Origin of the sequence: Alteromonas nitratireducens (genome assembly GCF_040812025.1) — a bacterium.
Lineage (GTDB): Bacteria > Pseudomonadota > Gammaproteobacteria > Enterobacterales > Alteromonadaceae > Alteromonas > Alteromonas nitratireducens.
The window spans coordinates 115344-216299 of the sequence record NZ_JBFNPK010000003.1; the positions used below are offsets into that span (position 1 = coordinate 115344).

At 53.7% G+C, this 100956-nt stretch carries 103 protein-coding genes, 4 tRNA genes and 1 pseudogene (1 of these 108 cut by a window edge); 57 read left to right on the plus strand and 51 right to left on the minus strand.

Annotated features, from left to right (window positions below):
- On the plus strand, positions 1-137 hold the 3' portion of the coding sequence (locus AB1N33_RS04425; protein ID WP_411270333.1) for a DUF4382 domain-containing protein. Its footprint begins 832 nt before the window's first position; only the last 137 of its 969 coding nucleotides appear in the window; the start codon falls outside the window, past its left edge; it ends in the stop codon at positions 135-137.
- A gap of 85 nt (positions 138-222) precedes the next feature.
- Here the strand turns inward: AB1N33_RS04425 and AB1N33_RS04430 are convergent, their stop codons facing one another.
- Positions 223-1113 (minus strand): hypothetical protein, encoded by an 891-nt coding sequence (locus AB1N33_RS04430; protein ID WP_411270334.1) that lies wholly within the window; start codon positions 1111-1113, stop codon positions 223-225.
- Between the two features lie 223 nt (positions 1114-1336).
- Here AB1N33_RS04430 and yghU point away from each other — a divergent pair, with 223 nt between their 5' ends.
- Complete coding sequence (gene yghU / locus AB1N33_RS04435; protein ID WP_411270335.1) at positions 1337-2206, plus strand: glutathione-dependent disulfide-bond oxidoreductase; 870 nt, start codon at positions 1337-1339, stop codon at positions 2204-2206.
- A gap of 3 nt (positions 2207-2209) precedes the next feature.
- Here the strand turns inward: yghU and AB1N33_RS04440 are convergent, their stop codons facing one another.
- The gene (locus AB1N33_RS04440) at positions 2210-3064 is read right to left on the minus strand and encodes an alpha/beta hydrolase family protein (RefSeq protein ID WP_411270336.1); all 855 of its coding nucleotides are present in this window, start codon (positions 3062-3064) and stop codon (positions 2210-2212) included.
- A gap of 148 nt (positions 3065-3212) precedes the next feature.
- On the opposite strand from AB1N33_RS04440, the gene AB1N33_RS04445 reads away from it, so the two are divergent.
- The 5 genes from AB1N33_RS04445 (at position 3213) to AB1N33_RS04465 (ending at position 8689) form a co-directional block, all read left to right on the plus strand.
- Positions 3213-4097, plus strand: coding sequence for an alpha/beta fold hydrolase (locus AB1N33_RS04445; RefSeq protein WP_411270337.1), 885 nt, complete (start codon positions 3213-3215; stop codon positions 4095-4097).
- Positions 4098-4144: 47 nt separating this feature from the next.
- On the plus strand, positions 4145-5926 hold the full coding sequence (locus tag AB1N33_RS04450) for a response regulator (protein WP_411270338.1): 1782 nt from the start codon (positions 4145-4147) through the stop codon (positions 5924-5926).
- Positions 5927-5975: 49 nt separating this feature from the next.
- Positions 5976-7460 carry a flavin-containing monooxygenase gene (locus tag AB1N33_RS04455; RefSeq protein WP_411270339.1) on the plus strand — a complete coding sequence of 495 codons (1485 nt, stop codon included), beginning with the start codon at positions 5976-5978 and terminating at the stop codon, positions 7458-7460.
- A gap of 20 nt (positions 7461-7480) precedes the next feature.
- On the plus strand, positions 7481-8347 hold the full coding sequence (locus tag AB1N33_RS04460; RefSeq protein ID WP_411270340.1) for an alpha/beta fold hydrolase: 867 nt from the start codon (positions 7481-7483) through the stop codon (positions 8345-8347).
- Between the two features lie 63 nt (positions 8348-8410).
- Positions 8411-8689 carry a hypothetical protein gene (locus AB1N33_RS04465; RefSeq protein ID WP_411270341.1) on the plus strand — a complete coding sequence of 93 codons (279 nt, stop codon included), beginning with the start codon at positions 8411-8413 and terminating at the stop codon, positions 8687-8689.
- A gap of 17 nt (positions 8690-8706) precedes the next feature.
- Here AB1N33_RS04465 and argA read toward each other — a convergent pair whose 3' ends face one another.
- The 7 genes from argA to AB1N33_RS04500 form a co-directional block, all read right to left on the minus strand.
- On the minus strand, positions 8707-10017 hold the full coding sequence (gene argA, locus AB1N33_RS04470; protein WP_411270342.1) for an amino-acid N-acetyltransferase: 1311 nt from the start codon (positions 10015-10017) through the stop codon (positions 8707-8709).
- Between the two features lie 6 nt (positions 10018-10023).
- Positions 10024-11406, minus strand: a complete 1383-nt coding sequence (gene argH, locus AB1N33_RS04475; protein WP_411270343.1) for an argininosuccinate lyase — start codon at positions 11404-11406, stop codon at positions 10024-10026.
- Positions 11407-11417: 11 nt separating this feature from the next.
- Positions 11418-12620: an argininosuccinate synthase gene (locus AB1N33_RS04480; RefSeq protein ID WP_411270344.1), complete on the minus strand. Its 1203-nt coding sequence runs from the start codon at positions 12618-12620 to the stop codon at positions 11418-11420.
- A 12-nt stretch (positions 12621-12632) separates the two neighbouring features.
- The gene (locus AB1N33_RS04485; RefSeq protein WP_411270345.1) at positions 12633-13547 is read right to left on the minus strand and encodes an ornithine carbamoyltransferase; all 915 of its coding nucleotides are present in this window, start codon (positions 13545-13547) and stop codon (positions 12633-12635) included.
- Positions 13544-14335, minus strand: coding sequence for an acetylglutamate kinase (gene argB, locus AB1N33_RS04490; protein ID WP_411270346.1), 792 nt, complete (start codon positions 14333-14335; stop codon positions 13544-13546). The genes AB1N33_RS04485 and argB overlap by 4 nt, the downstream gene beginning before the upstream one ends.
- Entirely contained in the window at positions 14332-15345 is a 1014-nt protein-coding gene (gene argC, locus AB1N33_RS04495) for an N-acetyl-gamma-glutamyl-phosphate reductase (RefSeq protein ID WP_411270347.1), read from the minus strand. The genes argB and argC overlap by 4 nt, the downstream gene beginning before the upstream one ends.
- An 80-nt stretch (positions 15346-15425) precedes the next feature.
- The gene (locus AB1N33_RS04500) at positions 15426-15572 is read right to left on the minus strand and encodes a hypothetical protein (protein ID WP_411270348.1); all 147 of its coding nucleotides are present in this window, start codon (positions 15570-15572) and stop codon (positions 15426-15428) included.
- Between the two features lie 237 nt (positions 15573-15809).
- Between AB1N33_RS04500 and AB1N33_RS04505 the strand changes: the two genes are divergently transcribed.
- The gene (locus tag AB1N33_RS04505; RefSeq protein ID WP_411270349.1) at positions 15810-16226 is read left to right on the plus strand and encodes a methylglyoxal synthase; all 417 of its coding nucleotides are present in this window, start codon (positions 15810-15812) and stop codon (positions 16224-16226) included.
- Positions 16227-16256: 30 nt separating this feature from the next.
- Here AB1N33_RS04505 and AB1N33_RS04510 read toward each other — a convergent pair whose 3' ends face one another.
- Positions 16257-17012, minus strand: a complete 756-nt coding sequence (locus tag AB1N33_RS04510) for a Spy/CpxP family protein refolding chaperone (protein WP_411270350.1) — start codon at positions 17010-17012, stop codon at positions 16257-16259.
- A 180-nt stretch (positions 17013-17192) separates the two neighbouring features.
- On the opposite strand from AB1N33_RS04510, the gene AB1N33_RS04515 reads away from it, so the two are divergent.
- Genes AB1N33_RS04515 through trmL form a run of 4 tightly spaced genes read left to right on the plus strand, consistent with a single transcriptional unit; the run spans position 17193 to position 20795 of the window.
- Complete coding sequence (locus tag AB1N33_RS04515) at positions 17193-17933, plus strand: response regulator (RefSeq protein WP_411270351.1); 741 nt, start codon at positions 17193-17195, stop codon at positions 17931-17933.
- Positions 17930-19333 carry an ATP-binding protein gene (locus AB1N33_RS04520; RefSeq protein ID WP_411270352.1) on the plus strand — a complete coding sequence of 468 codons (1404 nt, stop codon included), beginning with the start codon at positions 17930-17932 and terminating at the stop codon, positions 19331-19333. Before AB1N33_RS04515 ends, AB1N33_RS04520 begins: the two co-directional genes overlap by 4 nt.
- Positions 19299-20273 carry an alpha/beta fold hydrolase gene (locus AB1N33_RS04525; protein WP_411270353.1) on the plus strand — a complete coding sequence of 325 codons (975 nt, stop codon included), beginning with the start codon at positions 19299-19301 and terminating at the stop codon, positions 20271-20273. Before AB1N33_RS04520 ends, AB1N33_RS04525 begins: the two co-directional genes overlap by 35 nt.
- Before the next feature lie 57 nt (positions 20274-20330).
- Positions 20331-20795, plus strand: coding sequence for a tRNA (uridine(34)/cytosine(34)/5-carboxymethylaminomethyluridine(34)-2'-O)-methyltransferase TrmL (gene trmL / locus AB1N33_RS04530; RefSeq protein ID WP_411270354.1), 465 nt, complete (start codon positions 20331-20333; stop codon positions 20793-20795).
- Between the two features lie 34 nt (positions 20796-20829).
- Here the strand turns inward: trmL and gpsA are convergent, their stop codons facing one another.
- The 4 genes from gpsA to AB1N33_RS04550 are packed head-to-tail and all read right to left on the minus strand — an operon-like array spanning position 20830 to position 23095.
- Positions 20830-21843: an NAD(P)H-dependent glycerol-3-phosphate dehydrogenase gene (gene gpsA, locus AB1N33_RS04535; RefSeq protein WP_411270355.1), complete on the minus strand. Its 1014-nt coding sequence runs from the start codon at positions 21841-21843 to the stop codon at positions 20830-20832.
- Positions 21844-21848: 5 nt separating this feature from the next.
- A complete protein-coding gene (gene secB / locus AB1N33_RS04540) occupies positions 21849-22355 on the minus strand; it encodes a protein-export chaperone SecB (protein WP_411270356.1) in 507 nt (168 codons plus the stop codon).
- Between the two features lie 44 nt (positions 22356-22399).
- Entirely contained in the window at positions 22400-22642 is a 243-nt protein-coding gene (grxC, locus tag AB1N33_RS04545) for a glutaredoxin 3 (RefSeq protein ID WP_411270435.1), read from the minus strand.
- Between the two features lie 27 nt (positions 22643-22669).
- Positions 22670-23095 carry a rhodanese-like domain-containing protein gene (locus AB1N33_RS04550; protein WP_411270357.1) on the minus strand — a complete coding sequence of 142 codons (426 nt, stop codon included), beginning with the start codon at positions 23093-23095 and terminating at the stop codon, positions 22670-22672.
- Positions 23096-23210: 115 nt separating this feature from the next.
- Here AB1N33_RS04550 and AB1N33_RS04555 point away from each other — a divergent pair, with 115 nt between their 5' ends.
- Both AB1N33_RS04555 and AB1N33_RS04560 read left to right on the plus strand, forming a co-directional pair.
- Complete coding sequence (locus AB1N33_RS04555) at positions 23211-23618, plus strand: DUF4870 family protein (protein WP_411270358.1); 408 nt, start codon at positions 23211-23213, stop codon at positions 23616-23618.
- Positions 23619-23691: 73 nt separating this feature from the next.
- Positions 23692-24756, plus strand: coding sequence for a murein hydrolase activator EnvC family protein (locus tag AB1N33_RS04560; protein WP_411270436.1), 1065 nt, complete (start codon positions 23692-23694; stop codon positions 24754-24756).
- 199 nt (positions 24757-24955) lie between these two features.
- On the opposite strand, the gene AB1N33_RS04565 is transcribed toward AB1N33_RS04560, so the two are convergent.
- Together AB1N33_RS04565 and AB1N33_RS04570 are read right to left on the minus strand one after the other, a co-directional pair.
- Positions 24956-25324, minus strand: a complete 369-nt coding sequence (locus AB1N33_RS04565) for a VOC family protein (protein ID WP_411270359.1) — start codon at positions 25322-25324, stop codon at positions 24956-24958.
- 43 nt (positions 25325-25367) lie between these two features.
- Positions 25368-26357 (minus strand): threonine/serine dehydratase, encoded by a 990-nt coding sequence (locus tag AB1N33_RS04570; protein ID WP_411270360.1) that lies wholly within the window; start codon positions 26355-26357, stop codon positions 25368-25370.
- 236 nt (positions 26358-26593) lie between these two features.
- Here AB1N33_RS04570 and AB1N33_RS04575 point away from each other — a divergent pair, with 236 nt between their 5' ends.
- Both AB1N33_RS04575 and AB1N33_RS04580 read left to right on the plus strand, forming a co-directional pair.
- Complete coding sequence (locus AB1N33_RS04575) at positions 26594-27430, plus strand: divergent polysaccharide deacetylase family protein (RefSeq protein ID WP_411270361.1); 837 nt, start codon at positions 26594-26596, stop codon at positions 27428-27430.
- An 85-nt stretch (positions 27431-27515) separates the two neighbouring features.
- Positions 27516-27941: a MerC domain-containing protein gene (locus AB1N33_RS04580; protein WP_411270362.1), complete on the plus strand. Its 426-nt coding sequence runs from the start codon at positions 27516-27518 to the stop codon at positions 27939-27941.
- A gap of 15 nt (positions 27942-27956) precedes the next feature.
- On the opposite strand, the gene AB1N33_RS04585 is transcribed toward AB1N33_RS04580, so the two are convergent.
- Genes AB1N33_RS04585 through asd form a run of 3 tightly spaced genes read right to left on the minus strand, consistent with a single transcriptional unit; the run spans position 27957 to position 30429 of the window.
- Positions 27957-28679, minus strand: coding sequence for a glycerophosphodiester phosphodiesterase (locus AB1N33_RS04585; protein WP_411270363.1), 723 nt, complete (start codon positions 28677-28679; stop codon positions 27957-27959).
- Positions 28680-28684: 5 nt separating this feature from the next.
- A complete protein-coding gene (locus tag AB1N33_RS04590; protein ID WP_411270364.1) occupies positions 28685-29554 on the minus strand; it encodes a DMT family transporter in 870 nt (289 codons plus the stop codon).
- Positions 29554-30429 (minus strand): archaetidylserine decarboxylase, encoded by an 876-nt coding sequence (gene asd / locus AB1N33_RS04595; RefSeq protein WP_411270365.1) that lies wholly within the window; start codon positions 30427-30429, stop codon positions 29554-29556. Before asd ends, AB1N33_RS04590 begins: the two co-directional genes overlap by 1 nt.
- A 147-nt stretch (positions 30430-30576) precedes the next feature.
- On the opposite strand from asd, the gene AB1N33_RS04600 reads away from it, so the two are divergent.
- The gene (locus AB1N33_RS04600; protein ID WP_411270366.1) at positions 30577-31131 is read left to right on the plus strand and encodes a hypothetical protein; all 555 of its coding nucleotides are present in this window, start codon (positions 30577-30579) and stop codon (positions 31129-31131) included.
- Positions 31132-31140: 9 nt separating this feature from the next.
- Here the strand turns inward: AB1N33_RS04600 and rsgA are convergent, their stop codons facing one another.
- Positions 31141-32175 (minus strand): small ribosomal subunit biogenesis GTPase RsgA, encoded by a 1035-nt coding sequence (gene rsgA, locus AB1N33_RS04605; protein WP_411270367.1) that lies wholly within the window; start codon positions 32173-32175, stop codon positions 31141-31143.
- A gap of 86 nt (positions 32176-32261) precedes the next feature.
- Between rsgA and orn the strand changes: the two genes are divergently transcribed.
- The 10 genes from orn to ilvN all read left to right on the plus strand — a co-directional run bounded on the left by orn (position 32262) and on the right by ilvN (position 42244).
- Entirely contained in the window at positions 32262-32807 is a 546-nt protein-coding gene (orn, locus tag AB1N33_RS04610; protein WP_411270368.1) for an oligoribonuclease, read from the plus strand.
- A 216-nt stretch (positions 32808-33023) separates the two neighbouring features.
- Positions 33024-33099 (plus strand) — tRNA-Gly (locus AB1N33_RS04615).
- 31 nt (positions 33100-33130) lie between these two features.
- Positions 33131-33206 (plus strand) — tRNA-Gly (locus tag AB1N33_RS04620).
- 180 nt (positions 33207-33386) lie between these two features.
- Positions 33387-33505 (plus strand) — tRNA-OTHER (locus AB1N33_RS04625).
- A gap of 383 nt (positions 33506-33888) precedes the next feature.
- Positions 33889-36360, plus strand: a complete 2472-nt coding sequence (locus tag AB1N33_RS04630) for a TonB-dependent receptor (protein ID WP_411270369.1) — start codon at positions 33889-33891, stop codon at positions 36358-36360.
- 65 nt (positions 36361-36425) lie between these two features.
- Positions 36426-37988, plus strand: coding sequence for a tetratricopeptide repeat-containing sulfotransferase family protein (locus AB1N33_RS04635; RefSeq protein WP_411270370.1), 1563 nt, complete (start codon positions 36426-36428; stop codon positions 37986-37988).
- Between the two features lie 67 nt (positions 37989-38055).
- Positions 38056-38550 (plus strand): DUF4442 domain-containing protein, encoded by a 495-nt coding sequence (locus AB1N33_RS04640; protein WP_411270371.1) that lies wholly within the window; start codon positions 38056-38058, stop codon positions 38548-38550.
- A gap of 94 nt (positions 38551-38644) precedes the next feature.
- Entirely contained in the window at positions 38645-39730 is a 1086-nt protein-coding gene (locus AB1N33_RS04645) for a hypothetical protein (RefSeq protein WP_411270372.1), read from the plus strand.
- Between the two features lie 298 nt (positions 39731-40028).
- Positions 40029-41747, plus strand: coding sequence for an acetolactate synthase 3 large subunit (locus AB1N33_RS04650; protein ID WP_411270373.1), 1719 nt, complete (start codon positions 40029-40031; stop codon positions 41745-41747).
- A complete protein-coding gene (ilvN, locus tag AB1N33_RS04655) occupies positions 41747-42244 on the plus strand; it encodes an acetolactate synthase small subunit (protein ID WP_411270374.1) in 498 nt (165 codons plus the stop codon). The genes AB1N33_RS04650 and ilvN overlap by 1 nt, the downstream gene beginning before the upstream one ends.
- 388 nt (positions 42245-42632) lie before the next feature.
- Here ilvN and AB1N33_RS04660 read toward each other — a convergent pair whose 3' ends face one another.
- Positions 42633-43607: a hypothetical protein gene (locus AB1N33_RS04660; protein ID WP_411270375.1), complete on the minus strand. Its 975-nt coding sequence runs from the start codon at positions 43605-43607 to the stop codon at positions 42633-42635.
- Positions 43608-43788: 181 nt separating this feature from the next.
- Here AB1N33_RS04660 and tatA point away from each other — a divergent pair, with 181 nt between their 5' ends.
- Genes tatA through hemB form a run of 7 tightly spaced genes read left to right on the plus strand, consistent with a single transcriptional unit; the run spans position 43789 to position 49347 of the window.
- Positions 43789-44019 carry a Sec-independent protein translocase subunit TatA gene (gene tatA / locus AB1N33_RS04665; protein WP_411270376.1) on the plus strand — a complete coding sequence of 77 codons (231 nt, stop codon included), beginning with the start codon at positions 43789-43791 and terminating at the stop codon, positions 44017-44019.
- On the plus strand, positions 44019-44318 hold the full coding sequence (gene tatB, locus AB1N33_RS04670; protein WP_411270377.1) for a Sec-independent protein translocase protein TatB: 300 nt from the start codon (positions 44019-44021) through the stop codon (positions 44316-44318). The genes tatA and tatB overlap by 1 nt, the downstream gene beginning before the upstream one ends.
- On the plus strand, positions 44318-45079 hold the full coding sequence (tatC, locus tag AB1N33_RS04675) for a twin-arginine translocase subunit TatC (RefSeq protein ID WP_411270378.1): 762 nt from the start codon (positions 44318-44320) through the stop codon (positions 45077-45079). The genes tatB and tatC overlap by 1 nt, the downstream gene beginning before the upstream one ends.
- A 35-nt stretch (positions 45080-45114) precedes the next feature.
- Positions 45115-45660 (plus strand): hypothetical protein, encoded by a 546-nt coding sequence (locus tag AB1N33_RS04680; protein WP_411270379.1) that lies wholly within the window; start codon positions 45115-45117, stop codon positions 45658-45660.
- Positions 45661-46443 carry a TatD family hydrolase gene (locus tag AB1N33_RS04685; protein ID WP_411270380.1) on the plus strand — a complete coding sequence of 261 codons (783 nt, stop codon included), beginning with the start codon at positions 45661-45663 and terminating at the stop codon, positions 46441-46443.
- Between the two features lie 3 nt (positions 46444-46446).
- Positions 46447-48342, plus strand: a complete 1896-nt coding sequence (locus AB1N33_RS04690; RefSeq protein ID WP_411270381.1) for a sensor domain-containing diguanylate cyclase — start codon at positions 46447-46449, stop codon at positions 48340-48342.
- A 6-nt stretch (positions 48343-48348) separates the two neighbouring features.
- Positions 48349-49347 carry a porphobilinogen synthase gene (gene hemB / locus AB1N33_RS04695; protein ID WP_411270382.1) on the plus strand — a complete coding sequence of 333 codons (999 nt, stop codon included), beginning with the start codon at positions 48349-48351 and terminating at the stop codon, positions 49345-49347.
- A 44-nt stretch (positions 49348-49391) separates the two neighbouring features.
- On the opposite strand, the gene AB1N33_RS04700 is transcribed toward hemB, so the two are convergent.
- From AB1N33_RS04700 to rhlB, 3 genes are all read right to left on the minus strand, one after another.
- Entirely contained in the window at positions 49392-50294 is a 903-nt protein-coding gene (locus AB1N33_RS04700; protein ID WP_411270383.1) for a catalase family peroxidase, read from the minus strand.
- A gap of 174 nt (positions 50295-50468) precedes the next feature.
- Positions 50469-51983, minus strand: a complete 1515-nt coding sequence (locus AB1N33_RS04705; RefSeq protein WP_411270384.1) for a Ppx/GppA phosphatase family protein — start codon at positions 51981-51983, stop codon at positions 50469-50471.
- An 8-nt stretch (positions 51984-51991) separates the two neighbouring features.
- Positions 51992-53266, minus strand: a complete 1275-nt coding sequence (rhlB, locus tag AB1N33_RS04710) for an ATP-dependent RNA helicase RhlB (RefSeq protein ID WP_411270385.1) — start codon at positions 53264-53266, stop codon at positions 51992-51994.
- A 101-nt stretch (positions 53267-53367) separates the two neighbouring features.
- Between rhlB and trxA (AB1N33_RS04715) the strand changes: the two genes are divergently transcribed.
- The 4 genes from trxA (AB1N33_RS04715) (at position 53368) to AB1N33_RS04730 (ending at position 59543) form a co-directional block, all read left to right on the plus strand.
- Positions 53368-53694, plus strand: coding sequence for a thioredoxin TrxA (gene trxA / locus AB1N33_RS04715; RefSeq protein ID WP_411270386.1), 327 nt, complete (start codon positions 53368-53370; stop codon positions 53692-53694).
- A gap of 253 nt (positions 53695-53947) precedes the next feature.
- Positions 53948-55213, plus strand: a complete 1266-nt coding sequence (rho, locus tag AB1N33_RS04720; protein ID WP_411270387.1) for a transcription termination factor Rho — start codon at positions 53948-53950, stop codon at positions 55211-55213.
- 208 nt (positions 55214-55421) lie between these two features.
- Positions 55422-56717: an amidohydrolase gene (locus tag AB1N33_RS04725; RefSeq protein ID WP_411270388.1), complete on the plus strand. Its 1296-nt coding sequence runs from the start codon at positions 55422-55424 to the stop codon at positions 56715-56717.
- 27 nt (positions 56718-56744) lie between these two features.
- On the plus strand, positions 56745-59543 hold the full coding sequence (locus AB1N33_RS04730) for an ATP-binding protein (protein ID WP_411270389.1): 2799 nt from the start codon (positions 56745-56747) through the stop codon (positions 59541-59543).
- Here AB1N33_RS04730 and nhaA read toward each other — a convergent pair.
- Positions 59529-60770, minus strand: a complete 1242-nt coding sequence (gene nhaA / locus AB1N33_RS04735; protein WP_411270390.1) for a Na+/H+ antiporter NhaA — start codon at positions 60768-60770, stop codon at positions 59529-59531. The two genes, AB1N33_RS04730 and nhaA, sit on opposite strands and share 15 nt — an antisense overlap.
- Before the next feature lie 277 nt (positions 60771-61047).
- On the opposite strand from nhaA, the gene purE reads away from it, so the two are divergent.
- The 6 genes from purE to AB1N33_RS04765 all read left to right on the plus strand — a co-directional run bounded on the left by purE (position 61048) and on the right by AB1N33_RS04765 (position 65114).
- Entirely contained in the window at positions 61048-61539 is a 492-nt protein-coding gene (purE, locus tag AB1N33_RS04740) for a 5-(carboxyamino)imidazole ribonucleotide mutase (protein ID WP_411270391.1), read from the plus strand.
- Complete coding sequence (locus AB1N33_RS04745) at positions 61536-62675, plus strand: 5-(carboxyamino)imidazole ribonucleotide synthase (RefSeq protein WP_411270392.1); 1140 nt, start codon at positions 61536-61538, stop codon at positions 62673-62675. Before purE ends, AB1N33_RS04745 begins: the two co-directional genes overlap by 4 nt.
- A 69-nt stretch (positions 62676-62744) precedes the next feature.
- A tRNA-Thr gene (locus AB1N33_RS04750) sits at positions 62745-62820 on the plus strand.
- Between the two features lie 71 nt (positions 62821-62891).
- Positions 62892-63428 (plus strand): copper chaperone PCu(A)C, encoded by a 537-nt coding sequence (locus tag AB1N33_RS04755; RefSeq protein WP_411270393.1) that lies wholly within the window; start codon positions 62892-62894, stop codon positions 63426-63428.
- Between the two features lie 108 nt (positions 63429-63536).
- Positions 63537-64010 (plus strand): Dps family protein, encoded by a 474-nt coding sequence (locus tag AB1N33_RS04760; RefSeq protein WP_411270394.1) that lies wholly within the window; start codon positions 63537-63539, stop codon positions 64008-64010.
- A gap of 12 nt (positions 64011-64022) precedes the next feature.
- A complete protein-coding gene (locus tag AB1N33_RS04765) occupies positions 64023-65114 on the plus strand; it encodes a PQQ-dependent sugar dehydrogenase (RefSeq protein WP_411270395.1) in 1092 nt (363 codons plus the stop codon).
- A gap of 61 nt (positions 65115-65175) precedes the next feature.
- Here the strand turns inward: AB1N33_RS04765 and AB1N33_RS04770 are convergent, their stop codons facing one another.
- Together AB1N33_RS04770 and AB1N33_RS04775 are read right to left on the minus strand one after the other, a co-directional pair.
- Entirely contained in the window at positions 65176-67242 is a 2067-nt protein-coding gene (locus AB1N33_RS04770; protein ID WP_411270396.1) for a S9 family peptidase, read from the minus strand.
- Positions 67243-67322: 80 nt separating this feature from the next.
- On the minus strand, positions 67323-67667 hold the full coding sequence (locus tag AB1N33_RS04775) for an Mpo1-like protein (protein WP_411270397.1): 345 nt from the start codon (positions 67665-67667) through the stop codon (positions 67323-67325).
- Between the two features lie 156 nt (positions 67668-67823).
- Here AB1N33_RS04775 and trxA (AB1N33_RS04780) point away from each other — a divergent pair, with 156 nt between their 5' ends.
- Positions 67824-68705: a thioredoxin gene (gene trxA / locus AB1N33_RS04780; RefSeq protein ID WP_411270398.1), complete on the plus strand. Its 882-nt coding sequence runs from the start codon at positions 67824-67826 to the stop codon at positions 68703-68705.
- Between the two features lie 49 nt (positions 68706-68754).
- Here the strand turns inward: trxA (AB1N33_RS04780) and AB1N33_RS04785 are convergent, their stop codons facing one another.
- Positions 68755-69189: a hypothetical protein gene (locus tag AB1N33_RS04785; protein WP_411270399.1), complete on the minus strand. Its 435-nt coding sequence runs from the start codon at positions 69187-69189 to the stop codon at positions 68755-68757.
- Between the two features lie 246 nt (positions 69190-69435).
- On the opposite strand from AB1N33_RS04785, the gene AB1N33_RS04790 reads away from it, so the two are divergent.
- From AB1N33_RS04790 to AB1N33_RS04815, 6 genes are all read left to right on the plus strand, one after another.
- Complete coding sequence (locus AB1N33_RS04790; RefSeq protein WP_411270400.1) at positions 69436-70602, plus strand: aminotransferase class V-fold PLP-dependent enzyme; 1167 nt, start codon at positions 69436-69438, stop codon at positions 70600-70602.
- Positions 70603-70604: 2 nt separating this feature from the next.
- Complete coding sequence (locus AB1N33_RS04795; RefSeq protein ID WP_411270437.1) at positions 70605-70793, plus strand: DUF2065 domain-containing protein; 189 nt, start codon at positions 70605-70607, stop codon at positions 70791-70793.
- Positions 70794-70909: 116 nt separating this feature from the next.
- Positions 70910-72208: an adenylosuccinate synthase gene (locus AB1N33_RS04800; RefSeq protein ID WP_411270401.1), complete on the plus strand. Its 1299-nt coding sequence runs from the start codon at positions 70910-70912 to the stop codon at positions 72206-72208.
- Positions 72209-72400: 192 nt separating this feature from the next.
- A complete protein-coding gene (locus tag AB1N33_RS04805) occupies positions 72401-73795 on the plus strand; it encodes an aldehyde dehydrogenase family protein (RefSeq protein WP_411270438.1) in 1395 nt (464 codons plus the stop codon).
- Positions 73796-73813: 18 nt separating this feature from the next.
- Positions 73814-74230, plus strand: a complete 417-nt coding sequence (locus AB1N33_RS04810) for a VOC family protein (RefSeq protein ID WP_411270402.1) — start codon at positions 73814-73816, stop codon at positions 74228-74230.
- 61 nt (positions 74231-74291) lie between these two features.
- Positions 74292-75854, plus strand: a complete 1563-nt coding sequence (locus AB1N33_RS04815) for a hypothetical protein (RefSeq protein WP_411270403.1) — start codon at positions 74292-74294, stop codon at positions 75852-75854.
- Positions 75855-75948: 94 nt separating this feature from the next.
- On the opposite strand, the gene ggt is transcribed toward AB1N33_RS04815, so the two are convergent.
- Together ggt and AB1N33_RS04825 are read right to left on the minus strand one after the other, a co-directional pair.
- Positions 75949-77622: a gamma-glutamyltransferase gene (gene ggt / locus AB1N33_RS04820; RefSeq protein ID WP_411270404.1), complete on the minus strand. Its 1674-nt coding sequence runs from the start codon at positions 77620-77622 to the stop codon at positions 75949-75951.
- 4 nt (positions 77623-77626) lie between these two features.
- Positions 77627-79000 carry a Na+/H+ antiporter NhaC family protein gene (locus tag AB1N33_RS04825; protein ID WP_411270405.1) on the minus strand — a complete coding sequence of 458 codons (1374 nt, stop codon included), beginning with the start codon at positions 78998-79000 and terminating at the stop codon, positions 77627-77629.
- Between the two features lie 173 nt (positions 79001-79173).
- Here AB1N33_RS04825 and AB1N33_RS04830 point away from each other — a divergent pair, with 173 nt between their 5' ends.
- Positions 79174-81036, plus strand: coding sequence for a glycoside hydrolase family 3 N-terminal domain-containing protein (locus AB1N33_RS04830; RefSeq protein WP_411270406.1), 1863 nt, complete (start codon positions 79174-79176; stop codon positions 81034-81036).
- Here the strand turns inward: AB1N33_RS04830 and AB1N33_RS04835 are convergent.
- Genes AB1N33_RS04835 through murQ form a run of 3 tightly spaced genes read right to left on the minus strand, consistent with a single transcriptional unit; the run spans position 81025 to position 85893 of the window.
- Entirely contained in the window at positions 81025-83817 is a 2793-nt protein-coding gene (locus tag AB1N33_RS04835) for an FAD-binding and (Fe-S)-binding domain-containing protein (RefSeq protein WP_411270407.1), read from the minus strand. The genes AB1N33_RS04830 and AB1N33_RS04835 overlap by 12 nt on opposite strands.
- Complete coding sequence (locus tag AB1N33_RS04840; RefSeq protein WP_411270408.1) at positions 83807-84970, minus strand: exo-beta-N-acetylmuramidase NamZ family protein; 1164 nt, start codon at positions 84968-84970, stop codon at positions 83807-83809. The genes AB1N33_RS04835 and AB1N33_RS04840 overlap by 11 nt, the downstream gene beginning before the upstream one ends.
- The gene (gene murQ / locus AB1N33_RS04845; RefSeq protein ID WP_411270409.1) at positions 84970-85893 is read right to left on the minus strand and encodes an N-acetylmuramic acid 6-phosphate etherase; all 924 of its coding nucleotides are present in this window, start codon (positions 85891-85893) and stop codon (positions 84970-84972) included. The genes AB1N33_RS04840 and murQ overlap by 1 nt, the downstream gene beginning before the upstream one ends.
- A 145-nt stretch (positions 85894-86038) precedes the next feature.
- Between murQ and alr the strand changes: the two genes are divergently transcribed.
- Both alr and AB1N33_RS04855 read left to right on the plus strand, forming a co-directional pair.
- The gene (alr, locus tag AB1N33_RS04850; RefSeq protein ID WP_411270410.1) at positions 86039-87112 is read left to right on the plus strand and encodes an alanine racemase; all 1074 of its coding nucleotides are present in this window, start codon (positions 86039-86041) and stop codon (positions 87110-87112) included.
- Positions 87113-87330: 218 nt separating this feature from the next.
- Positions 87331-88083 carry a ZIP family metal transporter gene (locus tag AB1N33_RS04855; protein ID WP_411270411.1) on the plus strand — a complete coding sequence of 251 codons (753 nt, stop codon included), beginning with the start codon at positions 87331-87333 and terminating at the stop codon, positions 88081-88083.
- Positions 88084-88133: 50 nt separating this feature from the next.
- Here AB1N33_RS04855 and AB1N33_RS04860 read toward each other — a convergent pair whose 3' ends face one another.
- The gene (locus AB1N33_RS04860; protein ID WP_411270412.1) at positions 88134-88787 is read right to left on the minus strand and encodes a YitT family protein; all 654 of its coding nucleotides are present in this window, start codon (positions 88785-88787) and stop codon (positions 88134-88136) included.
- A 186-nt stretch (positions 88788-88973) separates the two neighbouring features.
- Positions 88974-89282 carry a hypothetical protein gene (locus tag AB1N33_RS04865; RefSeq protein ID WP_411270413.1) on the minus strand — a complete coding sequence of 103 codons (309 nt, stop codon included), beginning with the start codon at positions 89280-89282 and terminating at the stop codon, positions 88974-88976.
- A 171-nt stretch (positions 89283-89453) separates the two neighbouring features.
- Between AB1N33_RS04865 and AB1N33_RS04870 the strand changes: the two genes are divergently transcribed.
- Positions 89454-90623, plus strand: a complete 1170-nt coding sequence (locus AB1N33_RS04870; RefSeq protein WP_411270414.1) for a saccharopine dehydrogenase family protein — start codon at positions 89454-89456, stop codon at positions 90621-90623.
- 42 nt (positions 90624-90665) lie between these two features.
- Here AB1N33_RS04870 and AB1N33_RS04875 read toward each other — a convergent pair whose 3' ends face one another.
- From AB1N33_RS04875 to AB1N33_RS04920, 10 genes are all read right to left on the minus strand, one after another.
- Complete coding sequence (locus AB1N33_RS04875; RefSeq protein WP_411270415.1) at positions 90666-91067, minus strand: DUF4019 domain-containing protein; 402 nt, start codon at positions 91065-91067, stop codon at positions 90666-90668.
- Positions 91068-91155: 88 nt separating this feature from the next.
- Positions 91156-91302: a hypothetical protein gene (locus AB1N33_RS04880; RefSeq protein WP_411270416.1), complete on the minus strand. Its 147-nt coding sequence runs from the start codon at positions 91300-91302 to the stop codon at positions 91156-91158.
- A complete protein-coding gene (locus AB1N33_RS04885) occupies positions 91299-91685 on the minus strand; it encodes a SpoIIAA family protein (RefSeq protein WP_411270417.1) in 387 nt (128 codons plus the stop codon). Before AB1N33_RS04885 ends, AB1N33_RS04880 begins: the two co-directional genes overlap by 4 nt.
- Before the next feature lie 96 nt (positions 91686-91781).
- Positions 91782-92237, minus strand: coding sequence for a YaiI/YqxD family protein (locus tag AB1N33_RS04890; RefSeq protein ID WP_411270418.1), 456 nt, complete (start codon positions 92235-92237; stop codon positions 91782-91784).
- Between the two features lie 61 nt (positions 92238-92298).
- Positions 92299-92826: a protein tyrosine phosphatase family protein gene (locus tag AB1N33_RS04895; protein ID WP_411270419.1), complete on the minus strand. Its 528-nt coding sequence runs from the start codon at positions 92824-92826 to the stop codon at positions 92299-92301.
- Between the two features lie 54 nt (positions 92827-92880).
- A complete protein-coding gene (locus AB1N33_RS04900) occupies positions 92881-93666 on the minus strand; it encodes a PhzF family phenazine biosynthesis protein (protein WP_411270420.1) in 786 nt (261 codons plus the stop codon).
- A 3-nt stretch (positions 93667-93669) separates the two neighbouring features.
- Positions 93670-93864 (minus strand): DUF3185 family protein, encoded by a 195-nt coding sequence (locus AB1N33_RS04905; RefSeq protein WP_411270421.1) that lies wholly within the window; start codon positions 93862-93864, stop codon positions 93670-93672.
- Positions 93865-93997: 133 nt separating this feature from the next.
- Positions 93998-95311 carry a serine hydrolase domain-containing protein gene (locus AB1N33_RS04910; protein WP_411270422.1) on the minus strand — a complete coding sequence of 438 codons (1314 nt, stop codon included), beginning with the start codon at positions 95309-95311 and terminating at the stop codon, positions 93998-94000.
- Positions 95312-95373: 62 nt separating this feature from the next.
- Complete coding sequence (locus AB1N33_RS04915; protein WP_411270423.1) at positions 95374-95988, minus strand: DUF1294 domain-containing protein; 615 nt, start codon at positions 95986-95988, stop codon at positions 95374-95376.
- Positions 95989-96054: 66 nt separating this feature from the next.
- Positions 96055-96375: a phosphatidylserine decarboxylase gene (locus AB1N33_RS04920; protein ID WP_411270424.1), complete on the minus strand. Its 321-nt coding sequence runs from the start codon at positions 96373-96375 to the stop codon at positions 96055-96057.
- Between the two features lie 155 nt (positions 96376-96530).
- Here AB1N33_RS04920 and AB1N33_RS04925 point away from each other — a divergent pair, with 155 nt between their 5' ends.
- Positions 96531-96773 (plus strand): type II toxin-antitoxin system ParD family antitoxin, encoded by a 243-nt coding sequence (locus tag AB1N33_RS04925; protein WP_411270425.1) that lies wholly within the window; start codon positions 96531-96533, stop codon positions 96771-96773.
- Positions 96770-97071 (plus strand): annotated as a pseudogene (locus AB1N33_RS04930) (type II toxin-antitoxin system RelE/ParE family toxin). The gene AB1N33_RS04925 and the pseudogene AB1N33_RS04930 overlap by 4 nt, the downstream one beginning before the upstream one ends.
- A 104-nt stretch (positions 97072-97175) precedes the next feature.
- Here AB1N33_RS04930 and AB1N33_RS04935 read toward each other — a convergent pair.
- The 6 genes from AB1N33_RS04935 to AB1N33_RS04960 all read right to left on the minus strand — a co-directional run bounded on the left by AB1N33_RS04935 (position 97176) and on the right by AB1N33_RS04960 (position 100763).
- Entirely contained in the window at positions 97176-97676 is a 501-nt protein-coding gene (locus AB1N33_RS04935; RefSeq protein ID WP_411270426.1) for a hypothetical protein, read from the minus strand.
- Positions 97677-97715: 39 nt separating this feature from the next.
- Positions 97716-98000, minus strand: a complete 285-nt coding sequence (locus tag AB1N33_RS04940; RefSeq protein WP_411270427.1) for a hypothetical protein — start codon at positions 97998-98000, stop codon at positions 97716-97718.
- Positions 98001-98119: 119 nt separating this feature from the next.
- Positions 98120-99136, minus strand: a complete 1017-nt coding sequence (locus AB1N33_RS04945) for a PhzF family phenazine biosynthesis protein (protein WP_411270428.1) — start codon at positions 99134-99136, stop codon at positions 98120-98122.
- The gene (locus tag AB1N33_RS04950; RefSeq protein WP_411270429.1) at positions 99114-99308 is read right to left on the minus strand and encodes a tautomerase family protein; all 195 of its coding nucleotides are present in this window, start codon (positions 99306-99308) and stop codon (positions 99114-99116) included. The genes AB1N33_RS04945 and AB1N33_RS04950 overlap by 23 nt, the downstream gene beginning before the upstream one ends.
- A gap of 109 nt (positions 99309-99417) precedes the next feature.
- On the minus strand, positions 99418-100119 hold the full coding sequence (locus AB1N33_RS04955; protein WP_411270430.1) for a S1 family peptidase: 702 nt from the start codon (positions 100117-100119) through the stop codon (positions 99418-99420).
- A 140-nt stretch (positions 100120-100259) separates the two neighbouring features.
- The gene (locus AB1N33_RS04960) at positions 100260-100763 is read right to left on the minus strand and encodes a hypothetical protein (protein WP_411270431.1); all 504 of its coding nucleotides are present in this window, start codon (positions 100761-100763) and stop codon (positions 100260-100262) included.
- Positions 100764-100956 lie beyond the last annotated feature (193 nt).

Here is a 100956-nt window from a genome sequence, read left to right on the forward strand (position 1 = left end):
ATACGCTCAGCTTTTCCTGTACAGCGTTGTTTGACGAGCCGGAAACAGACGAAGGCGAAGAAGACGGCTTTGTTTTGCAAACCATTGATATCGTTACTGTGACAGCCGGTGACACCACGACAGTCGCTATCGACTGACACACGCTGAACACAGGGGCCGTAGCCCGGGCTGCTGTGGTTCACATCATCAGGTTAAGTTTGCGGGCCAGGGACGGTCCGCCTTTTACCGTATTTTCTGCTCTTTCTGCTGCCCCAAATCTGTCCCATATACGGTGTTATAATAGCGGGTAATATCCTGGTGCAGCGTGCTGTCAAACCAGTGCAGGTGGGGTTGCAGGTAGGCTGTGGTTTTTGAAAGTGCAGCAATGCGTGCGGAAATGCGCTGAATCGCCCGTTGTCCCTCGGCAGAGCGAGAACACAGTACATAGCCTGTCACATAGTCCGGCGTTTCTTTCACGCTCAGTGACAAAAACGGCGAGCTCATGCCCTGTTTTTCCAGATAGTGACTAACTACAACAGGATATTCCACGGTGGCATCTACGCGACCATTTACCATCATTGAGACGACGCCGCTTCCCATGTCTGCACTGCTGCGTCGCCATATTCGGTCCTGCCACTCAGAACGGCTAAACAGCGTATCCAGTTCACTGCCGTACGACCGACCCTTAACCAGCGCAATATTGAGCGTGGTGAAACGTGACATGATGTCGTGCAACGACGGCGCAGACTGATCCGCCAGAAAGCGTCTGACGTCATCAGACTGAGCCTGGCTCAGATACAGGCGCAGGCCGGGCACGACCACCTGGGGGAGGTCACTGGCAAGACTGAATGCCTGACGGGCGGGGCTGTATATCTTATCACTGACGCACACATTGGGAGATGTCTTCAGTTGCAGCATCGCGCGCTGTGCATTGGTTTTTTGGATCTCAAAGTGAATGTCGTCGATGCCACTGATAATCAGATCTCTCAGCGCTTCGTCCAGGGTGATGGCTTTATCCGCTTCCGGGTTACCCTCAGACAGCCAGATCATCGTGGACGCATCTGTCTGTGCAGCGGCCAGCGTAACGTGGATGAAAAGAAACAGGAAACTGAATGGGCGAAACAACGAAAACATGACGTACCGGCCTGGGATTAAGGGACTGGGCTGCTTGCATCCCGGCACCAGCCTTTCGGGATAAGTTCGTCGCGCATTATACCTGCCAGCGACCGAGGCAGGCGATCTCCGTTGGTCATGAGATAGACAAAATGTGTATAAGAAAACGTACAGCGACATATTGTGATCCCGTCATTGCGACCAACTTATAACAGTAGACAGTCACACAATGACAGGAGCTTAAATGCAGAATAATACATCCTATACCCCGCCTGAGATCTGGACATGGGAGCAGGAGGACGGCAGTAAATGGTCCAGCACCAACCGACCGACGGCGGGAGCACGCCATGACCAGTCGCTTCCGGTTGGCAAACATGTCCTGCAGTTATATTCCCTGGCTACGCCTAATGGGCAGAAAGTCACCATCATGCTCGAAGAATTGCTGGCAATGGGCATTGACGAGGCCGACTATGATGCCTGGCAGATTAATATTGGCGATGGTGATCAGTTCTCCAGCGGGTTTGTCGCGGTGAATCCCAATTCGAAGATTCCTGCCATGGTGGATAACAGTGTTTCGCCGCCGGTACGGCTGTTTGAGTCCGGCGCTATCCTCCAGTATCTGGCCGAAAAACACCAGGTACTTATTCCTGAACAACCGGATGCGCGCGCACAGTGCCGGAACTGGTTGTTCTGGCAGGTTGGCTCGGCGCCTTATCTGGGCGGCGGATTTGGTCACTTTTACAGTTATGCGCCCAATCCGATGGAATACCCGATCAACCGCTTTGCGATGGAAACCAAGCGTCAGCTGGACGTGCTGGACCAGCATCTGGCAAACCACACCTATATGGCGGGCGACGACTATTCTATTGCGGATATTGCGATTTGGCCCTGGTACGGCAATCTGGTGCTGGGTAATCTGTATGATGCCGCCGAGTTTCTGCAGGTCAGGGAATATCAGCACGTTCTGCGCTGGGCCGAACTGATTGCACAGCGCCCCGCAGTGAAGCGCGGGCGGATTGTAAACCGCACCTGGGGTGACGACGGTCAGCTTGAAAACCGTCACAGTGCGGCAGATATCGACAATGCGCTGGCGGCAGCAGGTCAGTCGTGCTGATTATCACGCGTGGCGCAGCAGAAAGTCACCGACCAGCGGCCATAATGCCTGTGCCCGGCGTGAGAAAAAGCCCATATGACCGATGCTGCGCTGTCCATGCTCAGCAGGCTCAATGGTGACAATGTCGGCTGGCAGGCGATCAAACACGCTGAGCATGTCGTGCACGTTTTTCAGGTTCGCAATATCGTCATCGTTTGCCAAAAGCCAGCGTGAGGGCATACTGAGTGTGTCGTAATGGTGCTTGGTTATCTCGCGGCCAAAGGCGGTTTTGACATAACCCTGCCCGTTACACCATTGTTGCCACTGCCGCGCAACCTGTCGGGGCAGTGGCTCTCCCATGCCAACCCAGTGTGACTGGGTATAGCCAAACACCAGATTTGACAGAGGGATAAACAGGTTCATAAAAAAGTGGGCTTTTATCTGATAGCCGGGACGCATATTTCGCAGCTGACCAGACGAGCTACCCACGTTACACATGGCCGTCAGTGCATGAGCGTTTTCCATCAGACCAACCAGCTGGCCGCCAGCGCTGTGGCCAACCAGAAAGTGGGGAAGACCGGGAAAACGTGCGTTTAACGTGTCCAGCACTGCAGTCATATCATGACGTCCCCAGTGAATGAGACTGGCATCGCACGCTGCCAGAGAGCCTTGCAGTGACTCGCCAATACCCCGGTTATCATACGTCAGCACAGCAAAGCCCCGCCCGCAAAGATAGCGGGCAAAGTGACTGTAAAACTGTCGTTTAATGCCCGTGGCCGGACCGATCATGACCGTCCCTTGCACCTCGTGGGGCTGATACAGTGTGCCCGCGAGCAGCGTGCCGTCTGCACAGGTTATCGGGATATGTTGTTCGTTCATCAGGTGTCCACCCTATCTGGTCAAACCAGTAGAAACGAAATTACTGTCAACTGCAAGTTCTGATGGTCGTTGACTGACGATGGCGTGGACATGATGCCGGGACTGCTCTACTTTACTAAGTTACTGGAAAAACAGAAACGGGATACCGATGGAAGCATTTTGTGGTCAGTTAACAACACCTCGCGGGCGCTTTTTTATTCGTGATAGTGGCGGTGAGGGCATACCGGTTTTGCTGATTCATGGCTGGCCACAAAGCAGCATGTGCTGGGAAGAGACACTCGCACATCTGCCCGCAACGTGGCGCTATATCCGGCCTGATACCCGCGGGATGGGGGACAGTGAGCGGACCTTTGATGTAGCGGATTATGCCAAGACTGAACTGGCTAACGACATGCTCGCGATTATCGATACCCTGGGGATCGACCGTTTTATTGTAGTGGGGCATGACTGGGGCGGGATTATTGCGCAGGAAGTTGCGCTGGCAAGTCCGGAACGTGTGATCGGGCTGGCGCTGCTCAACATCTCGTTGATCAACAATCCGGTCGGTCAGGCAAAGGCACGGGAAGCCCTCACGCAACGGGGAGGAATACGGTTCCTGTGGTATCAGTTTTTTCAGCAGCAGCCGGAACTGGCTGAGGCAATGATACCCGGTAATGAGCGGGTCTGGCTGTCGCACTTTTTGCAGCTCGCGAAGGGACGAACGCTGCCATCCGCCATGTTCGACGAGTACGTGAGGACGTTTTCCATACCCGGCACTGCAACAACCTCGGCCAACTATTACCGGGCGATGCAATTCGACATGCCGAGATGGGCCATGCTGGATACACCCTATGCTATGCCGGGTCTGTTGATTTACGGAGAGAAGGACGTGGTCATCATTCCCGAGTATTTCGACGACATTGAAAGTAGTTTCCCGCGAGGCGTTGAACAGGTGCGATTGTCGGCCGGGCATTTTGTGCAGGATGAGCTGCCGGCGGATGTGGCGTCAGCACTGCTGACATTTTTTGTCTCACTGACCGACGCCATTTCCTGAAGTGGTATACACTGTCAGGAAGTCTCCAGAACCGGTTTTTGACGAACATGGCCCGTATGACAGTGCGGTTTCGCTATATCACGGCGCTGGTGATTATTGCTGGCGTGGTGACCGCATCAACACTGCTGATGCTGTTTATGCTCAGTCACCAGCAGGAAGATGCGGTCGTGATCAACCGGGCAGGTCAGCAGCGTATGTTGTCGCAGCGTATTTCGCTGAACATCACCCGGCTGTCGTTGTGTGGCGAGGCGCAACAGACGCACCGGCAGACATTGTCTGACGCTATCCGCACGTTTGCCGATAATCACCGCTATCTGATGGCATTGTCATCGGTGCCTGAGCACATTCGCACGTACTATCATGCTGAACCTGGCCTGGACGCGCTGTCTGAAGATTACATCCGACAGGCTGAGACGGTACTTAACCAGAGTGGTTGTCCGGCTATTCCCACGGCGTTTACTGCTAAGCCTACAGCAACCCTGCTTCACCTGTTGGATGGTGCTGTCACCCTGTTCGAGCAGGACGCGCAGGCGCGTCTGCGTGTGGTGAGTCAGGTTGTCACGCTGTTGTGGGTGGTTACGCTGATCATGCTGGTGGCTGAAGGTGTTGTGATTTTCTGGCCGATGGAGCGTCGCATCAAACGCACTATCAACGCACTTAATCGCTCAAACCGGGCCGCACGGGAAGCTGAGAAAAAGGCTAACCTGGCGAACCAGGCAAAATCAGAATTCCTGGCCAACATGAGCCACGAGTTACGCACGCCAATGAACGGACTGTTCGGCATGATTGAGCTGGCGCAGGATAAACCCGAACAGGCACCGGAATACCTCAGAAAAGCCAAAACGGCCGGACGTCAGTTGCTGGTGCTGATTAACGATATTCTCGATCTGGCAAAAATTGAGGCCGGAAAACTGCAACTGCGCCAGGCACCTATCCGTCTTGAACATTTGCTTGAGGATACATCCGGGCTGTATCAGGAATTGTGTCATCGTAAAGGCCTGACATTCAGGCTCGAAAAAAACACGGCGTTGCCGCCATGGGTAGAAGGGGATGAAACCCGGATTGCACAGGTACTACACAACCTGCTTGGCAATGCAGTGAAATTTACCCATCAGGGAGAGGTCACCCTGTCTGTGGCGATGACGGTCAAAGACAAACAGCACTGGCTGGAATTTTGTGTCAGCGACACAGGCATTGGTATTCCTCACGATAAACAGGCCGCCATTTTTGAAAAGTTCTCTCAGGCTGACGCCAGTACCGGCCGTTTGTACGGTGGCTCCGGACTGGGCCTGACCATTTCCGGTTATCTTGCCTCGCGCATGCATGGCTCGCTGACCGTATCATCAGAGCCGGGCAAGGGCAGTGAGTTTGTTTTTTCGCTGCCGGCCAGGGTCGTGCCTGACAGTGAACTGGACGAGACGCAGGCCAGCCAGCCTAAGCCTGCCCTGTCGGGCGGGCAGAGCGCACATGTACTGGTAGTCGAGGACAATGCACTGAACGCCGAGATTATCCGGCATATGCTGGAGTCGGAAGGCTGTCAGGTTTCCCTGGCTGAAAACGGTCAGCAGGCACTCGACTTCTTTGCCGATGGTGACGCAGATCTCGTACTGATGGATGTGCAGATGCCGGTTATGGATGGCATTACCGCCACCCGGACACTGCGGCAGACCTACGGGCTCAGCGTGCCTGTTATTGCGGTCACGGCCAATGCCTTTAAGGAAGACGAAGCTAACTGTCGGGCAGCCGGGATGAACGATTTTCTGGCAAAACCAGTGGTACGTCAGGAACTTAAAGCGCTGCTCAGGCGATACCTGTCACTTGCGTCCTGACTACCGGAGGTGGTAGTTTTCTGACTGGTCAGTATCAGGATTGCGTGGCATGTCTGACAGCAAAGCGACGGACACGATTAAAAAACACGAGGTAGTCATTGTTGGCACGGGCTTTGGAGGTCTGTGCGCCGCCATTGAACTTATGAAGCGCGGCATTGAGGATATTGTGCTGCTGGAGCGTCGTGATTTTATGGGCGGGACCTGGATGCAGAACCGCTATCCCGGTGCGGCAGTCGATGTGCAATCGCCGCTCTATTCTCTGAGTTTTGAGCCGTACGACTGGACGCAAATGTTCGCAGAGCGGGACGAGCTTGAAGCCTATACTACCCACGTTATTGACAAGTACCGGCTAAGGGAAAAAACATGGCTCAACAGCCCGGTGACGGCAATGCAGTGGGATGGGGTTCCGCAACGCTGGCTGATCGAGGTGAACGGGCAGCCTGCGCTGTCGGCGCAATTTGTGATTAATGCCAGCGGTCCGCTGAGTACCCCTGTTATCCCTGAGTTTCCCGGTCAGTCGCGTTTTCGCGGTGATGCGTTTCATACCAACCAGTGGAATAACAGGGTGGATTACCGTAATAAACGGGTTGCCATCATTGGTAGCGGCGCCAGTGCCGCGCAGGTGATCCCGGCTATTGCGCCGGGGGTAAAGCACCTGACAGTATTTCAGCGAACCCCGCACTGGGTGCTGCCCAGACCGGACTACCGGTTTTCATCCTGGCAACGCAGGCTACTGCGCAACCCCCTGATCGCACGGTTGTTGCGATGGGGAATTTACTGGGCGCTGGAAGCACGGGTTATCGGGTTTAAATATTCTCCCCGCCTGCTTGACTGGCTGGCCGGCAGGCCAGCACGCCGTTTTATTGCCAGTTCGTTTGACGATGAAGACATGCAGCGCAAAGTGACCCCTGATTTTACGATTGGTTGTAAGCGGGTCATTTTGTCAAACACCCTGTACCCGGCCCTGAAGCGCGAGAACGTGACACTGATGGACAGAACCCATGGGATTGCCTCGATTGATGAAACCGGGATCAACACGACTGATGGTCAGCATATTGATGCGGACATTCTGGTTTATGCCACCGGCTTTGATGCAACGGACGGCCTGATTTCTTATCCGGTAACCGGGGAGCAGGGGCAAACACTGGCATCGCGCTGGGAAGATTATCCACGTGCTTATCTCGGGACGACCATTCCTGATTTTCCCAATTTTTTCGTGGTAACGGGACCGAATACCGGGATCGGCCATACCTCCGCCATCTTTGTCATCGAATCGCAGATGCGCTATATCCGGCGCTGTATCGAAGAAACCCGGCAACGCGGTAAGCAGGCCATTTCGGTAACTGCGGAAGCTGAAACGGCTTACACCACCAAAGTCCATCGTGAAATGGAAAAGACGGTATGGCACAACGGCGGCTGTCATAGCTGGTATCAAAGCAAAAGTGGCAAGGTGATTGCGATGTTTCCCGGCTTCAGTTTTTCATTCAGGCGCCTGGCATCGCGGTTTCGGCCACAAGACCATCGATTTAGTTAACTCATAAGGAGACCATGATAATGCTGGGACAATGGCTGTATCGCGCGGTAACGGCACTGGAAGCAAGGTGGTACGGCTTTCGGCATCAGCATCAGTGTGTCGGTGACACGCAACTGCACTGGTACGACTCAGCGCCGGATGACGCTGACAAGCCGGTTCTTTTGCTGCTTCATGGCTTCAGTGCAGACAAAACCCTGTGGCTGCGCTTTGCGCGTCATTTTACTCAGCATTACCGGGTGCTCATTCCTGATCTGCCCGGACACGGAGAAAGCAGCTACCTCCCGCGTGCCGGTTATGCACTGGATGATTATATTCGTATTCTGCTGCACTGGCTCGATAGTCTGGGAGTGTCACGCATGGTGATTGCCGGCAACAGCATGGGCGGACAAATTGCTGCGCAACTCGCTGCCAGTCATACGGCGCGGGTTGAACAGGTGATTTTATTTGATCCGTCCGGCTTATACGGACTAACGCCGTCGGAACATGATCAGCATTTAGCGCGCGGTGAGAATGTGTTTCTGATGACCAGCCGTGAAGACTTTCGGCGTTTTTATCCGATGACCATGGCGCGCCCGCCAGTGATGCCAGGCATAGTGCTGTCGGCACTGGCAGACGACTATTGTCGCCGGCGAAAGCAACTGGCCCATCTGTTTGACGATTTTATTGCTTCACCCGCTCCGGATGCCCGGTTTGCCTCGTCCGGCGTGCCGGTTCTGATCATCTGGGGCAAACAGGATCGTCTTACGCATGTAAGTGCCGCCAGTGCATGGCAGGTGCTCAGACCGGACCTTAAACTGATTGTCTGGGATGATCTCGGGCATATGCCAATGCTGGAAGCGCCACGTCGTAGCGCACATGCCGTGTCCGCCTTCCTGTCTGACTGTTGAAAAAATGATCTGAATCCTTACATTCTGCGTAAGGCAGACATCAACAGCAGAAAAGGTTGCAGTATGACATTCACTGACAGCAAGCCGACGCAAAAACTTCTGCTTAACGGACGAGCACTGATGACCTCAGAGGATGGTCTGGAAGAGGTGTTTAACAAACTACGTGGGGATACCTTCGCGGGGAACGGTTTTCTTTATGAAACCTACCTCATCATGATGGCACAGGCACTTCGGGTAAACGGGTGGGATGGTGAACTTACCTTTGTTGACCAGGACGGACGTCGCCATCATCACTTATTCAACTGGTCAGATACGGCGCCGGCACAACAGGCCGTTGGCTAAGCGCCGCCCCCGGGTGTTTACACGTTGAGGGTGAACACCTTCGAGTTCCGCTGGTAATTGTACAGTTCTTTCTTTATCGCCGGTAACACACTGATGTCTGCCGGCTCAAAACCGTGTTCCAGAAACCAGTGCGCAGTAACGGTAGTGAGCACAAAGATGCTGGATATGCCGGCGTCTTTGGCGCGTTCTCTTACCGCATCCAAAATTCGCTCACCGCGATTTTTCCCGCGGTAGTCCTGATGCGTTGCTACGCAGGCAAGTTCCGCACAATCATCATCCGGGTAAAGGTATAGTGCCGCGCAGGCGATAATCATGCCGTCACGCACAATCACGATAAACTGCGAAATTTCATTTTCCAGACGTTCACGAGAACGTTTAACCAGCACGCCGCGCTCTTCCAGCGGCTTGATTAGATTGAGGATCCCGCCCACATCTTCAATGGTGGCCCCCCGTAACTGTTCATAATGGTGCTCCATGACCAGCGAACCGGTACCGTCGCGGGTAAACAGCTCCTGCAGTAATGCGCCGTCCTTTTCATAACTGATACAGTGCGCGCGCGGAACGCCTGCCGATACGCTGGTCGTCAGCGCCGCCAGCACCGTGGGTTCGGTGGTAATGTCCCCCTGTGCTATCAGCTGCTCAAGCTGAGGACGCTCGATAGTGCGAAGCAGTTTACCGTCGCGATTGAAAATGCCGTCGTAGTTGGAGAACACGATCAGCTTGTCGGCTTTCAGGGCAATGGCTGCCTGCGTCGCGACATCTTCGTGTGAGAGGTTAAATACCTCTCCCGTAGTCGAATAGCCCATCGGGGACAACAGCACAATCGACCCGTCATTTAAGTGATCATTGATGCCGGTAGTATCCACCCTGCGCACTACCCCGGTATTCTCGAAGTCAATGCCGTTTCTTACTCCCAGCGGCATGGCCACCACCAGATTGCCCGAGCACACGCGTATCTGCGAACCGTGCATAGGCGAGTTCGGCAGGCCCATGGTCAGCAGCGCTTCCATTTGGGAACGCAGCGATCCCGCGGCATCTTTTACGCACTCCAGCGTTTGTTTGTCGGTGATCCTGACGCCCGACTCGAAACGCGGCGTTAATCCCCTGAGTGCAACACGCTGGTCTATTTGCGGCCGTGCGCCATGAACCACCACCACCCGCACGCCAAGACTGTTGAGCAGGGCAATGTCGTGAATAATGTTGGGAAAGTTGGGGTGTTCGATGGCCTCGCCGCCAAACATCAGCACAAAGGTCTTACCCTGATGTGCATTGATGTAAGGCAGTGAGCTGCGAAACAGTTTTATCCCGTCCTGATGGGCCAGCACCATGCGTTATTATCCTAACTTATCGAGCATTTCAAACTCGCGATACAGCGCCTGTGTTACGGTTTCGGTGCTGGTGCCGCCAAGCACGTTGCGTTTGTTGATACCGTATTCCAGTTGCAGTACCTCGTACACATCCTCATCAATGTCACTGCAGACACCCTGAAGTGCCTCAAGCGGCAAGTCTTCAATGGCGCAGCCTTTTTCCAGAGCCAGCAACACCGCTTTACCTGCAATGTCATGGCCGGTACGAAACGGAATACCTTTTCCTACCAGGTAATCGGCAAGTTCCGTGGCATTAGCGAAGCCCTGACTGGCGGCTTCACGACAGCGGGCTTCGTTCAGCGACAGCGAGTCGAGTACTTCAACGGCAATGCTCAGGCAAATGTGCCACTGGTTTACCGCATCAATCGCGCCTTCTTTGTCTTCCTGCATGTCTTTGTTGTACGCCAGCGGCAGTCCTTTCATAGTGACCAGCAGTGCCTGCAGCGATCCGAACACGCGCCCGCATTTGCCGCGCATCAGTTCCAGGGCATCCGGATTTTTCTTTTGTGGCATCAGCGACGAGCCGGAAGTGACATCATCGCCGAGTTGTAAAAAGCCAGCCTCGCCACTGTTATAAAAAATCAGGTCCTCGGCCAGACGGGACATATGCATCATGCTGGTGCTGGCAGTAAACAGCAGCTCCAGCACAAAATCACGATCCGACACGGCGTCCAGACTGTTCAGGCAGGGGCCGTCGAACCCGAGATCGGCGGCAATAGCATGGCGGTCAACCGGATAGGTGGTGCCTGCCAGTGCGCCGCACCCCAGCGGACACTGGTTAAGACGCGTTGTCATGTCGTCAAGCCGCGAAAGATCGCGTTTAAACATCTCCACATACGCCAGGCACCAGTGCGCGAACAACACCGGCTGCGCGCGCTGCAAGTGGGTATAGCCGGGGATAATCGCCTGCTGGTGGCGGGTAGCGACATTCAGCAGGGCACGGACCAGAGCAATCAGGTCGGCCCGTAAGGAAGCCGTATGCTCTCTGACCCAAAGCCGGAAATCGGTCGCAACCTGATCGTTCCGACTGCGGCCGGTATGCAGTTTACGCCCGATATCGCCCAGCTCGTCGATCAGTGCGGCTTCGACAAAACTGTGAATGTCTTCCTCGCTGCTCGCAGCAAAGTCGAGCTCGCCATTCAATGCCTTCTCGCGCAGTGCGCTGAGCGCCTGTTCAAGCTGTTGCTGCTCGTTATCACTCAGCACGCCGGCGTTTTTCAGTGCCCGGGACCAGGCAATGGAGCCGGTCAGATCCTGAACGGCCATGACCTGGTCAAACGGCAATGAATCGTTGACCTGCTTAAACATACTGCTGGCTTTGCCGGCGAACCGGCCTCCCCACAATGCCATGCTGCTCTCCCTTACTGCTTTTTCAGTGCTTCAATCCGGCTCGACAGACTGAACAGTCTGATAAAGCCTTCCGCATGCTTCTGGTCGTAGACATCGTCGGCACCGAAGGTGGCAAAGTCCTCGGAATACAGGCTGTTCGGCGAGCGACGCTGGGTGACGGTAGCCTGCCCTTTGTAGAGCTTAACGACGATGTCGCCGGTAACTTTTTTCGCAAACGACGCCGCGCCGGCGAGTAACGCGTGACTGAGATCAGTAAACCAGCGGCCGTCATACATCACATGAGAAAACTCCAGACCAATCTGCTCGCGGTATTTCAGTGCGGCTTTGTCCAGCACCATGGTTTCCAGCGCTTTGTAGGCTTTCAGCAGTACTGTGCCTCCCGGCGTTTCATAGCAGCCGCGCGACTTCATGCCAACCAGACGGTTTTCAACAATATCAATACGGCCAACACCATGCGCCGCAGCCAGAGTGTTGAGTCTGACCAGCGCCTGATACGGTGACAACGCTTCGTCGTTAACATGTGTAAGCTTACCCTCGTTGAAAGTCAGCATTACCCGCTCTGGCGTATCCGGTGCGTCTTCCGGGTCGACGGTTAATGTCCATACCTGTTTGGATGGTTCACACCATGGATCCTCCAGTTCGCCGCCTTCGTGCGAAATGTGCCACGCATTGGCATCGCGACTGTAGATTTTGGTGGCGGAGGCGGTGGTCGGGATATTCCGTTTGGCCAGGTAATCAAGCAGATCTTCGCGCGAGACCATGTCCCATTCACGCCATGGCGCGATGACTTTCAAATCTGGCGCCAGCGCTGCAAAGGTACTCTCAAAGCGTACCTGATCGTTGCCTTTGCCGGTGCAGCCATGGCTCAGGGCATCTGCTCCGACTTTACGGGCGATCTCGACCTGGGCTTTGGCAATCACCGGACGGGCCATCGAGGTACCAAGCAGATACTCGCCTTCATAGACGGCACCTGTGGTAATCGTTGGATAGATGTAGTCTTTTACGAATTCTTCTTTTAAGTCAACGATATGGCATTCACTGGCACCGGAAGCAATGGCCTTTTCATGCAAGCCGGTGAGTTCCTCATCACCCTGGCCTACGTCGGCGGCAAATGCGACAACCTCACAGCCATAGTTTTCTTTTAACCATGGGATGATGGCGGAGGTATCCAGTCCACCAGAGTAAGCCAGTACAATTTTCTTCACATTTTGCATTTTATGTCGTCCTTAAACGGCACTAAGTAGTTGAGTTAAAATGGCATTCTGACCGTGCATACGGTTCTCCGCCTGCTGCATAAGCAGTGAGGTGTCACCGTCTATCAGCGAGCTGGTGATTTCCAGATCGCGATGTGCAGGCTGGCAGTGCATGACATACGCAGCCCCGGTTTCTTTCATCAGCGTATCATTAAGCTGATAGGGCATGAATGTATCCTTGATGGCTGACAGCGGCGTTTCATCGCCCATCGACAGCCAGGTATCGGTATACAGCACGTCTGCACCGCGTGCCGCCGCGAGGTCGTTGCTGACAGTCACCGTTGCGCCGGTGTGCTGACCAATGGCGGTCGCTTTGCTGACAATCTCCGCGTCAGGTTCATGACCGGGCGGCGTAACCACCACCTGATGACAGCCAAGCAGCGCGCCGACCAGTAACAGAGAATGCGTCACATTATTGCCATCACCAATATAGGCCATGGTCAGGCCTTCTGTCCTGCCGAACCGCTCAAACAGGGTTAAATAATCTGCCAGTCCCTGACACGGATGATACCGGTCGCACAGCGCGTTGATCACAGGCACGCGTGCGGCAGCAGCAAACTGCTCAAGGGTATGATGTGAAAACACCCGCGCGACAATCGCATCGGCCCAGCATGCCAGGTTAGCGGCCATATCAACGGCATCTTCACGCCCGGCGAGCTTGCCGGCCTGACTGTCCAGGTACACCATATGGCCGCCCAGCCGGTTAATCCCAATATCGAAACTCACCCGGGTACGCAGCGAGGGCTTTTCAAATAAGGCCACCACGGACTTGCCTGCCAGTACCTGGCTGTAACTGTGTGGTGAGTTTTTAATTTCCACGGCCAGTGACAGTAACTGATGCATGGCATCGGGTGTCCAGTTGGCAAACGTCAGCAAATCCTGTTTCATTGTACATCTCCTGTTGGGGCGTCAGACGGCAACAAACGGGTACCGGTCTGGTGGGCAAGGATCGCGCTGACCGGCGCATCCCAGCTTGCAATAATAACGGCGCGACCGAGCGCATTGGCTGCGTCAAGCGCCGCATCGGTTTTCACTTTCATGCCGTCGGTAACCACACCGCTGTCAGAGAGCGCATTAAGTTCGCTGGCAGTGAGTACAGGCAATAACTGCCGGTTGCCGTCGAGCACGCCGTCGACGTTGGAAAGCAGCAGTAATTCAGCGCGCAGCAGTTTGGCAATGACCGTGGCAGCCTGATCTGCATTTATATTCAGCAGCCTGCCGTGCTGGTCGCAGCCGATAGAACTGATCACAGGCACAAAATGACCGGCCAGCAACGTCGTTAGCAGGGCAGGATCGGCAGGTGTGACGCTGCCTACCGCGCCGTATTTCTTATCCAGCGGTGTACATGTGACCATGTTGCCATCGGCCAGTGAAAGGCCTACCGGCGCCAGGCCACATGCTGCAGCAACTGCGCATAATGTGGTATTCGAGTGCCCTGCCAGGGCACCACAAATAAACGGCATGTCCTCATCGGGCGTGACCCGCAAACCATCAATTTTACGGGTAGGCAGCGACAGCTTTTCCATCCAGTGTTCTACCACCGGGCCGCCACCATGCACTAAAACAACCGTCCGCTGTGCACTGACTGCATGAATGCTGTCGAACAACCGGGTCATGGCGTCGTGACGTTCTAGCAGTGCGCCACCCACTTTGATGACAACCGGGTTTGCTGTCATGGCAGTAGTCCTGTGGCAACAGGCCACTGACAAACCAGGTTGGCGCACTGGATAGCCTGGGATGCTGCACCTTTCATCAGGTTGTCGATAGCACAGGTGATCACGGCATAGCCGCTGTTTTCGTCGACCACGTAGTGCACGTCTGCGAAGGGAGTATTCACCACATCGTCAATCTTAGGTTGTGAGCCACGCAAACGAACCAGCGGCGTCTCTTCGTAAGCACGCTGATAGGCATCGTGGATGTCACTGGCGGTGACGCCCGGGCGTATTTTCACCGTGATGGTGGCCAGGATACCGCGCTTAAAATTCCCCAGATGGGGGGTAAAAATAACCGGGACACCGAGATAGGCGCTGATTTCAGGCGTATGCCGATGGCCGAGCACACCATAGGCGTTGAGGCTGACTTCGCAAAAGCTGGTGGTCAGACTCGCCTTACGACCGGCGCCGGTGACGCCGGACACAGCATTGATTACCGGATACAGTGAAGGATCGATAAGTGCGTGGTGGATAAGCGGCTTCAATGCGGTCAGGCTGGCTGTCGGGTAGCAGCCGGGAACAGCAATCAGTTTAGCCGCTGCAATCGACTCTGCGTACCATTCTGCCAGGCCATACACGGCGTCATCCAGCAATCCCGGGTGGGCATGGCTGAAACCATAAAAGTGACTGAACAGCGCTTTGTCTTTAATACGAAATGCGCCGGACAAATCGAGGACCGTTGCGTTTGCGCTTCGCAGCACGGGCATCCAGTCATGACTGGCCTCGTGAGGGGTTGCCAGAAAGATCAGGCCGTCGCGACTGGCAAGCATGGCGAGCAGCTCGTCGTCGATGGGCGTCAGGGTGTGATTGAGATGCGCAAGATCACCATGCAATTCACCAATCGGCTTACCCGCGTCAGCACTGTTTGCCGACACGCAGGTATGCGTGAGTGTCAGGTGTGGGTGACGTTCAACAAGTTTTACTAACTGTGCGCCGGTATAGCCACTGGCGCCTAAAATGGCAACGTGAGTCATAAATTAAGCATGCGTTAAATCGAGAAAAAATCCACTTTTTACCTTTGTAACGGACTGACAAGTCAGCCGTGCTTACCGCGTTACAAAGGTAAAAAGTGTGCTACACGGTAAGCACGAACGTGCAACAGACATCGTCGCGCGTCCCGCCAGGCGTAGCCAGCCAGGGGAGAGGGAGCATTCTGTTTGTCATCAACCTGGGTGGTCGCACCCATGCTGTTACCTGTCATTGTGTATTCCTGTAAACCCTGTTCATCACGTTGTCAGCATCACACAACGGAATGAAGCATTTGTGACAATGCCAGAGTCTACTCAATTGGAATAAATATGCAATAAAAATGTATAAATATTTTATATTATTGTTTTGGTTATGCCAGTTCATCTTATTAAATTTCATAAGACTATGCCGTTGACCCCAGCATCGTTTGGGTTGAATATTTATATGTTTATAACGGTAAGGAACTGCGATGAGCGAATTTACAGTAGCGTTGGTCGCCCATGACCACAAAAAAGCGGAATTGCTGGACTGGGTGAAAAAACATATGGCGGTGATGCAGCAGTGCCGTCTGGTTGCAACCGGCACAACGGGTGGCATGATTCAGGAAAAGACCGGACTGACCGTTCAGCGGCTTAAAAGTGGTCCGCTTGGTGGTGACCAGCAAATTGGCGCGTTGATCGCCGAAGGAACGCTGGATGCGCTGTTCTTCTTCTGGGATCCGCTCAATCCGGCCCCGCATGATCCCGACGTAAAAGCATTGCTGCGTCTTTGTTCGGTATGGAATATCCCGGTTGCCTGTACCAGTGCGACCGCTGACCTGATGGTTACGTCACCACAGTTTTTGTCTGAGGCACATCGTCCCCCTCGTCCGGATTACGGAAAATAACAGGCCGGGTAATCATACCCGGCCATCCATTTATCCATGGCGGCGTGCTGATGCGTGCTCTCGCCGCCGTTCCAGCATGTCGCTCAGCGTCTGCTTCTGGGCGTCATCCAGTACGGCAAAGACCTGCTGCATTGTCAGCGCGCCCGCAATGGCATTATCAAGCAGACCGGCGCGGTAGGGCTCAAGCGCGGCCTGCCACGCAGATTCAGAGAAACGATCGCTGAACACTATCCCCTGCTGTGCAGAGCGAATGCTGCGCATGAGCTGGTGCTGCGCCGTGAACAGACTCTCTGCATCCTCAAGCAGCGGTGACACGGTTTCGCGCTGTTCCGGAGTCAGGTCCAGTTTATTCAGGAGCCTGTGCATGCGTGCTTGGGGTGGCAGACGTTCAGGTTGGTGTTGATTGAGTTTACTGATGAGCGTCGCCTGCTGTTCGCTATCAAGCAGGGCATACAATGCATGGTGCAGTTCAGCCCGTGCCAGCGCATGTTGCAGGCGCGCGTCGACCTGCTCAGTCACCGTGCTGCGTAGTGTCTTCTCGTCCTGTTCTGCCAGTGCAAAAAGTCGCGCAGCGTTTCCCCGTGGCGGCTGGTCGGTGCGATCTGCCCGCCACGCCTTCATGAGTGACTTTACCTCAGCGCGTTGCTGATCTGTCAGCGACAGCGACTGCATTGTTTTTATGATACCGCCGGCCGGGCGGGGGCTTTCATTGCCAGGATGGGCGATGGCACTGCCGGCGGTAAGAACCGAAGCGAGCACCAGTGTGCGGATAAGATGTGATGTCATAACGCGTCTCCTCGTTTTATCGACACTGACAGCCTAGCGTGCACAATGCAAAGCAGCGTCAGCAAAGTGTAAAGCTTGTGTAAAGACAGCGACATCCTGTGCCAGCCTGACGCGGAACTTAGTATGCTTAATAGTGTCGATGAGAAACAACGATAGCCAGTGGCCAGAACCGGAAAAACCATGACACTACACCATGCTCCCCAGACAAGCCTGTCGGATACCAGCCGGCCGTCCTTACAGTCCCTGCTGATCATTGATGACGATACTGAGCTGACCGCATTGCTGTCTGATTATCTCACCGAGGCGGGTTACCGGGTTGCAGTAGAGCACGATGGCCAGGCTGGCCTGGCAGAGGCTACCTGTGGCAGCAGCTACGACCTGATCCTGCTGGATGTCATGATGCCAAAAATGGACGGCTTTGACGTGCTGAAACGGCTGCGAACAACCCATACGACGCCGGTGCTCATGCTGACCGCACGTGGCGACGACTATGATCGTATTCTGGGACTGGAACTGGGGGCCGATGACTACCTGCCAAAGCCGTTTAATCACCGTGAACTGGTGGCACGAATTCGCGCTTTCTTCCGGCGCCAGGACATCGCGTTGTCGTCGGCGGGCGAGCAGCAGCTGAGCCTGGGCGGTGTCACGCTGTGTCACGCCAGTCAGTCGGTAGCAATTGATGGTGCGCCGCTGCAGTTAACCGGTACCGAGTTTGCCATCTTGCATCTGCTGATGCTGCATGCCGGTCAGCGGGTAACGAAACAAACCATCAGTGAAAAGGCCCTGGGGAAGCGCCTGATGGCGTATGACCGCAGTATCGATATGCATGTCAGCAACCTGCGCAAAAAAATGGCCGAACACTCGACGCCTGAACGAATCAAAACAATTCGCGGTGCCGGTTATTTGTTTGTTCAGCCATGAACGGTTTACTGAGGCAGCTTAATCCGACCCGCAGGCTGGTTGGCCGGGTTTTCCTGTGGTTCTGGCTGACCTGTCTGATCACCGCTGTCATTGCAGTGGTCAGCGCACGCTGGTTATCGGAGGAACTCAGCGTCGCCGCCGCCGCGCCAGAAGACATTACCTCGCTCAACCAGGTGGCAGCCATACTTGAGGGAAAGCGGGCGGCATACCGGCCACTTGACGCGATACTGACCCGGGTATCCCGTACCGTACGCGGCAATGTGGTTGCGCTCGATACACAAAGCGGTGACATTGTCCGTGGTATGGGGCCACCGCTGCGCCCTGATGATATCCGCGACCTTAAGCAGGCGGCCAGTCAGCGCTCACCTATCGCGCTTCGTCGCGGCATCGTGCGCATTACCGGGCCGGTCAGGGCTGACTATGACGGACGCGAACAGGCGCTGTTTCTGATGAGACTGGACGAACGCCCGCCGCACCGTCCCACCCTGTTTGTCATGATTGCGCTGGCCGTGGTGATTAGTGCAGCCCTGTCTTACTGGTTTGCCCGTTCTTTGGTACGCCCGCTGCTGACGATTCAGCATGCCACCGGCGAGCTTGCGCGGGGTAACTGGCAGTCGCGGGTAGGCAATGCGACAAAGCGAAAGGACGAAGTGGGTCAGCTGGCCCGTGACTTTAATGCCATGGCCGCTCAGCTCGAGTCAATGTGGCAGGCGCAACAGCGCCTGCTGGCAGACATATCTCACGAACTGCGATCGCCGCTAGCCCGACTGCAAATGGGGCTTGGCATCGCGCATCAGAAGAAAGTGGATCCTCAACTGCTTGAGCGGATCGAACGTGAGGCAGACAGGATGGAGAGTCTGATTGCCCAGTTGCTGACATTAAGCCGTACCGAAGCCGGCGCACTTCGTCGTCAGACCGTCGGCTTGTCAGCGTTGTGTGAAGACTGGCTGCAGGATGCGCAGTTTGAGGCAAAGGGACAGGATAAAGCGCTGACCATGGCTCCTATTCCTGAGCGTGCTGTGCGTGTTGACCCGGAGCTGTGTGTACGGGCACTGGAAAATGTGGTGCGTAATGCCATTCACTACGCCACGCAGCATGTCCATGTGCATGTAGCGGTGTGCGACAGATACTGGGAAATGCAGGTCTGTGATGACGGACCGGGGCTGACCCGGGAGGAATGCGGGAAGATTTTTGCACCGTTTTACCGCACATCTGACGCTCGTGAGCGGGAATCAGGCGGTGTCGGGCTGGGCTTGTCCATTGCAAAGGCCGCCATCGAAATGCATCATGGCAGTATTCATGCTGAACCTTTAGGTGAAGGGGGGCTAAAGGTCACCATGCGATTCCCCCTCGATGATACTGACGATGAACTGGACGCTGACAACGGAACGCCAACTTAACGAACATTTCACCACTACCCTCAATGACTTCTGGGAAAACCAGGTCGAGCAGGGCACCTTCATGGGCAAGGACAATATCACAGTGCATTACGCGTGGTGTATTCCTGCACAGGCCAGGCACACGGTTGTTATCAGCTCGGGTCGTATCGAGTCGTTGCTGAAGTACAAAGAGCTGATTTATGACCTGTATCAGAATGGCTTTGCGGTGTTCATTCCGGATCATCGTGGTCAGGGATTGTCAGGCCGCATGACACAGGACAGACAGCACGGTTACGTAGACTCCTTTGATGACTATGTTGACGACCTGCTGGCGTTTTGTCGCGACATCGTACTTCCGCGACAGGTCGGCAAGCGTTATCTGCTGTGTCACTCCATGGGCGGAGCCATCGGCGCACTGACGCTGATACGGGAGCCGGATTTCTTTGATAAGGCGGTACTCGCCTCACCGATGTTTGGTGTCAGGCCGGCCTTACCTGTCTGGTTGTCAGACTTGCTGATTGGTGTTGGTTTGCGCTGGAATCGCCTGCGTAAGCGGCAAAGTGGGTATTTCTTCGGGCAGACACCGTACGTTGCGTTTCCGTATTCGCTTAATAAACTCACTCACAGCAAAATACGTTATGCCCTGTTTCGTCAGCTGTATGATGACCATCCGCAAATCCAGCTGGGTGGCGTCACCAGCGAGTGGCTGGATGCGGCGCAGCAGGCAATGGATGCTATCGAGCGCCACGCGCGCACTATCACCACGCCGTTACTGGTATTCAGTGCCGATGGCGATACCATTATTGATAACCGTCGTCAGCGCCGGGTGGTGACAACCATTCCGGATGTGACTTTAAAAATTATCCCGCACGCGCATCATGAGCTGTTTAACGAAAGTGATGAGTACCGCAATCCGGTGCTGTCGGATATTTTCGACTTTTTTCACGCCGACAGTGCTTGAGGGCGCTGTTACGGTAAATTATGCTTAGCGCCCCTTTTTCATCTGTGGTGACCCGTCATGTTAGACATTGTGCTGTATCAGCCTGAGATCCCACCCAACACGGGCAATATCATTCGTTTATGTGCCAATAGTGGCTTTGCGCTGCATCTGATAGAACCGCTGGGTTTCGCGTGGGATGACAAGCGGATCCGCCGGGCCGGCCTGGACTATCATGAGTTTGCCGACGTCAGACGTCATGCGTCACTGGACGCTTATCTGGCGGCCTGTCAGCCGGGCAGAGTATTTGCCTGTACCACCAAAGGCAAAGCATTCCACAGTGACGTGCAGTATCAACGCGGGGATGCGCTGTTATTTGGCCCTGAAACCAAAGGCCTGCCGAACGAGATCATTGAGTCACTGCCTGCCCAGCAGCGAGTGCGCATTCCGATGCGGCCGGACAGCCGGAGCATGAACCTGTCAAATGCAGTATCGGTGTTTGTGTATGAAAGCTGGCGTCAGCTGGGATTTGAAGGGGCAAGATAACGAAGCTGACGCGTTGATAACGTCAGCATCGTGATTACGCAGTTTCGCTTTTCAGATCTCTGCCAAGTAGTGCGAGTGCTGCATCCTTTGGCGCTTTGCCATGGTACAGCACATCATAGATCTGCTCGCAGATAGGCATTTCCACACCCAGCCGCTGCGACAAAATATGCACTTCCTCGGTATTGCGGTAGCCTTCTACAACCTGACCAATTTCTGTCATTGCGTCGTCTACCGATTTGCCCTGGCCCAGTGCCAGACCGAAACGCCGGTTACGTGACTGATTGTCGGTACAGGTCAGCACCAGATCGCCGAGCCCTGCCATACCCATAAAGGTTTCAGGCTGAGCACCGAGCTTCACACCGAGTCGGGTTAATTCAGCCAGACCGCGGGTGATAAGCGCCGTACGGGCGTTAGCACCGAATCCCAGTCCGTCAGCCAGACCGGCGCCAATGGCGATGACATTTTTGACCGCACCGCCAAGCTGCACGCCGGTGAAATCAGGGTTTTTATACACCCGGAAAGAACGTGCACAATGCAGTTTCGCGGCAAACTCATCGCTCAGTGCCTCGTCGGTAGACGACAGCGAAATAGCGGTGGGTAAGCCCTGCACCATTTCTTTGGCGAACGTGGGGCCGGACAGTACAGCGAGAGGGTATTTATCGCCCAGCACATCCAGCGCAACATCACGCAGCAGCCGTCCGGTACCCGGCTCGAGTCCCTTGGTGGCCCAGATGATTCTGTGTGAATCGTCCAGCAGCGGCTTCAGGGCTTCAAGCATGGCCTTAAACGCGTGGCTGGGTACCACAACGAGAATGTCCCGGCTGGCTGCAACCGCAGCTGCCAGGTCGGGCTCTACGCTCAGTTGTTCAGGAAACGGTGCGCCAGGCAGATAACGTTCGTTCTCACGCTTGTCGGCAAGGCTTTGCATGTGCGCCGCATCGCGACCCCATATGCGGGTTGGTACGCCATTGCGGGCCAGACAAAACGCCAGGGCAGTGCCATACGACCCTGCCCCTAATACCGAGACAGCCTGTGTATCGGGCTTCACGTTAATCAGGCGTCCAGCTGTTGTGGTTGCTCACCATCCTGAGCCTGCTGAGCACGGCGTTGCAGGTAGGCTGCAAAGATGGCATCGAAGTTAACCGGCGCCAGGTTCAGTGCCGGGAAAGTACCACGGTTGACCAGGTTCGAGATGGTTTCGCGGGCATACGGGAACAGTACATTCGGGCAGAATGCGCCCAGCGTATGAGCTTTGTTTGGCTCTGGCATATCACCGATAGCAAAGATGCCGGCCTGCTCAACTTCACACAGAAACGCGGTCTCTTCGCCCATCGTCGCGGTGACTGTGACAGACAGCACAACTTCGTACAGCCCTTCGTCAATTTTGCTGGTTTTGGTGTCCAGATCCAGCTTCACTTCCGGCTTCCATTCTTTCATGAAAATAGCCGGTGAATTTGGCGATTCAAATGAAATGTCTTTGGTGTAAATACGCTGAATGTTCAGTTGAGGACCCTGACCCTGTGCCGCGTCAGCGTTGGTGTTTTGATTTTGTTCAGACATGATAAATCCTAATCTTCGTTATAATTATTTAGCGCTGCCTGCCGTTAGCCGGCCAGCAGGGCATCGAGCTTTTGCTGTCGCTCCAGTGCCATAAGGTCATCGCAACCGCCAATATGCTGGTTGTTGATGAAAATTTGTGGCACCGTCCATCCGCCATTTGCGCGCTCAATCATTTCATCGCGCAGGGCTTGCTCACGATCAATGGCGTACTCTTTAAACTCTACGCCTTTTTCGGTCAGCAGCGCTTTCGCTCGAATACAGAACGGGCAATACGCTTTGGTATACATTTCTACCTGAGTCGTCACAGCAAATTCCTATTTTGAAACCGGTAAGCCGGCACCTTGCCAGGCGTTCATGCCGCCTTTCAGTACTCTGACATCGGCAAAGCCAGCTTTTGACAATGACGCAGCAGTACCACGTGCAGAGTTACCCATCGCACACACTACGATAATGGGTTTGTCTTTCTGGTTTTCAAGCTTGGCGAAGTTGCCTTCACGGAGCTCCTCCGGTTTAAGCTGTCGTGCGCCCAGAATATGACCGGCACGAAACTCTTTTACCTGGCGTGTATCCAGCACCACCGCGTCCTGCTTGTTCATCAGCAACGTGGCTTCATGGGTACCGACTTCTTTCACCGGCGATGTCAGGCCACTGATGTAGCTGTATACCAGCATGACCACCAGGGCTACCCAGATACCTGCCAGTAGCATGTTATTGCTGGCGAACTCGATGAGTTGCTCCATTACTTCTACCCTTCGACAAATTGACCGTAAAAAAGAGTGCAAAGTATACGGAAAATTGGCGCAGAAACCAGCCTGCAACATTAACTGTGGCTAACCGGTTGTTGGGATTGGGAAATTGAACTGGGCATTGCGGATTGGCTCGGATAAACTGAAGGGAATTTCAGCAACATCGGGACGTCAGGACATGGCATTGCCACTCGGGCAGCAGGACATGGATGCAAAGCAGCACGCACTGATTGCATACATACTGATGATATTGGGACTGTTTACCGGACTGCTTTGGTTCGCAGGCGGCATATGGGCAATCATCAAGCAGTCTGACGCGGCGCACACACGCTTTGCTGACCACTACGAAAATCTGGTGAAAACCTTTGTCATTGGCTTTGTGCTGTCGGTTGTCGGCGGCATTCTGACCATCGTCCTGGTAGGCTGGCTGATCCTGGCAGGGGTGTTCATCTGGAGTGCCTTTAAACTGGTGAAAGGCATGGTCAGGCTCAGTGCTGATCAGGCTTACCGGCAATGAGGGAAGCGGGCTGATGCGGTACTGGCTGGTTTCAGGCGTTATTGCGTTTTTGCTGGTTATCACACCGGCAGGCATGGCGCAGGAAGAACAGGAACAGCTTGAAGCACTGCAGGCAGAGCTGAAGGCCCGACAGCAGGCGCTGGCGGACAATCAGGCCAGTGCCGAAGAACTCGCACAGGTGCTGAAAGCGTCAGAGCTGGAAATTGGACGGGTAGCCAGTGCCTTGTCACAAACCCGTGATGCCTTGCAGCAGAATCAGCGCGAGCAGGCGCGCCTTAAGGCTGAACAGCGCGCACTGCGCGAGTCCATTATTCAGCAGCAGTCGCTGCTGGCAAGTCAGTTGCGCAGTGCGTTTATGGCCGGGCACTACGACTACGCCAAAATGCTTTTTTATCAGGAAGATGCCCGCAAGTTCGAGCGCGTTCTGACCTACTACCAGTACCTTTCCAAAGCCCGTCAGGAGGCCATTGGTGTATTTCGTGATGATGTCGCGAAACTCGAGCAGGTTAACCTTCAGCTTGATGAGAAGGCCAGTGAACTCACTGCACTGCTAAAACAGCAGGAAAATCAGCGCGCTAATTTGGAAGCAAGGCAGCAGGACCGTCAGCTCACCCTGGTAAAGCTGAATAAACAGATCGCCTCAGAAAGCGCCCGTATTGCACAACTTCAGGCCGATGAACGCGCGTTGGTTCAGGCCATTGAGGAAGCGCAGCGACGCTCTCGCAGCGAAAATATCACGCTGTCAGGATTAAGCGGTGTGAAAGGGAAGTTGTCAGTGCCGGCTGACGGCAGAGTCCGGCAGTTATTCGGTACCCGCCGTCAGGGACAGATTCGCTGGAAAGGCATCATCATTGAAACCAATGAAGGTAACGCGGTGAAAGCCGTGTCAGACGGACGTGTACTGTATGCCGACTGGCTACGCGGCTTTGGCCTGGTGACCATCCTTGATCACGGTGATGGTTACATGAGTGTTTACGGCCATAATCAGGCGCTGCTCAAGCAGGCCGGTGAGAATGTTGCGGTTGGTGACACCATTGCACTGGTCGGGCAGAGTGGTGGTCAGAGTTACCCGAATCTGTATTTTGAAATTCGCCACAAAGGCAAGGCACTGAATCCCAGCAAATGGCTGGCGTTGTAACTTAGTTCAGTACCCCGGTCATCATCAGTGCGTTGTAGCACCATACGCAGGTCATCACGGTGGCAAAGATACCCGCTACGGCTTTCTCATTCTGACGCTGGTTTTCCATTTTTTGCTCCATAGTGTTGCTGCCTTAACCTCGGTATCGGCAGCAACACAGGAAGCTTTAAAAACGGACCGTGATCCGGTTAGTCCAGGTTTACATGTGGCAAAAACAGACTTTGTTACCGTCCGGGTCGCGAATGTAGGCACCGTAAAAGACATTGGGGATACGCTCGCCAGGCTCACCGTCGCAGGTGGCACCCAGTGACAACGCTTTTTTATACAGTGCATCCACGTTCTCTTTCGACCCAGCGGCAATCGATACCATGTTGCCATTGCCACAGTCAGCGGCTTCCTTGTTGTACGGGACGCAGACCGCAATCATGGGCTCTTTGGGTGAACGACCAAAAAACACGATGCGATCCATGTTAATCAGGCGCTTTGCTCCCAGCTCGCCAAGCAATGACTCATAAAACGCCGTGGCTTTGGCTAAATCGGATGTTCCGAGGGTAACGTAGCTGATCATGGTTTTTCCTCTTTGGTGATAAAGTAAACGCAGCGTACTCTGATCAGGCAGAACAAATCACGCTTTTTAGTTTTTCAAACGCAATATTTCTGCCACACAGAATGATTGCCACTTTCTTTCCGGTAAGCGCCGGACTGTAGCGCTGGGCGGCTGCGATGGCCACAGCCGCAGCGCCTTCTACGATCGTTGTGTCAAACGCGACCATATCACGCAGCGCGGTTGCGATGTCGTCTTCACTGACCAGGACTTTGTCGTCAATGACCTGCTGACAAACGTCAAAAGTAATGGCTCCGTCATCAACGCCGCCGGCGGTGCCGTCGGACAGGGTGTCTGATTCAGGCACGTCGATGATCTTTCCTGCTTCCAGGCAGGCCGCCATGGCAGGGGCATTTTCGGGCCAGCAACCAATGATCCGGGTGGTCGGGCTGTGGGCTTTTAGCCAGGCACCGACGCCGCCAATCAGCCCGCCGCCACCAACCGAGATAAACACCGCATCAAGGTCAGGTAACTGCTGCAGCAGTTCTTTACCAATCGTGCCCTGGCCGGCCATCACCAGGGGATCATTATAGGGTGAGATATAGGTCATGCCATGGTCCTGAGCATAACGTGCGGCCGCCTGCTCGGCCACCAGGCAGTCACCGTCGGCATGGGTCACGCTGGCGCCAAACCCCTGGATTTTTTTCACCTTCAGTTCAGATGCGTCTTTTGGAACAAACACCCTGAGTGATACTCCGGCCTGCTGGCTGGCTTTCGCACAGGCCATACCGTGATTACCCGAACTGGCAGTGATCACACCCCGCTGCTTTTCTTCGTCTGTCAGCGCGAGAATACGCGACAGCGCGCCGCGGTATTTAAATGAGCCGGTGTGTTGTAACTGTTCGTGTTTTAAAAACACCTGCATCCCCGTTTGTTCAGACAATCGGGGGTGATAATCCAGCGGGGTTGCTACGGGGGGAGTCGGGCTTTGCTGCATGCGTTGCCAGGTCTGATTAATGTCATCAACAACAGGCATGATGCGGGCGTTTTCAGTCATAGTAGGTTCCGGTAATGCGTGATAACGTGAATCATAGACAGTGACGGCAGCCGTTCCAACGTTTGTCGCCCTGAACAACAGGTATGCTATCGCATAATTGGGTTGCTGCTAATGCTTTTAACCAGAACCAAGCCAAGGTATGCTAGAGAAGCTGCACATATCTCTGTTACCGCTCAGGCTTATCTGCAGCTTCTCTAGCACCTGACTACAAAAACAATACACAAGTAGCGTCCTGGATGGCAGAAGAACAACAACAAAAAGGGAACTCCGCTGACTGGCTGCACGTGATCATGCTGCTGCTTCTTGTTGTTTTCGCCGCGCCATTACACGCCGCCGACCTTATTCGTTCTGTCCATCGTGCCGATATCATCATCATTCTCGACGATCTTGGAAACCGTCAGACCGATTTTAATGCGCTGGGACTACCCTCCGAGGTGGTATTTTCGATTTTACCTGACACCCCCCTGGCTACCACGCTCTCACACAGGGCAAGCAAACAGGGACGCGACGTTATGCTTCATCTGCCAATGGAAGCTGTTGCGAATAATCAGTTGCTGGGGCCGCGTGCTATCCGGGCGGATATGTACCCGTCTCACATCAGCCAAACGCTGGATGCTGCGCTCGCCAGTGTGCCCACTGCCATGGGTATCAACAATCATATGGGCAGCCTGGTAACCCGTGACCGCACAATACTGCAGCCTCTGATGCAGGCGGTGCGGCAGCGCGATCTGTTTTTCGTCGACAGCCGGACCATCGCAGGCTCACTGGCGCAGCAGGTAGCGGTGGAGAATGGTGTGCCGAGTGCGCACCGGCATGTTTTTCTTGATCACGAACAAACGTTGTCGTTCATGAATGCCCAGTTCGCCAGGCTGATTGATATTGCACGACGCCGCGGTGTGGCCATTGGTATTGCCCATCCGCATGACAGCACGCTGGCTTTCCTGGCACGCCACCTGCCACAGCTGGACGCTTATGGCGTGCAGCTGATGTCTATGAGCGAGTACTTTGAAGCGCGATATGAGCATCGCGCACCAGCCCGAAACACCTCACGGCAGATCGCCGCACCACATTAAATTTATCAACTCCGATAACACAGCCGTTTATTTTCTTGTAGTGGTTGTTATAATATAACATCAATTTTTCAGGTAAGTGGCAGTCATGACTCCGGTAGAAAACCCGACAATTCTGGACAAAATAGGCATCTGGGTGTCAAGCCTGTGTGCGCTGCATTGTCTGGCGTTGCCGATGGCCATTCCGCTGCTGCCGCTGATTGGGTCTACCTTTTTTGCGCAAACCTGGTTTGAACGCACTATCCTGAGCATCTCTTTGCTGATTGGTGCGGTAGCGTTGCTGTCAGGAGCGCTGCGCTATCACGGGCGCTATTACCCGTTATTGCTGCTCTTTTCAGGAGGAGCAATTTACTGGTTTAAAGATATCTTCGGTGAGCAGTACGAGCCATTCACCATTGCCGTCGGGGCCATGTTGATTGTGGCTGGACACTGGGTGAATATGCGCTTGTGCCGGCGTTGTGTCTGCTGCCGTAATACGATCTTCGCTTCCCACATGAGTACGCAGGCAAAGTAACCTGCAGCAGGCTGGTCAGGGGTGATAGACGCTGGTCAGTGATTCATCGTTATGCAGCACCTGGCGTGCGAAGCCGGGCACATTGGTGAAAATGCCATCTACCCCCCATTGCTCCAGTTCCAGCATATCCTGTCGTCCGTCAACGGTATAAACGTAAACGTTCAGACCCGCGCGCTGTGCGTCTTTCACGTAATCCGGTGTAACGATGTCGAGCGCGATATGCAGCGTCTCTGCGTTCAGGTCGAGTGCCTCACGAATACTGTAGTCGGTATAGCTGGCGGTCAGTGCGCCAATCCTGAGGTAAGGTCGCGCCTGTTTAATGCTGCGCAGCCAGTGATGGTTAAACGAAGAAATCAACAGACGGTCTGCACTGATGCGGCTGTCGACAATCGCGTTGTCGAGCTGACCAAGCCACTGCTCAACGTTCTGAAGGTGCTTTATTTCAATATTACACCAGGTGCCCGGCGGGGCGCAGGCCAGCGTTTCGTGCAACAGCGGAATGGTTTGCCCCTGACCGGCATCAAGGTGGCGCAGGGTGCTTAACGCCGTGTCGGCAAGCCGGCCGCTGCCGTTTGTTGTGCGATGCAGATAACGGTCATGAAACACCAGTATTTCGCCTTCATGCTGGTGGGTGTCAAATTCAATCGCGTCTGCGCCCTGATGAAAGGCTTCGTGAAACGCAGAAAGCGTGTTTTCGGGATAATCCCGACAGGCTCCCCGGTGCGCAATAATTTGCATGGCCGCTACTCTTTCCTGTGAAGCTTATGCGCATTCAGCGTCTCATAAACCGACGCCGATGTAATCAGTATTCCCCCCAGCAGCGTTTTCCATCCCGGGGACTCTCCGAGTAACAGTATAGCCAGAATTACACCGTAAAACGGTTGCATACAGGCGATAAGCGAAAAGGTTTTTGCGCGCAGGTAGCGCAGGCTGGCCGCAATCATGGCGTGCGGCAGGGCGGTGAATATTGTCCCCAGCAGCACCAGCAGTCCCCAGGTGGACGCCGACGCACCGGCGACATCGTCTGACATGAAAGGGAGCACACAGAGACTGACTATCAGCGTCTGCCATGCCATTGCTTTGGCACCGCTGTAATGCGAAAAATGTTTGCGATGGAGCAGGTTTCTGAGCGAGTAGAGGATTGCCGACAGTACCCCCACCATCACGCCCAGGGTAATGTCATTGTCCAGTGATACCTCCGGCACCATCAGGGCAATGCCGGTGACCACAACAATGGCGGAAAAAAGGTCCTGCCAGACCAGCGAAATGCGCTCAAAAAAGGGCTCTAACAACACGGTGATTACCGGAAAGGTAAACATTGCAATCATGCCTACGGAGACGCTGGAGAGCTGCATGGCAGCAAAGTAGGTTATCCAGTGAACCGCCATCAGCAGCCCCAGACCAATTGCAATGGAATAGTCGCGACGTCGTGACAGGCGAAGGGTCTCGCCACTCAGTCTCAAAAAGAGAAAAAGCGCGAGACTGGCCAGAATGGAACGAAACAGCGTGATATCGGTTGCGCCAAGCGGTACTAACTGTGAAAACAGGCCCGTACCGCCAAGCAGAATTACCGTAAAGTGAAGTGAGATCAGGCTGCGTTTGACAGGATCCATTAAGCAGCCGGATCAGCCTGATGCTTTACTGCCATCGCGTCACCCAGTCGGGTTGTTTTACCCGGCGCCATGTCTTCAAACTGGATGGCATCATTCTCGAAACAGACCACAATGGTCGAGCCAAGTTTAAAGCGGCCCATTTCCTCACCTTTGCCCAGCTTGATGCTGCCTTCACTGTCTTTTTCATACTGCCAGTGCTGCACATTTTTACCGGTAGGCGGGGTTACCGTGCCGGCCCAGACTGTCTCGATGCTGGCAACAATGGTTGCACCAACAAGCACCATGGCCATCTTGCCGACAGGCGTATCAAACAACGCAACCACACGTTCGTTGCGGGCAAACAGGTCCGGAACGTTGGCCGCGGTCAGTGGATTAACCGAAAACAGTTCGCCGGGAACATACAGCATATCGGTCAGTGTTCCCTCGATGGGCATATGGATACGATGATAATCACGCGGCGCCAGATAAACGGTCGCAAATTTCCCGTTTTTAAACGGGGCCGCTACCTCGGGCTTGCCGCCAAGCAGCGAGGTCAGACTGAAGTGGTGACCTTTCGCCTGGAAAATACTGTCATGGTTAATGTCGCCAAACTGGCTGACTGTGCCATCTACAGCATGGATAAGCACATCTTTACCGTCGTCAATGTGGCGCACGTCAGGCTTAAGGGGACGGGTAAAAAATGCATTAAAGCTACGGTAGTGCTCAGGCTGCGGATACAGCGCTTCGTCCATGTTTACGTTGTACTGTTTAATGAATACTTTAATAAACCAGGTTGTCAGGCTGCCCATTTCGGCCTCAGCCAGTTTTCCCACCAGTCTGGAAAGCAGGTGTTTGGGCGTTATGTATTGCAGGTTTACTTTTAACCAGTCCAGCACGTCAGGTCTCCAATCAAGATAATGAGCGGATTGTAACGCATCTGATGCCGTCGTTTACAATTTATCTGCTTATGGCTTATATCATTTCAACTTTTTCAGATGTCGGCGCGACTATAAGGAAGACTGACGTTTGAAAAGGAACGATGCATGAAACAGAAAATGGTAATGGGATTGGCTGCGATCGCCGTCGCTGCGGTACTGAATATTGCGGCTGCAAAAACGCAAGATAACGGGGACTATATGATCCACGCCTATAAGCACTGCCAGCCAGTGGCGTCGGTGGCGATGAATCACGATCTGATCCTGGCGTATCAGGATTTGTCCGAGGCGGGCGAGTCTATGGCCGAACTGGAAGTGCCGATTGACGGTATTCAGGCAGAGCTGGCGCGCTATTCTGAGGATATCGAGCGCATCACCCGTGAGGCGGTAATCGAGCAGGGCGATCGGGTCATCATCAACAACGCACTATTGGAAGAACAGCAGCACCTTGCGCAAAAAATTGAGGCGCTGGTGGCACAGCATGAAAGTGACTTTGCTGCGCTTGAGGAGCAGGGTGAGCGCATCAGCGACATTGCCCGTGAATTTGAACAGGGCGTGGATGCCCTGCTTGACGGCGTCGATTATGACAACATCCGGATTCAGACGCCTGAGCACACGTCAGGCTGGCACTGTGACATTGCCGATGCTCAGGCAAGCGGGTAGCGCGCTGGGTTAAAATGGCTGGCTCCGGCTGGGACGCTGTTCTTCCATCGTAGCCAGAATTTTATGGTAGCTTTCAAACCGGCCACGGTTGATTTTGCCGTTATCAACAGCTTCGCGCAGCAGGCAGCCTGGATCATCAAGGTGTTTGCAGTCACGAAATTTACAGCCGCCCAGATAATCCCGAAATTCAATAAACCCCCAGGTAATCCGCTCTGGCGGCAAATGCCAGAGCGCAAACTCGCGTACTCCGGGTGAGTCAATCAGGTCACCGCCGCGGGGTAAATGCAATAACTTGGCCGCGGTGGTGGTGTGCTGGCCGAGCCCCGAATTATCTGAGATTTCACCTACTTCCTCGTCGGCGTCTGGCAGCACCCGATTCACCAGACTGGACTTTCCAACCCCCGACTGGCCGACAAAAATACTGGTGTGATGGTTCAGATAGGCATCCAGTTCTGCGATACCCTCACCGGTTTTACAACTGGTAAGCAGTACCTGATAGCCCAGTTTCTCATAGACAGAGAGCGCGTCGGAGACGGTCTGGCGTTCCGCGTCATCAAGCATTTCAACTTTGTTAAGCACAATCAGCGGTGCAATCCCAATATCCTCACAGGCAACCAGATAGCGGTCGATAATATTGAGTGACAGCGCCGGTTTCACAGAACTGACCACGACAATCTGATCGATATTGGCGGCTATTGGTTTTACACCATCATAGAAATCAGGCCGGGTGAGAACAGTATCGCGATCTTTGACCAGCTCAATCACGCCACTCACGCCACTTTCCGCGCTTTCTCCAGGACTGAACAGCACATTATCACCGCATACCACAGACTCGATAGTACGACGGATATGACAGCGAAATACCTGATGGTTTGCATCTTCCACATCGGCATGTTTGCCAAACCGTCCGACAACCCGACCGGGCTCCAGAGACGATAAATCTACGTTTTGCTGTGTGTCTGCCTGTTTACGTGCCAGCCGTTTACTCCGGTTGGCGGCGACCTGACGTTTTTGTCGTTGTGTCAGCTTGGGTTTTTTTGCCACGCTTTCTCGCTTGTTTCACGTATACTAACGCAATGATACCGTGACATCGCCGCTACTGCTACGGCGCAATCAAATAAGGAGACCGAATGTCAAAGCATGATCAGAACCTGGTGTGGATTGATATGGAGATGACCGGGCTGGATCCCGAAACCTGTGTGGTCATGGAAATTGCCACCATTGTGACTGATCCGCAGCTGAACGTGCTGGCGGAAGGTCCGGTCATTGCTATTCACCAGCCCGACAGTGTGCTGGACAATATGGATGAGTGGTGTACCCGTGTTCATGGTGAAAGCGGACTGACGCAACGTTGCCGCGAAAGCACGGTGGACGAGGCGGAAGCGGCACGCCAGACTATCGCCTTTCTCAGTAAGTATGTGGATGCCGGCAAATCGCCGCTGTGTGGCAACACGATCGGCCAGGACCGGCGTTTTATGGTTAAATATATGCCAGAGCTGGAGGCGTATTTTCATTATCGCAGTATCGATGTCAGCACGATTAAAGAGCTGGCCCGACGCTGGAAACCTGAGGTGCTTGACGGCTTTACCAAGAAGGGTGTTCACCTGGCGCTGGACGATATCAGAGAATCGATTGAAGAACTCAGATACTATCGCGAGAAAGTGTTTACTATTTAAGCGCACAATACGCCGTGCGCAAAAAAATCTGCAATTAACGGTTGCGTAGCGGCGTTTTTTTTGTAAAATGCGCACCACTTCAAACGAAGTGTCTTTTTTTGGTACGCGGGAATAGCTCAGCTGGTAGAGCACAACCTCGTCGAGAAACGATTGCCATTCTTGGCAAGGTTGACGACAGGAAAATCAACCAGCGATGTTTTCGCTCAAAAACAGAGTGCGGGAATAGCTCAGCTGGTAGAGCACAACCTTGCCAAGGTTGGGGTCGCGAGTTCGAATCTCGTTTCCCGCTCCAAATCTTCTTAATGCCGTTACGGCAGTCCTGTGCGGGAATAGCTCAGCTGGTAGAGCACAACCTTGCCAAGGTTGGGGTCGCGAGTTCGAATCTCGTTTCCCGCTCCAAATTTTCTCAATATCGTTACAACAGTCCTGTGCGGAACAGCTCAGCTGGTAGTGCACAACCTCGTCGAGAAACGATTGCCAAGGTTGGGGTCGCGACCGGATGCCGGCCACTGTTTCTCAGCGAGTTACCAGTCTCGTTTCCCGCTCCAAATTTTCTTAATGCCGTTACGGCAGTCCTGTGCGGGAATAGCTCAGCTGGTAGTGCACAACCTCGTCGAGAAACGATTGCCAAGGTTGGGGTCGCGACCGGATGCCGGCCACTGTTTCTCAGCGAGTTACCAATCTCGTTTCCCGCTCCAAATTTTTTTATTACTAAGTCCTAATCCGCGTTTGCGGGTCATGCATTCTGCATCTGCGTGCTGTGCACTGTTTTCAGGCAAAATCTGCTGGTTTTCACCTGCCTGTCCTGTTTTCTCTACCGTTTAGCACTGCTTTGGTGCAACTGATCGCGAAAATGCACAGGGTTTACCCAGTCATACGCTACCTTTACCAGTGGTTGATTTTTGTGCTCATACCCCTGGGTATAGGCTGTCTTGCTGCATCATATTTCAACACAAATGCATAAATATGCGTAAATGTTGTGTTGTGCAGGCCTGAACAGGTAGAGTGCGCGGCCAAAACGGCACAAAACGTGCTCATCTCATTTACACCAATAACTTGCTGTACCAGGAGTGCATTAAGAATGACTGCAAGAACGCGCAATGCTTTTGGCTATTCACTGGTCGCCTGTGCGGTAGCAAGCGCCATGACCGGCGCTTCAGCTTTTGCACAGGAGACCGCTGTTAAAGAGCGGGAAGTAGAAAAAATTGAGGTTACTGCAACCCGTCGTACCGGCTCGTTGCAGGAAGTGCCTATCAACATTTCTGCCATTACCTCAGAAACACTGACGCAACAGAATATTGAAGATCTTGATGCTATGGCACGCTGGGTGCCGGGCCTGACTGTCACTGATCAGGGTGGACGTAGTAACTCACCGGTCATTGTTCGAGGTCTGAATACAAATTCATCCGGGCCTGGCTCAAATGGTGGCACGGTTGCCACCTACGTGGGTGATATCCCGCTGTTTCTGAATATGCGACTGGTTGACGTTGACCGTGTTGAGGTTCTGATTGGGCCGCAGGGTACGCTGTATGGCGCCGGCACGCTCGGTGGTGCGATTCGTTATATTCCGAAGGCGGTTGATTTGGACTTCACAACCGGCTCGATCACCGGTGATGTGTTTACGCTGCAGGAGAGCGACAGTCTCGGTGGCGAAGGCGGCTTTGTGTTCAATACGCCGCTGATTGAGGGTGAGCTGGGTATTCGCGCGTCACTGAATTACTTCAAAAACCCCGGGTTTATTGATTACAACTATGTTGTCCGCGAGCCGGGTGTGTCATTGCCAGACCCGGACTGGAGTGATGCCGATGCGGTATCACAGAATCTGCGTCGCGTGAAAGATGCCAACGGGGAAGATACGCTGACTGGCCGTGTTGCCGTGCGCTGGACGCCGACCGACACACTCGACGGTACGCTGACCTACTTCTTCCAGAATCAGGACGTAGAAGGGCGGTCGATTACGCAGCACAATGCACTGGCGGCGGACAATCCACTTAACGACATTATCGGCCCTTATGAGTCGGCATACCGCTACGAGGAGCCGCGTGATAAAGAGGACTCGCTACTGAGTCTTGAGATTTCGGCCGATCTGGGGTTTGCGGAACTGGTGTCTGCCACCGGTTACTCCAAATTTGATGCTGTCGGTCAGCGTGACCAGACCGATCTGCTTATCCGCCTCGACTACAGCTATGAAGAATTCCCGGCTTTCTCTGCTTACACGGAAGAACTGGACGAGCAGAAAACCCTGACCCAGGAACTGCGTCTGGTATCACAGACGGATGGTCCGCTGTCGTGGATAATTGGCGGCTATTACTACAACACAGAGTACGAGGGCAGCAGTAAAGAATTCACGCCGAATTTCGATAAATATGCCATCGATGTCTGGGGTGTCGGCGGTAATTACCGTCCGGATTCACTCGAATATTATTCGGTTACCGATCAGGAGATCACCGAGAAAGCGTTGTTTGGTGAACTGACCTATGCGATTTCGGAAGACTGGGATGTAACGGTAGGTATCCGCTCCTACCAGTATGACGTGAATACACGTTCGGCTGTTGACCTGCCACTGTTTTACACCGTATTTGACGGACGTGCGCCGGATTCCATCGTACTGGACTACGGTGAGGAAAGTGCCGACGACAGCGGTAATCTGTTTAAATTCAACACCAGCTACCGCTTCAGTGATGATGCTATGGCCTATGTCACCATCAGCGAAGGCTTCCGGATTGGTGGGGCTAACGGCGTGGCGGCCTGTCCGTCAAATATTGACGAGATCACCAACCAGATCGTCTGTGCCCTGCCGCGTGAGCAGGTATACCGTGCGGATACCACAACCAACTATGAGGTTGGTCTGAAAACCAGTTATTTCAGAAACAAACTGCAGCTGAACGCGGCAGCGTTTATGGTCGACTGGAATGATCCGCAGGTCGGCGGTGCGACCATTAATGGCCAGCAGCCGATTACGGTTAATGCCGAAGGCGCACAATCCCAGGGGCTTGAGCTGTCTGTACGCGGTGTCATTACCGATAATTTGAAAATGTATGCTACCTATGCGTACACCAAAGCTGAACTGACGGCAGATGCGCCGTATCTGTTCGGGGTATTTGATGACGCCGGTACGCCACTGCAGGATTTTTATGATGGTAAGGACGGCGACCGTCTGCCGGGCGCGCCTGAACAGCAGTTCTCTTTCGGCGTAACCTATACGCAGGAAGTGCTGGACGGCAAGCTGCTGGATATCAACTACGGGATCACGGCACAAAGTGACGTGTATTCGACCGTGGGCCTGAGACAAAACGGTGAAGCCATTCCCGGCTTTGCAATCAGTAACCTCAATGCCCGCCTGTCAGACGACATGTGGTCTGTTACGCTGTATATCGACAACCTGTTCGACAAGTATGCGTACACTTCGGTACGTCGCGATCAGGGCGATATCGGCCTGGCTGCCTTCCCGGAAATGAATCCGAACGGTACGGAAATTCTGCGGAACTATGGCCATTACCTGCTGATGCCACGTGTGGTAGGCTTACGGTTCGATTATAAGTTTGAACTGTAACTCTGATGCGGTGGCCGGGCGCAATGCCCGGCCACGGTGTCTGGTAAGGGTACTACCATCACGCTATGACAACCCGAGCGCATTATCTGACGCTGGCCGGCCAGGCAATAAATCAGCGCCAGTTTCGTGAAGCCCACCAAGCCTGTGTCACGGCGATTAAAACGTTTGGCGACGATCCCCACGCGTACTTCCTGCTGGGCATTATTCATATAGAACTTGGTCAGATTAATAAGGCCATTCGTTTGCTTGAGACCTCATTATCGCTGGAAGCCCGGACACTGACTTATGTGTATCTGGCGAAATGCCATGCGTTAAAAGGGGATATGACGCGGGCGCAGCACGCTGCACAACACGCCCCGCCTGACCAGATTGAGCGTGCGCTCGAACTCGATACGCTGGGCGTCGCGTTAAGCCGGGTAGGTGATCATCAGCGCGCGCTGGATTATTTCACGCGCGCCCTGGCACTGTGTGATGATAACCCCGCGTTTTATTACAATTTTGGCGTGTCCTGCAAATTTGCCGGTGACTTTGCACGCGCAAACAACGCATTTGAACAGGCGCTGACACTCAAACCGGATTATTATCAGGCGCATTTCGCGCTGGCAGATCTGGGAACTCGCCCGGCGACACAGGCCTGGCTTGATGATCTGAAAACACTGCAAAGCACGCTGGCTGCGAATCAGGATGCGGTACTGCACCTCGGTCACGCACGGGCAAAGCTGTATGAATCGCTGGGTGACTATGACAGCGCATTTGCTGCGCTGGCAGAGGCAAAAGAACCCAAGCAGGCGGTTTGCCGTCAGGCCTGGACACAGTTTTCCGCTATTTTCGACTATCTGGATGATCGTGCAGCAACCGTCTCTGAGATTGACGCCGCGGCGGGCAGCGCCTCGCAGCGGCCGGTGTTCGTGCTGGGTATGCCGCGGTCGGGAACGACGCTGGTCGAGCGCATTATCAGTCACCATAGCGAGGTGGCGTCAGGTGGTGAATTGCAGGACTTTGGCGTGACGGTAAAGCAGCTTTCTCATACCCCCTCGCCGCAGGTACTGGACCTGGCGACACTAATGGCAGCACAGACAGTCGATCCGGCCGACATTGGCGCGACCTACCTCGAAAGAACCGATTACCTGTGTGAGGGCAAATCCCGGCTGGTTGATAAGTTACCGTTTAACTTTTTCTACACAGAACTGATACTGCGCGCGTTTCCTGACGCCCGAATCGTGTGTCTTATCCGCGAACCGATGGATACCTGTATCGGCAATTACCGCCAGCTTTTTTCTATTCACAGCCCGTATTACGCGTATGCCTACGATCTGATGACAACGGGCAGGCTGTATCAGCGCTTCCTTACGCTGATGCAAAGCTGGGCCGCGCGTTTCCCTGAGCAAATCCGGCTACAGTCTTATGAAGCCCTGGTAACCTCGCCCGAGTCAGAAGTCCGCGATCTGCTGGCATTCTGTAATCTGCCATGGGAGCCGCAGTGTCTGCATGTGGATAAAAACGCTGCACCGGTCTCAACCGCCAGTAAAGTGCAGGTGCGCGAACCTATCAACGCGCGTTCACTGGGCCGCTGGAAGCGCTATGAGGCGCACCTTGGTGAGTTAAAAACACTGTTTGGCAAGGACTGAATATTTGCTTGCATCAGGGCGTGGGTCGGTCTAGGCTAACTGGTCAAACCAGATTGTGGAGTAAGACATGGCTGCGACCAATCCGCTTCGGCAATTTGCCGAAAAAGCAAACCGCTACCCTGAATGGCTGAGCAGGCGTTTGCTGACCTGGGCGTTTCGTTCCAAAGTGAAACTGGCGAATACTGTCAGCGTGGATATTCTGAAGACCGATTTTTCCAGCGTGACCTTCAGACAGAAAAATTACAAAAAAGTACAGAATCACATTGGCAGTGTGCATGCCGCCGGCATGGCATTGCTGGCAGAATCGGCCACTGGTTTCATTGTCGGTGTTAATCTGCCGGGCGATAAGCTGCCACTGATTAAAAACATGAACCTGAGTTACGTAAAGCGAGCGCAAGGAGACATGCTGGCGGTGGCCGAACTGACCGATGAGCAGATTGCGATGATGCAGCGCGAAGACAAAGGCGAAGTGACGGTAAAAGTGACAGTTACTGATGCGCAGGGTATTGAGCCAGTCTTGTGCGAAATGATTTGGGCGTGGGTGCCGAAACAGCGTAAATAAGCCGTTCGCAGGCAGTCTGGCTGCCTGCTTTACTTCCCTGCATAAGCGTGTGAGACTGAAAAGAAAACACAGACTCACAGCCATGGACAACAACGTGTCTGAGAAGGCGCCCTTGCCTTCACACCCTGAACCTTCCCGCGGTGCCATCGAGACACTGAAAGCGTATTTTCAGAATTTCAGACAGCGCAAGAAACCCGCCAAACCCAAACGTACCTGGCGGGAACGCTTTGCTCAGCTGACGTTTTCTCAGTGGACCTACTTTGCCGCATTTATCCTGCTGCTGTTCAATAATGAGCAGGGCGACTGGGAAAGCTCCGGCATTGTCTGGGTCGGACTGATTGCCGGTATTGGTCTGAGCCGGGAAATCTGGCATCTGTTTCACCGTATGTGGCACACCATGCTGGGAAAAGGGGTGTTTCTGGTGCTGTATGCAGCAACCGCCAACTTTGCGCTGGCAATGGCGGCGATGAAGGTCAATATTATTTCCGGCATTGAACCGGCACCGCTTAAATTTACCCTGGGTTTTACTACACTGGTGATGCTGCCGATGTGGATTTTTGTGGCCAGTATTGTGCTGGCCTGCGTTATGCTGATGGCGGGTAACCTGTGGTTGCTGGTTGCTGGTCTGCTGCGCATCATTCGCATTCGTGTCCCTGTGCACTGGGAGGATCGGTCCTTTGCCATTATCTCCATGTTTTTGCGTATCGTATTGCTGCCAGTGGTGATCTCTGCGCTTTATCTGGTATTCAAACCCTATGTTGAGCAGGTGTATACCCTGGATATTCCGATTGAAATTATTCAGAGTGATCTCACCGACGAGCAGCGCAACCAGCTTAAAGGGCTGAGCCAAGACGAACGGCTGGCCAAGTTAAAAGAGTTTACCGGTGAGGATGTCATTGAAATTGGACGGCGTGGTGAGACCACGCAGAGCGAGGGAGATGCTGCGCCCGTGACGCCTGAGCCAGGTTTGATCGACAGGATGATTGCCTCGTTTATCTTTAATATGGAAACCTATCCGAATTCTTCATGCGCAAAAACTGTCAATCAGCGCGTGCTCACCATCGACGATTATTCAATGCTGGTGGCAGAGCGTGATGAGACGAATCCGCTGGGCTATCAGTTTTCCATCGCTCCGTGTAATGCGGCTTATGCGCAACCTGCTCAGACGACTCAAGATTGAGTTTTTAACAACAGCCGACCAGGTAAGCGGGATTAATTTTTGTTTAAAAACGGCGTCATCCTGTAAGGGGCGGAAAGAAGGAGGGGGTAAGCTGTCTTTTTGTTAATAATATGTAAATTCATCCTAAAAATAATGTCGTAATAATAAAATTTTAGGATAAGTCGCCTAAAAAAATGATTATATGGGATATGCGTCTCACTTTTCTGAAAAAACGTGTTTTATCTTCCTATTTCCTTCGATATAGTCCAGCTATGTTCCATGAACACTGGCAATACCTTTCGACGACAGGAGAATGACCGTGAAAATGATGTCGGGCGCAGCCATGGTGGTTGAAGCGCTAAAAGATGTAGGAGTGACACACGTATTCGGCTACCCGGGCGGAGCCGTACTTGACATTTATGACGCACTGTTTGCGCAGGATGATGTCAAGCATGTCCTCGTACGTCATGAGCAGGCAGCGGCCCATATGGCCGATGGTTACGCACGCTCAACCGGCAAAACGGGCACGGTCCTGGTCACGTCAGGGCCCGGGGCAACCAATACCATCACCGGTATTGCCACCGCCTATATGGACTCTATTCCAATGGTCGTACTATCCGGTCAGGTGCCGTCAATGCACATTGGTGAGGACGCGTTTCAGGAAACTGACATGGTCGGGTGCTCACGGCCAATTGTAAAACACAGTTTTCTGGTTAAACGCGCAGTCGATATTCCTGAGGCGATTGCCAAGGCGTATTACATTGCCAATACCGGACGTCCGGGACCGGTGGTAGTGGATCTACCCAAAGATATTGTGAATGTGCAGGAATCGCACCCATACGTGTTTCCTACCGATGTCACCATGCGCTCCTACAATCCCACAGAGCGGGGCCACCCCAGACAGATCAAAAAGGCCGTAGATGCACTGTTAAAAGCAGAGCGTCCGGTGTTATACGTGGGCGGTGGCGCCATTGCCAGCAATGCTGCGGAGCGTGTAATTGAACTGGCTGAGAAGCTGAATGCGCCGGTTACCTGCACACTAATGGGGCTGGGCGCGTTCCCCGGGACACATGAACAGTTTATTGGCATGCTGGGTATGCATGGAACGCTGGAAGCCAATAAAACCATGCATAATTCCGACTGTATTCTGGCGCTCGGCGCCCGCTTTGATGATCGGGTAACCAATAACGTCGACAAGTTCTGTCCGCATGCTGACATTATTCATGTTGATATCGATCCGGCGTCTATTTCTAAAACCGTTAACGCGCATATCCCGGTGGTCGGGTCGGTTGACAAGGTGCTTGAGCAGATGCTCGATCAGATGGTCAATAAAGATCTGTCCGGGCAGCGGGATAAGCTGGCTGACTGGTGGCAACAAATTAACCAGTGGCGCAGCCGTCAGTGCCTGAACTATGAGCAGGGTGACACCGACATCAAGCCTCAGCGGGTAATCGAAGCCCTGTATAAGCACACCAGGGGCGAGGCCTATGTGAGTTCGGACGTAGGGCAGCATCAGATGTTTGCTGCGCTGTATTATCCGTATAAAAAGCCCCGTCAGTGGATCAACTCGGGTGGCCTTGGAACCATGGGCTTTGGTCTGCCCGCGGCGATGGGCGTGCAGTTTGCGCATCCGGGCGCCACGTCCGTGGTCGTCACCGGTGATGGCAGTATCCAGATGAATATTCAGGAACTGGCTACATGCCTGCAGTACAACCTGCCGGTGAAGATCATTTCACTGAACAATCGCGCGCTGGGTATGGTGCGGCAGTGGCAGGATATGATTTATAAGGGCCGTCACTCGCATTCCTACATGGATTCGTTACCCGATTTCGTCAAACTGGCCGAGGCTTACGGGCATATTGGCATCAAGGTCGATAAGCTTGATGAGCTGGATGCGGCAATGGAAAAGTGTTTCAGCTACACCGACCGACTGGTATTCATGGATATTGCTGTTGATCAGAATGAGCACGTATATCCCATGCAGATTAAGTTTGGTGCCATGGATGATATGCGCCTGAGTAAGACGGAGCGAACCTGATGAAACGTATTATTTCAGTATTGATGGAAAACGCCCCTGGCGCCCTGTCACGTATCGTTGGGGTTTTTTCGCAGCGGGGTTACAACGTTGATTCGTTGTGTGTGGCCCCAACCGATGACCCGAGTTTGTCGCGTCTGACCATCATCACCCACGGCGATGACAAGGTCATTGAGCAAATCACCAAACAGGTGAACAAGCTGATTGATGTGCTCAAAATCGTCGATTTAACCGAAGGCGCGCATATTGAACGTGAGCTGATGCTGATTAAAGTAGCGACCCGCAGCGAATCAGTGCGTTCGGAAGTCAAACGCAACAGCGATATCTTCCGTGCGCGCATCGTGGACGTACACGCCAATAACTACACCATTGAAATCACCGGCACCAGTGACAAGCTGGATGCCTTTGCCACCACCATGGGCCAGTGCGCAGAGATCATTGAGTCATCACGCACCGGCGTGTGCGGGCTGGCACGAGGCGAAAGGGCACTGCGGCCTTAAGTTTTGTATGGCTCTGCGCCCACCCGAAGAAGGGGCTTCTGTCTTCAACACGCCGTAAACCCGTCCATGGGGGCTCCGCAGCCGCATCCCTGCGGCTGAGGGTTTCAGACAGAAGCCCCTTCTTCGTGTAGACGCGTGAGGTGCTTGTCACTTCGCCGTAAACCCATCCATGGGCGCTCCACAGCCGCATCCTTTCGGCTGACGGGTTCGGAAAGGCATCCCCTACCGTTCCCGGTGCCCGGCCTGTCTTCAACACGCCGTAAACCATCCTTGGGTGCTCGACAGTCGCATCCTTGTGGCTGACGGATTCGGATAGAGAAACACACCCCACCCGTACCACTGGCGAATGATTTTTTTGCGGATAAACCCATGCATGGGCGCTCGCCACTCAGGAACGTTTGCCGTAAAACGCTTCCAGTCGCAGGGCGATGCCATACGACGGCGAGAAGTCCTCATCGCGCAGCCAGATAACGTAAGGCTCCACTTCAAAATACAGCCAGTCGCGCAAATAGTTGGTGCGCCAGCGGATACCGCCGTAAACCTCCTCGGTACGATAGTTAGGCTGGGTCAGCCCTTCTGTCATGGCAGAGTAAAGCAGGGCATGATGTTGAGAGATGGGCTGTAGCCACTGAAGTTCATGTCGCCACAGCCAGTCATTGGTATTGTCGCGAAAATAAAAGCGGTTGTTAAAGCGAAATGCGCCTTTGTGCTCACTGGCATACTGCAGTGACAGGCCGAGTTCTGCGCCCAGGCGGTCGCGGGTATAATAATACACTTCGCTGTCGTAGCGGGCAGCCCAGTGTGAATTCAGGATAGCGGTATCCTCAAACTGGACTTTGGCATACAACTGATCGCGCCGCCCGGCACCGATACGGTAAGACAGGGGCGAATCCTGCTCAGGTCTGAAACGCACCGCCAGTGTTGTGCTGTCACGCTGCACCATGTCGGTATTACGGGCAGCCTGAACCATGTTGTCCTGGGTTTCATCTTCATTATCACTGAGAAGCAGGTCGACCCGGTCTTTAAGTGAGGGCAGGGTAACGCGAATGCGAAACCGCAGGTTGGCCTGCATCAGGTCGCGGCTGCGGGGTTCCCAGGCCAGCATGATTCGCCCTTCGGCACGGGCGCTGTCGTCAGGTGGCGCACCTTCTGGTGCGAAAAAACTGTCCAGCCGGCGAACGGCATTATTCATCGAGTTGGTGAAGTTTTCCTGCCAGCGGTCAATCCAGTGCGTGGGCTGTGGTGCTGTCGCCTCCTGCGCGATGTCGCCGGAAGCCTGTTCGGTAAGGAGAGGCTGGTTGTTGTCCTGCACGTTGCCGGCAACCAGCAGCGTGCTGCTCAGCATCAGCCAGTTACCTAGCATTTATCCACGTCCTTCATATTCACCAGTATCACCACACATTCCTGTTCTAAGCATGCGTTGAATACTGTCCGCCGTCAATCTTACCTGGTGCGGTGTCAGGCCAGTCAAGATTGCAAATAATCTGGTGAAAGCTGCTCCCCGCGATGGCATACTGTGCACACGCAATCCAAGGAGATGTAACATGGGTATAAGTATTTGGCAGCTGCTGATCGTGCTGGTCATCGTGGTACTGCTTTTTGGCACCAAGCGTCTGAAAAATATCGGCTCTGATTTGGGCGGTGCTATCAAGGGCTTCAAAAATGCCGTGAATGATGACAAAGACGCCGACTTTGATGAAAAAAAACAGGTTGAGCAAAAGAAAACAGAACAACCTGACGCTGAAACCAAAACGGAAACAAAAGACAAGTCCTGATGTTTGATATCGGTTTTTGGGAACTGCTGCTGATTGCCGTCCTGGCCCTGCTGGTGCTGGGTCCCGAGCGGCTGCCCGGCGCCATGCGCTCGACGCTGAATACCATTCGTAGTGTGCGTAACGCCGCGTCCGGCTTTAAGCACGAAATGGAGCATCAGCTGCGTGTGCATGAGTTACACGAGAATCTGAAAAAAGCCGAGCAACAGGGGCTGTCCGAGCTGTCTCCTGACCTGAAAAAAAGCGTCGATGAACTCAAAGAAGCCGCCGAGTCGGTACGAGAACCGTATAAAAAGAACTGATGTCAGATCAATCGAGTCTACTTTCCCATCTTATTGAACTGCGCTCCCGGTTGTTAAAGTCGCTGGCCAGTGTGTTGGTGGTGTTTTTATCACTGGTGTATTTTGCCCAGGATCTCTATCAGTGGCTGGCAACCCCACTGTTACAGTCGCTGCCAGAACACAGTTCCATGATTGCGACCGATGTCGCGTCACCCTTTTTTGCGCCGTTTAAACTTACCCTGGTGTTGTCTTTTTTCGTAGCTATTCCTTACGTGCTGTATCAGGTCTGGGCATTTGTTGCACCAGGGCTGTACCGCAATGAAAAGAAGCTGATTGCGCCGCTGCTGTTTTCCAGCACGCTGCTGTTTTACGCCGGTATTGCGTTTGCGTACTACGTCGTTTTCCCCATTGCCTTCGCATTTTTTACCAGCGTGGCACCGCAGGGGGTGACGGTCAGTACAGACATATCCAGTTATCTTAACTTTGTACTGAAACTCTTTTTTGCTTTTGGCGTCTCATTTGAAATCCCGATAGCCATTATTCTGATGTGCTGGACGGGCGTTACCGATGCGCACTCGTTGCGCCAGAAGCGTCCCTACGTGATCGTGGGGGTTTTCGTTGTTGGTATGTTGCTGACACCACCGGACGTCATCTCACAGACGTTACTCGCCGTGCCGATGTGGCTGCTGTTTGAGGTAGGCGTGCTGGTAGGCAGCCTGTACGCATCCAAAAGTGAGGATGAGGCTGTGGGAGAGGATTCGTCGTCTCATGCTGACCAATAAAAATAACACGTAAAGACAGGTTTGAAGGATTACCCATGAAGTTTAAAACACTCGTTGTCGCAGGTTTCTGCGTAGCTGGCGCGAGTCAGACCGCCAGCGCTGAAACTATCAGTGAAGCGCTTGCCAAATGCAGCAAGCAGTCTAACAGTCTGCAACGCCTGGTCTGCTATGACCGCCTGGTAAAAGATATGAACCAGTACAGCGGGCTGGAAGATTCGCTGTCACGCCGTTACCCGTCACCGGCCGCTCAGCAGCCTGCACAGCCAGCGGCGAAACTGCCTGCACCAGCATACCGTGACGAGGCCGGTACGTCGGCGACAACCGAGTTTGGTCTTGAGCACAAAAAAGACAACACGACCGGCGAAGATACGCTGTACGGTACCATCACCAAGCTTGATGAGACCCTGCGCGGTAATCACATTGTCACGCTGGATAACGGCACGGTATGGCGTCAGACCGACGATGGCGATCTGAAACTGAGCGTAGGTCAGGAAGTGACCATTGATCGCGGTGTTTTCAGTGCGTTTTATCTGTCCCATGAGGGCGTGAACAAACGGATCCGGGTCGAGCGGATTAAGTAAATGTCCTGGTTCGATGGCGGGGTCAACCTGACCGACCCCAGACTCGATGCGGATGCGGTGATCGCCGAAGCGTGCAGCGCAGAGGTTACCCGATTGTGTGTCATCACCACCGAACCGTCGGAATGGGATCGCGCACGGGCGCTTCATCAGGCGTATCCTGAGCACATCTGTTACACGCTGGGAATCCATCCACATAATGCGAAAAATGCCACGGACGCGGATTTTGCACGTCTTCGTACCCTGCTGTCAGAGCCCGGAGTGGTTGCCGTAGGTGAATGCGGACTGGATTTTAATCGTAACTTTTCACCGCCGGATGTGCAGCAATCGGTATTTCAGCAACAGCTGGCGATTGCTGCAGACTGCGGTTTGCCCGTATACCTGCACGAGCGCGATGCCATAGATACGCAGATGAGCTGTTTATCACCCTATCTGGCCTCGTTATCAGGGGGCATTGCACACTGTTTTACCCAGGGCGCGGACGCACTGCGTCGATATCTCGACTGTGGCCTTTACATTGGCATCACCGGCTGGGTGTGCGACCCTAAGCGTGGTGATGCGCTGCGTGCATGCCTGGCGGATATTCCGTCGGATCGGCTGATACTGGAAACTGACGCGCCCTATTTGTTTCCGAAAACGGCGAAGCCTCGCCGGCGGAATAATTCACCGGCCCTGATCCCGCATATTGGTGAACAGGTGTCAACGATACTGTCACAACCTGCTGACCTTATCCGCAAGACCAGTTATGCTAATGCATGCCGGCTATTTGGGATAGAAAAGGCATAGACGATGCAGCTAAGCGTAAACGATGAACGCCGATACAATGTCTGGATGGTTATTACCACCTGTCTGGCGTTTTTCTGTGTTGTTGCGGTTGCCATGTCGATGCTGCCGGATGACACCACGGAAGATCGCATTTCCGGTTTGGGGTATCAGGTCGACCCTGAGGCGCGCGATACGTTTGCCAGTATGCTCAACAAACCCGCGGCCAGCTGGCTGCCGGTCGAAAACCCGGTTAACCTGGGTATGCATCATGTGCCTTACTGGTTCAGTTTTACTATCCCGCCCACCCATTCTGATGATGACAACTACCTGCTGGAAATCAGCTATCCGCTGCTTGACGACGTGCAAATCGCCATTTATCAGCAAGATGTCTCGTCACCGGTAAAGGTGTACCGTGGCGGAGACACACAGCCATTTACAGACCGCCCGGTTGAACACCGGACGTTTTTGTTTCCGCTACCTGACAGCAAAGCACCGCAACGGGTGCTGGTTCGGGTTAAGGCCTCCGGCACCATACGCTTGCCGCTGAAGGTCTGGCAGGAGCGTGAATATATTGAGTATACGCCTCGTCATAATCTGGTGATGGGGCTGTTCTTTGGCTTTTTATGTGCCATGGGGGTCAGCAACCTGTTTCTGTTTCTGACAACCCGCAGTGGCTCGTTCATCGCCTATTCAGGCTATGTGTTCTGTATGGCCTTATCACTGGCTTCCCTGCACGGTTACGGGTATGCCTACCTGTGGCCTGCGTTGCCGCTGTTTCAGGAAAAAGCGATTGTGGTGTTCGCCAACCTGACCATCGTGTTCGCCATGCAGTTCTCGCGCTTGCTGCTGCCGGTCAGGCAGTACCTGCCGCGCATGGACAACGTGCTTAAAATCACCATTGGTGTGTTTCTGGTCAACATCGCGCTGGGCCTGATTTTGCCGTACGCTATTCTGATTAAAATTTTCCTGGTGTTACTGAGTATGGCGGTGCTGCTGGCCCTGGGACTTGGGACCTGGCTGGTTCTGAAAGGCGTGGTGGTGGCGCGGTACTTCTCCATCGCCTGGGCATTTTTGCTCATCAGCGGCCTCACGGCGAGCCTGGACAACCTGAATATTATTGATTTAACCATCTCTTCCAATTACCTGGTGATGCTCGGTGCGGCCATTGAAACCCTGCTGCTGGCGCTGGTGGTAGCAATAAGTTACAGCCATACCCGTAATGAAATGTACGACGCCCAGGCGAAAGCGCTGTTGCAGGAGAAAGACGCCAATCGCGCGAAAGAAGATTTACTTGATGTACAGCAGCGCTACCAGAGCGATCTCGAGTACCAGGTTGAGGAGCGGACACTCGAATTACAGATCGCACTGCGTGAATTATCGGATGCCAACCGTGAACTTGAGGCGCTCAACGCCATCGATTCATTAACCGGTATCAAGAACCGTCGTCACTTCGACAAGCGCATTAAAGCCGAAGGGCGCCGCAGCCGCCGTGAGCAAACGCCGTTGTCACTCGCGATGATTGATGTTGATCACTTTAAGCGAATTAATGATGAATACGGGCATGCTGCCGGCGATGCCTGCATCAAGCATGTTGCAGGTATTCTGCAGTCGCAGCTGAAGCGGCCGTCAGACGATGTCTGTAGGATAGGTGGTGAGGAGTTTGCCCTGATCCTGCCAAATACGGACACCGAGGGTGCTCAGCAACTGGTAGAAGACATGCGCCGTCAGCTCGAAACCACGCCGGTAAACTGGGACGACGAACTGATTGCGATGACACTGAGCGCCGGTATTGCCACTGCGGTTATCGCCTTTGAAGATCACGAACGTGATTTGCTTAAAGAAGCAGATAAACAGCTGTACGCCGCCAAGCAGGGCGGACGAAACCAGATTAAAGCCATTCATTTAACCTCGGAGCAGTAGCAGATTATGATGCACTCTTCTTTTCCCGCACGCCGTATGCGTCGATTACGGGCCCAGGACGGGCTGAGAAGCCTTGTCGCTGAACACCAGTTACACGCCAGCGACCTGATTTATCCGGTGTTTGTGTTGCCCGGTGAAGGGCAGCGGGAAGCGGTTCCGTCGATGCCGGGTGTCGAGCGGCTGTCGATTGATGAGCTGATTAAGGAAGCCCGCGCGTGGATAGCGCTGGGCATCACCACACTGGCACTGTTTCCGGTCACGCCGCAGGCGCAAAAGTCAGACTGCGCCAGCGAGGCATTCAACCCTGATGGCCTGGCGCAGCAGGCGATGCGGGCGCTCAAAGCGGCGTATCCCGACCTGTTGTTAATGTCTGATGTCGCGCTGGATCCCTTTACCAGTCACGGTCAGGACGGACTGATTAACGATGCCGGTTACGTAATGAATGACGAAACGGTAGAGGTACTGGTGAAGCAGGCGTTATCGCATGCCGAAGCCGGTGCTGACATCGTGGCACCGTCTGACATGATGGACGGCCGCATCGGTGCCATCAGAACCGCACTCGAACAGGCTGGCTTTGTGAACACCTGCATTATGGCGTACTCGGCCAAGTATGCGTCGGCCTATTATGGTCCGTTTCGTGATGCGGTGGGTTCGGCAGCCAACATTAAAGGTGGCAATAAGAAAACCTATCAGATGGATCCGGCCAACAGTGACGAAGCGATCACCGAAATTGCGCTGGATATCCAGGAAGGCGCTGACATGGTAATGGTCAAACCGGGTATGCCGTATCTGGATATTGTCAGACGCTGTAAGGACGAGCTGAAAGTACCGACGTTTGCTTATCAGGTCAGCGGTGAATACGCCATGCATCAGGCGGCGTTTGCTAATGGCTGGCTGAACGAGGAGCAGGTGATCCTGGAATCACTGCTGGCATTTAAGCGCGCGGGAGCCGACGGAATTCTGACCTATTTTGCACCGCAGGCCGCAAAGCTGCTGGCGAAATAACCGGCCCGAAAAAAAGCCCGGTTCTCCGGGCTTTGTTGTCTCTGTCAGTTGCCGCTTAAGCGCTTGCCATAAGAAATAGCATAGGCTGGTGAGCGCATGCGCAGCACGGGATCATCACTCGATGCAAAACCTTTCGATAACACATTGGGATCGAAGTTGACGGGCGTACAGGCCTCGCCGCCGCTGTCGGTTACTTTAACCGTACCCAGCGTGACGGTCTGCCGGTCCGCGGGCCACTGTTGTGACGGGTCAGTGTCAGTGTCTTCGGGGGTTCCTAAGGTTGCAGTCAGCGTATAGGTTACCGGCGCATCATCAAGCTCCGAAGCGAGCTTTTTATCCAGATAATTTTTCGGCAGTGACGTGCGCTCATCATCCGTCAGATACAGTTCACCGGCGTCCGGTGTTAATTGCCAGCGGTACTTTATTTTCGCGCCCTTGTCTGGTGTGTAGTAAAAGGTGTGGATCCCATTAAACGTGTTGTTGGCAAACGACGCGGCAGGTTTTGACTGCTGCTGCCATGCCAGATGGGCCCTTACACTGGGGTGCTCAGCAGCGTAGGCTCTTGTTTTAGCCGGATTTGGCTTGCCATTTTCATCTGGCAAAAAGGTCTGCAGCAAGCCGTAGAAGGTGGCCGGATCCTTACCGGCAAACACCGGGAAGTTATTACCGGTGAAGTTATGCCTGGTGCCATCGGGTAAGGTCATCTGAATACCCACGCCACGTGTGCCGGGACTCCGATCGTCGGCATTCGGATTGCCCCCGCCCAGAGAGTAGCGCAGGGTAACCGGCAGCGTACCCTGACTAAGCAGTGCTGCCTCGTCAAATGGCGTCCCGCGCGCCGGAATAAACTCACCACTGGCACAAATACCGCGGGCATGGGCTTTTCGTAGCCCGGGCTGATGGCCGGACAGTTTCTCAAACAGAGCGACCATGTCAGCAGCTGACACGCTATCTTGTGCACGGACTGGTGCACTCACGGCGGTAGCAGCCATAGCAGCAGTTAAAACAAGGATGGCAGGGCGCATAGGGGTTCCTTTTACAAGTTCTCAGTCAGCGTACAGGACCCGCTCTGAGTGATGACAATTTCACCCAGTATAGAAACAAGTGCGAAGTTTTTTTAGTTAAACACAGTTAAGTTGCCAGCCGGCCTGATGCTGCAGCCAGCTTTCATTTGCCAGTTCGGCTTTAATCAGCGGGTGGGATTTGAGCCATTTTTCCGGGAAGGTCAGTGTCCACTGGGTATCCTCGGTAGTCAGTTTAATCGCAGGCAGGTGTTTATTGTTGCGGCGCAGACAAATGACCACAGCAATGCGCAGAATGCGCAGCAGACACAACAGCATCGGGCGCACTTCATCGTGATAATTATCAAACACGTTCGGATTAAGTTTGGCACGGTGCTGACCGACCAGGTCACGGATTGCCATGCGTTGGAGACGCGTAAAACCAGGCAGGTCGATATAACTCAACAAGTATTCACCGTGCTGATGGTGCTTCTTATATTCAATGTGCAGGCCAATTTCATGCAGCAGCGAGGCCGCTTCCATGATGGCTTCGGTATCGAGGTGACAAATGGCCTGCTGTGCACACAGCTGATGGCACAGCGACAATGCGATGCCTTTCACATTGTGGGCATGTGCGGTATCGATATGATAGCGACTGATGGTCTGGTTCAGGGTCTGCGTGCGGCGATCATTTTGCTGTAAATTATCCAGCATGCCGTAAATCAGTCCTTCACGCAGTGCGCCGCCGGAGATGTTCATGGTGTCAATCTGCAGTGCTTCAAACAGGCTGATCAGAATAGCCAGGCCGCTGGGGAAAATGGGCTTGCGGTTTTCCTCCAGGCCTTCAATTTCCAGCCGCGACATATGCTCACAGTCGATACATTGCTTTCTGAGGTGATACAGGTAGTCAAGCCGGATAGCATCGCTGATTCCCTGGGCAACCAGAATTTCGGTAATGGCCTGTGGCGTGCCGGACGCGCCCAGGCAATTCTGCCAGTCAAAGCACAGAAACGTATCTGCCAGTGGATCGATATTGGCGTGAGCTGCGGCAACGGCTGCTTCAAAGCTGGCTTCAGACAGCACGCCGTCGGCAAAATAGCGTTCCATAAAGGTGACACAACCCATATCCATACTTTTTAAGTGGATTGGGGTCATGTCATTGCCGATGATCACCTCGGTACTGGCACCACCAATGTCCACTACCAGTGAGTTGCCCTGATTCGCCGACGTATAGGCCACGCCAAGGTATATCTGACGGGCTTCTTCCTCGCCGCTGATCACATCCAGTTTGTGATTGAGAATTTTTTCTGCGCGGGTAATAAAGTCACAGGCGTTAACAGCAAGACGCAGGGTGGCAGTAGCCACCACCCTGATATTGGACCGGGGAATATCCTGAAGGCGTTCAGAGAAGGTTTGCAGACATTGCCAGCCGCGTTCCATGCTGGCTTCATCCAGCACCATATCATCATCGAGACCGGCAGCCAGCCTGACCTTCTGCTTGATTTTTCCGACAATCTGCACGCTGCCATTAATGACATGAACCACCACCATATGAAAGCTGTTAGAGCCCAGGTCTATGGCGGCATAATACTCGCCGGCGACCACCGGTGTCGGTTCATGTACGGCTTGCTGCATCGTGTCGGTTATCCGTTTTGTTTGTTGCCCTGTTTACCTCTGCCGCGGCCCCGGCGTGACGAATTTCTCGCGTTCGGCGTGCGTCTGCGTCGCGGTTTTGGCGGTGTAATGTCGTCAAGCAGGGCAGTGCGGTCGTAATCAGTAACCGGAATAGCATGCTGAATATACTGCTCAATGGCTGGCAGGTTCAGTGCATATTTCTCGCAGGCGAAACTGATCGCGTGCCCGCTTTTACCGGCGCGGCCGGTACGGCCAATACGGTGGACATAATCTTCCGCATCATCGGGCAGGTCATAGTTGAATACGTGCGTCACCGCTTCAATATGCAGGCCGCGCGCCGCTACGTCGGTGGCCACCAGAATATCCAGGTTACCCTTCGAAAAGTCATCCAGAATACTCAGACGTTTCTTCTGAGGCACATCACCACTTAGCAGGCCAACACGATGTCCGTCCGCTGCAAGCCAGTCGTTGACGCGCTCACAGCCGGTTTTGGTGTTGGCGAAGACAATAGCTTTCTCCGGCCATTCCTCTTCCATCAGGGTCAGCAACAGGGGCATCTTGTCTTCATCAGACGGGTAGAACAGCTCTTCTTTTACCCGGCTGGCAGTTTTTTGCTGTGGCTCAACCTGCACGTGCGTGGGATTGTTCATGTGCTCGTACGCCAGTTCCTGAACACGGTAGCTCAGGGTAGCAGAGAACAGCATGCTTAAACGCTCGCTGGCTGGCGGCATACGACGGAATAAGAAGCGAATATCCTTAATAAAGCCAAGGTCAAACATCCGGTCGGCTTCATCGAGCACCGCAACCTGAATGTTTTTTAAGGTAAACACGTTCTGTTTGTAGTAATCGAGGATGCGGCCTGTCGTACCAATAATGATATCTACCCCATCTTCGAGCACTTCGCGTTGACTTTGGTAACCTTCGCCCCCATAGATCAGGCCAAGTGACAAACCCGTGTGCTCACTGAGCAGTTTCGCGTCGTTGTAAATTTGCACGGCAAGTTCACGGGTAGGTGCCATGATAATGGCACGCGGTCCGGCACTGGCGTCACTGTCTTCGTTTCTGCTCAGCAGGTAGTGGAAGGTGGCAACCAGAAAGGCAATGGTCTTGCCGGTTCCGGTTTGTGCCTGTCCGGCAATATCCAGACCTTCCAGTAACGGAGGTAGTGAAAGCGCCTGAATAGGCGTACAATGCGTGAAATTAGCTGCCGTTAAGGCGTCAAGCACCTTGTCGTTAATCGGCAGATCGGAAAAATGCGTTTCGGTCAAATGTGTGGTTTGCATAGCTTATAGCTTATCAGTGCTTGCATTAAAAATCAGTTTCTATATAACACTTATGGTTGAGCTGAACCAACTCAGCGACAGACCTAATACGGAGATAAAGAATGAGCGACAAAATTATCCAGTTAACTGACGACAAATTCGAAGCAGACGTAATCAATGCCGAAGGTCCTGTGCTGGTTGACTTCTGGGCAGAGTGGTGTGGCCCCTGCAAAATGATCGCCCCAATTCTTGAAGAAGTTGCGAGCGAATTTGATGGCAAGTTAACAGTTGGCAAGTTGAATGTCGATGAAAATAACGAAACACCGCCAAAATACGGTATTCGTGGCATTCCTACACTGCTGCTGTTTAAAGGTGGTAATGTTGCAGCAACCAAAGTTGGCGCCCTGTCAAAAGCGCAGCTGACTGAGTTCCTGAACGAAAACCTGTAAGATGCTTTCCGGCTGCTGTAGCGTCGCTGCAGCAGCCTCCTTTCGCCTTTCTCAACATAAATTCGACTAATTTTAACATTTCCCGGCAAAACGCTGGACGTACACTGCGTATGGTGCTAACGTTTTCATCAGCTCTTGCCTGAGCAATATTCTGCTTAGCCCGCACCCGGGCAGATAATTAATCAATCCGAAATCTAACGAACAGAGTGACGAAAGTCCTGTAAGCGAAGTTCAAGCACAAAGACCCACCAGTATGAATTTAACCGAACTGAAAAATAAACCAATTAGCGAATTGGTGAGCATGGCCGAGAACATGGGCCTGGAAAATATGGCGCGTGCCAGAAAGCAAGACATTATTTTCTCTATTCTGAAAGCGCACGCAAAAAGTGGTGAAGACATTTTCGGCGATGGCGTACTGGAAATTCTCCAGGACGGCTTCGGTTTCCTGCGTTCGGCTGATTCATCATACCTGGCAGGGCCGGATGATATTTATGTATCACCAAGTCAGATCCGTCGCTTTAACCTGCGCACCGGTGACACTATTTCAGGCAAGATTCGACCGCCGAAAGACAGTGAACGCTATTTTGCCCTGCTGAAGATTCGCGAAGTTAACTTCGACAAACCAGAAAATTCCCGCAACAAAATCCTGTTTGAAAACCTTACTCCGCTGCACGCCGCATCCCGTTTGCGCATGGAACGTGGTAATGGTTCTACAGAAGATATTACTGCACGGGTACTGGACCTGGCATCACCCATTGGTAAAGGCCAGCGCGGCCTGATTGTGGCGCCGCCGAAAGCCGGTAAAACGCTGCTGCTGCAAAATATTGCACAGTCTATTGCAGCGAACCATCCTGAATGTGAGCTGATGGTACTGCTGATTGACGAGCGTCCGGAAGAAGTAACCGAAATGCACCGCCTGGTTCAGGGTGAGGTAGTTGCCTCCACCTTTGATGAGCCGGCCAGCCGCCACGTTCAGGTTGCTGAGATGGTGATTGAAAAGGCCAAGCGCCTGGTTGAGCACAAGAAAGATGTGGTCATCCTGCTTGACTCAATTACCCGTCTGGCACGTGCATACAACACGGTTATCCCATCGTCCGGTAAGGTTCTGACCGGTGGTGTTGACGCCAACGCCCTGCATAAGCCGAAGCGTTTCTTTGGTGCTGCGCGTAATGTGGAAGAGGGCGGCAGTCTGACGATTATCGCTACCGCACTGATTGATACCGGCTCCAAGATGGACGAAGTTATCTATGAAGAGTTCAAGGGTACCGGTAACATGGAACTGCATCTGAACCGTAAGATTGCAGAGAAGCGCGTCTTCCCGGCCATCGACTTCAACCGTTCGGGCACCCGCCGCGAAGAGCTGCTGACGACCCAGGACGAACTGCAAAAAATGTGGATCCTGCGCAAAATTGTGCATGAGATGTCAGAAATTGATGCGATGGAGTTCCTGATCAACAAGTTGTCCATGACCAAGACCAACAATGAGTTCTTTGACGCCATGAAGCGTCAGAAGAGCTAATCATCGCTATACCGGCTGGCCTGCCTCTGTCAGGTCAGCCTGCTTTCTGCTTCATTTTTCTCTCTTCCCCCTGCTTTTTTAAACTTCCGTCTAATTTCAGCTCATCCTGTATTTCGGTACATTAACTTAACCAACAGCTCGTAGGGATGCCATTGTGTTTTATTTGGCGTAGTCTGGACGCTGGGATAACAACCAAGAAGAGAAAACTATGAAACACAAGCTGTTGACTGCATTACTACTGATGTCCTGCTCCGGCGCGTTTGCTGCATCGGGCACTGACATCGATAAGCGCGCCGATCAGGTTGAGCCTGATGTAATTAAGTGGCGTCACCACCTCCATGAGTTCCCGGAACTGTCAAACCGCGAGTTTAAAACGGCGAAATACGTCGCAGATTACCTTAATTCCCTCGGTCTGGTCGTCACCACCGGTGTCGCCAAAACCGGTGTGGTTGCTATTCTGGACAGCGGCAAGCCAGGTCCGACAGTAGCGCTGCGTGCCGATATGGACGGTCTGCCCGTGCCAGAGCGCAATGATTTGCCTTATCGCTCACAGCAAACCGGTGAATTTAACGGGGAAACCGTACCGGTAATGCATGCCTGTGGTCACGACACCCACATGGCTATGCTGATGGGCGCGGCTAAGATCCTGACCGACATGAAAGGCGAACTGCGCGGTAAAGTGAAATTTATTTTCCAGCCAGCGGAAGAAGGTGCTCCACCGGGAGAAAAAGGCGGCGCTGAAATTATGGTGAAAGAAGGCGTGCTTAAGAACCCGGATGTTGATGTGATTTTTGGTTTGCACATCAGTGCCAATGCTGATGTAGGCACTGTACTGTATAACTCGGGGGGCACCATGGCGGCAGTGGATCCGTTTAAAATTGTGGTCCACGGCCAGCAGGCGCACGGTGCCTATCCGTGGAAGAGTGTTGACCCCATTGTGACCTCGTCACAAATTGTCATGGCCCTGCAAACTATCGTAAGTCGTGAACTGAAATTGATTGATGACGCGGCCGTGGTGTCTGTGGGGTCTATCCACGGCGGTAACCGCTCCAACATCATCCCTGAAAAAGTCGAGATGGTCGGCACCATCCGTACGCTGAACAAGGCGGCGCGTGAACATATCTACGAGTCACTGCCACGTAAAGTGAAGGGCATTGCCGAGGCCATGGGCGCAAAAGCGGAAGTGGTCCTGCCGCTGGATTACTCTTACCCCATCACCTATAACGATCCGGAGCTGACCAAGGCAATGGTACCGACACTTGAGCGTACTGCCGGTAAAGGTAATGCCATCGTCTCGAAGCCCGTGACCGGTGCGGAAGACTTTTCTTTCTTCCAGGAACAGGTTCCGGGGCTGTATATGTGGGTAGGTGGAAAGCCGCTGGATGTTGCTGAAGAAGATTCGCCGGCACACCACACGCCAGATTTCTATGTCGATGATAAGGGCATGAAGCTGGGTGTGAAGCTACTGACAAATCTGACGCTGGATTACATGGCACAGCACTAAAGTAGTTCGCCGGGGATTGAGCTACTTATGAAAAACCGACTTTCATCAGGCTCAGTCCTTGTGCTGGCAACGCTGGCAGGTGCGTTAGTCAACGCCCTGCCGGAACCTTTCGAAAGTCATGGCATTGCGGTATTCGGACTGGCGGCGGCGGTTTACGTTGCGCTGGCGTTCCGTCCGGTTATCGCAGTGCTGTCTACGCTCATTATCTGTTCACCCCTCATACTGCACTCCGGCGATACCCTGGCGAAAATCAGCCTCACCCTGCTGCCACTGATGCTGATACAGTGGGCGCATCGTAAACCCAGTAAACAGGTGATGAAACTGGGGCTGGTTGGCTGGAGTCTGCTGTGCATAGGTTTGTTAATTGCTGACCACTATATTCAGTCGGGCCGGTTTATCAGCTTATCCATTTCGGCCATCGCGGTAACGGTACTCAGCGGTATCTTTGCCTTTGTGGTTGGGCATTTTCTTTACTTTACCAGTCGTCGGGGCAGCGGACGTCGCGTGTCTGATAAAGTCGGCGTACACTTCCTGTTCAGTTTTTTGTTTGCCGGCAGCTTCTTTATCGCGGTACTGGCTGTGGTGTATACCACCGTTGCGTTGAACCAGTATCAGGAAAAGCAAAAGTTCAGAAGCTATATGCAACAGCGCACAATGGTGCTGTCTGAGCAACTCGATGATTTTATACGGCAGCATAAGCTGGCGATACAGCAGTCGGCGTCTTCCCTCTCTGAGGATGTAGGCACCGCACAATATGCGCCGCACGCCCAGCAAACGCTGGATTCACTGACCCGCCTGTATCCACAGTTCCTGACGTTTCTGATTACCGATGCCAAGGGCACAATTACCCACGCCAGTCCGCAAGAGGTCATGGAAACCGCCAGAGCCTCAGGCTTTTTAAGTGTGGCAACGCGTGATTACTTCACCGAAGCCGTGGCAACCGGACAGCCGTATGTCTCCGGCGTATTTCAGGGGCGTGGTTTTGGTGATGATCCCATCGTTGCCGTGTCAGCCCCCCTTATTACCAGCGCGGGAGAGGTCACCGGTGTGCTGGAAGGCTCATTGAGCCTGAAGAGCTTTAAGCGCTTTGATGACCGCAATATTCCCGGCTTTGCCATGACATTAAGTGATACAGATAACCGTATTATTTACGCGTCGGCCGGTCTTGGGCTGCCGTCACTGTCGGTGCAGCCGTCGATGGTATGCACGCAGCGATGCGATGATGTTGTCACCCTGAATAACGGACAATGGCTGTATGCGACTAAGCTGGTGCCGCAGCGCGGCTGGCGGGTAAATTTGTTATTTGATTATCAGCGCTTTGTCCTTATCACCAACAATTATCTGGTGATTGCGCTGGGGATCCTCGCCGCGCTGTCAGTCATTGGGATCCTGGTTGGCCGACTGGTGGCACAACTGGTTGATCAGCCGCTCAGGACACTGGCAAGCCGGGTTGTTCAGTTTGTCCCGGGCGCCCGCCCGTATACTGAACCCGCCCAGCGCCAGTTGCTGCATATTGAGGAGATTGCCGCTCTGGATGAGGAGTTTGTGCGCTTACAGGACCGTTTGTCCACCGCCTTCAAAGAACTCGATGAATCCCGTCGCATTCAGCAAACCCTGAATGAGGAGCTGTCGGCACTGAATAAAGAGCAGGCTGCCCGCATTGAGGAGAAAACCCGTCATCTTAAAGAAGCGCTGGAACAGGCGCAGGCAGCCAGTCAGGCAAAAAGTCAGTTTCTGGCCAACATGAGCCATGAAATCCGGACTCCCATGAATGGTATTCTGGGTAACTGCGAACTGCTTCAGCGTCAGTCGTTGCCTGAAATCGCTGCGCGTCGGGTCGGCGTGATCGCATTTTCTGCCACCAATCTGCTGGCTATTCTGGACAATATTCTCGACTGGTCGAAAATTGAAGCCGGTAAAATGCTGCCGGATAACCACCCGGTTAACATCGCTGAGATGATGCAGTCTGTCTGTGCCCTTCATCGCCAGGCAGCGGAGACGAAACACGTCCAGCTAAACCTCTCGTTATCGGAGTCCCTGCCTGACTTTGTGCTGGCAGACAGCGGTAAACTGAGTCAGGTCCTCAATAACCTGCTCAGCAATGCCGTGAAATTCACACCGGTCGGCGAAATTCGCGTCACAGTGCGCTACCGGGACAATGAGCTTGAAATCGTGATTGCGGATACCGGTGTCGGCATCGCAGCGGATAAATTGGATGCGGTCTTTGGACACTTTGAACAAGCCGACCAGTCTACTACCCGGCTGTTTGGTGGAACCGGTCTTGGGCTCGCGATTACGCGCGGGCTTGTCAGCGTGATGTCAGGCACCATCCACCTCGACAGTCAGCCTGAAGTTGGCAGTCAGTTTACCGTGCGCATTCCTTGTCCGGTGTGTGATGCGCCTGCAACGGCTGGCCGTCATGAGGCGCTGCCACCGGGCCTGAAAGTGCTGCTGGCGGAAGACAATGATATTAATGCTCAGATTATCCAGTCGATGCTGGCGGAGGCGGGCGCAACCTGCATCCGCGCGGTGAATGGAGAACAGGCAGTGGAGGCAGTGAAGCGGCATCAGTTTGGTATTGTGCTGATGGATTGCCAGATGCCTGTTATGGATGGCATGGAGGCAACCCGGTGCATCCGCAAGCTGACATCTGGCAAGGCGGCAGTGCCAATTGTGGCACTAACGGCGAATGCCTTCAGCGAAGACCGACAAGCCTGTCTGAGTGCCGGGATGAACGATTTTCTTAGCAAGCCGGTCACCCAGGATAAGCTGCTTAGCGCTATCAGCGCGCTCGTAACCGTCCAGGCAGCATCAGGACTGGTCTGACGGTCGAGGCTTTTTCCCCAGCCAATACAGTACCGCATAACCAAGCACGGCTGACAGGACCGAACCGGTGAGGATCCCGACACGTTCATCAAAAATCTGATTAACACCGGTTTCCTCAAACGCCAGGCCACCAATAAACAGGCTCATGGTAAATCCTACCCCACACAGCAGGGAGCACCCGTAGATATGTCTGAGTGTCAGATCATCCGGCAGTGACGCAAGCCTGAGTTTCACGACCAACAGGCAGAAACCAAACACGCCGAGCTGTTTGCCTATCACCAGCCCAAGGAAAATACCAAAGGTGACCGGATGGAAAATACCCTCTGGACTGATATTCCCGAAGGTAATACCGGCGTTAGCGAAAGCAAACAGTGGCAGGATCATAAAGCTGACCGCAGAGTTCAGACTGTGCTCAAGGTGTGTGACCGGAGAATACTGCGGATCCTGCGGGTCGCGCATCGGGATAAACGCCGCCAGCACCACCCCCGCCAGGGTGGCATGCACGCCTGACTTAAGTAGTGCCACCCACAATATGCCCCCGACAAAAATATACGGGGGCAGGTCGGTGACACCCTTTCGGTTTATTCGCCACAGAATCAGCAGGCAGAGACCGGCAACCAGCAGCGCGGTTTCGGTAATGTTATTGGTGTAAAACAGCGCGATAATCAGGATGGCGCCGATATCGTCAATGATTGCCAGCGTGACGAGAAACACTTTCAGACTGGCCGGCACGCGGCTGCCAAGCAGCGCGAGGATCCCCAGTGCGAATGCGATGTCCGTCGCCGCTGGAATTGCCCAGCCGGCGACGGCGACCGGATTATCCCAGTTAATTCCCACGTAGATAAGCGCTGGCAGAACCATGCCGCCCAGCGCACCGCCGGCAGGCAGGATAATATCTTTGGGGTTGGACAGTTCGCCCTCAATCACTTCCCGCTTGAGTTCCAGCCCGACATGAAAAAAGAACACGGCCATCAGTCCGTCGTTAATCCACAGCAGCAGAGGCTTGTCGATTGCCCAGCTGCCTGCGGATATCTGCACAGGCAGACTGATCAGTTGTTCATACCAGCTGTTAAGCGGCGAGTTGGCAACGATAAGCGCGGCGACCGTCGCCAGCATCAGCAGGATCCCGGGCGCGGCGTCGCGACGCAGAAAATCACTGACCACGTCATGAACTTCGCCAATGACGTCGTCAAGGACGTCGTTCTTTTCTTCATTCTGTGCAGACATAATCCCTCGTCGTGTTGTGCGTCCCGCCGCAGGTACGACGGCAGGTTAGAGCCTGTTGACCTTTGCTGTATAATTTTGCAACAAAGGTCAACAGGCTCTAGTTAAGGTTACGCAATAGTCGCCATGATCAGATCATCCCCGCTGCCTATGGGATCTGCGTGCTTTTTACGCTACAATTCCGCGCTTTAAAATTGCACCTGCTGGCAACACACCCGCCGCAGGCTGCACACAGGGGCTTCCCTGAGCCTTGCTGTCCAACCCTGTTGAGGAACTACAAATGGCGAAAGTCGCAATTGTCATGGGATCAACGTCTGATTGGCCTACTATGCAGGAAGCTGCGAAAATGCTAAAAGCGATGGGGGTCGAGTTTGAGGCCCGTGTCGTGTCCGCCCACCGCACCCCCAATTTGCTGGTAGAGTTCGCTGAAAGTGCAGCGCAACAGGGATTCAGCGCGATCATTGCCGGTGCCGGCGGCGCCGCACACCTGCCAGGCATGATTGCCGCACACACCCATCTGCCGGTGTTTGGTTGCCCGGTTAAATCGAAAACCCTGAATGGACTGGATTCACTGTTGTCGATCGTACAGATGCCAAAAGGTGTTGCCGTTGGCACACTGGCGATTGGTGAGGCTGGCGCAGCGAATGCGGGCTTGCTTGCGGCGCAGGTTGTTGCGCTGCAGGACGAAAAGGTTCGTGATGCGGTGATTGCATTCCGCGAAAAACAAACACAGACGGTGCTGGCAAACGACAAACTGGAGCTTGATGAATGAGAGTACTCGTTTATGGCGCCGGACAACTGGCGCAGATGATGTACCTTGACGGCTGTCCGCTGGGTATCGATGTACAGGCGGTCGACGTGAAAGACAACAGTGTGGTGCATCCGGTCAGCAAACAGAAACTGGATGTGAACCTGAAAGACGCCATCGCGTCTGCTGATGCCCTGACTGTTGAGTTTGAACACGTACCTGAAGATCTGCTGGAACAGGCCTCTGCGACCGGCAAACTGATCCCGAACATTGACAGTATTCTGGTTGGCGCTGACCGCGTGCGCGAAAAGGCGCTGCTTGAACGGTTGAAGGTCCCTAACTGTGCCCACCGCGTGGTGACGGAACTGTCACAGCTGGATGCCTGTGTTGAGGCATTGGGTGAGCGTTTGATCATTAAAGCCAGCCGCGACGGGTATGACGGTTACGGACAGTGGCGTCTGAGTGCTGCTGCCGATTTGGATAAGCTAAAACAAGCGCTGACCGGCCTGGATCTGGAAGCGGTGCCGCTGGTGGTTGAGGAAATGGTTAGTTTTGACCGCGAGCTTTCAGTCATTGGCGTGCGTGACCGCAATGGCAATATCCGCACCTATCCGCTGGCTGAAAATCTGCACCACCAGGGGCAACTGCACGTGTCGGTGGCGCCTGCCACTAATGTCAGTGATGCGCTGAACGAGGCTGCAGTCGACATTTTTACCACCCTTGCCGAAGGCATGAATTATGTCGGTGTGCTGGCGGTGGAATTGTTCCAGTGCGGTGACAAACTACTGGTCAATGAGCTGGCGCCGCGGGTACACAACTCCGGGCACTGGACACAGTCCGGCAGTGTTACCAGTCAGTTTGAAAATCATCTGCGCGCAGTGTGTGGTTTACCGCTCGGTGATGTCACGGCGAAGGGACCCAGTGCGATGGTGAATATCATCGGCTGCAGCAGCTTCTCCCGTGATCTGCTGAGTATCGCGGGCAGTCACCTCAACTGGTACGGTAAATCAGTGCGTGAAAAGCGCAAGATGGGGCATATCAACGTGACCGCCGACAGTTACGCGCAACTGGGCGAAAAACTGTCACAGCTGTCTCAGTATCTGCCGCTTGAATTCTTTCCTAAGCTGGAAAAAGAAGCGCAGCGATTACAGCAACAATGAGTTCTGCTTGACAAGCGGGTGCGCGTGAATAAAATACGTCCCCGCTGCTAACGCAGTAACATTTTCGGTGCCGACTTAGCTCAGTTGGTAGAGCAACTGACTTGTAATCAGTAGGTCGCCAGTTCGATTCCGGCAGTCGGCACCATTCTTCTCTTCTTTCGCTTTTCAGGATACTCCCGTAAACTCGACAGCTAACCTGTTGTTTGTGGAGTAACTATGACTGTTCGTTCTCTCGTTTATGGGGTTGCCCTGTTGCTGAGCTGTGGCAGTGTTTCATGCTTTGCCCAAACCACTCCGGTTCCGTCTGAGACTACCGCCGCTGAGAAGATACACAGCACCGGCCTGACAGTGGAAGGTGCCTACGCCAGAGCCACTTTCCCAATGGCACCCACCGGCGCCGCCTATTTCTCACTGACTAATTCCGGCAGCAAGCCGGTTACATTGCGTGATGTCAGTATCAGTGACACGGTTGCCGGTGAAGCGCAAATCCACACAACAATAATGAAAAACGACATGATGCGGATGGTCAGGATAACTGACGGTCTGACCATCGAATCCGGTGCTACACTATCGTTTGAACCGGGTAGCTACCACATTATGCTGATGGGTCTGAAAAACGGACTGGAAGCCGGCGCTGCGTTTGAGCTTACCCTGATTTTTGACGATGGTACCCGTCTGCCTGTGACGGTTAATGTCACGGCCATAGGAACAGAGCAAGAGAAAAGCGAACATCAGCACCATCATCACCACTGACAGAACAGAATGACGCGTGGAGTAATCCATTATTGCGCGTCAGTAGTATCAATAAAAAAGATTATTTTTGATATTTTTAATCTAAATTTATCGCACAAGGAGGCGACAATGACAAAGATTGATATTGGCATTTCTGAAGGGGATCGAACTGAAATTGCAAATGGCCTGGGCAAGCTGCTGGCAGACTCTTACACCCTGTATCTGCAAACCCATAACTTCCACTGGAACGTCACCGGGCCGCAGTTCCGTGAACTGCATCTGATGTTTGAAGAGCATTACACCGAGCTGGCTACCGCGGTGGACGAAATTGCCGAACGTATCCGCACGCTGGGCGTGCCTGCTCCGGGAACCTATAAAGCGTTTGCGGCGCTGAGCGCGATTGAAGAAGTGGATGGCGTACCCGAAGCAACGGAAATGGTCAGATTGTTATGCCATGGTCACGAACAGGTAGTAAAAACCTGCCGTACCGTGCTTAAACTGGCGCAGGACGCCGATGATGAATCAACCGCAGCCTTGGTCGGTGACCGCATGCGCGTGCATGAAAAAACCGCCTGGATGCTGCGTGCGATGTTGCCAAAATAAGAGAGAGAAAACATGAAGCGTAACCTACTCGCCTCAGCCTGTGCGTCATTGCTTGCGGCAACTGCCGCGCCCGCACTGGCTGATGTTACCGTGACAGAACTGGCTACCGGACTGGAGCATCCCTGGGGTATGGCGTTTTTGCCAGACGGACGGCTGCTGATCACTGAGCGAAGTGGCGGCATTCGTCTGTACTCTGCCAAAACCGGTCTGAGCGATCGCCTGACGGGCGCTCCCGAGGTCGTTGCAGAGAATCAGGGCGGTATGCTGGATATCGCCATTGATCCTGACTTTGCGTCGAACAAGTCGGTGTATGTCTGTTACACCAAAGAAGGCGACGGTGGTCACAGCTCCAGCGTGGCCAGAATGACGCTCGACGGGGAGACCCTGACCAACATGGAAACTGTTTTCACCGCCTTCCCGGTAGTGGATAACGGCTTTCATTTTGGCTGCCGGCTTGCATTTGACAAGGCCGGACAGTTATTCGTGACGCTGGGCGATCGCTACAAATACATGGACGAGGCGCAAAACACCAATAACCACTTTGGAAAAATTGTCCGTGTAAACAAGGATGGCAGCGTACCGGCGGATAATCCCTTCGTGAAAGGCGATGCACCTGAAGTTTACAGTTATGGTCACCGCAATGTGCAGGGGCTGACTATCCACCCTGAGACGGGTGACGTGTGGGCAATGGAACATGGTCCGAAAGGCGGCGATGAGGTCAATCTCATCGAAAAAGGCGCTAATTACGGCTGGCCGAAAATCACCTACGGGATTGATTATGACGGTGACATCATTTCCGACAAAACCCATATGGACGGCATGAAGCAGCCGGTGCTGTACTGGGATCCGTCGATTGCGCCAAGCGGTATGACATTCTATCAGGGTGAGCCGTTTGCTGACTGGAATGGTGATCTGCTGGTAGGGGCACTTAAATTCACCCATTTACGCCGCATTGAAATGAAAGACGGTAAGCCGGGTGAACAGCATGAATATCTGCGTGAGCGTGGTGAACGTATTCGTGATGTGGAAGTGGGACCGCAAGGTTACATCTATCTGCTGACTGATGCGCCAAACGGCAAACTGTTAAAGGTCATGCCTGAATAACCTGACCTGCTGAACGAACAAAGGGTGTCTGTGGAAGACACCCTTTTTTATTGGTCTGTGTTTATTCGTCGTCTTTGGACTTATAACGCTCGAACCAGGCCAGAATATTTCCGACTTTCTGGATCAGGCGTGAAGGACGACTGGCAATGCCGTGCGAGGCGCCCGGAATGCGCACCATGGCGGCATCCACACCCTGCAGACGCAGCGCCTGATAAAACTGCTCAGACTCGCTGATGGGAGTGCGATAGTCCGCCTCGCCGGTCAGCAGCATGGTTGGCGTTTTGACATTGCCAACCAGCGAGAGCGGGCTGCGCTTCCACAGTTTGTCCGCCACATCCCACGGCATGCCGTCCATCCAGTACTGACTGAAGAACGGATAGGCGTCAGCGGTCAGGGCAAAGCTTACCCAGTTAATTACCGGTTTAGCGACGACCGCCGCGGCAAAACGATCGGTCTTACCCACCGACCAGGCTGTCAGCACACCGCCGCCGGAACCGCCGGTAATAAACAGGTTATCAGTGTCGATGAAGCCCTTGGCGATGGCGCTGTCGACCACATCCATCAGGTCGTTGTAGTCTTCTGACGGATAATTGTGGTGGATAAGGTTACCGAAGTCCTCACCATAGGAGGAACTGCCGCGCGGGTTAGACCAGACAACCACATAGCCCTTGGCTGCCATCAGCTGGATTTCCATGGAAAAATGCGGCCCGTATGCGGCATGCGGTCCACCATGAATTTCCAGGATCAGCGGATACGTTTTGCTCGCGTCAAATCCGGGAGGATAGGCAATCCATGCATCAATTTCACGCTGATCAAACGACGAGGTCACACTTAACGGCTCTACCTTTGCCAGAGTGAGGTGATCCAGCGCATCATCATTGAGGTGGGTTAGCTGCGTTTTCTTGCCTTTTTTGCCAAACAGCATCAGGTCGGCAGGACGCATACTGTTGGCCTGGGTGTACACGATGTCACCCTGCTTGCTCAGGGCAAACTCACCCGAGGTATAGGGGCGCCCAAGGGACTGACCGCCAATCGTTACATCCAGCGCCTGGATTTCACCCTCAAGGTTTACTCTTGCCAGACGGGTGTTGCCTTTGTCCAGGTAAGAGAACACCAGCGACTTGCTGTTGGCAGACCAGCTGAAGGCGTCAATGCTGCGATCCAGACCCGTGGTCAGTCGTGTCATGTTGCCACTTTTCAGATCCATCACTACCAGGTCAGCATTCTGATACGACAATTTGCGGTCGTTCAGCTGGGTAAATGCCAGCTTCTTTCCGTCCGGGCTGAGTGTAGGTCTTGATTCCGGACCGGCGATATCGGTCACCTGGGTTACCGTGGCGGTCGCAATATCAACCTGGTAAATATCACTGACCAGCGGCGCCAGCGAGTAGTTTTCATCGCGCTGGGCAGCAAAATACAGCGAACGGTTGTCCATACTGAACGCCAGTGTGCCGGAGTTAGGGTACTTTCCGGTGGTGAGCTGACGCGGGGTACCGCCGTCTACACCAAGTACGTAAATCTGGTTGTAGCCGTCAGGCAGATAGCCTGCACCATCAAAGCGGTACGAAGTTTTTTCGATGTAGGTCGCGGTGTCGGCCCACTTCGCGCCTTTCGGTGGCGCGGGCATGTCTTTAAACAGCGGGGGCGCCGAAACCGGCGTAAACAGTGTGAATGCCAGTGTCTTGCTGTCATGTGACCAGGTAATGTTGCCCGGTGTATATTCGGTATTGGTCAGCCGTGCGGCATGCTGGGTGTCAAAGTAATACACGTAAAGTTGTGGCTTACCGCCTTCATCAGACAGGTAGGCCAGCTTATTACCATCGGGTGACAACACCGTAGAGAACACGTTGTCGTTACCGGCCATCAGCGGCCGGTGAGTGCCCTTGTCGAGGTCAATCTGCCACACCGACGTGTGCGTCCGGTCAGTCATAATGTCCATCGCACGGCGTTCATAAATGACGTGGTTACCGTCGGGGGTAAACTGGGGCGATGCCGGGTACTCAAGGTTAAAGGTGTCAGCGTAGTCCAGCGTCGTCGGCAGACCGGTCTCGTTGGCCAGCGCGCTGCCTGACAGGGCGGTGACCATTGTCAGCGTGGCAGCGGTCAGCGCTATTCGTTGATTGCGCATGCAGTATCCTTTTTCATTATTGTCAGGGGCGACGACACGGTGTGTCGCCTCTGTTTCATTGCAGGGAGAGAGCCCGGACGTTACTGTTCGGTGTGCCTTAAGCCAATGCGACCGATCAGAATGTCTTTAAACATCACCCAGTCTCCCATCAGACTATAGAAGGGATAGCGGAAGGTTGCCGGTTTATTCTTTTCGAAGAAAAAATGTCCCACCCAGGCAAACCCGTATCCAATCACAGGTATCAGCCACAACCATACCCACTGTTGGCTGACTACGGCGAGAGCAATTACGGCAAGTACCAGCCAGGATCCGATGAAATGCAACAAGCGGCAGGTTGGATTGGCATGCTCGGCCAGGTAGTAAGGATAAAATGCTTTAAACGACGTGAATGGCTCTGAGTGAGCCGGTGATGGTTGTTGCGACATAACACACTCCTGTTTCTTGGGGCTTTGCCCACTTTAACATGAGATTAACATTATTGTTCTGGCCAGACCAAGTCACACATAACCGCCGGGAAGACTGGTTGTTTTTTTTCCCCTTTCCCCCATATACCCGATAACTCCAACGAAAAGGCAAACATTATGGATAACCTCATTGCAAACGCCGGCGGTGGGAACGGTGCCACCATTGTGGACATCACTGTCGAGAACTTTCAGCAGATTATTCTTCAGGAATCACAGCATAAGCTGGTGATGATTGACTTCTGGGCCGACTGGTGTGAGCCCTGTAAAGACCTGATGCCCGTGCTGGAAAAACTGGCGGCGGAATACAGTGAGCATCTGATCCTGGCAAAAGTGGACTGTGAACGCGAACAGCAGGTCGCCGCCCAGTTCGGGATCCGCAGTCTGCCTACCGTGATGCTGGTGCAGAATGGCCAGCCGGTTGACGGCTTTGCCGGTGCACAGCCCGAAGCCCAGATTCGTGAAATGCTGGCGAAATATCTGCCTAACCCCGAAGACGAAAAAATTGAGGCGGCAGCGCAGCTGGTGCAGCAGGGCGACTATCAGGCGGCCTTTCCGCTGGCGAAACAGGCCTATGACATGAACACCGCCAATCTGGATGCAAAATACCTGTACATCGACTGTCTGGTAGAGACCGGCTCGGTTGCGCAGGCGAAAGCGGAGCTCGACACCATTTTGCTGGCTGACCAGGACAGTCGCTATCAGGTGCTGACCGGCAAGGTTGAACTGGCTGAACAGGCAGCGGACTCACCGGAAATTCGTCAGTTGCAGGAGGCGGTTGCCGGCGCCCCTGACAACCTGCAGGCGAAGGTCGATCTGGCTGTTGCTCTGCAACAGGCGCATCGCAATGAAGAGGCACTGGAGCTGCTGTATAGCGTATTATGCAAAGAGTTGTCGTTTGGCGATGCCCGTAAACTGATGCTTGATATGATCAACGCGCTGGCCGACGGCGACCCGCTAAAATCAACCTACCGTCGTAAAGTGTACGGGTTGCTGTATTAAGCCAGACAGTCTGTATGGCAGGCTGGCGCAGCGCAGACTGGCGCAGCGTTCAGCCTTCATGGTCTGGCACAATCGGCGTAAAACCGCGTTCAGCCAGCCAGTTGACGGCCTGAAAGTAGCGGGTGAAGTACTCACGCTGGTAGGTTGATACGTCAAAGTCGCGGTCATTGGAAGGATGGGTGCGTTCCAGCTGCGCCCGCTTCACCATACCGGCATCAAGCACGTAGGCAGAGTACCGCAACCCGTGCCGGATGTTGTCTTTGATGGCGCTGGCCAGGTAGTTCTGGCAATCAGGGGTTGATAACACCCAGCGCCGGCCATCCATCAGGGCGGCCCACGGCTGGTTATCAAATGTGCGGACAATGTCCTGCATATCGGCCACGAACGTTTTCGCCGTTTCGATGTTCCAGGCCCCCGTGGCAAAGACTTCCATCACATTGCCTGAGACATCTAACGCATAACTACCGTAACTCGGAAATCGCATGGGTTCATCCTTGTGAACAGTTCGCTAATATCAACCCGCAGCACCTTCAGCGTGCCAGAGCGGGCGCTATATCGCAAAGCCGGCATCCGTTTTCCCGGTAACGATTTGTAAGATATAGCAAATATCCGGCAACTTCGTAGCGTAAAGCTAACTGGTCAGCGCAGCACAGCAAATTGTGCCGGTCACTGATGACTGACCGCAAAAATTTGCTAGAGTGCGGTTACTGTTGTCAGGGTATGTCCTCCTATGTATCAAGAGTTTTATCAGCACTTTCTAAACGCCAACGCAGGCAGGCAACACTACGCCTGTCACAGTCACTATTACTGGCCCGATGTGACCCGTGATGCCATGTTGCAGTACTGGGATGACAGCGCCTGCTATGTGGATGACAAATGGCAGGTATTTTTCAGCGAACTGGTGCCTGAACTGCAGCAACACATCGCGGGTATGCTGAATACCGGCGCGCCGGAACGTCTGGTGTTTGCCTCAAACACGCATGAACTGCTTTACCGCATCCTGAGCTGCTTTGCGCCCCGACAGCCACTGCGCATCGTGTCAACCGACAGCGAGTTTCACAGCTTTCACCGTCAGGCCAATCGCCTGGCAGAGTATGAGCATGTCAGCCTGACCAGTGTGCCCACACAGCCGCTGACAGATTTTACCGACCGCTTTATTGCGGCAATCAAGGCGCAGCAGCCTGATGTGGTGTTTGTCAGTCAGGTGTTCTTCAATTCTGGCTTCGTGGTTGAGCGCCTGCATGACATTGTCAGTGCGGTGGACAACCCGGATACGATTATCGTGATTGACGGCTATCACGGGTTTATGGCGAAGCCGACCGATCTGTCAGCCATTGCTGACCGGGTGTTTTATCTGGCCGGCGGGTATAAGTACGCGCAGGCGGGCGAGGGGGCGTGTTTTATGCACATTCCTGCCAATTGTCACCTGCGTCCGGCCTACACCGGCTGGTTCGCCGAATTTGGTGCACTGGATAAGCCGCGTAAAGGCCAGGTGCAGTACAGCCAGGATGGGATGCGCTTTGCCGGTGCTACCATGGACTTTACCGCGCTGTACCGGATGCGTGCGGTGTTCACTCTGTTCGGGCAGCATGGCATCACGGTAGATAAGATTGATGCGCATGTAATGGCACTGCAGGCACACTTTCTGTCGCTGCTCGATAACGCGCAGCATCCGCTGTTAAACCGCAACACGCTGGTGGTCAGCGATGCCGAGCGGCGTGGCCATTTTCTGACTTTTGATCTTGGCGATCCGGATGTGACCGCAGCCCTGGCAGCCAGACTGCGTGAGCATAACATTTATACCGATTACCGCGGCAGCCGCATTCGCTTTGGGTTCGCGCTTTACCACAGCAAAGATACCATTGATCTCAGCTGTATTATCAACGGCGAGGTCTGATGATGGAGTGGTTATGGTCAGCCATTGCGCTGGTGTGCATCATTGAAGGACTGGGGCCGCTATTGTTTCCTGACCGCTGGCGGCTGTATCTGCTGCGCATCAGTCAGCAGCCTTCCAACCAGCTCAGGCAAATTGGCGGCATTCTGGTGATCATGGGTGTGGTCAGTCTCTACTATCTGACAAGTCGCTGATTTGCCGTCGTTTCTCGTTCAGCCATTGAATTCGCTGCATTTTTGCACACAAAAAAGATGATCAGGCGTCGATAATTTTGTAGAATCCACGCCTAATTTTTTTACACCTGTGATTCATGGCAAAGAACGTAGTGGTACTCGGCACCCAATGGGGTGACGAGGGTAAAGGAAAAGTCGTAGACCTTCTCACCGATCGCGCAAAGTACGTGGTCCGCTATCAGGGCGGTCACAATGCGGGTCATACCCTGGTAATCGACGGTGAAAAAACCGTCCTGCATCTCATCCCTTCCGGCATCTTACGTGACAACGTTACCTGTATTATCGGTAATGGCGTTGTGCTGAGCCCGGACGCACTGATGACCGAAATTACCATGCTGGAAGAGCGTGGCGTACCGGTGCGTGAACGTCTGAAGATCAGCGAAGCCTGTCCACTTATTCTGCCTTACCATATTGCGCTGGATGTCGCGCGTGAAAAAGCGCGTGGCAGCAAGGCAATCGGTACCACGGGGCGTGGCATTGGTCCGGCTTACGAAGACAAAGTCGCGCGTCGTGCACTGCGTGTGGGTGATTTGTTTAATGCCGACGATTTCGCTGCCAAGCTGAAAGAAGTGCTGGATGTACATAACTTCACGCTGACCCAGTACTATGGTGAAGACGCTGTAGATTATGACAAAACCCTGAAAGACGCGCTGGCCATTGCCGACATCCTGCGTGCGATGGTAGTGGATGTGACTGATGAACTCGACAAAGCACACCGCGCCGGTCTGCCTATCATGTTTGAAGGTGCACAGGGCACACTGCTGGACATCGATCACGGTACCTATCCTTATGTGACCTCATCAAATACCACCGTAGGCGGTGTTGCTACCGGTGCCGGTTTTGGTCCGATGAACCTAGATTATGTTCTGGGTATTGTTAAGGCGTACACCACCCGTGTCGGGTCCGGTCCGTTCCCGACTGAGCTGGATTGCGATGTCGGTGAGCATCTGGGTGTGAAAGGTCATGAGTTCGGTGCGACCACCGGACGTAAACGTCGTACCGGTTGGTTTGACGCAGTTGCGATGAAGCGTGCGGTACAGATTAACTCGATTACCGGTTTCTGTCTGACCAAGCTGGATGTCCTGGATGGCCTGGAAACCCTGCAAATCTGCGTGGGTTACAAAGACGCGGATGGTAATGTCAAAGACGTCCCCCCGATGGCGGCAGACGGTTACGATCTGGTGACGCCTGTGTATGAAGAAATGCCTGGTTGGAAAGAGACGACTTTCGGTGTAACCCGTTACGATGACCTGCCACAGGCGGCAAAAAACTACATTACGCGCCTGGAGCAGATCACCGGTGTGCCGGTGGACATCATCTCTACCGGCCCTGATCGTAACGAAACCATCGTCTTACGTCACCCGTACGACGCCTGATCAGCGATCGGATCACAGCTGATCCAAAGCTTATCACCAGAGTTATCCACAGCCTGCTCCGTGCAGGCTGTTTTCCTATAGCGCCCGAATTAACAGGGTTGCCAAGCGCCTGCGACTCCACTATTCTCAAAGATCATAAGCTACTAATCACAACGCCCTGGCAAGGAGTCTGTCTTGGCTACGATCCACACCATGCATAATCCCGACGAAACCGCGATCCCGTCCATGCAGCCGCTGGTTGATAACCTCAATGCCGCCTTTGCATCGGGCAAAACCCGTTCACTGGACTGGCGACGTGAACAATTAAGTGCACTTGAGCGGATGCTGACCGAGAATGTTGATGCGATTAAACGTGCACTGGACTCGGATCTTAAAAAGTGTGACATGGAAGCCTGGACCTCAGAGATCGGTTTTCTGCTCAATGATATTCGTCACACCCAGAAACACCTGGGTAAGTGGCAGAAGCCGCGCAAGGTATCCACGCCACTGGTTGCCTGGCCGGGCAGCAGTTATCAGTTACCTGAGCCGCTCGGCACGGTGCTGATTATCGGCGCCTGGAACTATCCGTTACAGCTGGTGCTGGCGCCCTATGTGGCAGCGCTGGCCGCGGGCAACTGCGCTGTGCTGAAACCCTCTGAACTGGCTGCCGCGACATCCACTCTGCTGGCAACACTGATTCCGCAGTACATGGACACCTCGGCAGTGGCAGTAGTGGAAGGTGCCAAAGACGAAACCACGGCACTGCTGCGCTGTAAGTGGGATCATATCTTTTATACCGGCGGCGAAGCGGTCGGTAAAATTGTCATGCGCGCAGCATCTGAACACCTGACACCGGTGACACTGGAACTGGGTGGAAAAAGCCCGTGTCTGGTGGATAAGCGCACCAATCTTGCGGTCACAGCCAGGCGCATTGTGTGGGGTAAATGGATGAATGCAGGACAAACCTGCATTGCCCCTGATTATGTACTGGTGGAGCGTGAGTTTATGTCTGCGCTTATCGATGCCATCAAAGCCGAACTGAAAAAGCAGTATGGTGATAACCCGCTGCAGTCGCCGGATTACGGGCGTATAATCAATGCCAGACACCTCAGCCGGCTGCAGCATTACCTGGATGGCGTGGATGTGGTTGCCGGCGGTCGCGTGGATGAGGCGGGACGGGGTATGGAGCCTACCCTGGTCATGGACCCGCCGGTAGATGCTGCCGTGATGCAGGAGGAAATCTTTGGTCCCATCCTGCCAATTGTCCCGGTTGCGTCGATGGATGACGCCATCGAGCGCGTGCGTGCGCGCCCGAAGCCGCTGGCGCTGTACCTGTTTACTGATGATGAGCAACTGCAGCAGCGGGTATTGGCGCAGACCAGTGCCGGTAATGTGTGTATTAATGATACTATGCTGTTTATGACAAACCCTGAGCTGCCGTTTGGCGGGGTCGGTAACAGCGGCATGGGCAGTTATCACGGCCAGGCAGGTTTTGATACCTTCAGTCACCTGAAAACGGTGATGAAGCGCAGCTTCGCACTGGATGTTGCGTTCCGTTATGCGCCGTATACCAAACTAAAACAGGCACTGCTTAAAAAGCTGTTGTAATACGCAGGAGAGGTAACTATGCCGCAACCGTTTCACCTGGCGATACCGGTGACTTCACTTGACGATGCCGAGGCGTTCTACGGTGAGCTGCTCGGGTGTGAGAAAGGGCGTAGCGATACGCAGTGGATAGACTGGAACTTTTTCGGGCATCAGCTGGTCACCCATAAAGTCGCCCGGATGCCGTCGCCGCCTGAGCATAACAGCGTTGACCATCACGCCGTGCCGGTGCCGCATTTCGGTGTTGTACTGGATATGGACAGCTGGCGAACGCTGGCGGAAAAACTCGAAGCGGCGGGAACCGAATTTATTATTGCGCCGTATATTCGTTTCGCCGGCCAGCCGGGAGAGCAGGCAACCCTGTTTTTTCGTGACCCGTGTGGTAATGCGCTGGAATTCAAAGCGTTCAGATCGATGGATCAGCTGTTTGCGACGTAAACAAAAAAAGGGGTGGATGGCGATGCCAGACCATCCCCAAATAATAAAAGTGTGGGAATAGATGCTGCTTGATAGTAAATCCAAACCGAATAAACCGTCCGGGGCTGAGGAAAAACTGTCCCAAATTCCCACCATGGTCAGCGAAATATCGCGCAAAATCTCTAACTACCGCCAAAGCTATCGTGAACTGGTTAAAGATGCAGAGAGTTTTTTCGAAAACTACCTGACAGATTACAAGCAAATCACGCTGTTAAAACACAAGGTAAAGACCTACCAGGACCAGATTGACTTCATAGAGAAGTACCGCAAGGAAAAAGGCAAGTATCCAACAATCAAAGGACAGCCGTCGGCACAGCGTTATATGGCCAGACTGGTCGCACAGCAGGCTAGCAGTGACAACGAATTAAAAGCCATGGAAGAGCGCCTGCGCATTGAAAGTAACAAGCGCTATGAGCACCTGGATCACCTCACCGATCACATGCTGGACCTGCTGAACGGGGAGCGTATTTTCAGTCAGTTTCTGGGCACCATTGCGCTGTCAACGCCGTCTCCACAAGAGAAAGTCCGGCATATTCGCAACGAAAAATACAAACCCATTTATGTGACGGCCCTGGCGATTGCCTTGTTTGAAGAGGTCAGAACGACCCATCAGTTCAGCAACAAATTCCTCAACGATGAACTGGCGAAAGTGTTCAGTGATGGCAAAACCTACAGCCTGATGGCGGACAAAACCGGCGCCGAGGAAAACGCGTCTGCGGGCCCTGAGCCAATGCCGTCAGACATTAAGATGGCGTACCGCGAACGGATCCTGCGCCCGATTGCCAAAGCGGCGTTGTTGCAGTCTATTGGTATGCATAGCCCGGAAGCCAATAACGTGCTGGGCCATGACCGCTATCGTAAGCTCAGTCATGAAGAACGGACCCGGCTGCTCGATATCGTCGACAAGAAAACGTCAGACTACCTGAAACTGGGCATTGGGATCCCGTCGGTGCGGTTCAACACCAAGGAGCAGCGCGATGCCTTCGTCAGCGAAGAAAAGCGTCAGCTGGTGTTTATGCTGAAAATTCTGAAGTCGGTTAAGGTCAGTCAGGATGAGCTTGGTGATTTGCTGCGTATTCCTATGACCTACGCGTCGTTCCTGCTGTCGACAAAAGAAGAGTTTGATTACCGTCAGATCTATCGGGCCTACGACATCCTCGATCAGGGCAGACTTGAAAACACGTACAAAGCCGAATACGTGAAGGCGTTTCTGAAAATGGTTGGCCGCTTCCCGTTAGGTGCAGGCATTTATGTTATTCAGCAGGATTCCGGCGAAATCGAACGGGCCATTGTGTCGTCACTGTACCCCGCGGATCCGGATGAACCTATTTGCAAAATCATTACCCGCCGGCAAATTCAGTTTCTGAGTCAGGCGGAAGTGATTATTTCCAAAGGCAGTAATCTGTTTTTCAAAGAGAGCAGAGACAACAGCCATTATGAGGCGGAGTTCTTCGACGCCCGCTATAAAAACGAATTTACCTGGAATGCGACCGACGTGTGGGAGAACCAGGTGCCTGCTATTGAGTTCTGGAAACGGGACGGAACACGAAAATATAACGGTATCTACAATCCGGACTCTTACTAGGCATGGGCGACAGCCACACGCCACGTCATAGCATCATTCAGGGGGGAGTTGCTGTACCTCTCCCCCAGTAAGCACCCACTTCCCCAGTAAGCACTTACTTTTCTTTCAGAACAATAGCCTTGCCACGACCACTTTTTTCCGATGCCGCATCAAGGCCATCCTCAGTGCGTTTGATAAGGTGTACATCGCCAAACCGGCGGTCATCCAGCACATACCCCATCTCACGCAGACGAGTGCGCGTTGAGGCGTCAAACCCCGGATGCATGCGCAGGGTATCCTTAGGCCACAACTGGTGATGAAAGCGCGGCGCATTAACGCTCTGCTGGGCGTCCATTTCATACCACATGGCATTGATAACCGACTGTGCGACCGATGAGATAATGGTAGTACCGCCAGGCGAGCCAGTCACCAGGACAACATCACCGTCCTGCTTTACCAGTGTTGGTGTCATGGAAGAGAGCATACGTTTGTCAGCTTCTATCGCATTGGCATCACCGCCAATGGCTCCGAAGAAATTAGGCACACCGGGCTTGGCGCTAAAGTCATCCATCTCGTCATTCAGCAAAAAGCCTGCTCCATCAACCACCATACCACTGCCGAAGGTCAGGTTGAGGGTGGTGGTATTGGCTACCGCATTACCCCACTTGTCCATTACCGAGAAGTGCGTGGTGTCCTCACTTTCAATCAGTCCCGGCTCAACCGGCTCTGACGGAGAAATAGCATCCGGGTTTATTTCACTGGCACGGCGCGCGAAATATGGCGCACTGATCAGCGCGTCCACCGGCACAGTCACAAAGTCCGGATCGCCAAGGTACTCGGCGCGGTCAGCAAAGACCCGTTTACCAATTTCAGCCATCACATGCAGGTATTGCACTGAATTGTGCGCGGGCAGCGCATGGTGGCGGGCATACTCGTCAAGCATACGCAGCCACTGTATGACCGCAATCCCCCCCGAGCTTGGCGGCGGCGCAGTGATAATCTCAAAGCCACGCCAGTTGACCTTAAGAGGGGCGCGCCACTTTGCCTCATAACGTGTCAGATCATCATGGCTGATAAGCCCGTCATGGGCCTGCATAAACGCAACAAGCAGGTCTGCCACCGGCCCCTGATAGAAGCCGTCGCGTCCCTGGTCACGAATATGCTCAAGCGTGTTGGCAAGCGCCGGCTGAACGAACTGTTTGCCGGCAGTCAGTTTACCGAAATAGGTCGCAAAGTTGTTCTGCAGCCCTTTTTCGCGGGTTTTCTTAACAAAATACCGGGCATTATCCGCCAGACCTTCGGGTACGATAAAGCCATTGCGTGCCAGTTGGATGGCCGGCTCAACCAGGCGTGCCCAGGGCAGGGAACCGAATTTTTTGTGGGCGGCCCACATCCCGGCAACCGTACCCGGCACGCCCGACGCTTTCGCACCATACAGTGAGTCTTCGGCAATCACGTCACCGTTCTCGTCCAGGTACATATCCCGGTGCGCCAGCCCAGGGGCCTTTTCCCGGTAATCCAGAAAATAGGGCTGACCGTTCATGGTCAGCGTCATAAAGCCACCGCCACCGAGATTACCGGCTTCCGGTAGTGTGACAGCCAGCACAAACTGTGCGGCGATAGCTGCATCTACCGCATTTCCCCCATCCTGTAGTACCGCCATAGCGGCGTCAGCACTGAAGGTGTCAGGCATAGCCACGGCCTGCTCTCGTGCCGGGGGGACAGGCGACAGTGCGCCACAGGCGCTGACAACAAAAACGACAGAAAAAACAAAGGCTATCAGTTTCATCTGGTTACCCAATCATAATAAGGCTGGCAATGAAATAGGCTATCAGGGTCATGACGCCGGCGACAAGCGCATACGGCAACTGGGTTTTGACATGGGTGAGTACGTCACAGCCGGCAGCCAGTGACGACACTGCTGTCGTATCCGAAATAGGTGAGCAGTGGTCACCAAAGATACCGCCTCCCAGGATCGCGGCAATGACCAGCGATGGCGGCAGGCCAAGCGCCTGGATAAGCGGTACGCCAATGGGCACCAGAATGGCGAATGTGCCCCACGAGGTGCCGGTCGTAAAGCTCATCACGGCCCCCGCCAGAAACAGCATGGGAACAATCAGCACCAGTGGCAGGAATTCACCCACAATACCGGCAACAAAAACGCCGGTGCCAAGCACTTTCAGGCTGTTTCCGAGCGTCAGCGACAACAGCACAATGGTGACCAGTGGCAGTAGCTCGCCCATTCCCTTAAAGCCAATATGCACCGCTTCTGTATGGGTAAAGCGCTTATGCAAAAGCAGCAGGGCGTAGGCGACGGCGGTCGCCAGCGCTGTGGCATACAGTACAGATTTGCTGCCACTGCCCTGCGCCAGACTGCCGTTACCGGTCCACAGCATAAAGCCCACCATACTGACCACCATAGTGATAAGCGGGACCAGCATAAACCGGGCTTTGGTTGCCGGTTCGGCCTCTGGCGCGTGCATGGCGGTACGATGTTCTTCTTCGGCCTGTTTCATCGGGCCGTGGACTTTGTCGCGGGCAATGGTCCAGGCAACAATGGCAAGGGTGAACAGGGCATAGAAGTTGAGCGGTACGGTACCCCATAAAATGGACGCAGAGGTTTCTGACAGCGAGTATCCATCCAGCAGCGACAGAATAAAGGCACCCCAGCCGTTCAGCAGAATAAGAATGCAGACCGGTGCGCTGGTGCTGTCAATGATATATGCCAGCCGGGCCCGACTCATGGAAAACTTGTCGAACAGGCCACGGGCAAAAATACCAGCGGTCAGCACACTTAAATTGGACTCAATAAACACCGCGATACCGGTAAACATGGTGATACCGCCAACCTGCTTGCGGCTTTTGGCAACGCCGCGGCGCACCAGCATGTCCACCGTTGCGGTCACGCCGCCGGAGTCGCGGATATATGCCAGCAGCGCCCCTACCAGCACGGAAAAAATCAGTACACGGGTGTTGCCGGGACTGGACGCGGTGTCGATGACCCGCTCAATGGAGGTGACAGGAGACAACAGGATATTCCCGTCACCGGTCAGCAACAGCAGGGCTTCTGCCGACAGCACGGCCAGCAGCAGGGCCAGAATGACCTCTTTCTTCCAGAATACGACGACAATGGCGACCAGGGGCGGGATAATTGACAACCAGTCCATATTTTCTTCTTTTTACCTTGTGAACGGTGATCACAGTCGGATGCGACAACTAAACGACAAGCCTACCTATTTGCGCCGGCCAGTACCAGTGACGATTTCTTCTAAGTCATCGAAATTAGCTATGAATATCAGTCCCTGCGTGGCGTTTCTTTCTTGTGCTGTGATGCGGTAGCATGGCGGATAAAATCATTATGCTGCCGATTATGCTGTTTCGACCCGTCCTAGTCTTATTACTCCTGTGTTTTACTGGCGCTACGCTGGCGCGTGACCTGACGCCTGCGCAACAGATTGGCCAGAAGGTGATGCTGGATCTGCGTTATTTTTGCAGTGAACCGTCGCCGTCGCCGTGCCGCACCCCCTTTACCCGGGTGACCGACGCCAACCGCGCGGCCATTACCCACCTGCTCACCCGCAGTGGTGTGGGCGGCGTGATCCTGTTTTCAGAAAACATTGTCGATATTCCGCAACTGGTCACCCTCAACTATACGTTGCAGTCCATCGTCAAAGCGGCCGGTCTGCCGCCGCTGTTTATCGGTGTGGATCAGGAAGGAGGACGGGTTGCCCGCCTGCCGGATAGCATGGCGGAGCGTTTTGCCGGCAACATGGCGCTGGGGGCGACCTATGCCAGCCAGGGGGTAAAATTCGCCCGTGATGTGGCAACCGGCCAGGCGTCCACGCTCAGGCTAACCGGCTTTAACGTTAATTTTGCGCCGTCACTGGATGTGAATACCAACCCGGACAATCCGGTGATCAATGTGCGCAGCTACGGCGAGTCGCCACAGGTTGTCGCACAGCTGGGTGAAGCCACGGTGCGCGCGATGCAGACCGGCGGCATTATCAGTGCGGTAAAACATTTTCCCGGTCACGGTGATACCCACATCGACAGCCATACCGGTTTGCCACAGGTGCAGCACGCTGCCGATGCGCTGCGCCGTAATGAGCTGTTTCCGTTTGCCCGGGTTATCCGTAATGCGCAGCCGGCGATGGTGATGACCGCACATATCCAGTTTCCGGCGCTGGACAGTACCACGCTGACCAATAAAAACGGCGAGGTGATGACCGTGCCAGCAACCATGTCAAAAACGCTGCTGCAGGGGGTGCTGAGAAAAGACATCGGCTTCACCGGGCTGATTGTCTCAGATGCCATGGACATGGCCGGTATTGCCAACTTTTTTGCACCACAGCAGGCCCTCATCCACGCTTTTCGGGCGGGCGTGGACATCGCGCTGATGCCGCAAAAGGTCACATCAGCGGATGACATAGCCGCATTTGACGCCTTGCTGAATGAGGTCGCCGGTACGTTGTCAGGCAAAGACGACAAGGCACAGATCAGCACCTCACTGACCCGGATAAATCAGGTTAAGCGTATGTTTGATGCCGGACAGTTTGTCAGCCAGCCGCTCTCAGCAAGACTGAGTCGCGCCACCGCGTTGCTGCCGCAAACCTCAAATCGTCTGCTGGCAGAGCAGGTGTCCCGCGCGTCAGTGACGGCGATTAAAACCTCAGGGCAGTTGCCGCTGTCGGCGCGCAAACGCTGGTTAATTCTGATGCCAGACAGTGCACGCTGTGTTGCGATGGTGTCGGCCCTGTCTGCTGCCGGCGTCAGCAACACCGATTGTCTGGCGTACCATCAGATCCCGGCTGAGCCGCGCTGGCAGTTGGCGCTGATGAAAAGCGACTACGTTATCATCGGTGATATTTCGCCGCAGCATGCCTTTTATGAAATGGGGGGACTGGATCCGGTGCGCCCGCGGGCCAGCCTGAGCGAGCAGCATCAATGGTTACAGCAGGTGGCCGGTCGTGCCGCACAAACAGGGCAGCCGGTAGTTTTTGTGGCGATGCGGGCGCCTTACAGTGCCACGATGTTCATGCAGGAGGCCAGCGACGTGCTTGCCACCTACGACTATCACGTTAACCCTGACAATCTGTCGGGTGAAACCGGCAACCGGGTGTTTCGCGCGCTGGCTGAGGTATTGACCGGCAAGGTAAAAGCCAGTGGCACGCTGCCGGTGTCGGTGGCCGGCTCAGCGCGTTAACGGCTGACTGACGGCGTTGAGTAAAAACGCAATGTGGCGATAGCGCACGCCACTATGACGGGTCAGACCCAGTTCACAGGTCATCGAATTTGACACCCCCTGCTGACAGCCCGGCGGAACCTGCTCGCGCAGCGACGCCAGTGCCGCCTTGTTCAGGTCGGGTAGCAGCAGCCCCTTGTCGCCGGCAAATCCACAGCACTGAATGTCGTCAGGCTCGCTGACGTGCGTCGAGCACAGGTGAGTGAGCGTGCGCAGGGCGTTCCCTGAAGCAGACTGCCGCGACGAACAGGTAACATGTAACATGACGGGCGCGTCTGTCGGCGTGATTTTTATCCGCGGCACAATAAAAGAAAGTAAGTATTCACTTAGTTCAAATGTTTTGCCGTTACAATGGTTGCTCCAGGTGCTTGCACACGGGCTGGCGTCCATCACCACCGGCAGGCGACCGTTGTCGGTGGCCTTATCCAGAATGGCTTTTAATGATGCCCGGGTGATATCACCGGCCCCGGGATAGCCCTTCGAATCAAACGGCTGCCCACAACAGGCGTCGTTCAGCCCCTCAGGGATCACCAGCGTGAGCCCCGCCTTTTCTGCCAGTTGCAAAACAACATCGGTAAGTGAATGCTCACTATTTTTGTCACCGAAAAGGCGAGCCGGACAGGCAGGCACGTACACCGCATCGGGCCGGGGTGCTGTGCGGGCTGATACTGCGTCTCCCGCCCCGGATATTTCCTGAATGAACACCGGGATACGATGGTGGGTCAGACGGTTCAGCGAGCGGGTGGCGCTTTCTGTAACAGTGCTGCCCAGTGCATCAGACAGGGTCTTAGTAACCGATACCGCGCCACGGGCAAGCGCAGTGATGCTGCCATAGTGCTGCGCGGTAAACCGCGCCAGTGCGCCGTGCTTCGCCTGTTGCTGGCGCAGCGTTGTTACCCAGTCGCCGGTATTAATACCGACCGGACAGGCTGGTGCACACATGCCCGTTGCGGCGCAGCTATCGCGCACCAGTGAGGATGTTGCTGAATCGACCTCATGGCGGGCAGCCGGTTCCAGCGATTGTGCGCGGCGCATCAGTGCAATGCGCTGACGGGGGGACAGGGTATAGTGTGATGATGGACAGCTGGCCTCGCAAAACCCACATTCGATGCATTTATCGACGCGTTCATCCACGGCGGGCAGCGCTTTCACGTCCCTGATATGGGCCTTAGGATCGTCATTCAGTATCACGCCCGGATTCAGGATCCCGGCCGGATCCAGACACTGCTTGATGCGGCGCATTACCGCAACGCCATCCTCTCCCCACTGATGAGAAAGGAACGGCGCCATATTTCGCCCGGTGCCGTGTTCTGCTTTTAGGCTGCCATTGAACTTTACCGTCACCAGTGTGGCCACATCCTGCATAAACGTGTCATAACGGGCAATGGCATCGGCGTCCATGCTCTGGCTGAAGACAAAGTGCAGGTTACCGTCCAGCGCATGGCCAAAAATAATCGCATCATTAATCTGGTGGGTGGTGAACAGTGCGGTCAGCGCATCGAGGCCGTCGGCCAGTGAGTCCAGTGCAAATGCCACATCTTCGATGATCACGGTTGTGCCGGTATCGCGCACCGCGCCCACCGCAGGAAACAGCCCCTTACGGATATGCCAGAGCGCATCGATGGTCGACGGGTCGGCGGTAAACGGCTGCATAATGTGCATGTCGCCCTGTGCGATCAGCGGGGCCAGGTGCGCGTTGACGTCAGCAAGTACGTTATCCAGTGCCTGCGAAGATGCTGCGCCAAACTCAATCAGCAGGGCAACGTTACCATCACGGATGCTACCTGTGTAAAACGGCGTTAACAGCGGACTGACCGCACGCAGGGCACGGGTGTCCATCAGCTCTACCGCATCCGCATGGAACTGTGACAGCATCGGGATCGCCTCACAGGCTACCCGTGCCGACGAAAACAGAAATAAGCCGGTCTGGCGGGCCTGAGGTAACGCAATGGTGCGATAGGTGATATCAGCAATAAAGCCCAGCGTGCCTTCAGAGCCGATCATAAGGTGGGTCAGTATCTCCACCGGATCGGTAAAATCGAGCAGCGCATTCAGGCCATAGCCCATGGTATTTTTAAGGCGGTACTGGTGTCGGATCCGCTCACTCAGCGACGAATCGCTTCTCACGTCCCCAGCAAGGGAAGAAAGTGCTGCGAGCAGGCCCGCATGTGATTGCCGGAACGCCCTGACACTTTCAGCATCCCGGGTGTCGAGCCGTGTGCCGTCCGCCAGAATCAGCGTCATATTGGTAAGCGTGTGGTAACTGTTATTGCGCACGCCACAGCACATGCCCGAGGCATTGTTCGCCGCGATGCCGCCAATTTTGCAGCTGTTAATAGACGCCGGGTCCGGTCCGATTTTGCGCTTGTATGGTGCAAGCAGCCGGTTGGCCTTCGCACCGATAATGCCGGGGGCCAGGGTAATCTGCTTACCCTCGTCGATAATCTCATGGTGCTGCCAGTCAGGCGTCAGCATGACCAGCACCTGATCGGTGATGGCCTGGCCTGACAGACTGGTGCCAGCTGCCCGGAAGGTCAGCGCGACACGGTGGCTGTTTGCCAGCCGGATAACGTCCTGCATGGTTTGCGTGTTGTGCACATACACAATCAGCGCCGGCGTCTTGCTGTAAAAGCTGGCATCTACGGACAGCGCGAGGCGCTCTGCCAGGCCGGTGACAACCTGTTTGGCCGGTAACAACCGGCTGACCTTGCGGGTAAATGCATGAAGGGCATTAGTGACCATTCTGCGCGGTGTCCTCAGGGTAAAGCAGATAGGGCGCGCGGCGTTCAATAAATGCCGCCAGGTCTGACTGCCAGCGCGCAGTGATTGCGGCAGCTGACTCGCCGCGCTCAATGGCCTGGCGCAGGGTGTCGGTTCCGGCCAGCTTGTCGAAAAAGGCCGGGTGGGTAAAGAAAGGCTCGCCTGCGCCGGTAAACTGCTGGTAGGCCGAAACCAGCAGGCTGATATCAAAGCCGTGAATGGAACTGCTTTGCAGTCGCCGGGCATGCAGCACGGTGCCATCCAGTTTGGGCGAGACGGCACCGGCGTTTGGCACAACGGCAATCGCGTTATTGCCCAGCACGACCTTGTCATGGCCTATCAGGGTAAAGGGATAGGGTGTGCCTCTGCCGACACTGACTGCGGTTCCTTCAAACAGACACAGGCTGGGATACAGCCGAATGGCATCATCACCGGGCAGGTTAGGCGAGGGCGCCACAGGCAATGAATAGGGCTGTGTGCGTTTATAGTCAGCCACCGGGATCACGGTCAGTGACAGCGCCCCGGCCTTATCAATCCACCCCTCACCGCGGATCATGCTGGCCAGTTCTCCCAATGTCATACCGTGCAGCACCGGGATGGGGTGCATACCCACAAAAGACCGGAATGCCGGGTCCAGCACAGGGCCTGCCACATACGCTCCATTGGGATTGGGGCGATCGAGTACGACCAGCGCTTTACCGGCTTGTGCAGCCGCCTCCATGACATAGTGCAGGGTCGATAAATAGGTGTAAAAGCGGGCGCCGACATCCTGAATATCAAATACCAGCACGTCGGTCTGCGCGAGCATACCGGCGGTGGGCTTTTTGGTACTGCCGTACAGCGAGTACACCGGTAAACCGGTTGCCGGATCTGTACCGTCTTCCACCTTTTGTCCGGCAGACGCCGTGCCTCTGAAGCCGTGTTCCGGCGACATAATGGCAGTGACGTGAATACCCCGCGCGAGAAGCGCATCCAGTAAATGGCCATCCCGGGTCTGCGATGTCGGATTGACCACCAGTGCCACCCGTTTACCCTCAAGCAGCGGCAGATAGTGGTCAAAACGGTCGGCACCCACAGTGACGGCCTGACACAGCCATGACAGGCACAGTGCACATGTCAGCAGCAACAGGCGCATCAGTCGGTGACCGCCTTACGCAGAAACCCGTTTTGTCTGACCAGCCTGTCGGCAGCCTCGCTGGCACTGCAGCCGGTCAGTAGCATGAGGATGGCAGTTTTGGTGTGATTACCGGCAGCCTGCAGGGTATCCCGCGCGGTCTGCTCGTCACAGTCGGTGGCCTGCATTACGATGCGCACGGCCCGGGCTTTCAGCTTCTCATTGGTAGCGTTTACGTCAACCATCAGGTTCTGATAGGTTTTGCCCAGCCGAATCATGGTGGCAGTGCTGATCATATTCAGGATCAGCTTTTGCGCGGTGCCTGACTTCATCCGGGTAGATCCGGTTAAACATTCGGGGCCGACAATGACCGGCAGGGTAATGTCGGCGTGCTCAAAAATGGCGGCATGATGACTGCAGGCAATCGCGGCTGTCACGCAGCCGCGCTGACGGGCAAAGGCGAGGGCACCACTGACATACGGCGTACGGCCACTGGCAGACAGGCCAACCACAACATCTTCTGAGGTCAGCGACAGTGCGGCCAGATCAAGTCCGCCCTGCTGGGCATTATCTTCTGCCCCTTCAATAGCATGAGTAAGCGCTTGCTCACCGCCTGCAATAACGCCAATAACCAGTCCGTCGGGTACGCTGAAGGTCGGACGGCATTCTACGGCATCCAGAATACCAAGCCGGCCGCTGGTGCCCGCGCCCACATAAATCAGCCGGCCGTGACCGGACAGTGCCACGGTCGCTGCATCGACCACATCCGCAATTTGCGGGATCACGTCTGACACGGCAGGGGCGACGTTGGCATCTTCATGGTTAATACGGGCCAGAATGGTCTCCACCGGCAGGGTGTCAATGTCCATCGTGTCGGGATTTCGGCCTTCGGAAATCAGGGCATCAAGCGAGGCAACGGTTACGGGTTCAGAAGAAGTCGTCATGATTACAGCGTTGTCTTTCAGAATAGTCACTCTGCGAGTCACCTTAAGGGATTGGCGCGCCTTTGTATACTCTCAATTCCCCCTTCCACGCGGCGGGCGTCATGGTACACTTGCCGCAAATTCAGATTGAGGACAGCGCAGTACCGTGAGCAGACAAACGCAGGCAATCATCCATGCCGATGCCATCATCGACAATTTTCACGTGTTAAAAGCCCTGGCGCCTGACAGCCAGAATATGGCCGTGATTAAAGCCGATGCCTACGGTCATGGTGCGGTCAGCGTTGCCCGCATTCTGCGCGAGTTGTCACCCCGTTTTGCGGTGGCCATTATCGAAGAGGCCATTACGCTGCGCGAAGCCGGGATCACGGCGCCGATTGTGGTGCTGGAAGGCCCGCATCAGATGCGTGAATGCCGTCTGGCCCGTCAGAACAACTGCATTATGGTGATGCACAGCGAGCAGCAGCTGCAGTGGGCCAGCGAATGTGATGACGCGTCCCGTCCTGCGGTCTGGATAAAAGTAGACAGCGGCATGCACCGTCTTGGTTTCGCGCTCGACGTGGTACCAGACATGCTGCGTCGTTATGCCGGGGTGATTGATGAGGAAACCGTGCTGGTGACCCACCTGGCGAGTGCCGATGACATCGACTCTGATTTCACCCGCCAGCAGCTTGACGCGTTTGCTGCAGTTGCAAAAAAGGCTGGCCTGCCGGTCAGCATTGCTAATTCACCGGCCACTATTGCCTGGCCCGACAGCCGGGGACACTGGAACCGACTTGGCGTGGCGCTGTTTGGCAGTGGTCCGGCACTGCCACAAGGCTGCGCGCCGCTAAAGCCTGCCATGACATTGCGCTCCAGTATTATTGCACTGCGCACTGTGCCAAAGGGGGAGACCGTCGGCTACGGTCAGGCCTGGACGGCGTCCCGCGACAGTGTGATTGCCACGGTGGGCATTGGGTACGCCGACGGATACCCGCGTCACTGCCCGAACGGCACACCGGTAATGGTGAACGGCCAGGTCGCCGGTCTCGCAGGCCGGGTGTCGATGGATATGATCACCATCGACGTGACTGACATTCCCGATGTAAAGCCCGGTGACCGGGTCGAACTGTGGGGTGAGAATATCCTGATTGATGAGGTTGCCCGGCACGCCGGCACCATTGGGTACGAGCTGATGACCCGCGTTTCTGCCCGCGTGCCCCGGATTGTGCGTTACCGCTAGCAGTCACGGCACAATACGCCGCCATAGGGGGGAGCTGACTTCCCGACAAAACACGTCGTAAATCCATCCATGGGGGCTCCGCTGCCGCATCCTTGCGGCAGAGGGTTTTGTAGTGAAGTCAGCTTCCCCTTCCTGCGCTTTCACTGCTTCGGGCCATTTTGAGCGATTTCTGCCCCTGACTGGTATACATCTGTGAGAGGTTTGAAAAAAGAGCATCAATGACACCATCCGACATTGTCATCATGGGAGTTATGGCCAGCCTGTGTGCGTCATTGGGCACGGCTGTGGGCAGTCTGGGCGTTCTGGCTGTCAGGTCCCTGTCGCGCCGGGCTGAAGATGCGCTGCTGAGTCTGGCGGCGGGGATCATGCTGGCTGCCACGTTTTTCTCGCTGTTACTGCCGGCACTGACGCACGCTGAGTCAGGCTACGGCAGTGCGTCGTTGAGCGCGCTGATTGCCGGTGGTGGCGTTTTGCTTGGCGCGCTCGGACTGTTTGTTATCCATCAGTGTGCGCCACATGAACACTTTATCAGTGGCCCGGATGGTAAAACCGATGCCAGGCTCAGTCAGATCTGGCTGTTTGTGATTGCCATCACCCTGCATAATTTTCCTGAAGGGCTGGCTGTTGGGGTTGGATTCGCGGGCGGCGAAGTTAACAACGGCATTACGCTGGCACTGGGCATAGGGTTGCAGAACGTACCAGAAGGGCTGGCGGTTGCGGTGGCGCTGCGCTCGGTCGGTTATCGTCCGCTTAACAGTGCGTTGATTGGTATTGGCTCCGGGCTGGTGGAGCCGGTAGGCGGCCTGATCGGGGCACTGGCGGTATCTTCAGCATCAGCGTTTATGCCCTGGGCACTGGCGATGGCGGCCGGTGCCATGCTGTTTATCATCAGTGACGAAATCATTCCCGAGACCCACCAGGGCGGCAATCAGAACCTTGCCACCATTATCTGTTGCTGGGCTTTGTGCTGATGATGGGGCTGGATGTGGTGCTCGGCTAAGCCGGCACCACGTGGTGGCCATTACCCGTTTTGTGGATGCGGCGTATTAGTCATTACCGGTGCGGCGGCCTCTTTCTTTTTGGGCTCATAGCGCTCCGGTCGATGGTTAAGTGAAATCACCATGTTCAGACAGACAGCGGCCAGAATAGAAATCAGCACCAGTGGCCACGCAATGAAGAACAGTGAGCTCAGCAAAATCAGGCTGTCTACCGCCAACTGGAAATACCCGGCGCGAAGGTTGTATTTGGCCTGCAAAAAGAACGCAAGGATCCCCACACCACCAAGGCTGGACGCATGACGAAACATGATAAGCATGCCCACACCAATCAGAATGCCGCCAAATACCGCCGCAAACAGCGGGTTTGCGTGGCTGATATCAACAAACCGGGGTAATTGTTCAGACAGCACCGATACGGTCGTCACCGAGACAAAGGTGTTAATGGTGAACCGGCGGCTGATTTGCGTCCATGCCAGCGCATAAAACGGCAGATTGATAAGGAAAAAAATCAGACCGAAGTTGGCTGAGAAGGCGTAGGTTCCCAACAGCGCCAGACCGGCGGCACCGCCGACCATCAGATCCTGTGACTGAAAAAGATGCACACCAAAGGCAACAAATAACCCGGCGCACACTAACGCGAAAATATCTTCAACGACACTGTGTTTTGCTATCGGCATGCCTGTCACTCCCTGTAAGAACTAAACCGTAATTATACGTTGTCAGGCAAGGGCTTACAGGTTGCCAGGTCAATTAAATCAGGGCCTTAGGCGGGCAAAGGTATGGCTTACTTTACGACTCTTTAGCGGTCAGTGAATGCACTGTTGCTGCCATGTAAACGTTGCACCACCATGGTACAGCCGGGCCTAAAATCTGACTTCGGCGTGAGCCACACGATCGCCGCGGGTGAAGTGGATGCGGCAGTGCAGGTTATCAAGATGCAGCGGGCTGCGCACAATCATCATGCTGCCAACGGCCATGACCTGGCTCTGATAAGTGAGGAAGTTGGCGGTATCAAGCTGCGTTATGACACTGTCTCTGGACACGCCCTGGGTAAAGTTGCCACATAGGTAAATTACCTCTTTTTTCGCTTCCGTCCACATCACACTGAGCGCGATCAGCAGCGCAACGGCGGCAACAGCAAGAATATCAGTGTAGACAGAGCGAGTAAGCATAAGACGATCCTGAATTTCAACAACGCGCTAAGCTTACCATTGTTAAAAACAAAACGCAGGTTAGGGTGCGCCGGTGATCCATCAATGCATCAATAACCGTTTATTCGTTAAAAAAATAATCCTGATGTCATTGCCGGTGTAGGCTTACACCACATCAACAAGGAGAACACTATGGCAAATGAACGTGAATTTGATGTTGTACTGTACGGCGCGACCGGGTTTACCGGCCAGCTGGTAGCAGAATATTATCAGCAGGCTTACACCAATGATCCGGCGGTAAAAGTGGCGCTGGCCGGACGCAGCAAGGACAAGCTGGATGGGTTAAATGCCAGTCTGGGCCTGTCGCTGCCGGTGCTGGTGGCTGACGGCGATGACGAGGCAGCGCTTGACAGCCTGACCGCGCGCACCCGTGTGGTACTGACGACAGTCGGGCCATATCAGCTGTACGGTGAGAAACTGCTGGCCGCGTGTGTGAAAAACGGCACCGGCTATGTCGATTTGTGTGGTGAGCCAGCCTGGATGCACCAGATGATTGACAAATACGGCTCGCAGGCACAGGAAAGCGGGGCCGCCATTGTGTTCTCCTGCGGGTTTGACTCGGTCCCCTTTGATCTTGGTGTTTATGCACTGCAGCAGCGGGCAATGGAACAAACCGGCGCACCGGTCAAGTACATTAAAGGCCGGGTACGTCAGATGAAAGGACGGTTCTCGGGCGGCACAGCGGCCAGCCTGAAGGCCACCATGGCAGCGGCCTACAAGGATAAGGCCGTCATGAAGGTGCTCAAAGACCCGTTCTCGCTGGCAGACATGGCGCACGCGCATCCGCAGCCTGACGGCAATAAGCCGTACTTCGATGAGGAGCTGGGAACCTGGGTTGCGCCGTTTATCATGGCAACCATCAACACCAAAAACATCCATCGCAGTAACTACCTGATGGGCTACCGCTATGGTGAGACCTTTGAGTACGATGAAATGATGATGACCGGTCCTGGCGAGAAGGGTGAGGCAATGGCTAAACATGTGGCAAATGATAACTCGCTGGCCAGTGACGATGCGCCAAAACCGGGTGAAGGTCCGAGCAAAGAAGAGCGCGAGACCGGTTACTATGACATCCTGTTTACCGGCAAAGCCGACAACGGACAAACGCTGGCGTTGTCCGTCAAAGGCGACAAAGATCCGGGCTATGGCTCAACCAGTAAAATGATTTTTGAATGTGCGCTGTGCCTGAGTAAAGACGTTGATCTGAAGGGAGGCTTCTATACGCCTGCCGCGGCCTTTGGTGATGCGATTATCACGCGGCTGACCAGCCATGCCGGTCTGGTTTTCCGTGTTGAGGCGTAACGCCTGAGCCATTGGGGCAGCGCCCTGCTGCCCCAATATGGATTATCGAATAAAATACCCCACCACTTTCCACGACGCGTTGTCCTCGACAATGGTGATGGTTTCGGTGGCCGATGGCATGTTTGCAAACGCGGTATTTAAGGTGTACACCACATAACTGCCCGCGGGGGCGCCGGGAATATTGTCCACGGCTTGGCGCGCGGCGATTTCACGGGATTCGACGGCACCGAGGGGCGCACGTACCATGGTCAGGGCCTGTTGCCATTTGTCGGCGCTGATTTGTTGCTGAAAAAAAGGCGAAGACGCTTCCCAGCTTTCCTGATACTGCCCCGCATCCACCAGTGACAGCCACTGGGTCATGGACGCTTCGCCCGGGTCTGCCTGTGCGACAAACGCCAGCGTTAACAGCAGTGATGCAACCAATGATTTGTACAGATTACGCATAAAACCTCCTTGTGTCAGATTGTGTGGATTGCCTGTTTATCATACTGAATCGTGCGACTAAGACCAGTATAAATGTATGACAATAGGGTTACCGAACATCTTCCGGTGCGGCCAGCAGCAAGCCGTGAAGCGGCGCAACCTGCAGCACAAAACGGGTATAGGTGTCGGTATGGGTCAGCGTACCGTCAAAATCGAACAGCGCCAGATGTTGTTCACTGTGCAGCGTCTTACTCACTGGCTGTTTAACCACTGCATGGCGGCTTTAATGTCATCAAAAAATTCGACCTTGCCCGAGACAAACCAGTTGCCAATGGTGGCCATGAGTTTATGCCAGGGTTTGCTGCCATAAATGGCAATTTTGTCGAACTCGCGGCCGTGCTTCAGACCCAGCTTAAAGTCGTCCCAGGCCGCGCGGGCCTCCCAGCCTTCAAACTCGGTCGCATCCAGAAACATGCGGATGTGGGGTGTTTTAACTTCTGCCAGCGCAGCGTCGAGCATGGGCGTGATGGTTTCGTAGTCGGCATGGGTGAGCGTGCCAATGGCTTTCATGGTAACAAAAAAGTCGCTGTCTTCGCGTTCAATGCCAATAGACAGGCCGTGGCGATGTGTAATGGTCATGGTGTTCTCCTTATCGGTGACTTTGTGAGTAAAGTCATCCGGCCGCCACTTGTCCAGCCAAACCGGCCATGTCCTTGTTCTGTATCAACGTATGCGTCATCTTCCAGGCTGGTTGGTGGCCAGCCATTTGTCCAGCTGATTGCCGAAAGCCTGCTTTTCGGCGGCACTTAATGTTGACGGACCACCGGTTTGCACCCCGGAACTGCGCAGGGTTTCCATAAAATCACGTATGTTCAGGCGCGAACGAATATTTTCTTTGGTAAACAACTCGCCGCGCGGACTAAGAGCAAGGGCACCCAGTGCCACCACTTCACTGGCCAGCGGAATGTCGCTGGTGATCACCAAATCTTCCTTGCTGCAGCGCCGCACAATTTCGTTGTCGGCCACGTCAAAGCCCTTTTCCACCTGGACATGAGTAATAAACCTGGACGGTGGGGTGCTTAACGGGTGGTTAGACACCAGCGTGACGGGCGTTTTTGTTCTGTCTGCGGCGCGAAACAGAATTTGCTTAATAGCAACCGGACACGCATCGGCGTCGACCCAGATTTTCATACCGGCATTTCCCTTTGTGATTGCGGTGGACAGGCCATAACAGGCGGGCAGGAGGCACCCATTAGTCAGACACGCCCGCGTCAGCTTTTACCTTATCAATAAATGCCTGCCAGGTGTCATTGGGCGTCCACACGCTGAGCAGATCCTGTTTGGCTTCGGCGTCTGACTGGCCCAGTTCGGTAACCCGGTACAGATAGGTAAATACCGCGCCGCGCCAGTTCAGCTTGCAATGGGTCAGCGTTTTTCCGGGCGCCGCACCATCCTGCTGCATGTAGGAAACATACTGCCGGAAGTTCCCGACGGTCGGGTTTTCCCAGATGACAGGCACGTTGTGGTAGGTCAACCCCAGGCCCGACACGACAGCCTGCTCGTCACTGCGATCGCCAGGGATAAGGTCGATGACGCGGGTCACCCCCATGGCCTTTAACGCGGCAAAGTGGCTTGCGTCTGGTAAACCGGAACTGACCAGTTCGGGCGTATTTTGCTGAAAGTTTTTCAGCGATGTCAGCGCCTCCGGGATGTCGGTGTTTGCCCGTACGCCAAGGGTAAACAGGGTGGCAAACAGCGCGAACAATGTGTAGCGTTTCATTGCAGAAACCTCCTTATGCAGGCTGACAGCCGGCCCTGCGGCCGGCCTGCTCAGCTAGTGCGGTATGGTAATGGTCCCGGTCAGGTATTTTACTGCCTGCCCGGCAATAAGCACTCTGTCACCCTTAATGGAGCAGTGCAGTTCGCCCCCGCGCCGGGACAACTGATGTGCAATAAAATCGGTATTGCCGGTTTGTGCCGCCCAGTAGGGGGTTAGCTGAGTATGGGCCGAGCCGGTCACCGGATCCTCACTGATCCCCAGTTTAGGCACAAAAAAGCGCGACACAAAGGCGTTATCATTGCGCAGCGCGGTGATGATCACGCCGCGCCGGTCAAGGCTTGCGAGCGCTGCCATATCCGGTGCCGCCGCCCGAATGGCGTCTTCACTGTCAAATACTACCAGGTAATCCTCGCCAGCCAGACATGCCACCGGTTCGGCAGCGAAAGCGCGGGTAATGGCATCGGGCACCGCACACAGCGTGGGGGGCTGGGCAGGAAAATCCAGAACCAGCCTGTGGCCATCGCGTGTCACTTTAAGTGGACCGGAACGCGACTGAAACACCAGTTCGTTGTGCGCTGTGTCGAACTCGGTAAAAATAACGAAGGCGGCTGCCAGCGTGGCATGCCCGCATAAATCGACTTCAGCCACCGGCGTGAACCAGCGAATATGAAAGCCACCCTCACACGCTACGAAAAATGCCGTTTCCGACAGATTGTTCTCTTCGGCAATGGCCTGCAGTACGTGATCCGGTAGCCAGTCGTCCAGCGGGCACACCGCCGCCGGATTACCGGCAAACGGCTGACTGGCAAACGCATCAACCTGAAACAGTGGCAACTGCATGGGTTATTTCACCAGGCGGGTCAGGCCAATTAACACGGCCACGGCGCCGCCAATCATGCCTGCCCAGGCCTCCATCGGGGTCTCGCCGTTTAAGGTGCGGGTAACCTGTGAACTGACAGAATCATAAATGTTGTAGCCCCACACAATGGCGGCAATGCCGGCCACCACCAGAACAATACCGATAATTTTATTGGTCATAACGTCTCCGAAATCAGGTGTCAGCGCGACCCGCTTTGCTGCCTGCCGGGCTGCGTAAGCTGACGGTCTGCGCGTTAATACAATGCCACTATAGCACTGCTCTGCGTTTTTTCGGAAGCGCGTGTCCGTGCCACTACCGGCGCATCAGGTAGTCCGCCACGGCCTGGTAGGCGGGCAGCGAGGTGGGATCGATATAGCTATTTTTTGCAGACGGAAACGATGCCAGTCGCACAATGACCATGTCGGCGGCCGGGTCGATATAAATGGTCTGGCCGTGCACACCGCGCGCGGCATACGCCTGATTGTTATTGTGAAACAGCCACCACATGCTGCGATAGCTGCCGCCGGTAAGCGACCTATAGCCGGCCTGTGCAAACGCCTGTTTGTCGCCGCCCTGCCTGATGGCGTCGACCACCGACGCCGGAAACACACGCTGGCCGTTAATTTCACCTTTATTCAGCATCAGCAGGCCAAGCTTGCCCATATCGCGCAGGCTGGCGCTCAGTCCACCGCCGGCAAACGGGGTTCCTTTTGCATCCACGGTCATGTACGCGTCCTGCTCTGCGCCCATGGGCCGCCAGAGGCGCTGGCTAAGCAGCGACGTAAGATCCTGACCTGCCACCCGTGACACAATCCAGCCCAGTGCGTCGGTGTTAATGGTTTTATAGCCAAAGGCAACACCATGCTCGCCCTGCTTTTTTACCGTCGCGAGGTAGTCAAAATAGCCGTTGGGGCCGGTATAACCGGGTGGTTTGGGCAGGGGGCTGGCCGCCGCCGAGTACTGCCATATCCCGGCATTCGGGTCGGCATAATCTTCGCTGTAATCAAGCGCGGTTGTCATGTCCATCACCTGACGTACGGTGGCGTCGCCAAACGCGCTGTCTTTCAGTTCCGGCACAATCGTGCTGACCAGGGCGGTGTCGTCCAGGCGTCCGTCAGCAATTAACAGCTCGGCCAACAGACCGGTCAGCGACTTGGTCATGGACATGGCGGCATGTTTGCCCTCTTCTTCCAGACAGCCAGAATAGCGCTCATATACCACTTTGCCCTGATGCAGAATGAGTACGCCATCGGTGTAGTTAGCCGACAGTGCCGCTTTCCAGGTCATGGTGTCTGTAGTGCCGGTCGGCGTGAAGGTGAGCGCGTCAATGTTCGGGTCCAGCGCGTAGTCAAAAGACCAGGCTGAGCCCAGACCACGGCTGACCTGGCGGGTGGGAAGCAGTTCGCGAATATGACACACCGTCCAGCGCAGCTTGGGAAAGCTGAAATAGTCAGACTGTGGCTGCATAATCAGCTTATCTGCCGGGGGCGGTGAGCCCTGCATCCAGCCCAGCACGCGCGGATCAGACTGTTCCGCTGACAGCACGCCAGCCGATTGCGCATGGGCAGCGCACGCGCTGCCCGACAGAATAACCAGTAACAGCAAACGCAGCATAACGCGCATCATTACGACCTCCGTTTCATCAATCTTATTCACAGTAAAGCGCGTTGTGTTGATTTTGCCAATGGTTAAACGCTAACCAGGCTGTTCAGCCACGCCTGACCCGGTTCGCCGGTAAGCCACCACAGGGCGGTCAGGTTGATAATCACCGTTACCCAGAACACGCGGCGAAAGGGCTGTTTGACCGACTTGTGGCGTAACCGTCGCCGGGCAATAAGCGCGCCGGGCCAGCCGCCCGCCAGACCCAGTAAATGCAGGTGCGCTTCGGGTACTCGCCGCCGCTGTCGTCTGGCTGCAGACTTGTCCAGAGCATACACCCCGAACGTGAGCACGCTCAGCATGAAACAGAAAGCCGGCACGTGCAGTGGCAGCCGGTTCATGGCGGTAAGTATGAGCAATCCCACGAAATAGCCCGCGGCAATGTAAAGCGCGATAGGGGATGACTGACGCGTTACCTGCCGGGGCTTTCGCCGGTCGGCGGCAAGCCGCGCATTAACCGCGTTAAGTTTTCCCTCTGGTGTGGCCACCGGCTCATAAATGATGATATCGCCGTCTGCAGGCCGACGAGAGGGGCGGCTAAAGGCTGAAATGTGAACAAAGGCGGTGTCGCCGCCACCGTTTGGCGCTACAAATCCGTAGCCTTTATCGTCATTCCAGTTGGTTAGCTTTCCCTGATACTTCATTGTCATTCCCTTGACTAAACGCGCCGGTAGCGGACCAGCGGAGTGTACGAGACCATGCCAGCGTTGTTAAACAAGGTCTGACTGTTCATTCTGACAATGTTTAAAGGTCACTCTGATAGGGCGAAAGAAGGAGTAAACCCACAAACCAGGTGTGATGAACAACCACATAAAACAGGCAAATAGCAGCCCTAAAAATGGCCCCATGATGAAACCATACAATAACCCTTCGACACCTGTTCTGTGTACACCATTCCATTGAATGGTCTCAGCGCCGAAAAAAGCAGCGATACCGCAAATAATGGCAAAAATACTCAGGCCGGCAGTGAAGCCAATAAATAACAGTGTAAAGAGAGATTTTTTTGAAATTTTCTGAGCAACAACTTCCATTGTGATTGATTCCTTTGGTTAGTTTACTTTGCAATAAGGAGCGCTACGCGTGTTTGTGTTCCAGCAAGCGTAAGCCATAGTCGTTTGTTATGCGCTATTGACTTACAGGGCGCAAATACCATAGTTAGGTATATATTGGTACTCGGAGAAAGCAAATGGCTAAAAATACCAGCATTACCCTTGGAGACCATTTTGATAGCTTTATTACTAGTCAAATTCAAACTGGTCGATATGGTTCAGCGAGCGAAGTAATTCGTTCAGCTCTTCGGTTGCTGGAAACGCAGGAGACCAAATTAAACACTTTGCGTCAATTACTTGTAGCAGGTGAAGAAAGCGGCGAGGCTGAATACGACCTTGAGCACCTGATATCAGAACTAGATGGTGAATTAAAAGAGTGAAACCATTTAAGTTAACTGTACTCGCAAATCCGATTTAAAAGACATCGCGTTATTTACGCAACGGAAATGGGGGCGGGAACAGCGTAATGTATACCTAAAGCAGTTCGATGATTCATTTTGGATGTTGTCTGAAAATCCTGATATCGGTAAAAGCTGCGAGGAAATAAGAGACGGATACAGAAAGTTTCCGCAAGGTAGTCATGTTATTTTCTACAAGCAAACTGGTAGCCAGGAAATTCTTATTATAAGAATTCTTCATAAAAGTATGGATGTAAATCATTTACGCTTTGGTGCATAACTTCCCACTAAGGGGCGATAACACATGGGCTAAAATTAGGAACGGAGTGACGCAGCCCATGTGTTAGCGTCCCAGCGAGCGAAGCGAGAGCCTTGAGTGGTTTGTTATGTGCCTCCCACTAAGACCTCTATACTGTCTTTACCGTACATACATGTATACCTAATTTTCATGGTTATCTTATTTCTTATTATTTGCGTAACTTTTTCATCAAATTCTTCAATAACGGGGTTTATTTGAAGAAGTCGCTTCTCAAAACCAGCTTTGTAAGTTGTACCTTTCGTAGGTAAGTGAAACTCAAAATTAAACATCTTTTCAAATGGATCAACCTCGAGTTCTTCGAAGATTTTCTGGAATGGTTCTTCATAAGGGTTTTCGATGACTATGTCATTGTAGTGAATACTAAATGACTCAATAACTGCTGGTCCCAACCCTTGATTTTCCAGTGTATAAAGGAGTCCGTCTCGAGTGTCAGTGTTAACTTGAAGCTTTGGTTTAACTGACAATCGATTATGTTTTCTAGTTAAATATCCCTGCCATACAGCCACCCCCATAGCTGAGAGTGCTATTACAACAGAAGAGAGAGCTAAGAGTTCAGATAAGTCCATTGTTATCATTCCAATTATTAGCAAATACCAGCTTATTATTTAAGTACTAATGCCTATTAATGATAAGACTGCGACAATTACACCAATTACAGCAACAACAACCGCAGCAAAGCCTAACCACCAATTTCTTTGATTTTTCCTCCGTTCATACTCGAACATGAGCCAACTAAATGGACTGCCATTGTCATAACCGACGAATTGAGATTCTCGAATGGCATTTTCCAAGTGCTTTGTTTTTAATTTTTTAATAACCTTAGGATTACGAGTTCCAAGATCTCGATAGATATCTTGAGTTCGTTCACTTAATGATTCCCACGCTCCCATTAAAACTCCATGGTTTCTTGCTCAAAGCACATAACGCTGCGTTAAGGTGTGACAAGCGCTTGCCATACTGTGAGCGAAGCGAAACTGGCAAGCGTTTGGAATCACTCTTAAACGCTTTGTTATACGGAGATTTCCCGCCGTCCAATTTTGTGAGCGAAACCACCAACTCTAACCTTAATAATACCTTGCTCGTTTGAATCTACAGACGCGGTAATTTTTGAAATACATTTCATTGCCCAACCTTGTTCGAAAACAAAACTATTCGAATGTGTATTAAAAAGGTGTTTAGTTAGGTAACACGCTAATGCACCACTCGCACTCCCCGTCGCTGATTCCTCGGAAATACCAAACAGTGGAGCGAAGTTACGACAGCTTGCTGTAACCATGTTTGTTTTTTCACATAACTCAAAAGCATGAATACCAATTACTTCATGCCTTTTACAGAAATTAATGGTTAGATTTTCATTCACTTGAATTTTATCGAGATACCCATATGGGACTGGGACAATAATATCGGGTAAACCTGTTGAAACAACCTCAATCGGCAACCGTGTAGACTCAAGGACTTTCGAGTCTAACACGACTAACTCCGATATAAGTTCATAACTGAACTGTGCACCGTATTCTGGTAACTTCTGATCCATGACGACAAGACCGCTTGTCTCTATGGTTACGACAAGTAAACCTGCTTTAGTCCTTTGAACGTATTTACCTTCACTTATGATTCCGTCTTGATACATTACTGAAAATGCAGCTAATGTAGCGTGTCCACAGAAATCAACTTCACCTGTTACGGTAAAAAAGGACACCTCAAAATCAGCTTCATTATCGCGAGATACAAATGCAGTTTCCGAATAACCAACAACTTGTGCTATTTGTAATTTTTCTTCGTTCGACAAATAATCGGCGTCAAGCACAACACCCGCAGGGTTTCCACCCGTTCCATTCGCAGTAAAGGAATTAACTAAAATAGCTTCAACGTTCTTCAATCTCAATTTCTCCGTATAACGCAAAGCTAACGGGCAAAGGCTTGGGGCGAGAATGGCGGAGCCGCCCCAAGTTTTTGACCCAGTGACCACAGGGAACGTGTTAAGTGCCTTGTTATGTTCGATGTTATTTCTTCGTCCTGTCTTCATGCAATGACCCACCCTTACCCCAGTGAGAATCATCATAGTTTTGAAAAAAGACGGTTACAGCTTCTGGAGATAAATCGTAAGCCTCTTCAAAAGCTTCAGTTATTTTTTTTATCAAAATATCCCTTTGTTTTTTTGTGCGGCCAGGAGATTGTTGAATTGTAACTATAGGCATTTAATATATTCCTTGTATTTTTTATCTGACTAGAACATAACGCCTCAATAACCGGCGCAGCTTTTCTGCGTCCGGCGCCGTAGGCGCGAAGTTAATTGACTTGTTATATTCATGGCTGGATTAGCCCCTGAACTTGATTATTTAATGTTCCTATATGATCTGTTGGTATTGCGTACCCTATACCCAGATTAAGATTACGCTGCATTTCAGATATTAATTGCTGGATAGCTTTAACTGGATCAATACCGCCAATAGATACCATAGCTCCTGGCTGGGCACTTTGTACTTGGTGCAAGAAGTTTGATAACGAGCCATGCTTAGCGTTAACAATACCAACTAGCTCTCCATTTGCATTGAATAGCGGTCCACCTGAGTTTCCGTGATTTACAGATGCATCTAATCTAATTAGCTCAAAGCCATTATCAGGTTCGAAACCAGCAATATTCGCTGATAGAGCAGTGATTTTGTCAATATTGTTCGGAAACCCTACGACAAAAGCTTCATGCCCAATTAATACCGATGAAGAAGAGCGAATTACCGCGGGAGAACCGATTGGCTGCTGGAACTGTAATAATGCAATATCAGATTGCTGATCTTGGAATACAACTGTTGCGATTTGACCGTTATTTGCACCAGAAAATCTAGCAATAGTCGTTGTATTGGGAATGATACAATGTGCACAAGTAAGAACTAAATTCCCGCTTCCTATAATCACTCCACTACCCGATGAAACTGGGATGTTTTGTGCATTTAATGCCAGCACATTTACCACTGAGCCCTGAATGTTTTGGAAGGCTTTCGAGAAATCCATTCTTACTCCTTAAGAATATAACACCCAACTTTGGGGCGCAAATACGTAGGCTAAAATAAGGAGCGAAGCGACGGGAGCCTACGTGTTTGTGTCCCAGCGAACGCAGTGAGCGTCAATAGTTGTTTGTTAGGTGCGTGTAGCTAATGGCGACTACTTTTCATCTGTTTAACGCATTGAGTAGAAATTGATTCAAAAACATTGCTGATATACTGATAGCAATCTCTTTCCTTTTCATACCAGTCGTCTCCGCCCTTGTAACGAGTTGGAATAAGGTCGTTATACATCTTGATGATATTTTCCGAGATCTTTTCGGAATCAAGTTTAATATCTGGAAAATGAAGTGTTGCTATGACTTCTAAGGGCTCGAGAGAGTTTACAGCGCTTTTCATTAATTCACGTAGCTCTTCAGTTTGTTCTTCTTTTGTATATAACTTTTTGATGAAAGCCTTTGACTTGGTACGGAAATTTAATAGTTCCTGATACATTAACTCTAGCTTTTCAATATCTAAGGTTCTTCGCGCTGTCTTTCTTGAAAAGTAGTTATTGAGAATGACAACAGAAATCGCTACCAAGGAAGAGATAAAGATAGCGAAAAACTTTGCCCTGTCTGAGACATTTTCAAATATTGCAAGAAACCATTCCATGTCAACTACCTCCAGAGCACCTAACATCTTAATAGATCCCAAAACGGTGTGATATCCCACACCATTTTGGTGTAGGGTTCTACCCAGATTTTACGGACACATCCATAAAGAGGCATACTATGCCTAGAAGGAGTGTCTATGACCAAGCGAAGAAAATATTCCCCAGAGTTTAAGCGCGAAGCCGTTGCTTTGG

Excerpts from the sequence above, each read along its gene's own strand:
- argA (WP_411270342.1), bottom strand. The coding sequence starts at position 10,017 with ATGGTGCTGGCCCATCAGGACGGGATAAAACTGTTTCGCAGCTCACTG.
- AB1N33_RS04585 (WP_411270363.1), bottom strand. The coding sequence starts at position 28,679 with ATGCAAATTATTGCGCACCGGGGAGCCTGTCGGGATTATCCCGAAAAC.
- AB1N33_RS04840 (WP_411270408.1), bottom strand. The coding sequence starts at position 84,970 with ATGCGCCTGTTGCTGCTGACATGTGCACTGTGCCTGTCATGGCTGTGT.
- argH (WP_411270343.1), bottom strand. The coding sequence starts at position 11,406 with ATGGCATTGTGGGGAGGCCGGTTCGCCGGCAAAGCCAGCAGTATGTTT.
- AB1N33_RS04580 (WP_411270362.1), top strand. The coding sequence starts at position 27,516 with ATGACTCCGGTAGAAAACCCGACAATTCTGGACAAAATAGGCATCTGG.
- AB1N33_RS04460 (WP_411270340.1), top strand. The coding sequence starts at position 7,481 with ATGCTGGGACAATGGCTGTATCGCGCGGTAACGGCACTGGAAGCAAGG.
- AB1N33_RS04590 (WP_411270364.1), bottom strand. The coding sequence starts at position 29,554 with ATGGATCCTGTCAAACGCAGCCTGATCTCACTTCACTTTACGGTAATT.
- AB1N33_RS04905 (WP_411270421.1), bottom strand. The coding sequence starts at position 93,864 with ATGACCAATAAAATTATCGGTATTGTTCTGGTGGTGGCCGGCATTGCC.
- AB1N33_RS04805 (WP_411270438.1), top strand. The coding sequence starts at position 72,401 with ATGCATAATCCCGACGAAACCGCGATCCCGTCCATGCAGCCGCTGGTT.
- AB1N33_RS04925 (WP_411270425.1), top strand. The coding sequence starts at position 96,531 with ATGGCTAAAAATACCAGCATTACCCTTGGAGACCATTTTGATAGCTTT.
- rhlB (WP_411270385.1), bottom strand. The coding sequence starts at position 53,266 with ATGCAAACCACACATTTGACCGAAACGCATTTTTCCGATCTGCCGATT.
- AB1N33_RS04830 (WP_411270406.1), top strand. The coding sequence starts at position 79,174 with ATGGCGGATAAAATCATTATGCTGCCGATTATGCTGTTTCGACCCGTC.
- AB1N33_RS04445 (WP_411270337.1), top strand. The coding sequence starts at position 3,213 with ATGGAAGCATTTTGTGGTCAGTTAACAACACCTCGCGGGCGCTTTTTT.
- purE (WP_411270391.1), top strand. The coding sequence starts at position 61,048 with ATGGCGAAAGTCGCAATTGTCATGGGATCAACGTCTGATTGGCCTACT.
- AB1N33_RS04685 (WP_411270380.1), top strand. The coding sequence starts at position 45,661 with ATGTCCTGGTTCGATGGCGGGGTCAACCTGACCGACCCCAGACTCGAT.
- AB1N33_RS04765 (WP_411270395.1), top strand. The coding sequence starts at position 64,023 with ATGAAGCGTAACCTACTCGCCTCAGCCTGTGCGTCATTGCTTGCGGCA.
- AB1N33_RS04680 (WP_411270379.1), top strand. The coding sequence starts at position 45,115 with ATGAAGTTTAAAACACTCGTTGTCGCAGGTTTCTGCGTAGCTGGCGCG.
- tatB (WP_411270377.1), top strand. The coding sequence starts at position 44,019 with ATGTTTGATATCGGTTTTTGGGAACTGCTGCTGATTGCCGTCCTGGCC.
- AB1N33_RS04520 (WP_411270352.1), top strand. The coding sequence starts at position 17,930 with ATGAACGGTTTACTGAGGCAGCTTAATCCGACCCGCAGGCTGGTTGGC.
- AB1N33_RS04795 (WP_411270437.1), top strand. The coding sequence starts at position 70,605 with ATGGAGTGGTTATGGTCAGCCATTGCGCTGGTGTGCATCATTGAAGGA.
- AB1N33_RS04825 (WP_411270405.1), bottom strand. The coding sequence starts at position 79,000 with ATGGACTGGTTGTCAATTATCCCGCCCCTGGTCGCCATTGTCGTCGTA.
- AB1N33_RS04755 (WP_411270393.1), top strand. The coding sequence starts at position 62,892 with ATGACTGTTCGTTCTCTCGTTTATGGGGTTGCCCTGTTGCTGAGCTGT.
- AB1N33_RS04560 (WP_411270436.1), top strand. The coding sequence starts at position 23,692 with ATGGCGCAGGAAGAACAGGAACAGCTTGAAGCACTGCAGGCAGAGCTG.
- grxC (WP_411270435.1), bottom strand. The coding sequence starts at position 22,642 with ATGTATACCAAAGCGTATTGCCCGTTCTGTATTCGAGCGAAAGCGCTG.
- argB (WP_411270346.1), bottom strand. The coding sequence starts at position 14,335 with ATGACAGCAAACCCGGTTGTCATCAAAGTGGGTGGCGCACTGCTAGAA.
- AB1N33_RS04895 (WP_411270419.1), bottom strand. The coding sequence starts at position 92,826 with ATGAAACGCTACACATTGTTCGCGCTGTTTGCCACCCTGTTTACCCTT.
- ilvN (WP_411270374.1), top strand. The coding sequence starts at position 41,747 with ATGAAACGTATTATTTCAGTATTGATGGAAAACGCCCCTGGCGCCCTG.
- AB1N33_RS04775 (WP_411270397.1), bottom strand. The coding sequence starts at position 67,667 with ATGTCGCAACAACCATCACCGGCTCACTCAGAGCCATTCACGTCGTTT.
- hemB (WP_411270382.1), top strand. The coding sequence starts at position 48,349 with ATGATGCACTCTTCTTTTCCCGCACGCCGTATGCGTCGATTACGGGCC.
- orn (WP_411270368.1), top strand. The coding sequence starts at position 32,262 with ATGTCAAAGCATGATCAGAACCTGGTGTGGATTGATATGGAGATGACC.
- AB1N33_RS04510 (WP_411270350.1), bottom strand. The coding sequence starts at position 17,012 with ATGACATCACATCTTATCCGCACACTGGTGCTCGCTTCGGTTCTTACC.
- AB1N33_RS04870 (WP_411270414.1), top strand. The coding sequence starts at position 89,454 with ATGGCAAATGAACGTGAATTTGATGTTGTACTGTACGGCGCGACCGGG.
- trmL (WP_411270354.1), top strand. The coding sequence starts at position 20,331 with ATGTTAGACATTGTGCTGTATCAGCCTGAGATCCCACCCAACACGGGC.
- AB1N33_RS04790 (WP_411270400.1), top strand. The coding sequence starts at position 69,436 with ATGTATCAAGAGTTTTATCAGCACTTTCTAAACGCCAACGCAGGCAGG.
- AB1N33_RS04730 (WP_411270389.1), top strand. The coding sequence starts at position 56,745 with ATGAAAAACCGACTTTCATCAGGCTCAGTCCTTGTGCTGGCAACGCTG.
- AB1N33_RS04660 (WP_411270375.1), bottom strand. The coding sequence starts at position 43,607 with ATGCTAGGTAACTGGCTGATGCTGAGCAGCACGCTGCTGGTTGCCGGC.
- tatC (WP_411270378.1), top strand. The coding sequence starts at position 44,318 with ATGTCAGATCAATCGAGTCTACTTTCCCATCTTATTGAACTGCGCTCC.
- AB1N33_RS04940 (WP_411270427.1), bottom strand. The coding sequence starts at position 98,000 with ATGGGAGCGTGGGAATCATTAAGTGAACGAACTCAAGATATCTATCGA.
- AB1N33_RS04430 (WP_411270334.1), bottom strand. The coding sequence starts at position 1,113 with ATGTTTTCGTTGTTTCGCCCATTCAGTTTCCTGTTTCTTTTCATCCAC.
- AB1N33_RS04875 (WP_411270415.1), bottom strand. The coding sequence starts at position 91,067 with ATGCGTAATCTGTACAAATCATTGGTTGCATCACTGCTGTTAACGCTG.
- AB1N33_RS04935 (WP_411270426.1), bottom strand. The coding sequence starts at position 97,676 with ATGGACTTATCTGAACTCTTAGCTCTCTCTTCTGTTGTAATAGCACTC.
- murQ (WP_411270409.1), bottom strand. The coding sequence starts at position 85,893 with ATGACGACTTCTTCTGAACCCGTAACCGTTGCCTCGCTTGATGCCCTG.
- AB1N33_RS04465 (WP_411270341.1), top strand. The coding sequence starts at position 8,411 with ATGACATTCACTGACAGCAAGCCGACGCAAAAACTTCTGCTTAACGGA.
- AB1N33_RS04745 (WP_411270392.1), top strand. The coding sequence starts at position 61,536 with ATGAGAGTACTCGTTTATGGCGCCGGACAACTGGCGCAGATGATGTAC.
- AB1N33_RS04455 (WP_411270339.1), top strand. The coding sequence starts at position 5,976 with ATGTCTGACAGCAAAGCGACGGACACGATTAAAAAACACGAGGTAGTC.
- trxA (WP_411270398.1), top strand. The coding sequence starts at position 67,824 with ATGGATAACCTCATTGCAAACGCCGGCGGTGGGAACGGTGCCACCATT.
- AB1N33_RS04600 (WP_411270366.1), top strand. The coding sequence starts at position 30,577 with ATGAAACAGAAAATGGTAATGGGATTGGCTGCGATCGCCGTCGCTGCG.
- AB1N33_RS04865 (WP_411270413.1), bottom strand. The coding sequence starts at position 89,282 with ATGCTTACTCGCTCTGTCTACACTGATATTCTTGCTGTTGCCGCCGTT.
- AB1N33_RS04915 (WP_411270423.1), bottom strand. The coding sequence starts at position 95,988 with ATGAAGTATCAGGGAAAGCTAACCAACTGGAATGACGATAAAGGCTAC.
- AB1N33_RS04900 (WP_411270420.1), bottom strand. The coding sequence starts at position 93,666 with ATGCAGTTGCCACTGTTTCAGGTTGATGCGTTTGCCAGTCAGCCGTTT.
- nhaA (WP_411270390.1), bottom strand. The coding sequence starts at position 60,770 with ATGTCTGCACAGAATGAAGAAAAGAACGACGTCCTTGACGACGTCATT.
- AB1N33_RS04515 (WP_411270351.1), top strand. The coding sequence starts at position 17,193 with ATGACACTACACCATGCTCCCCAGACAAGCCTGTCGGATACCAGCCGG.
- argC (WP_411270347.1), bottom strand. The coding sequence starts at position 15,345 with ATGACTCACGTTGCCATTTTAGGCGCCAGTGGCTATACCGGCGCACAG.
- AB1N33_RS04785 (WP_411270399.1), bottom strand. The coding sequence starts at position 69,189 with ATGCGATTTCCGAGTTACGGTAGTTATGCGTTAGATGTCTCAGGCAAT.
- AB1N33_RS04575 (WP_411270361.1), top strand. The coding sequence starts at position 26,594 with ATGGCAGAAGAACAACAACAAAAAGGGAACTCCGCTGACTGGCTGCAC.
- AB1N33_RS04440 (WP_411270336.1), bottom strand. The coding sequence starts at position 3,064 with ATGAACGAACAACATATCCCGATAACCTGTGCAGACGGCACGCTGCTC.
- AB1N33_RS04950 (WP_411270429.1), bottom strand. The coding sequence starts at position 99,308 with ATGCCTATAGTTACAATTCAACAATCTCCTGGCCGCACAAAAAAACAA.
- AB1N33_RS04910 (WP_411270422.1), bottom strand. The coding sequence starts at position 95,311 with ATGATGCGCGTTATGCTGCGTTTGCTGTTACTGGTTATTCTGTCGGGC.
- AB1N33_RS04860 (WP_411270412.1), bottom strand. The coding sequence starts at position 88,787 with ATGCCGATAGCAAAACACAGTGTCGTTGAAGATATTTTCGCGTTAGTG.
- AB1N33_RS04635 (WP_411270370.1), top strand. The coding sequence starts at position 36,426 with ATGACAACCCGAGCGCATTATCTGACGCTGGCCGGCCAGGCAATAAAT.
- AB1N33_RS04690 (WP_411270381.1), top strand. The coding sequence starts at position 46,447 with ATGCAGCTAAGCGTAAACGATGAACGCCGATACAATGTCTGGATGGTT.
- yghU (WP_411270335.1), top strand. The coding sequence starts at position 1,337 with ATGCAGAATAATACATCCTATACCCCGCCTGAGATCTGGACATGGGAG.
- AB1N33_RS04955 (WP_411270430.1), bottom strand. The coding sequence starts at position 100,119 with ATGGATTTCTCGAAAGCCTTCCAAAACATTCAGGGCTCAGTGGTAAAT.
- AB1N33_RS04855 (WP_411270411.1), top strand. The coding sequence starts at position 87,331 with ATGACACCATCCGACATTGTCATCATGGGAGTTATGGCCAGCCTGTGT.
- rho (WP_411270387.1), top strand. The coding sequence starts at position 53,948 with ATGAATTTAACCGAACTGAAAAATAAACCAATTAGCGAATTGGTGAGC.
- AB1N33_RS04500 (WP_411270348.1), bottom strand. The coding sequence starts at position 15,572 with ATGACAGGTAACAGCATGGGTGCGACCACCCAGGTTGATGACAAACAG.
- AB1N33_RS04890 (WP_411270418.1), bottom strand. The coding sequence starts at position 92,237 with ATGAAAATCTGGGTCGACGCCGATGCGTGTCCGGTTGCTATTAAGCAA.
- AB1N33_RS04480 (WP_411270344.1), bottom strand. The coding sequence starts at position 12,620 with ATGCAAAATGTGAAGAAAATTGTACTGGCTTACTCTGGTGGACTGGAT.
- AB1N33_RS04815 (WP_411270403.1), top strand. The coding sequence starts at position 74,292 with ATGCTGCTTGATAGTAAATCCAAACCGAATAAACCGTCCGGGGCTGAG.
- ggt (WP_411270404.1), bottom strand. The coding sequence starts at position 77,622 with ATGAAACTGATAGCCTTTGTTTTTTCTGTCGTTTTTGTTGTCAGCGCC.
- AB1N33_RS04450 (WP_411270338.1), top strand. The coding sequence starts at position 4,145 with ATGGCCCGTATGACAGTGCGGTTTCGCTATATCACGGCGCTGGTGATT.
- AB1N33_RS04565 (WP_411270359.1), bottom strand. The coding sequence starts at position 25,324 with ATGATCAGCTACGTTACCCTCGGAACATCCGATTTAGCCAAAGCCACG.
- AB1N33_RS04525 (WP_411270353.1), top strand. The coding sequence starts at position 19,299 with ATGAACTGGACGCTGACAACGGAACGCCAACTTAACGAACATTTCACC.
- AB1N33_RS04810 (WP_411270402.1), top strand. The coding sequence starts at position 73,814 with ATGCCGCAACCGTTTCACCTGGCGATACCGGTGACTTCACTTGACGAT.
- tatA (WP_411270376.1), top strand. The coding sequence starts at position 43,789 with ATGGGTATAAGTATTTGGCAGCTGCTGATCGTGCTGGTCATCGTGGTA.
- AB1N33_RS04835 (WP_411270407.1), bottom strand. The coding sequence starts at position 83,817 with ATGGTCACTAATGCCCTTCATGCATTTACCCGCAAGGTCAGCCGGTTG.
- AB1N33_RS04760 (WP_411270394.1), top strand. The coding sequence starts at position 63,537 with ATGACAAAGATTGATATTGGCATTTCTGAAGGGGATCGAACTGAAATT.
- AB1N33_RS04800 (WP_411270401.1), top strand. The coding sequence starts at position 70,910 with ATGGCAAAGAACGTAGTGGTACTCGGCACCCAATGGGGTGACGAGGGT.
- AB1N33_RS04485 (WP_411270345.1), bottom strand. The coding sequence starts at position 13,547 with ATGAAACAGGATTTGCTGACGTTTGCCAACTGGACACCCGATGCCATG.
- trxA (WP_411270386.1), top strand. The coding sequence starts at position 53,368 with ATGAGCGACAAAATTATCCAGTTAACTGACGACAAATTCGAAGCAGAC.
- AB1N33_RS04945 (WP_411270428.1), bottom strand. The coding sequence starts at position 99,136 with ATGAAGACAGGACGAAGAAATAACATCGAACATAACAAGGCACTTAAC.
- AB1N33_RS04505 (WP_411270349.1), top strand. The coding sequence starts at position 15,810 with ATGAGCGAATTTACAGTAGCGTTGGTCGCCCATGACCACAAAAAAGCG.
- secB (WP_411270356.1), bottom strand. The coding sequence starts at position 22,355 with ATGTCTGAACAAAATCAAAACACCAACGCTGACGCGGCACAGGGTCAG.
- AB1N33_RS04630 (WP_411270369.1), top strand. The coding sequence starts at position 33,889 with ATGACTGCAAGAACGCGCAATGCTTTTGGCTATTCACTGGTCGCCTGT.
- AB1N33_RS04570 (WP_411270360.1), bottom strand. The coding sequence starts at position 26,357 with ATGACTGAAAACGCCCGCATCATGCCTGTTGTTGATGACATTAATCAG.
- AB1N33_RS04640 (WP_411270371.1), top strand. The coding sequence starts at position 38,056 with ATGGCTGCGACCAATCCGCTTCGGCAATTTGCCGAAAAAGCAAACCGC.
- AB1N33_RS04550 (WP_411270357.1), bottom strand. The coding sequence starts at position 23,095 with ATGGAGCAACTCATCGAGTTCGCCAGCAATAACATGCTACTGGCAGGT.
- AB1N33_RS04960 (WP_411270431.1), bottom strand. The coding sequence starts at position 100,763 with ATGGAATGGTTTCTTGCAATATTTGAAAATGTCTCAGACAGGGCAAAG.
- AB1N33_RS04920 (WP_411270424.1), bottom strand. The coding sequence starts at position 96,375 with ATGGAAGTTGTTGCTCAGAAAATTTCAAAAAAATCTCTCTTTACACTG.
- AB1N33_RS04770 (WP_411270396.1), bottom strand. The coding sequence starts at position 67,242 with ATGCGCAATCAACGAATAGCGCTGACCGCTGCCACGCTGACAATGGTC.
- AB1N33_RS04725 (WP_411270388.1), top strand. The coding sequence starts at position 55,422 with ATGAAACACAAGCTGTTGACTGCATTACTACTGATGTCCTGCTCCGGC.
- AB1N33_RS04705 (WP_411270384.1), bottom strand. The coding sequence starts at position 51,983 with ATGCAGCAAGCCGTACATGAACCGACACCGGTGGTCGCCGGCGAGTAT.
- AB1N33_RS04885 (WP_411270417.1), bottom strand. The coding sequence starts at position 91,685 with ATGACCATTACACATCGCCACGGCCTGTCTATTGGCATTGAACGCGAA.